The organism is Streptomyces brasiliensis (assembly GCF_014647875.1).
GTDB lineage: Bacteria > Actinomycetota > Actinomycetes > Streptomycetales > Streptomycetaceae > Streptomyces > Streptomyces brasiliensis.
Genome location: NZ_BMQA01000027.1, coordinates 1 through 108,534, shown reverse-complemented (window position 1 = coordinate 108,534; position 108,534 = coordinate 1). Strand labels below are relative to the sequence as shown.

At 69.6% G+C, this 108,534-nt stretch carries 101 protein-coding genes, 2 tRNA genes and 7 pseudogenes; 32 read left to right on the top strand and 78 right to left on the bottom strand.

Annotated features, from left to right (window positions below):
* Positions 1-235 (bottom strand): MmyB family transcriptional regulator (locus tag IEZ19_RS51240; RefSeq protein WP_444545197.1); only part of this gene is annotated, 235 nt, incomplete at its 3' end.
* Between the two features lie 282 nt (positions 236-517).
* Here IEZ19_RS51240 and IEZ19_RS54220 point away from each other — a divergent pair.
* Positions 518-913, top strand: a complete 396-nt coding sequence (locus IEZ19_RS54220; protein WP_444545196.1) for a helix-turn-helix domain-containing protein — start codon at positions 518-520, stop codon at positions 911-913.
* Positions 914-1,068: 155 nt separating this feature from the next.
* Here the strand turns inward: IEZ19_RS54220 and IEZ19_RS31115 are convergent, their stop codons facing one another.
* Both IEZ19_RS31115 and IEZ19_RS31110 read right to left on the bottom strand, forming a co-directional pair.
* Complete coding sequence (locus IEZ19_RS31115; RefSeq protein ID WP_189314651.1) at positions 1,069-2,037, bottom strand: electron transfer flavoprotein subunit alpha/FixB family protein; 969 nt, start codon at positions 2,035-2,037, stop codon at positions 1,069-1,071.
* Positions 2,038-2,073: 36 nt separating this feature from the next.
* Complete coding sequence (locus IEZ19_RS31110; protein WP_189314650.1) at positions 2,074-2,859, bottom strand: electron transfer flavoprotein subunit beta/FixA family protein; 786 nt, start codon at positions 2,857-2,859, stop codon at positions 2,074-2,076.
* Between the two features lie 436 nt (positions 2,860-3,295).
* On the opposite strand from IEZ19_RS31110, the pseudogene IEZ19_RS53720 reads away from it, so the two are divergent.
* The 3 genes and pseudogenes from IEZ19_RS53720 to IEZ19_RS31095 all read left to right on the top strand — a co-directional run.
* A pseudogene (locus IEZ19_RS53720) lies at positions 3,296-3,556 on the top strand (MmgE/PrpD family protein); the annotation flags it as partial.
* 28 nt (positions 3,557-3,584) lie between these two features.
* On the top strand, positions 3,585-3,854 hold the full coding sequence (locus IEZ19_RS52710; RefSeq protein WP_189314649.1) for an MmgE/PrpD family protein: 270 nt from the start codon (positions 3,585-3,587) through the stop codon (positions 3,852-3,854).
* A 117-nt stretch (positions 3,855-3,971) separates the two neighbouring features.
* The gene (locus IEZ19_RS31095) at positions 3,972-4,469 is read left to right on the top strand and encodes an MmgE/PrpD family protein (protein ID WP_189314658.1); all 498 of its coding nucleotides are present in this window, start codon (positions 3,972-3,974) and stop codon (positions 4,467-4,469) included.
* On the opposite strand, the gene IEZ19_RS31090 is transcribed toward IEZ19_RS31095, so the two are convergent.
* Both IEZ19_RS31090 and IEZ19_RS31085 read right to left on the bottom strand, forming a co-directional pair.
* On the bottom strand, positions 4,447-5,118 hold the full coding sequence (locus tag IEZ19_RS31090; protein WP_189314648.1) for a GntR family transcriptional regulator: 672 nt from the start codon (positions 5,116-5,118) through the stop codon (positions 4,447-4,449). The two genes, IEZ19_RS31095 and IEZ19_RS31090, sit on opposite strands and share 23 nt — an antisense overlap.
* A 351-nt stretch (positions 5,119-5,469) precedes the next feature.
* Entirely contained in the window at positions 5,470-6,141 is a 672-nt protein-coding gene (locus IEZ19_RS31085) for a GntR family transcriptional regulator (protein WP_189314647.1), read from the bottom strand.
* A gap of 206 nt (positions 6,142-6,347) precedes the next feature.
* On the opposite strand from IEZ19_RS31085, the pseudogene IEZ19_RS53715 reads away from it, so the two are divergent.
* A pseudogene (locus IEZ19_RS53715) lies at positions 6,348-6,578 on the top strand (Ldh family oxidoreductase); the annotation flags it as partial.
* Positions 6,579-6,919: 341 nt separating this feature from the next.
* Here the strand turns inward: IEZ19_RS53715 and IEZ19_RS31075 are convergent.
* The 35 genes and pseudogenes from IEZ19_RS31075 to bldG all read right to left on the bottom strand — a co-directional run bounded on the left by IEZ19_RS31075 (position 6,920) and on the right by bldG (position 46,555).
* Positions 6,920-7,882: a PaaI family thioesterase gene (locus tag IEZ19_RS31075; protein ID WP_229841081.1), complete on the bottom strand. Its 963-nt coding sequence runs from the start codon at positions 7,880-7,882 to the stop codon at positions 6,920-6,922.
* Positions 7,869-9,404: an SDR family NAD(P)-dependent oxidoreductase gene (locus IEZ19_RS51230; protein WP_229841078.1), complete on the bottom strand. Its 1,536-nt coding sequence runs from the start codon at positions 9,402-9,404 to the stop codon at positions 7,869-7,871. The genes IEZ19_RS31075 and IEZ19_RS51230 overlap by 14 nt, the downstream gene beginning before the upstream one ends.
* A complete protein-coding gene (locus tag IEZ19_RS52705) occupies positions 9,401-9,532 on the bottom strand; it encodes a hypothetical protein (protein ID WP_268248684.1) in 132 nt (43 codons plus the stop codon). The genes IEZ19_RS51230 and IEZ19_RS52705 overlap by 4 nt, the downstream gene beginning before the upstream one ends.
* Positions 9,533-9,563: 31 nt before the next feature.
* Complete coding sequence (locus tag IEZ19_RS31060) at positions 9,564-11,600, bottom strand: 3-hydroxyacyl-CoA dehydrogenase NAD-binding domain-containing protein (RefSeq protein WP_189314644.1); 2,037 nt, start codon at positions 11,598-11,600, stop codon at positions 9,564-9,566.
* Positions 11,597-13,657 carry an acetate--CoA ligase family protein gene (locus IEZ19_RS31055; RefSeq protein ID WP_189314643.1) on the bottom strand — a complete coding sequence of 687 codons (2,061 nt, stop codon included), beginning with the start codon at positions 13,655-13,657 and terminating at the stop codon, positions 11,597-11,599. The genes IEZ19_RS31060 and IEZ19_RS31055 overlap by 4 nt, the downstream gene beginning before the upstream one ends.
* Positions 13,654-14,805: an acyl-CoA dehydrogenase family protein gene (locus IEZ19_RS31050; RefSeq protein ID WP_189314642.1), complete on the bottom strand. Its 1,152-nt coding sequence runs from the start codon at positions 14,803-14,805 to the stop codon at positions 13,654-13,656. Before IEZ19_RS31050 ends, IEZ19_RS31055 begins: the two co-directional genes overlap by 4 nt.
* A 39-nt stretch (positions 14,806-14,844) precedes the next feature.
* Complete coding sequence (locus IEZ19_RS31045; RefSeq protein ID WP_189314641.1) at positions 14,845-15,039, bottom strand: SDR family oxidoreductase; 195 nt, start codon at positions 15,037-15,039, stop codon at positions 14,845-14,847.
* Between the two features lie 43 nt (positions 15,040-15,082).
* Positions 15,083-15,133 (bottom strand): annotated as a pseudogene (locus IEZ19_RS52700) (hypothetical protein); the annotation flags it as partial.
* 126 nt (positions 15,134-15,259) lie between these two features.
* The gene (locus IEZ19_RS31035; protein WP_189314640.1) at positions 15,260-16,633 is read right to left on the bottom strand and encodes an MmgE/PrpD family protein; all 1,374 of its coding nucleotides are present in this window, start codon (positions 16,631-16,633) and stop codon (positions 15,260-15,262) included.
* 286 nt (positions 16,634-16,919) lie between these two features.
* Positions 16,920-17,942 (bottom strand): ABC transporter permease, encoded by a 1,023-nt coding sequence (locus tag IEZ19_RS31030; RefSeq protein ID WP_189314639.1) that lies wholly within the window; start codon positions 17,940-17,942, stop codon positions 16,920-16,922.
* On the bottom strand, positions 17,935-19,461 hold the full coding sequence (locus IEZ19_RS31025; RefSeq protein WP_189314638.1) for a sugar ABC transporter ATP-binding protein: 1,527 nt from the start codon (positions 19,459-19,461) through the stop codon (positions 17,935-17,937). The genes IEZ19_RS31030 and IEZ19_RS31025 overlap by 8 nt, the downstream gene beginning before the upstream one ends.
* Positions 19,462-19,491: 30 nt before the next feature.
* Positions 19,492-20,514, bottom strand: a complete 1,023-nt coding sequence (locus tag IEZ19_RS31020; RefSeq protein ID WP_189314637.1) for an alpha/beta fold hydrolase — start codon at positions 20,512-20,514, stop codon at positions 19,492-19,494.
* On the bottom strand, positions 20,495-21,583 hold the full coding sequence (locus IEZ19_RS31015; protein WP_189314636.1) for an LLM class flavin-dependent oxidoreductase: 1,089 nt from the start codon (positions 21,581-21,583) through the stop codon (positions 20,495-20,497). The genes IEZ19_RS31020 and IEZ19_RS31015 overlap by 20 nt, the downstream gene beginning before the upstream one ends.
* Positions 21,584-21,715: 132 nt before the next feature.
* Entirely contained in the window at positions 21,716-22,897 is a 1,182-nt protein-coding gene (locus tag IEZ19_RS31010; RefSeq protein WP_189314635.1) for a sugar ABC transporter substrate-binding protein, read from the bottom strand.
* A gap of 264 nt (positions 22,898-23,161) precedes the next feature.
* Complete coding sequence (locus tag IEZ19_RS31005; RefSeq protein ID WP_189314634.1) at positions 23,162-23,722, bottom strand: flavin reductase family protein; 561 nt, start codon at positions 23,720-23,722, stop codon at positions 23,162-23,164.
* 35 nt (positions 23,723-23,757) lie between these two features.
* On the bottom strand, positions 23,758-24,330 hold the full coding sequence (locus tag IEZ19_RS31000; protein WP_229841077.1) for an FAD-binding protein: 573 nt from the start codon (positions 24,328-24,330) through the stop codon (positions 23,758-23,760).
* 43 nt (positions 24,331-24,373) lie between these two features.
* Positions 24,374-24,505, bottom strand: a pseudogene (locus tag IEZ19_RS53710) (thiamine pyrophosphate-binding protein); the annotation flags it as partial.
* A 196-nt stretch (positions 24,506-24,701) separates the two neighbouring features.
* Complete coding sequence (locus IEZ19_RS30995) at positions 24,702-25,106, bottom strand: Zn-ribbon domain-containing OB-fold protein (RefSeq protein WP_229841076.1); 405 nt, start codon at positions 25,104-25,106, stop codon at positions 24,702-24,704.
* Entirely contained in the window at positions 25,103-26,254 is a 1,152-nt protein-coding gene (locus IEZ19_RS30990) for a thiolase domain-containing protein (protein WP_229841075.1), read from the bottom strand. Before IEZ19_RS30990 ends, IEZ19_RS30995 begins: the two co-directional genes overlap by 4 nt.
* 2 nt (positions 26,255-26,256) lie before the next feature.
* Positions 26,257-26,985 (bottom strand): 3-oxoacid CoA-transferase subunit B, encoded by a 729-nt coding sequence (locus tag IEZ19_RS30985; RefSeq protein WP_308429028.1) that lies wholly within the window; start codon positions 26,983-26,985, stop codon positions 26,257-26,259.
* Complete coding sequence (locus tag IEZ19_RS30980) at positions 26,975-27,703, bottom strand: CoA transferase subunit A (RefSeq protein ID WP_189314631.1); 729 nt, start codon at positions 27,701-27,703, stop codon at positions 26,975-26,977. The genes IEZ19_RS30985 and IEZ19_RS30980 overlap by 11 nt, the downstream gene beginning before the upstream one ends.
* A gap of 20 nt (positions 27,704-27,723) precedes the next feature.
* The gene (locus IEZ19_RS30975; RefSeq protein WP_189314630.1) at positions 27,724-28,545 is read right to left on the bottom strand and encodes a fumarylacetoacetate hydrolase family protein; all 822 of its coding nucleotides are present in this window, start codon (positions 28,543-28,545) and stop codon (positions 27,724-27,726) included.
* A 43-nt stretch (positions 28,546-28,588) separates the two neighbouring features.
* Complete coding sequence (locus tag IEZ19_RS30970) at positions 28,589-29,101, bottom strand: VOC family protein (RefSeq protein WP_189314629.1); 513 nt, start codon at positions 29,099-29,101, stop codon at positions 28,589-28,591.
* Between the two features lie 163 nt (positions 29,102-29,264).
* Entirely contained in the window at positions 29,265-29,936 is a 672-nt protein-coding gene (locus IEZ19_RS30965; protein WP_189314628.1) for a GntR family transcriptional regulator, read from the bottom strand.
* A 440-nt stretch (positions 29,937-30,376) separates the two neighbouring features.
* A tRNA-Thr gene (locus IEZ19_RS30960) sits at positions 30,377-30,453 on the bottom strand.
* 93 nt (positions 30,454-30,546) lie between these two features.
* A complete protein-coding gene (locus IEZ19_RS30955) occupies positions 30,547-32,154 on the bottom strand; it encodes an alpha/beta hydrolase (RefSeq protein WP_189314627.1) in 1,608 nt (535 codons plus the stop codon).
* A 109-nt stretch (positions 32,155-32,263) separates the two neighbouring features.
* Positions 32,264-33,469, bottom strand: a complete 1,206-nt coding sequence (locus IEZ19_RS30950; protein ID WP_189314626.1) for a DNA polymerase III subunit delta' — start codon at positions 33,467-33,469, stop codon at positions 32,264-32,266.
* 199 nt (positions 33,470-33,668) lie between these two features.
* Complete coding sequence (gene tmk, locus IEZ19_RS30945) at positions 33,669-36,827, bottom strand: dTMP kinase (RefSeq protein WP_189314625.1); 3,159 nt, start codon at positions 36,825-36,827, stop codon at positions 33,669-33,671.
* A 134-nt stretch (positions 36,828-36,961) separates the two neighbouring features.
* Positions 36,962-39,781, bottom strand: a complete 2,820-nt coding sequence (gene topA, locus IEZ19_RS30940) for a type I DNA topoisomerase (protein ID WP_189314624.1) — start codon at positions 39,779-39,781, stop codon at positions 36,962-36,964.
* A 244-nt stretch (positions 39,782-40,025) separates the two neighbouring features.
* Positions 40,026-40,223 carry a hypothetical protein gene (locus IEZ19_RS30935; protein ID WP_189314623.1) on the bottom strand — a complete coding sequence of 66 codons (198 nt, stop codon included), beginning with the start codon at positions 40,221-40,223 and terminating at the stop codon, positions 40,026-40,028.
* 277 nt (positions 40,224-40,500) lie between these two features.
* Positions 40,501-42,030 carry a DUF7059 domain-containing protein gene (locus IEZ19_RS30930; protein ID WP_373297080.1) on the bottom strand — a complete coding sequence of 510 codons (1,530 nt, stop codon included), beginning with the start codon at positions 42,028-42,030 and terminating at the stop codon, positions 40,501-40,503.
* A gap of 46 nt (positions 42,031-42,076) precedes the next feature.
* Positions 42,077-42,676, bottom strand: a complete 600-nt coding sequence (locus IEZ19_RS30925; protein WP_189314621.1) for a small secreted protein — start codon at positions 42,674-42,676, stop codon at positions 42,077-42,079.
* A 194-nt stretch (positions 42,677-42,870) separates the two neighbouring features.
* The gene (locus IEZ19_RS30920; RefSeq protein ID WP_189314620.1) at positions 42,871-45,279 is read right to left on the bottom strand and encodes a sodium-translocating pyrophosphatase; all 2,409 of its coding nucleotides are present in this window, start codon (positions 45,277-45,279) and stop codon (positions 42,871-42,873) included.
* 349 nt (positions 45,280-45,628) lie between these two features.
* On the bottom strand, positions 45,629-46,066 hold the full coding sequence (locus IEZ19_RS30915; protein ID WP_189314619.1) for an ATP-binding protein: 438 nt from the start codon (positions 46,064-46,066) through the stop codon (positions 45,629-45,631).
* A gap of 147 nt (positions 46,067-46,213) precedes the next feature.
* Positions 46,214-46,555, bottom strand: coding sequence for an anti-sigma factor antagonist BldG (bldG, locus tag IEZ19_RS30910; protein ID WP_010986038.1), 342 nt, complete (start codon positions 46,553-46,555; stop codon positions 46,214-46,216).
* Positions 46,556-46,637: 82 nt separating this feature from the next.
* On the opposite strand from bldG, the gene sftH reads away from it, so the two are divergent.
* Positions 46,638-49,328 carry a DEAD/DEAH box helicase gene (gene sftH, locus IEZ19_RS30905; protein ID WP_229841073.1) on the top strand — a complete coding sequence of 897 codons (2,691 nt, stop codon included), beginning with the start codon at positions 46,638-46,640 and terminating at the stop codon, positions 49,326-49,328.
* Here sftH and IEZ19_RS54215 read toward each other — a convergent pair.
* The 7 genes and pseudogenes from IEZ19_RS54215 to ssd all read right to left on the bottom strand — a co-directional run.
* A pseudogene (locus IEZ19_RS54215) lies at positions 49,294-49,602 on the bottom strand (Rv3654c family TadE-like protein); the annotation flags it as partial. The gene sftH and the pseudogene IEZ19_RS54215 sit on opposite strands and share 35 nt — an antisense overlap.
* Before the next feature lie 332 nt (positions 49,603-49,934).
* Entirely contained in the window at positions 49,935-50,282 is a 348-nt protein-coding gene (locus IEZ19_RS30895) for a TadE family type IV pilus minor pilin (protein WP_189314618.1), read from the bottom strand.
* A gap of 28 nt (positions 50,283-50,310) precedes the next feature.
* A complete protein-coding gene (locus IEZ19_RS30890) occupies positions 50,311-50,511 on the bottom strand; it encodes a DUF4244 domain-containing protein (protein ID WP_229841072.1) in 201 nt (66 codons plus the stop codon).
* A gap of 62 nt (positions 50,512-50,573) precedes the next feature.
* Complete coding sequence (locus IEZ19_RS30885; protein ID WP_189314617.1) at positions 50,574-51,359, bottom strand: type II secretion system F family protein; 786 nt, start codon at positions 51,357-51,359, stop codon at positions 50,574-50,576.
* A complete protein-coding gene (locus tag IEZ19_RS30880; RefSeq protein ID WP_229841071.1) occupies positions 51,356-52,216 on the bottom strand; it encodes a type II secretion system F family protein in 861 nt (286 codons plus the stop codon). The genes IEZ19_RS30885 and IEZ19_RS30880 overlap by 4 nt, the downstream gene beginning before the upstream one ends.
* The gene (locus tag IEZ19_RS30875; RefSeq protein ID WP_189314616.1) at positions 52,216-53,424 is read right to left on the bottom strand and encodes a TadA family conjugal transfer-associated ATPase; all 1,209 of its coding nucleotides are present in this window, start codon (positions 53,422-53,424) and stop codon (positions 52,216-52,218) included. The genes IEZ19_RS30880 and IEZ19_RS30875 overlap by 1 nt, the downstream gene beginning before the upstream one ends.
* Positions 53,421-54,524 (bottom strand): septum site-determining protein Ssd, encoded by a 1,104-nt coding sequence (gene ssd / locus IEZ19_RS30870; RefSeq protein WP_189314615.1) that lies wholly within the window; start codon positions 54,522-54,524, stop codon positions 53,421-53,423. Before ssd ends, IEZ19_RS30875 begins: the two co-directional genes overlap by 4 nt.
* Positions 54,525-55,109: 585 nt before the next feature.
* Between ssd and IEZ19_RS30865 the strand changes: the two genes are divergently transcribed.
* Positions 55,110-55,943 carry an HAD family hydrolase gene (locus IEZ19_RS30865; RefSeq protein ID WP_189314614.1) on the top strand — a complete coding sequence of 278 codons (834 nt, stop codon included), beginning with the start codon at positions 55,110-55,112 and terminating at the stop codon, positions 55,941-55,943.
* Between the two features lie 365 nt (positions 55,944-56,308).
* On the opposite strand, the gene IEZ19_RS30860 is transcribed toward IEZ19_RS30865, so the two are convergent.
* A complete protein-coding gene (locus IEZ19_RS30860; RefSeq protein ID WP_189314613.1) occupies positions 56,309-57,133 on the bottom strand; it encodes a Fic family protein in 825 nt (274 codons plus the stop codon).
* Positions 57,134-57,232: 99 nt separating this feature from the next.
* Between IEZ19_RS30860 and IEZ19_RS30855 the strand changes: the two genes are divergently transcribed.
* A complete protein-coding gene (locus IEZ19_RS30855; protein ID WP_229841069.1) occupies positions 57,233-58,213 on the top strand; it encodes an ATP-binding protein in 981 nt (326 codons plus the stop codon).
* A 4-nt stretch (positions 58,214-58,217) separates the two neighbouring features.
* On the opposite strand, the gene IEZ19_RS30850 is transcribed toward IEZ19_RS30855, so the two are convergent.
* Positions 58,218-59,483 carry a polysaccharide deacetylase family protein gene (locus tag IEZ19_RS30850; protein ID WP_189314611.1) on the bottom strand — a complete coding sequence of 422 codons (1,266 nt, stop codon included), beginning with the start codon at positions 59,481-59,483 and terminating at the stop codon, positions 58,218-58,220.
* A gap of 337 nt (positions 59,484-59,820) precedes the next feature.
* Here IEZ19_RS30850 and IEZ19_RS30845 point away from each other — a divergent pair.
* From IEZ19_RS30845 to IEZ19_RS51220, 6 genes and pseudogenes are all read left to right on the top strand, one after another.
* Positions 59,821-62,291: pseudogene (locus IEZ19_RS30845) on the top strand (bifunctional SulP family inorganic anion transporter/carbonic anhydrase).
* Positions 62,292-62,899: 608 nt separating this feature from the next.
* Positions 62,900-64,855: an acetate--CoA ligase gene (acs, locus tag IEZ19_RS30840; protein ID WP_189314610.1), complete on the top strand. Its 1,956-nt coding sequence runs from the start codon at positions 62,900-62,902 to the stop codon at positions 64,853-64,855.
* A 204-nt stretch (positions 64,856-65,059) separates the two neighbouring features.
* Positions 65,060-66,490: a Na+/H+ antiporter NhaA gene (nhaA, locus tag IEZ19_RS30835; RefSeq protein WP_189314609.1), complete on the top strand. Its 1,431-nt coding sequence runs from the start codon at positions 65,060-65,062 to the stop codon at positions 66,488-66,490.
* 88 nt (positions 66,491-66,578) lie between these two features.
* Complete coding sequence (locus IEZ19_RS30830; protein ID WP_189314608.1) at positions 66,579-67,067, top strand: phage holin family protein; 489 nt, start codon at positions 66,579-66,581, stop codon at positions 67,065-67,067.
* Positions 67,064-67,987, top strand: a complete 924-nt coding sequence (locus IEZ19_RS30825; RefSeq protein WP_189314607.1) for an alpha/beta fold hydrolase — start codon at positions 67,064-67,066, stop codon at positions 67,985-67,987. The genes IEZ19_RS30830 and IEZ19_RS30825 overlap by 4 nt, the downstream gene beginning before the upstream one ends.
* Before the next feature lie 106 nt (positions 67,988-68,093).
* Complete coding sequence (locus IEZ19_RS51220) at positions 68,094-68,273, top strand: hypothetical protein (RefSeq protein WP_229841064.1); 180 nt, start codon at positions 68,094-68,096, stop codon at positions 68,271-68,273.
* Between the two features lie 5 nt (positions 68,274-68,278).
* Here the strand turns inward: IEZ19_RS51220 and IEZ19_RS30820 are convergent, their stop codons facing one another.
* The 3 genes from IEZ19_RS30820 to nth form a co-directional block, all read right to left on the bottom strand.
* Positions 68,279-69,478 carry a MarP family serine protease gene (locus IEZ19_RS30820; RefSeq protein WP_189314606.1) on the bottom strand — a complete coding sequence of 400 codons (1,200 nt, stop codon included), beginning with the start codon at positions 69,476-69,478 and terminating at the stop codon, positions 68,279-68,281.
* Between the two features lie 120 nt (positions 69,479-69,598).
* Positions 69,599-70,294 carry an NUDIX hydrolase gene (locus IEZ19_RS30815; protein WP_189314605.1) on the bottom strand — a complete coding sequence of 232 codons (696 nt, stop codon included), beginning with the start codon at positions 70,292-70,294 and terminating at the stop codon, positions 69,599-69,601.
* Between the two features lie 97 nt (positions 70,295-70,391).
* A complete protein-coding gene (nth, locus tag IEZ19_RS30810) occupies positions 70,392-71,363 on the bottom strand; it encodes an endonuclease III (RefSeq protein ID WP_373297079.1) in 972 nt (323 codons plus the stop codon).
* A 384-nt stretch (positions 71,364-71,747) separates the two neighbouring features.
* On the opposite strand from nth, the gene IEZ19_RS30805 reads away from it, so the two are divergent.
* Positions 71,748-72,422, top strand: coding sequence for a Crp/Fnr family transcriptional regulator (locus IEZ19_RS30805; protein ID WP_030422469.1), 675 nt, complete (start codon positions 71,748-71,750; stop codon positions 72,420-72,422).
* Positions 72,423-72,512: 90 nt separating this feature from the next.
* On the top strand, positions 72,513-73,334 hold the full coding sequence (locus tag IEZ19_RS30800) for a nucleotidyltransferase domain-containing protein (RefSeq protein ID WP_189314603.1): 822 nt from the start codon (positions 72,513-72,515) through the stop codon (positions 73,332-73,334).
* Positions 73,335-73,358: 24 nt separating this feature from the next.
* Here IEZ19_RS30800 and IEZ19_RS30795 read toward each other — a convergent pair whose 3' ends face one another.
* The 4 genes from IEZ19_RS30795 to sp36 form a co-directional block, all read right to left on the bottom strand.
* Positions 73,359-74,189 (bottom strand): MBL fold metallo-hydrolase, encoded by an 831-nt coding sequence (locus IEZ19_RS30795; RefSeq protein WP_189314602.1) that lies wholly within the window; start codon positions 74,187-74,189, stop codon positions 73,359-73,361.
* The gene (locus tag IEZ19_RS30790) at positions 74,186-75,073 is read right to left on the bottom strand and encodes an NUDIX hydrolase (protein ID WP_189314601.1); all 888 of its coding nucleotides are present in this window, start codon (positions 75,071-75,073) and stop codon (positions 74,186-74,188) included. The genes IEZ19_RS30795 and IEZ19_RS30790 overlap by 4 nt, the downstream gene beginning before the upstream one ends.
* A 108-nt stretch (positions 75,074-75,181) precedes the next feature.
* Positions 75,182-75,646, bottom strand: coding sequence for a RidA family protein (locus IEZ19_RS30785; protein WP_189314600.1), 465 nt, complete (start codon positions 75,644-75,646; stop codon positions 75,182-75,184).
* A complete protein-coding gene (gene sp36 / locus IEZ19_RS30780) occupies positions 75,646-75,804 on the bottom strand; it encodes a Sp36 family protein (protein WP_003991873.1) in 159 nt (52 codons plus the stop codon). The genes IEZ19_RS30785 and sp36 overlap by 1 nt, the downstream gene beginning before the upstream one ends.
* A gap of 72 nt (positions 75,805-75,876) precedes the next feature.
* Here sp36 and bagA point away from each other — a divergent pair, with 72 nt between their 5' ends.
* Together bagA and bagB are read left to right on the top strand one after the other, a co-directional pair.
* Entirely contained in the window at positions 75,877-76,854 is a 978-nt protein-coding gene (bagA, locus tag IEZ19_RS30775) for an ATPase BagA (protein ID WP_189314599.1), read from the top strand.
* Entirely contained in the window at positions 76,851-78,215 is a 1,365-nt protein-coding gene (bagB, locus tag IEZ19_RS30770; RefSeq protein ID WP_189314598.1) for an ATPase BagB, read from the top strand. The genes bagA and bagB overlap by 4 nt, the downstream gene beginning before the upstream one ends.
* A gap of 93 nt (positions 78,216-78,308) precedes the next feature.
* Here the strand turns inward: bagB and wblA are convergent, their stop codons facing one another.
* Positions 78,309-78,647, bottom strand: a complete 339-nt coding sequence (wblA, locus tag IEZ19_RS30765) for a transcriptional regulator WblA (protein WP_189314597.1) — start codon at positions 78,645-78,647, stop codon at positions 78,309-78,311.
* 440 nt (positions 78,648-79,087) lie between these two features.
* Between wblA and IEZ19_RS30760 the strand changes: the two genes are divergently transcribed.
* Positions 79,088-81,334, top strand: coding sequence for a transglycosylase domain-containing protein (locus IEZ19_RS30760; protein WP_189314596.1), 2,247 nt, complete (start codon positions 79,088-79,090; stop codon positions 81,332-81,334).
* A 156-nt stretch (positions 81,335-81,490) separates the two neighbouring features.
* Here the strand turns inward: IEZ19_RS30760 and IEZ19_RS30755 are convergent, their stop codons facing one another.
* On the bottom strand, positions 81,491-81,958 hold the full coding sequence (locus tag IEZ19_RS30755) for a GatB/YqeY domain-containing protein (protein ID WP_189314595.1): 468 nt from the start codon (positions 81,956-81,958) through the stop codon (positions 81,491-81,493).
* 174 nt (positions 81,959-82,132) lie between these two features.
* On the opposite strand from IEZ19_RS30755, the gene IEZ19_RS30750 reads away from it, so the two are divergent.
* The 3 genes from IEZ19_RS30750 (at position 82,133) to IEZ19_RS30740 (ending at position 84,148) form a co-directional block, all read left to right on the top strand.
* Entirely contained in the window at positions 82,133-83,059 is a 927-nt protein-coding gene (locus IEZ19_RS30750; protein ID WP_189314594.1) for a metallophosphoesterase, read from the top strand.
* Positions 83,060-83,249: 190 nt separating this feature from the next.
* A complete protein-coding gene (locus IEZ19_RS30745; RefSeq protein WP_189314593.1) occupies positions 83,250-84,026 on the top strand; it encodes a Pr6Pr family membrane protein in 777 nt (258 codons plus the stop codon).
* A 48-nt stretch (positions 84,027-84,074) separates the two neighbouring features.
* Positions 84,075-84,148 (top strand) — tRNA-Pro (locus IEZ19_RS30740).
* 83 nt (positions 84,149-84,231) lie between these two features.
* On the opposite strand, the gene IEZ19_RS30735 is transcribed toward IEZ19_RS30740, so the two are convergent.
* The 15 genes from IEZ19_RS30735 to IEZ19_RS30665 all read right to left on the bottom strand — a co-directional run bounded on the left by IEZ19_RS30735 (position 84,232) and on the right by IEZ19_RS30665 (position 95,566).
* Complete coding sequence (locus IEZ19_RS30735; RefSeq protein ID WP_189314592.1) at positions 84,232-85,413, bottom strand: site-specific integrase; 1,182 nt, start codon at positions 85,411-85,413, stop codon at positions 84,232-84,234.
* 71 nt (positions 85,414-85,484) lie between these two features.
* The gene (locus IEZ19_RS30730) at positions 85,485-85,694 is read right to left on the bottom strand and encodes a helix-turn-helix domain-containing protein (protein WP_189314591.1); all 210 of its coding nucleotides are present in this window, start codon (positions 85,692-85,694) and stop codon (positions 85,485-85,487) included.
* A gap of 169 nt (positions 85,695-85,863) precedes the next feature.
* Positions 85,864-87,039: a DUF3631 domain-containing protein gene (locus tag IEZ19_RS30725; protein ID WP_189314590.1), complete on the bottom strand. Its 1,176-nt coding sequence runs from the start codon at positions 87,037-87,039 to the stop codon at positions 85,864-85,866.
* A complete protein-coding gene (locus IEZ19_RS30720) occupies positions 87,036-87,389 on the bottom strand; it encodes a hypothetical protein (protein ID WP_189314589.1) in 354 nt (117 codons plus the stop codon). Before IEZ19_RS30720 ends, IEZ19_RS30725 begins: the two co-directional genes overlap by 4 nt.
* Positions 87,386-88,276, bottom strand: coding sequence for a bifunctional DNA primase/polymerase (locus tag IEZ19_RS30715; RefSeq protein ID WP_189314588.1), 891 nt, complete (start codon positions 88,274-88,276; stop codon positions 87,386-87,388). The genes IEZ19_RS30720 and IEZ19_RS30715 overlap by 4 nt, the downstream gene beginning before the upstream one ends.
* A gap of 159 nt (positions 88,277-88,435) precedes the next feature.
* The gene (locus IEZ19_RS30710) at positions 88,436-88,900 is read right to left on the bottom strand and encodes a hypothetical protein (protein WP_189314587.1); all 465 of its coding nucleotides are present in this window, start codon (positions 88,898-88,900) and stop codon (positions 88,436-88,438) included.
* 12 nt (positions 88,901-88,912) lie between these two features.
* Positions 88,913-89,707: a deazapurine DNA modification protein DpdA family protein gene (locus tag IEZ19_RS30705; RefSeq protein WP_189314586.1), complete on the bottom strand. Its 795-nt coding sequence runs from the start codon at positions 89,705-89,707 to the stop codon at positions 88,913-88,915.
* Between the two features lie 12 nt (positions 89,708-89,719).
* Positions 89,720-90,181 (bottom strand): hypothetical protein, encoded by a 462-nt coding sequence (locus tag IEZ19_RS30700; protein WP_189314585.1) that lies wholly within the window; start codon positions 90,179-90,181, stop codon positions 89,720-89,722.
* 15 nt (positions 90,182-90,196) lie between these two features.
* Positions 90,197-90,391 carry a hypothetical protein gene (locus tag IEZ19_RS30695; RefSeq protein WP_189314584.1) on the bottom strand — a complete coding sequence of 65 codons (195 nt, stop codon included), beginning with the start codon at positions 90,389-90,391 and terminating at the stop codon, positions 90,197-90,199.
* Between the two features lie 157 nt (positions 90,392-90,548).
* Positions 90,549-90,797 carry a hypothetical protein gene (locus IEZ19_RS30690; protein WP_189314583.1) on the bottom strand — a complete coding sequence of 83 codons (249 nt, stop codon included), beginning with the start codon at positions 90,795-90,797 and terminating at the stop codon, positions 90,549-90,551.
* Positions 90,798-90,938: 141 nt separating this feature from the next.
* Positions 90,939-93,179, bottom strand: a complete 2,241-nt coding sequence (locus IEZ19_RS30685) for a cell division protein FtsK (protein ID WP_189314582.1) — start codon at positions 93,177-93,179, stop codon at positions 90,939-90,941.
* 77 nt (positions 93,180-93,256) lie between these two features.
* Positions 93,257-93,640, bottom strand: a complete 384-nt coding sequence (locus IEZ19_RS30680; protein ID WP_189314581.1) for an RRQRL motif-containing zinc-binding protein — start codon at positions 93,638-93,640, stop codon at positions 93,257-93,259.
* Positions 93,640-94,290, bottom strand: coding sequence for a GGDEF domain-containing protein (locus IEZ19_RS30675; protein WP_189314580.1), 651 nt, complete (start codon positions 94,288-94,290; stop codon positions 93,640-93,642). Before IEZ19_RS30675 ends, IEZ19_RS30680 begins: the two co-directional genes overlap by 1 nt.
* The gene (locus IEZ19_RS30670) at positions 94,287-95,282 is read right to left on the bottom strand and encodes a DUF2637 domain-containing protein (protein WP_189314579.1); all 996 of its coding nucleotides are present in this window, start codon (positions 95,280-95,282) and stop codon (positions 94,287-94,289) included. Before IEZ19_RS30670 ends, IEZ19_RS30675 begins: the two co-directional genes overlap by 4 nt.
* On the bottom strand, positions 95,279-95,566 hold the full coding sequence (locus tag IEZ19_RS30665) for a hypothetical protein (protein ID WP_189314578.1): 288 nt from the start codon (positions 95,564-95,566) through the stop codon (positions 95,279-95,281). Before IEZ19_RS30665 ends, IEZ19_RS30670 begins: the two co-directional genes overlap by 4 nt.
* A 499-nt stretch (positions 95,567-96,065) precedes the next feature.
* Here IEZ19_RS30665 and IEZ19_RS30660 point away from each other — a divergent pair, with 499 nt between their 5' ends.
* The 4 genes from IEZ19_RS30660 (at position 96,066) to IEZ19_RS30645 (ending at position 99,099) form a co-directional block, all read left to right on the top strand.
* On the top strand, positions 96,066-96,416 hold the full coding sequence (locus IEZ19_RS30660) for a winged helix-turn-helix domain-containing protein (RefSeq protein ID WP_189314577.1): 351 nt from the start codon (positions 96,066-96,068) through the stop codon (positions 96,414-96,416).
* Positions 96,417-96,650: 234 nt separating this feature from the next.
* Entirely contained in the window at positions 96,651-97,667 is a 1,017-nt protein-coding gene (locus IEZ19_RS30655) for a P-loop nucleotide/nucleoside kinase family protein (protein WP_189314576.1), read from the top strand.
* On the top strand, positions 97,664-98,251 hold the full coding sequence (locus IEZ19_RS30650; protein WP_189314575.1) for an ATP-binding protein: 588 nt from the start codon (positions 97,664-97,666) through the stop codon (positions 98,249-98,251). The genes IEZ19_RS30655 and IEZ19_RS30650 overlap by 4 nt, the downstream gene beginning before the upstream one ends.
* Complete coding sequence (locus IEZ19_RS30645; RefSeq protein ID WP_189314574.1) at positions 98,248-99,099, top strand: NAD(P)-dependent oxidoreductase; 852 nt, start codon at positions 98,248-98,250, stop codon at positions 99,097-99,099. Before IEZ19_RS30650 ends, IEZ19_RS30645 begins: the two co-directional genes overlap by 4 nt.
* On the opposite strand, the gene IEZ19_RS30640 is transcribed toward IEZ19_RS30645, so the two are convergent.
* Positions 99,096-99,737: an HAD family hydrolase gene (locus IEZ19_RS30640; protein ID WP_189314573.1), complete on the bottom strand. Its 642-nt coding sequence runs from the start codon at positions 99,735-99,737 to the stop codon at positions 99,096-99,098. The two genes, IEZ19_RS30645 and IEZ19_RS30640, sit on opposite strands and share 4 nt — an antisense overlap.
* A 92-nt stretch (positions 99,738-99,829) precedes the next feature.
* Here IEZ19_RS30640 and IEZ19_RS30635 point away from each other — a divergent pair, with 92 nt between their 5' ends.
* A complete protein-coding gene (locus IEZ19_RS30635) occupies positions 99,830-101,944 on the top strand; it encodes an ATP-binding protein (protein WP_189314572.1) in 2,115 nt (704 codons plus the stop codon).
* Positions 101,945-102,042: 98 nt separating this feature from the next.
* Positions 102,043-102,399 carry an HIT family protein gene (locus IEZ19_RS30625; protein WP_373297078.1) on the top strand — a complete coding sequence of 119 codons (357 nt, stop codon included), beginning with the start codon at positions 102,043-102,045 and terminating at the stop codon, positions 102,397-102,399.
* Between the two features lie 394 nt (positions 102,400-102,793).
* On the opposite strand, the gene IEZ19_RS30620 is transcribed toward IEZ19_RS30625, so the two are convergent.
* Positions 102,794-103,450, bottom strand: a complete 657-nt coding sequence (locus IEZ19_RS30620; RefSeq protein ID WP_189314569.1) for a TetR/AcrR family transcriptional regulator — start codon at positions 103,448-103,450, stop codon at positions 102,794-102,796.
* 102 nt (positions 103,451-103,552) lie between these two features.
* Here IEZ19_RS30620 and IEZ19_RS30615 point away from each other — a divergent pair, with 102 nt between their 5' ends.
* From IEZ19_RS30615 to IEZ19_RS30605, 3 genes are all read left to right on the top strand, one after another.
* Positions 103,553-104,422: an SDR family NAD(P)-dependent oxidoreductase gene (locus tag IEZ19_RS30615; RefSeq protein ID WP_189314568.1), complete on the top strand. Its 870-nt coding sequence runs from the start codon at positions 103,553-103,555 to the stop codon at positions 104,420-104,422.
* A gap of 84 nt (positions 104,423-104,506) precedes the next feature.
* Positions 104,507-104,884 (top strand): hypothetical protein, encoded by a 378-nt coding sequence (locus IEZ19_RS30610; RefSeq protein WP_189314567.1) that lies wholly within the window; start codon positions 104,507-104,509, stop codon positions 104,882-104,884.
* A 576-nt stretch (positions 104,885-105,460) separates the two neighbouring features.
* Positions 105,461-105,904, top strand: coding sequence for a hypothetical protein (locus tag IEZ19_RS30605; RefSeq protein ID WP_189314566.1), 444 nt, complete (start codon positions 105,461-105,463; stop codon positions 105,902-105,904).
* A gap of 8 nt (positions 105,905-105,912) precedes the next feature.
* Here the strand turns inward: IEZ19_RS30605 and IEZ19_RS30600 are convergent.
* The 3 genes and pseudogenes from IEZ19_RS30600 to IEZ19_RS30590 all read right to left on the bottom strand — a co-directional run.
* Positions 105,913-106,148, bottom strand: a pseudogene (locus IEZ19_RS30600) (IS481 family transposase); the annotation flags it as partial.
* Between the two features lie 477 nt (positions 106,149-106,625).
* Positions 106,626-106,958, bottom strand: a complete 333-nt coding sequence (locus tag IEZ19_RS30595; protein ID WP_189314565.1) for a hypothetical protein — start codon at positions 106,956-106,958, stop codon at positions 106,626-106,628.
* A 499-nt stretch (positions 106,959-107,457) separates the two neighbouring features.
* Positions 107,458-107,820 (bottom strand): hypothetical protein, encoded by a 363-nt coding sequence (locus IEZ19_RS30590; RefSeq protein ID WP_189314564.1) that lies wholly within the window; start codon positions 107,818-107,820, stop codon positions 107,458-107,460.
* Positions 107,821-108,190: 370 nt separating this feature from the next.
* On the opposite strand from IEZ19_RS30590, the gene IEZ19_RS51215 reads away from it, so the two are divergent.
* Positions 108,191-108,534: hypothetical protein (locus tag IEZ19_RS51215; protein ID WP_229841062.1), on the top strand; the 344-nt coding region annotated here is incomplete at its 3' end.

The window sequence follows — 108,534 nt, the reverse complement described above, 5'->3', positions numbered from 1 at the left end:
CGGTGAAGACGGTCCAGGCGAGGTTCCGCTCACGCATCGGCAGTGCCGACGTGTCGCCGGCCAGGGCATACGCAAGCGGATTGGACGTGATGCAGTGCCACGAGGCGTCGACGACCTGGACGGGCAGGTCGGTCAAACGGTCCAGGATCCGCTTGCGCGCGTGGTCGGCGCCGTCGAGCTCGAAGCGCTGCCCCATGTCGGAGAACGGGGTCGAAAGCCCCGTGTCGCGGAACATCGCGATCGGGTCGCGATCCTCGTCTACGACGGGGTCGCACTGCTGGACGTCGCCGGCCCTGCAGAGGTGTTCGGGGAAGCGAATCGACTTGGCGCCGACTACCGGATCGCCCTGCTCTCGACTCGCCGCCCGGCACCCGAAGATTCGCGTAGAACCCGATGCCTTCTACGTTCGCGACGGCGCCACGTACACCTCGCCGGGCGTCACCGCCGGCATCGACCTGGCGCTGGCTCTCGTCGAGGAAGACCACGGTCCTGACCTGAGCCGGGACGCCGCGCCCTGGTGGTCTACCTGCAACGCGCGGGCGGCCAGTCACAGTTCTCCGCGCCCCTGCAGGGCCCACCGCCCCGGTCCCCGGCCCTGCGCACAGTCGTCGACCGGGTGATGGCGAATCCTGCGGGGAACCACTCCCTTGGTGAACTCGCCGGGCATCTCCACCTCAGTCCCCGCCATCTCACGCGGCTGTTCCGAGAGGAGTTGTCCACCACACCGGCCCGCTACGTCGAGTCGATCCGGTTTGATATCGCGAAGGCTCTGCTCGACCAGGGGCACACCGCGACACAGGCGGCGTTTTTGGCCGGGTTCCCGAGTTACGAGAGTCTCCGACGGGTCTTCGCACGGGAGTTGTCCATCAGCCCCGCTGCATACCAGCGCCGCTTCAGCATCCTCCTCAACTGACAGCCGTAGGCAGACGATCACCGTCTACGAAAATCTTGGAAGCGCCAAAACCAAGACACTCCCGTTCCTCGGCCGCTCAACCTCCGCGAGCGCGGCAGCCGGGAGGCCCGCCGCGAACTGCATCGGCGGCTTCGTCTCCCCGGCGGTGGAGTACGTCAGGCCTTGCGGGCCTTGACCTCGGCAGTGAGCTGGGGCAGCACCTCGAACAGGTCACCGACCAAGCCGTAGTCGACCAGGTCGAAGATCGGCGCCTCCGGATCCTTGTTGACCGCCACGATGGTTTTAGAGGTCTGCATGCCCGCGCGGTGTTGGATCGCGCCGGAGATGCCGTTGGCGATGTACAGCTGCGGGGAGACCTGCTTGCCGGTCTGGCCGACCTGGTTGGTGTGCGGGTACCAGCCCGCGTCCACCGCCGCCCGGGACGCGCCTACCGCCGCGTCCAGCGCGTCGGCCAACTCCTCGACCACCGAGAAACCGCCGGGGCCAGCCACGCCGCGGCCACCGGAAACCACGATCTCGGCATCGGTCAGCTCCGGCCGCCCGGAGGAGGCCCTGGGGGTGCGGGAGACCACCCTGGTGCCGGCGGCGGCCTCGGAGAAGGCCACGGTGACCTGCTCGACCTGCCCAGCGGCGGGGGCCGCCTCCGAGCCGGTGGCGTTGGGCTTGACGGTGATGACCGGTATGCCGCGGGTGACGGTGGAAGTGACCGTGTAAGAGGCGGCGAACACCGACTGAGCAGCCACCGGGCCTGCATCCCCGGGGGCCACGTCGACGGCGTCTGTGATCAGGCCCGATCCCATGCGCAGCGCCAAGCGGGCGGCAACCTCCTTGCCCTCGCCGGTGGAGGTGACCAGCACCGCGGCGGGGGAGGCGGCCTGGGCGATCTGGGCCAGGGCATCGACCTTGGGGACGACCAGGTAGTCGGCGAACTCGCTCGCGTCGGCCACATAGACCTTCGCGGCGCCGTATTCGCCGGCAGTGGCGGCGATGGCGGCGGCGGACTCGCCGGCGCCGAGCACCACGGCCGCGGGCGTGCCCAGGCGTCGGGCCAGGGTCAGCAGCTCCAGGGCCGGCTTGCGGATCCGGCCGCCGGCGTGGTCGACCAGGACGAGGATCTCACCCATTGCTTTATGTCTCCTAGGAGGTCGTGCGGTCGGAGGTCAGACGAACTTCTGCTCGGCGAGGAAGGTGGCGAGCTGCCGGCCCCCCTCGCCCTCGTCCTTGACGATCGTGCCCACGGTGCGCGGCGGACGGGTAGCGACGGCCTCCACCTTCGTCCATGCCCCGCTGAGTCCCACCTCGGCGGCGTCGAGGCCCAGGTCGTCCAGGTCCAGACTCCGCATCTTCTTCTTCTTGGCGGCCATGATGCCCTTGAAGGTGGGATAGCGGGGCTCACCGGACCGATCGGTGACGCTGACCACAGCAGGCAGGACGGCCCTCAACTGCTCGGTGGCCGCGTCCCCGTCACGGCGGCCGGTCACCGTGTCGCCCTCGATGGCGATCTCGGAGAGCAGGGTGGCCTGGGGGACGCCCAGACGCTCGGCGAGCAGGGCCGGCAGCACCCCCATGGTGCCGTCGGTGGAGGCCATGCCGCAGACCACCAGATCGAAGCCGGTCTGCTCAATGGCCTTGGCCAGGATGAGCGAGGTACCGATGGCGTCGGTGCCGTGGATGTCGTCGTCGTTGACGTGGACGGCCTGGTCCACGCCCATGGACAGCGCCTTGCGCAGGGCGTCCTGGGCGTCGTCCGGCGCCACGGTCAGCGCGGTGACCGCGGCGTCGCCGGAGGCTTCGGCAATCCGCAGCGCCTGCTCGACGGCGTACTCGTCCAGCTCGGACAGCAGGCCGTCGACCGACTCGCGGTCAGTCGTCTTGTCGTCCGCGAAGCGCCGGTCGCCGGTCGCGACGGGTACGTACTTCACACAGACAACGATCCTCAAGGTCACAGGCCTTCTCCTTGTTCTTCGCTACCTGGGGCCCCATGTCCCGCACAACTGCGGTACGTGGGCACGGAGTTTGCGCCATGAAGCTGCGGCCAAGTCGTGCCGCCGCTGGGTGTCGGCTCCGGTTCACCGGCCGGATGACCACAAGTGACGGACCCCTCAGCGGGCGTTGCGGGCCTGCTTGGCGTTGCTGCGACAGCGCGGTATACGAGCGTATTCCGCAGTATGGCGTGGGCCGCATGAGTTCGTCAAGGAAATCGCATCCTTCTGAGCACAAGCGTACTCAGTTGCATACAGTCGCACCCATGCGGGGAACGCGTAGTGCCCATCCAGCCGTAGCGGTCGGCAAGAGGTCGCTGAGACAGCGAGAGACGACAGGGAGGACCCCTGACGGTCACTGAGGTGTTGGCGATGCGGGCAGCCCAGACAGTCCGCCGAGATGCGAGATGCAGCGCTTGCGGCCCTCGCAGAGTGGATCTCCGTCACGGTCGGAGCCTCCGCGAGCGCGCCCGGGCACGTCGCCGGCGCCGCCCTCGCCGGAAGTCCGGGACCATGCGACCTGGTTGGCATGGAGCGGTCCACGGGCGCCGTCGACGCAGCCACGATCAAGGGCGTGGCCGCCCACGCGCTCGAACTGGATGACATCCACGACCCCGGCATGGTGCATCCCGGGGCACCTACGATCGCTGCCGCCTCGGCGGCCCAGAACACGGACGCATCGAGGCGATGTGTTCCTCCGCTCGATCGTCGAAGGCTACGAGGTCGCGAACCGCGTCACGGAGGCCCTCGGGCCGGCGCATTACCGTTTGTGGCACACGACCGGCGCGGCGGGATGCATCGCCGCGGCGGCCGCGGCCGGCCTTGCTCTGGGGCTTCCCGTGAACACCCTGGTCCACGCCCTGGCGCTCGCGGCCACGATGGACAGTGGCCTGCAGCGCACGATCCGCACCGGCTCCACCGGGAAGCCACTGCACTCCGGCCATGCGGCTGCGGCGTGACCGCGGCCCTGTTCGCCCGCGAGGGCGCGACAGGCGCACTCGCCATCCTGGAGGACGAGTCCGGGATGGGCGAAGCGATGGGGGACGAGTGTCGCGACGAGGCCGTTCGCCGAGCCACTGACGGTCGCGCGAACTACAGTCAAGCCGTACGCATGCTGCGGCCACAGATTCGTGTCCCTCGACGCGGCCGTCGACCTCAGGCGCCAGGGTGTGCCCGCTGCCGACATCCGGTCGATCGAGGTCCGGACGTATTCAGCGGCGATCGACGTCGTGGGCGACCCGCGTCCCCGCACCATTGAGGAGGAACAGTTCAGCATCCTCTTCCTGGTGGCGATGGCGCTCATCGGCGAACCGATCGACCGCGAGGGCACCAAGCGGGCGCTTCACGATCCCGAGGTCGGCAGGTTGACGGCCTCCACAACGGTCGAGCACGATCCCGACTTCGAGACCGCGATCCCCGCTCACCGGGGCGCGGGCGTGACCGTCACGGAGGCGTCCGGGGCCGGCCGCTCGGCAACGATGCGGGATCGTCTGGGCTCTCCGGACAAGCCCCTGGCACTCACCGACCAGCAGCGATGTCCCGGGCGCGAGGCTAACTCGTCTCCCACAGGCTGAGCCGGATCTGCATCGACTCCTGGAAGTGTTTGGTGGCGATCTCCGCGGCCTCGTCACCGTCACGACGGTCGATCGCGTCGACGAGCTGTTCGTGCTCCGCGCCGGCCTGTTCCCAGCGACCGGGCGCGGTCAACGTCGTCAACGGGAATCGGTGCAGTTGGAGCGCAAGACGGGAGAGCAAGTCGACAAGAGACTCGTTGTGGCTCGCGCGCCAGATCGCATCGTGAAAGGCGTGGTTGGCCTCGAGCATCGCCTGCTTGTCGTTGAGATCGATCGTGCTCCAGCGCGCAAGCAGGCCCCGCAAGAGAAGCAAGTCGTTCGACGTACGCCGCTCGGCGGCGTTCCTCGCCACCGCGCTCTCAAGAATGATGCGCGTCTCGTAGACGTCAAGGATCTCGTCGGGAGTCCACTGACGGACGACCAGCCCGTTACGCTCTCGCGAGACGAGCCCGTCCTGCTCAAGTCGCGTCAAGGCCTCTCGGACGGGCGTGCGACTGACCTCGAACCACGCCGCCAGCGTCGACTCCACCAAGGGGGTCCCCGGCTCGAACGCACCCGAGATGATCCCCGACCTGAGCCTTTCGTAGGGGCTCACCTTCGCGCGGGCGCGTGGCAGGCCAGCAGCGCCAGACTCCTTGTTGACAGCCACAATGCACCACCTTTCGAGAAGGATTGTGTACATGAGTATACACAGGAAGAGGACTAGACCCCTTGGCCGCTGGCCATGCCGATGAACCCCGGCCAGGGAACCCGATCACCGGGGCGCGGGCGTGACCGTCACGGAGGCGTCCGGGGCCGGTCACTCGGCAACGATGCGGGATCGTCTGGGCTCTCCGGACAAGTCCATGGCGCTCGCCGACAAACAGGAGAAGTTCATGACACTGGCCACGCCGCGCTTGGGCGCTGAGCGTGCCACGGGACTCTGGTCGGCACTATCGGGCGCCGTTCCGTTGCCTGATGCCCGCGGGCCACATCTCTCAGCGATGTCCCGGGCGGGAGGTTAACTCGTCTCCCAGAGGCTGAGCCGGATCTGCATCGACTCCTGGAAGTGTTTAGTGGCGATCTCCGCGGCCTCGTCACCGTCACGACGGTCGATCGCGTCGACGAGCTGTTCGTGCTCCGCGCCGGCCTGTTCCCAGCGACCGGGCGCGGTCAACGTCGTCAACGGGAATCGGTGCAGTTGGAGCGCAAGACGGGAGAGCAAGTCGACAAGAGACTCGTTGTGGCTCGCGCACCAGATCGCATCGTGAAAGGCGTGGTTGGCCTCGAGCATCGCCTGCTTGTCGTTGAGATCGATCGTGCTCCAGCGCGCAAGCAGGCCCCGCAAGAGAAGCAAGTCGTTCGACGTACGCCGCTCGGCGGCGTTCCTCGCCACCGCGCTCTCAAGAATGATGCGCGTCTCGTAGACGTCAAGGATCTCGTCGGGAGTCCGCTGACGGACGACCAGCCCGTTACGCTCTCGCGAGACGAGCCCGTCCTGCTCAAGTCGCGTCAAGGCCTCTCGGACGGGCGTGCGACTGACCTCCAACCACGCCGCCAGCGTCGACTCCACCAACGGGGCCCCCGGCTCTAACTCACCCGAGATAATCCCCGACCTGAGCCTTTCGTAGGGGCTCACCTTCGCGCGGGCGCGTGGCAGGCCAGCAGCGCCAGACTCCTTGTTGACAGCCACAATGCACCACCTACCGAGAAGAATTGTGCACATGAATATACACCAGGAGGACCCATTTGCCGTTGCCCATGCCGATGAACCCAGGCCGGGAAACCGCTAGTTCATTCCCGCATGCATGGAAACAACGGCACACTGGCGTATAAGAGACGTCCGATGACAGCGGGGCGAAACCCGAGCGGGTTCGCGTTCGACGCGGGGACCTCACCTCGTTTGTGGCGGAGACATTCGCAACTGCCGGCCTTGGCCGCGCCGACGCGCACTCAGCCGCGGACGCACTAGTCGCTGCGGACGCGCAGGGCAGTCCCTCCCGCGGCGTCGCCCGCCTCCCTGTCTATCTCACGCGCCTTCGAGGCGGCGGCAATTCCCCAGACGCACTCCCCCAGATCGTCCAGCAGATGTTGGACCGCAGGACGAGGTCGGCCGACAGCAAGCAGTGAGTCATAGCTTCCTGGCGCTGGATATCAAGCACTTCGCCGATCCTGCCGAGTTCAAATCACGACTCACGAGCATGCTCGATCAAGATCGAACGAGTGTCCGCGTGGATCCACTCCAACCGGCGCTCGCCCCGGGGATATCGAGAACGCCAAGGGGGAAACCGCCAGGTTATGGATCGAACTGGATGGAACGATCTGGGCAAAGCTCGCGCAGTGCGCAGACAACTACTCCTCGCGCTACCGCAAGCAGGCACCGCTGACTTCGGGCGCTGTCGCCAACAACCACTCGGCAGCGCTCGACGGCAGGGGAACCTGGTCTCGGCCGTGCCGGCACGCCACAGGCGTTAAAGGCCATTGTGGTCGGGCGCGAGTGTGAAGGTCATTTCGGTGGTCTGCCGCCCGTCGGAGGCCAACTGGACCCGGACGAAGGAGACGGACCTCCCGTGGCGCAGGACGGTGGCTGTGATCGACACCTGCCCGTGGCCAGTCGGGCGGAGGAACTGCACGCGACCGTCGACTACCCGGCACTGGTTGCCGAGGACGTGACGCGCTGCGACGGCGCCAAGTCCGTAGACGACACCGCCTTGGAGGTGGCCCACCCGGTTCTCATGCTCGGGGCCGACCCGGAACTCGCCACGGACGCTGCCGTTTTCGATCGATTTCCAGCGCACGTTCAACAGGTGACCGATGACCCTCGTACGTTCCGGATCCACGGGTGGCGCCCCAGGCTCCGACGACGCCGAGTCCACCGCTGCCCGGACGGCAGCAACGAAGCCGGCATCGCTGCGGTTGAGGTTGCCGTCAGCGACCTCGGGCACGCCTACCCGCAGCCACGACCAGTCCACCGGTGCAATCGACGCGCCTGGCGGCGCGGGAAGGGCAGAGAACGCCCCGGAGGCGGTCGCGACGACTGTGCCGGCGGCGTCTGTGACCTCGCAGCTCGCGGTCGCGGTCTGACGCCGCTCGTCCAGCCAATGCACGCTTGCGCTGCTGGTGACACCGCCGCGCGCCGGGTCAGGACCATGATGGAGGTCCAGGCTGGTGGTCGCGAGCCGCAGTCCCTCCGGCAGGCGGTTCCGGATCGCCTGTCCCATCGTCAGGTCGGCCAGCGTGCCCAGGTCGGCGGCTGTCATCGACTCCTCTCCGGCGCTGTCCCACGGAATGATGCGCATCCGGACGGTGCCGTCTTCGTCGTGCGATGCTGGCTCGATGCCGAGGAAGTGTCCGATGTAGTGCAGGCCCATCGCCCGTCTGCGCGCCACCGCCTGCAATGCGCGACGGACAGCCGGCCGATCATCCACGAGCATCTCCAAGGTCAATGACTCTGCGGGTGGCGAAGGGCGCAACCCTGATCGAGTGTCCAACTGCGTGACGGCACCGCCACGTTGACGAAATCCCATCGAACTCGACGAAACACAAGAGGGGTTCGGCCCTGCATCCCGAACCTCTCTTGTGCCGACCCGATCGCGACTGATGGGACGTCGTCCGATCTCGAACGAACTTGGAGATCGTGACTGCGACGACCAGGCCGCCGCCGTAGAACACGTTGATTACCCACGTCGAGCTGCCCATCAGCTGAAGACCGATGATTCCTGTCTGCAGGAAGAAGATCGCGATGACAGCGCCGATCGGGTTGAACGTGTCCGGATGGATCACGGCGGTCGACAAGAAGACAGCAGCGAGCGCGGGCAGCAGGTACGACTGCGTGGTCGAGTTGTCGAACGAACCAACGCTGGCCACGATCAACACACCCGCGAAGCCGGCGAAGGCCGCTCCAAGAAGATAGGCGCCGAAGCGGATGAGCCCCACGCGGATACCAGTCAGGCGTGCGACCTCCCGGTTCGCACCCGCGAACAGAGCGGATCGACCCACCGGCGTGAACGCAAGGACATACGCCATGACGAGTGCAAGGAAGATGCCGTAATAGAACGCCATTGGCATCGTGAAGATCTGGTTCCTGGCGAAGGTCTTGAGGGCCGGGTTGCTGAAGGTGACGTAGTTGTTGTTCGTCAGCAACTCGGCGAGACCGAGCAGAACCGTTCCCATGCCGAGCGTGACGACGAGGGACGAGACTCCAAAGACGACGACGAAGATCGCATTGACCAAGCCGGCCAGGAGCGCAACGCCCATCCCTGCGAGTCTCTGCTCCCTCGACCGCGACGTCCACGAACGTGACGCACGGCCGCGGCGTCGTGCCGTCGCGGTGACCCGCAGGTCGTCGCCCCGCCCCGGTCGCAGGAACTGCATCGAGCCGTCCGCGAGCCGCTCGGCGGCGAGACCCTTCACCAGCCCGACGACCGCGTGCTGCGCGGCCGTGTAGGCGGCGAGCCTGAAGAGTCCGTGGGCTCCCGCCGCCGAGGCGATCACGACGAACCGGCAGCCCGCCGGGTCCGGACCGGCGAGCATCGCCGGGATGGCCGCGGCTGCGGTGTTCCAGACGCCGCGCACGTCGACGTCCCATTGGAGGGCGAGGTCATCGGCGGCACGGGGCTCCCAGGCCGGCGATCCGCCGGCGATCACCGCCGCTCCGGCGACGACGACGTCGAGCCGCCCCCACGTCTGCAGCGCCAGCCCGACCGCACCGCGCAGAGCCTCCGGATCTCGTACGTCTGCGACGTGCGCCAGCACGCGCCCCTCCGGCTGACCTGCGACCACGGCGTCGAGCTCGGCGCGGGTGGCCATCGGGTAGCCGACGGGTGACTCCTCGCCGACGCACCAGTCGAGCGCGACGACCGTGTGGCCCGACCCGGCCAGCCTGCGCGTGACCGCGGCCCCGATGCCGCGAGCCGCACCGGTGACGAGAGCGACGCGGTCGGGGACCTGGGTCAACGGCGCACCGCGATGACGACGTCCTTGGTCATGCGGGTCAGAAGGCGCTCGCCCTCCTTGGCACTCGCCCCGGCGGGGTCGCCGAGCACGCCGTTGGCCGAGACCGCCTTGACCCCACCGGTGATCATCAGGGGCAGGAGCTCTGCGCGATGACATGGGTCATGCGACGTTCTCCTTGAGCACCATGGTGATCATCTCGCGGTCGACCGGGGCACGACGTGCCTCCTCGACCGCCGCCCAGACCCGCTCCCGGACGTCCGGCGACAGCTGGGCGGCCCACCACAGGGGTCCGCCGGCGTGCCGCGGGAAGCCGAAGCCCTCGACCATCGCGAGGTCGACGTCCCCGGGGTTGCGTGCGACGCCGCTGGCGACCACGGTGGCCGCCTCGACGGCCATCGCCCCGACGCACCGATCGACGATCTCGTCGGCGGTGAAGGTACGACGGGTGATGCCGAGCATGGCGGACACATCGGCAGCGACGGCGGCGACCTCAGGGTTCGGCGACATGGCGCCGTCGGCGTACGCGTAGTAGCCGAGCCCGGACGCACGTCCCAGCCAGCCGTGCTCGCACAGCGCATCGGCGATCGCGGTGTCTCGGATGGGAGCGCGCCCCTCGGCACGCAGTCGCTCCCGTACGGTCTTCGCGATCTGCAGGCCCGAGAGGTCCGCCACCGCGAACGGTCCCATCGCGAAGCCGAAGCCGCGCAGGGCCTCGTCGACCTCGGCCGGGAGGCAGCCGTCCTCGACCAGGTACTCGGCGTGACGCCGGTAGGCCTGGAGGATGCGGTTGCCGATGAAGCCCTCGCTGTTGAGCGCCTGCACCGGCTTCTTGCCGAGCTGCCGCGCGAACGCGAAGACCCGCTCGGTGGCGCCCGCGTCGGTCGCGCTCAGCGGAACGACCTCGACGAGCCTCATCCGATCCGCCGGGGCGAAGAAGTGCAGGCCCAGGAAGCGCTCGGGATGCTGTATCGCGACCGCGAGCGTCTCCAGGTCCAGGTACGACGTGTTGCTCGCCAGGACGCAATCGGCCCGTACGACCTGCTCGAGCGCGTAGATCGCCGCGCGCTTGACGTCGAGGTCCTCGTAGACGGCCTCGACGACGAGGTCCACCTCGGCGAGGCGAGCGCTGTCCACGGTGAACTCGACATCCCCGGCGACCGCGCCGGCGCGGCGGGCGCCCTCGACGGCGGCCTCGGCGAAGCCGGTCTGCGCTCGCTCGATCGTGGCCTGGTCGCGGTCCACAACGATGACCGTGAGACCGAGCGCGGCGGCGCCGAGCGCGATCCCTCGGCCCATCGTGCCGGCACCCAGGACGCCGACCGTCCCGACCTGCGACCGCGGAGCGCCAGCGGCCCCCTTCGGGCCTCGGCCGACCTTGGCGGCGCGGCGCTCGCTGAAGAAGAGGTGACGCAGCGAGGCAGCCTCGGCCGACTCACGCAACCGGGTGAAGGTCGCCCGCTCGTCGACCAGCGCCTCGGCGATCGGGGTCTCCCCCGCCAGCGTGACGAGCCGGATCGACTCCTCGATCTGCGGGCGGCCACGGCCGCGCTTGCGGACCGAGGCGACGAGGGCGTCGTACTGCTCGCTGTCCTGGGCCGGCACCGGGCGGGCGCCGACGGGCGCCTTCGCTGCGTCGAGCGCGAAGGCGACGGCTGCGGCGATCAGCTCCTCGGCCGGCGCGAGCGCGTCGAGCAGGCCGGCGTCGAGCGCGGCCCGGCCGTCCAGGCGATCGCCGGACGCGACCACCGACAGCGCGGTGCTACGCCCGACGAGGCGGGGCAGCCGCTGGGTGCCGCCGGCTCCGGGGACCATGCCGAGTCCGACCTCGGGCAGACCGATCTCCAGGCCGGGCGTGCCGATCCGGTGGTCGCAGCCCAGCGCGAGCTCCAGTCCACCGCCGAGCGCGTAGCCGTCGAGGGCGGCGACGACCGGGAAGGGCGCCTGCTCCAGGCGCTCGATGACCTCCGGAAGCAGTGGCGGCGGAACGTCGCCGCTGAACTCGCGCAGGTCGGATCCGGACACGAAGGTGCCGTTCGCGCCGACGAGGACCATGCCGCGCGCACCGTCGCGGATCGCGGTGGCGACCGCCTCGACGATGCCGGCGCGGAGCGCCGCGTTGCTGGCGTTGACCGGTGGGTTGTCGAGGGTGACGACGTGCACCCCGTCGATGACCTCGACCGTGACGCTCGTGCTCATCGGCCCGCTCCTTCCGTGACGACGCGCCGCACCATCGCGTCGACGGCGACGACGCCGTCGCGCTGCACGATCAGCGGGTTCACCTCCGCCTCGACGACGCTCGGGTCGGTCACCACGACCTGGGAGATCGCGACCACCGCGTCGGCGAGCGCGTCGAGGTCGCCGCGCGGCCGGCCGCGGTAGCCGTCGAGGGCGACCAGGCTCCGCGTCTCGCGGATCATCTCCCAGGCCAGGTCCTTCGTGACCGGTGCGAGTCGGGCGCTGCGATCGCCGAGGATCTCGGCCAGGATGCCGCCGCTCGCGAGGACCACCATCGGCCCGGCGTCCGGATCGCGTACCAGTCCGACCAGGACCTCGCCGATGCCGCCGCTGACCATGCTCTGCACCAGGACGTGGGTGATCTTGATCCCCGCCCGCTCCGCGACCGTGTCGACGATCGTGCGGATCGCCGTGGCGAGCCCCTCGACGTCGGTGACGCCGAGGACCACGCCGCCTGCGTCCGTCTTGTGCGGGAGCTCGTCGCTGATCGCCTTGACCACGACGGGTCCGGCCACGGGAAGGTCGTCGGGCACCTCGTCGACCGCGAGCACCGCGTACGGCGCCGGCGTCACCCCGGCCGCGCTGAGCAGCTCGTAGGAGGCGACCTCGTCCAGCCCCTGAGCGATGCCTGCCGGCTGGGCAGCCTCGCGCATGATCGGACGGCGCCGCGCGAACCCGGCGATCACGGCGTCGGCGCACGACTCGGGCGTACGGAAGGCGGCCACGCCGGCGGCACGCAGCTGGCGCAGCGCGTCGGGCGCCTCCGGTACGACGAAGGCGGCCAGCGGAGTGGCGCCGCCCGCGGCATCGGCGATCGGCTTGACCGCGAGCTCGGGGTGGAAGCGTGCCGAGCTGCCGGGAACAGCGACGATCACGTCGAACTCGCCTGAGCTCTGCAGGACCTCGAGGGTGCCCTTCATGATGTCGTAGCGGGTGCCGGCCAGGGTGAGGTCGACCAGCGAGCCGTGACCCGGGTCGACCCCGATCTCGCGGAGCCGCTGGGCGGTCTCGGCGCTCGGTCCGACGACCGCGGCGCCGCGCAGCGAGAGGCAGTCGACCACCATCGCCCCGCCGCCGCCGGTGGTGGAGACGACGGCGACCCGCGGCTCGAGCACGGCGGTCTCGGGCAGCGTGATCGCCTCGGCGAGGAGCTGGCCCTCCAGCAGTGCCTCCAGGGAGGTGACCCGTCCGATGCCGAGGTCGCGGAGAAGCAGATCGGCCGCGAGCTCGTTTCCGGCCAGCGCACCCGAGTGCGAGACGGAGAGCTGGGCCGCGGCCTCGGAACGGCCGAGCTTGTACGCGAGGACCGACTTGCCCCGCTCGGCTGCGGCCGCGGCGAAGGCACGCAGGTGGTCGGCGTGCTGCAAGGACTCGAGGAAGAGCGCGTAGCTGGTGATGGAGGGGTCGTCGAGCGTCGCCGAGCAGATCTCGCCGAGGGTGAGATCGAGCTCGCTGCCCGTCGAGACGAGACCCGCGAACCCGATCCCCATCGCGTTGCCGCGAGAGGCGATGGCGCCGATCACGCTGCCCGACTGCGAGGCGACGAAGATGCCTCCCGGCGTGATGTCCTGCTCGGCGAAGGCCGCGTTGGCGGTGAGGAAGAGACTGCGGCGGACGTTGACGATGCCGAGGGTGCTGGGGCCCAGCACCCGGGTGCCGCTCCCGGCGATGATCCGCTGCAGGCGCTCGCGCCGTGCTGCCGCCTTCGATCCGGTCCCGGCGAAGCCGTCGGCCAGCATCGAGACCGTGCCGACGCCGAGCTCCGCACAGACCTCGAGGGTCTCGAGAGCCGCGTCCGCGCCGGTCAGCACGAAGACGTGCTCGGGCACCTCGGGAAGCTCGCGCAGCGAGGGCCACGCCCGCTCCCCCAGCACGGTCTCGCGGACCGGGTTGATCGGGTACAGCCGACCGTCCCAGCCGGACTGACGCAGAAACGCCAGCGGCCGGGCGGTGGTCTTCGCGCGGTTGTCGGAGGCCCCGACGATTGCGACGCTGGCCGGGTCGAAGAGAGTGCTCACTTCGGCGCCCGCTGGTTGAAGCGACGACCGAAGACGCTCTCGGCGAGACGGTTCTTGAGGATCTCGGTCGAGCCGCCGGCGATCCGCCAGCCGCGCGTACGGCGCAGGCAGTACTCCGCGAGCTCGTCCTGGCTGAAGCCGGCGGCTCCCATGACCTGGACGGCGAGGTCCGCGGCGGCGAACCCGGCCTTGTTGGCGGCGAGCTTCGCCATCGCGGTCTCGTCGGCCGAGGGCAGGCCCCGGTCGGCGTTGACGGCCGCCTTCATCAGCAGCAGCTGCGCTGCCTCCAGGTCGAGCGCCACGTCGGCGAACATCCACTGCAGGCCTTGGAACTCCGCGATCGGGCGGCCGAACTGGTGGCGGGTCAGCGCGTGCTCGACGGCACGGTCGAACGCGTAACGGCCCACCGCGATGGAGCGCGAGGCGTTGCCGATCCGCTCGATGTTGAACCCGCCCATCTGCCGCTTGAAGCCGCCCTCGCCGAGCAGCACCATCGAGTCAGGCACGAAGCAGTCGACGAAGTGCAGCTCGCACCAGTGCTCGCCGTTCATGTAGGCGATCGGCGGACCGATCTCGAGCCCGGCCGCGCCGCGCTCGACGAGGACCGACCCGATGCCGCCCACGCCGGCGGAGAAGCGCACGTAGACCAGGTACACGCTGGCCTCGGTGCTGTGCGTGGAGAACACCTTGGTGCCGTTGATCAGCCAGCCGCCGTCGACCTTGGTCGCGCTGGTCTGCAGGTCGGTGACGGCAGAGCCCGCCTCCGGCTCGCTCATGCACAGCGAGATCACCTGCTGACCGGCGAGGATGCCGGGCAGGAAGCGCTCCCGCTGCTCGTCGGTGGCGTACTCCGCGAACGTCCGGACCGGGCCGAAGTTACCGGCCTGCACGACGTCGGCGCTGCGCGGGCACGCGGCCGCGACGGCCTGGATCGCGATGACCGCGTCGAGAAGGGTGCCACCCTGGCCGCCCTTCGCCTCGGGGATGGTGAGGCCGAGGAGGCCCTGGTCCGCGATGAGCTTGGCTGCGTCCCAGGGGTACTCGTCCTGGTGGGCGCGGGCCAGCGCATCGGGCGCCAGCCGGTCCTGGGCGAAGGCGGTGACGGCGTTACGCAGGTCGACGGCTTCCTCGGGAAGCTCGAAGTCCACGACAGCTCCTAGTGATGATGGAAGGGAAGGTGAGGGGTTCTATGCGCGAGCGGCGTCGCCGCGGCGTATGCCACCGCGCGCACTGCTGAGGGAGGAGCCGCCGTCGGCCATCACGACCTGGCCCGTGATCCACGGCGCCTGCATCAGGTGGACGACGGCGGTCGCGACGTCCTCCGGGCGACCGAGCCGGCCGAGCGGAGTGCTGTCGCGGATCGCAAGCGAGCCAGGCCTCATCGGTCTGGCCGGTGCGGAACATCGGGGTGTCGGTCGGTCCCGGACCGACCGCGTTGACACGGAAGCCGTGCTCGCCGAGCTCGCGCGCCGCCACCCGGACCAGGTGGCCACGACGTCGAGCTGGCGCAGGCGCTCGGCACAGGCTGCGCGATGCCCGAGGCGCCGCCGGTGACGACGGAGACCCGGCCGGCGAGCATCAGGTCTGAGGTGGAAGAGGTCATCACACCTCCTCGGAGGTGATCGGCCGGAGGGAGTCGGGCAGCGCGAGAGCCGAGCTCCGCGCGACACCGCTCAGGTCCACGAGCTGGGTGTGGAGGCGGTCGCGCTCCTGCTGGGTGACGTGGGAGAGCAGCCCGTCGTACTTGCTGCGCAGCGCCTCGGGGCTCAGCGGACTCTCCGGGCTCCCGGAGCGGTTCGGCACGAACGCCACCAGAGTGCGGCCGTCCGTGGTCGTGACGGTGACGCGCGCGCCCCGGTTGGCCGGGAACGCCGCCTCGAGCTCGTCGTCGAGGCGGACCTCGGTGGTGGCGACGACGGCCTTGAAGGCCGGGTCGTCGAGTCGGGACGGAGTGAGCTCCGCCCGATCGATCGTGCCGTCCGCGAGTGCGAGCGCGACGAGGAACGGGATGGAGAACCGGGTGTCGGCGGCACTCGCCGGCACGGCGATGCCGGCGACCTCGATACCGGCCCGGTAGGTGTCGACGCGAACGCGCTCGACGGCATCCAGTGGAGCGCTGCCGAGCTGGCCGCGCAGTTGGAGCGCTCCGTCGACCGCAGCGAAGGAGTGGCCGCAGCACGGGTACGGCTTGATCGTGCTGGCGTCGATGACGAAGCCGCCCGTAGCGGAGGTGCTGTGGGTCCAGCGACCGGAACCGCCCATCGCGACGCCCATGCCGGCCGGCCCCTCGAAGATGTCGGCGGCACCGCCGATCCCGGCTCGTGCGGTCTTCGCCGCGATCACGCCGGCCATCGCGCCGTGACCCGCGTGGAGCGGCTTGCCGGAGGCATCGGACCGGAAGAGCTGCTGCAGACCGCCGGACATGGTCGCGGCGAGCGCGAGCGAGCTCTGCACCGTCGCGGCGTCAACGGGTCCGCCACCGGCGAGGAGGAGCGCGGCGGCCGCCGCCGCGCCGACCGCGCCACCGGTGCCGGTGGTGTGCCAGTTGCGGTAGTGGCTGGGCCCGAGGTCCGCCGAGATCCGGCCGCACACCTCGTAGCCGGCCGCCACCGCGCGAGCGAGCGCGGTCCCGGAGGCCTCGACTTCGTCCGCGACCGCCAGGGCCGCAGGGATCACGACGCTGCCGGGGTGCACCGTGCCGGGCGCGTAGATGTCGTCCAGCTCCAGGACGTGGGCCGCGATGCCGTTGACCAGGGCGGCCTGGATCGCGTCCGTACGGTCCGCGGTGCCCCAGACCCGAGCCCGCCCCGCGGGCAATCCGATCTCGCGTCGCGCGGCCTCCGCGCTCGGCGCGCCCGCCCCCGCACACGCGGCCGCGAGGGTGTCGACGAGCACCGAGCCGATCCCCTGCCAGGGCAGTTCCTCAACAGGCAGCTCGGCGATGCGGACGACCTCCCCGGCTAGGGATCCGGCCACGCTCACTGTGCCGCCCCATCCGGTCCCAGGGGACGCGCGTACGACGGGTCGCGCCGGTCGAAGTCGGTCATGTCTGCTCCTCACATCTAGCTGAACGGCACGTTGGACAGGGGTTTGGGATCGCGTGGGAGCCCCAGCAGGCCCTCGGCGATGGCGTTGCGCTGCATCTGCTCGGTGCCACCGGCAACCGCGGGCTTCTTCGCCTCTACGCTCCAGTCTCAGCGGGCACCAGGAAGCGCATCACTTCGAGCGAACCAAACCAAGCCTCCGGAAACCCGGAAGTGACTTAGTGCGTGGTCGTGCGGGAGCGGATGAGCTTGGAGATGCTGACCGCGATCACGAGGCCGCCGCCGTAGAAGAGGCCCACGACCCAGGTCGAGCTGCCCATCAACTGCAGCGCGATGATCCCGGTCTGCAGGAAGAAGATCGCGATGACCGCACCGATCGGGTTGAAGACGCCCGGCTGGATCACCGCGGTCGAAAGGAAGACCGCCGCGAGCGCAGGCAGCAGGTAGGTGCCGGTCGTCGAGTTGTCGAACGAGCCGACACTCGCGACCACCAGGACCCCGGCCAGACCGGCGAAGGTCGCACCCAACAGGTAGGAGCCGAAGCGGATCCGCTGCACCCGGACACCGGCCAGACGCGCCACCTCGGGGTTGGCCCCGACGAAGAGAGCGGAGCGCCCGATCGGCATCCACGCCAGGACGTACGCCATCACCAGCGCCAGCCCGATGCCGTAGTAGAACGCCAGCGGCATCGTGAACACCTTGTGCGTGGCGATGCTCTTCAGCGTGCCGTTGCTGAAGGCGACGAAGTTGTTGTGCGTGATCAACTCACCGAGGCTGGTCAGCACGGTCGACATGCCAAGAGTGACCACGAAGGACGACACCCCGAACGTGACCACGAAGATCGCGTTCACCAGGCCGGCCAGCAGCGCCACCGCCATCCCCGCGAGCACCGCCACCAGAGCCGACTGATGGTGCTGGCCGCCGACGATCGCGACCGTGGCAGCGGAGATACCCATCACCGAGGCGAAGGACAGGTCGAACTCACCGACGATCAGCGTCGAGAGCGCGGCGAGCGCCAGCATGATCAGGACGGTGGCGTTGACCGACCCGAAGATGGCGTGGAACGTGCCGGAGGTGCGGAAGAGGCCGTCCTGCACGGTGAACCAGAAGACCGCGGCCATGACCGCCCACACGCCGATCAGCGCGTACTTGCCGACCGGGTTCTGCAGGGCGGCGGGGCGCGGCTTGACCTTCGTACGCGCCGGAGGCGTCTCGAGGGGGGGCGTCATCGTGTCAGACATGGGTTGCTCCGTAGACGGCTTCGAGGATGTCGTCGGCGGTCGTCGCGCGCAGTTCGCGGGGCTCGTGCTGCGGCGTGATCACCAGGATTCGGTCACAGGTCTCCGCCAGGTCGGCGGGCTCGGTGGAGAGCATCAGGACACCGACGCCGGTGGCGGCGACATCGCTGACGGCCTGCAGCAGGTCGACCCGAGCGCCGACGTCGACGGCCTGGGTCGGCTCGTGCAGCACGAGCAGGGACGGCTCCACGGCGAGCCACTTGGCGAGCAGGATCTTCTGCTGGTTGCCGCCCGAGAGGGCGCGGATCAGATCTGACCCGCCGCCGGTCTTCACCCGGAACCGCTCGATGACCTGCTCGGTGAGCTCGTCCTGCCACTTGCGCGTGACGAGCCACCACTTGCCCCGCTTGCGCAGCAGCGGCAGGGCGAGGTTCTCCCGCACCGTGAGTTCGACCGCCAGCCCGTCGGTGATCCGGCGCTCCGGAACGAGCGCCATGCCCGCGGCCAGCGCCTTGTCCACGCTGGTCTCGGCCAGATCGACCGTTCCCCGTGGCGTGATCACGGTCCCCACCGCCTGCCGGGAGCCGCCCAGGTAGTGCGGCAGCTCCTCGAAGCCGCTTCCCGGGAGGCCGGTGATGCCGACTATCTCGCCGGCGCGGACCGTCAGGTCGAACGGCTCACCGCCGCCGATCCGCAGCCCGCTGATGTGCGCGGCGGGCGGCTCGTCGTCGCGAGGGCACGGCGTACGCACCACTGCCTCGACGGCGGCCCCGAGCATGAAGCGGGCCAGATCGGACTCGTCGAGCCCCTGGGTGGAGACACCCGCAGCGGCGACCTTGCCGTCGCGCAACACCGTGACCCGGTCAGCCAGCTTCAACACCTCGTCGAGGTTGTGGCTGACCATCAGCACCGAGGTGCCGGTGCCCACGATGCGCTGCAGCACCGTGTGGAAGTTGTCGAGGTCTGCGCGCGGCAGCGCCCGGGTTGCCTCGTCGAGGATCACCACGCCCTGCCCGGGCACGGTGTTCTTCAGCGCCCGGGCGATCGCCACGGCGGCCCGATGGCTCGGCGAGAGCTCGCCGACCGGGAGGCGCGGGTCGATGTCCACGCCCAGTCGGGCCAGGGTGCGCTCGGCGATCTCGTCCTGCTTGCGCCAGCTGATCGCGCCGAACGGGGTACGCCGGAACGACCCGATACCGATGTTCTCCGACACCGTGGCATGGTCGACGAGACCCATGTCCTGGTGCACGACCGAGACGCCGGCCTGCTGCGCCTCCTGCCACTTCACCGGGGTGCCGAGGCTGCGGCCGTCGACCGCGAGCGTCATCCCGGCGTCTGGCGCGTGGTAGCCCGTCAGGATCTTGACGAGCGTGGACTTCCCCGAGCCGTTCTGGCCGATCAGGGCGTGGATCTCGCCCCGCTCGACGACCAGCTTCGCATCGTCGAGGACGCGCACGGCCCCGTACGTCTTGCTGGCGTGCTCTGCCACCAGACGTGGCGTGGTGGTGGTGCGCTCAGTCATCGCGCTCTCCTTCCTGACGGGCCTCGCCACTCAGGCGACGACCGTCTCCAGCCAACGCAGCACGACATCGAGCACCTCGGCGTTGTTGCGTTCCATGATCGAGAAGTGGCCGTTGCCGTTGATCCCCAGCGAGCCCAGGTCCAGGTGCGTCGTATTGACGCAGCCCGCCTGGCGCAGGTAATCCACGGTGGCCGGGTCGAGCAGGTGCGCCCACGAGGCATCCCCGGTCACGATCGCGATCGGGATCTCGCGCAGGTTGGGCAGCTGGCGCGCCGGCTCGGCCTGCATCCGCAGCGGCGGCAGACCGTCCTCGCGAGGGGTCTCCACGAACTGCGGCGTCTCGCCGGGGGCGAGCGGCGGGTCGTAGGTCATCGGGCTGAAGGCCAGCCCGTACGGCGGCTGCTGCGACCAGCTCGGGCCCATCGGCTCGACCGCGGCGATCGCCTTCACGTGGCTCGGCCGCTCGTCGGCGATCACCCAACCCGACGGGCCACCCGCCGAGGTGCTGATCAGGATGGCAGGCCCGATCCGGTCGAGCAGCTCAGCGCCCTTGATCCGCATCACGGCCTGGTGCTCGGGCATCGACGGGAAGCTGCCCATCGGGGCCAGCATCTGGGCCACGGTCGGGTCGTCCACGGCGCCGGTGCCCGGCCACTGGGTGTGCCGGTCGTTGCCGAAGCCGGCCATCCGCGGGCCCATCCGCTCCGCCGAGGGCGGCGGGAACAGCGGGTGGTCGGGGGCGCGCACCGGGGAGCGGCCATGACCCGGACGGTCGACGACGTAGACGGCGTAGCCCTGCTGCACGAGCATCGTGCGCCAGCCGGGGCGACCGTCCGGGGTCGAACCCCAGTCGCTGCCCTGGCCGCCACCGCCGTGGATCAGCACGACCGGGTACGGCTTCGTCTGCTCCTCGGGGATCTGGTACTCCACGTAGAGCTGGGTGCCGTCGAGGACCGACTGGCCGTCGACCTGCTCGTAGGTCGCGCCGACGAAGAAATGACCCTGGTCGGCGAGCCGCAGCCCGCGCGCCGGCTCAGGCGTTGCGGGAGGCATAGATCTCCTTGAGCGCCGGCATGACCTCACGAGCGAAGAGCTCGCTCTGCTGCGGCTCGAAGGCCTCGACCAGCAGGCGACCGGCACCCGTCTCGTCCAGCGCCGTCGCGAGCTGCTCAATGACCTCGTCGGGGGTGCCGACGATCGCGATGGCGGGACGACCCTTCTGCTTCGCGGGGGCGTCCTTGGCGATGGCGAACTCGCCGTCGTTGTCCGGGACGGTACGGCCCGCGCGCGCGTAGAGCGCGACGAAACCGCCGAAGGCGCGCGACATCGCGTCGAGGCTCCGGTCCACCTCGGCCGGCGTCTCGCCGATCGCGATGAAGCGCTCGATCATCATGTTGCCCTTGTCGACCGCGAAGCCGGAGTCGACCGAGGTCTTCGCGTACGCCTCGAAGGCGGTGCGGTGCTCCTCCTCCGAGCCGAAGTTGCGCATCAGGCCCCAGCCCATCCGGCCGGCGGCCTCGGAGGACTCGAGGCTGGTCGCCGCGAGCCACACCGGGAAGTTCTCCTGGATCGGGCGGGCACCGAGCGTGGTCGGCTGCTCGATGCGGATGTGCTTGCCGTGGTAGGTGAAGTCCTCCTCGGTCAGCGCCAGCTTCACGACGTCGAGGTGCTCCTGCCAGGCCTCGCGGAACTCGACGTCGCTCAGGCCGCGACCGAGCGCGATCCGCGCCTCGTTCGGGGTGCCACGACCGATGCCGAGCTCGAAGCGACCGTTGCTGAGCAGGTCGAGCATCCCGGCCTCCTCCGCCACCCGGATCGGGCCACCGTAGAACGGCAGCAGGGTGACCGCGGTCGAGAGCCGGATCCGGCTGGTCTTCATCGCAGCAGCCGCGAGCAGCAGGTGCGGCGAGGGGCAGGTGTAGCGGACGGTGTGGTGCTCTGCGACCGAGAGACCGTCGTAGCCCAGGTCCTCGGCCATCTGCGCGAAGTCGATGAACTCATCGATCTGGCGCTTCTGCCAGGCCGGGGTGAGGAAGTCGGCATCCTTGTCGTCGGAGTGGAGACCCACGCCGTACTGGTGGATGAACTTGAGCGACTTGCTGTCGTCTGCGATCGCAGTCATGTCATTCCTAATCCGAGGTGTGCTGAGGTGGCGGGATGCCGGGGGGCGGATGGCGGCCACCACCCCCCGGACCCCCGGGGGGTGGTGGCCGCCATCCGCCCCCCGGCATCCCGTGGTGCTGCCTGGGAGCTACTACTTGACGCCCCAGGCGGTAAGGAAGGCCTGCTTGTAGGACTCGTCGCCGTACCAGACGCCGCTGGTCGAGCTGGCCTGGTCGAGCTTCAGGCTGCCGATGTTCGAGGAGTCGAAGACCCGCAGCGGCGGGTTGGCGAGCGAATCGACGCTCTTGCCGCTCATCAGCTCGAGGAGCGCGTTGCCGTACACCCAGCCCTCGTAGATGAGCGGGTAGCCGACGTCCGCCTTCAGCACGCCCGACTTGACGAGCTGGAGGCCCGCGAGGCTGCCGGACATCGACACGATGTCCGGCTTGCTGCTGCCGCCGGCGCCCTGGATGCCCTGCTGGGCCTGGGTGACGAACGCGTCGACCGGCACGATGACGGTGTTGACGTCGGGGTGCGCGACCAGGGCCGCCGAGATCGCCGCGGGCAGCTGGCTGAGGTTGGCCGTGGTGAACGAGATCGGGGTGATCCCGCAGTCCGGGCAGGCCTTCTTGTAGTCAGCGATCGCTGTCTGCGCGCTGATCTTGTTGAGCTCGTTGTCGGTGTTGTAGACCCACAGCACCGAGGAGTCGGCACCGTGGTTCTGCAACGCGATGTCGTTGAGCAGGTCCCACACGCCCACCAGGCGCGAGCCGGTGTCGTAGTAGGCCAGCGTCTTGTCCGCAGGGCGGGCGCTGGAGACGCCGCCGCCGGCGATGAGGACCGGGACGCCCGCCTTGGTGGCCGCGTCGATGGCCGAGGGGGCCATGTTGTAGCTGATCGAGCTGGCCACGATGCCGGCGGCACCGGAGTCGACCGCCTTGGTGATGCAGTCGGCGGCCTGGGTCGGGTTCGACTTCGCGTCGCAGACCGTCACGGTCGCGCCCAGCGCCTTCATCGCCTCGGTCAGGCCGACGCCGAACTGCTGGATCGAGGAGATCGCCCCGTTGATCTCGACGTAGACGATCGACTTGCCCTTGAGGTCCGGGACGCCGTCGATCTTCGTCCTCGTCGGCCAGGAGGTGATCGGGCCCTCGACGGCGGCGACAGCGGCCTTGGCCGTGTCGCCGATCGCGCTGGAGTCCACCGGAGCGCCGCCGGCCGACGAGTCGGTGGCGTTGCTGCTGCCGCACGCGGCCAGGCCCGAGACGACGCCTGCGGCAAGCGCCGCGGCGAGGGCCGGCTTGGCCACTCGCTTCACGAAGTTGCTGGTCACTTTTCTACCCCTGCGATTGCTGCATGCCACAGGCATGCAGCTCCAATGAATTTCGCCGACCACCCGCCCAGAAGACAGACACGGGATTCGCGCCGATTCGAATGCCTTGCAGCACTCCTCGGGCCGTCGCCGCCATCGTTGTATACGAAGGTATCCACGAGTATGGCGACGGTCACAATGGGGGTCAACCCCCTGATCCCCTAATTTCGGCGGCTTCCGCCGAACGTTTCCGCGGTCCTCACACCCGAAGGCCGCGGAAACGCATCAGTACGCGCCTTCGCGCCACTCCTGGTTGAACGACCCGCGGAAGAACGTGAGCGGATCCCGGGGATAGGCATCCAGATCGACCACGCGACCGGTGACGATCCAGTGATCGCCGCCCTCGATGACCGCCTCGGTCTCGCACTCCACCCAACCCACGACACCGTCGATGATGGGGCTGCCGGTACGACCCGCAGGCTGCCAGGCGACACCCTCGAACTTGTCCGGGCCGGGACGGCCGAACTGCTTGCAGACCGCCACCTGATGGTCGCTGAGGACGTTGACGGCGAACTGTCCGGCAGCCTCGATGCGAGGCCAGGTCGACGAGCTCTTCGCCACGCAGAACAGCACCAGGGGCGGATCCAGCGAGAGCGCCGAGAACGACTGGCAGGCCAGGCCCACCGGCTGGTCCTCGTGCATGCCGGTGACGATCGTGACGCCGCTGATGAAGTTCCCCAGCACCCGCCGGTACTCCCACGCATCGACGCTCGGCAGCGGGATCGTCCGCAGCGGTCCCCCGCTGTCCGCGCAGCGCGCCTTCTGTTCCTCGATGAAGCCCCTCATGTCACTTTCCCTTTCTGCTTGCGACCGAGCGCGCCTCAGCGCGACGCGGCTGCCTTGCCCGCGATCCGGCCGAAGACCGAGCCGTTGGTCAGACCCGAACCGCCGGGGTAGTTGAAGTAGAAGAGCCCACCGACGAGCTCTCCACAGGCGTACAGGCCCGGGATGACCTCACCGTCGGTGTCGATGACCTCGGCCTGCGGGTTGATCCGGATGCCGCCGAAGGTGAAGGTGATGCCACAGGTGACCTGGTAGGCCTCGAACGGACCCTGGTCCAGCGTGTTCGCCCAGTTGGTCTTGTCGACCGCGAGGCCGTTGGTACGGCGGCCGTCCTTGACGTTCGAGTTGAACGGCACGTTCTGGTCGATCGCCGCGTTGTACTCGGCCATCTCCTTGAGGAAGCCCTCGGCGTCGACACCGTCCATCTTGCGGACGAGCTCCTCGAGGGTGTTACCGATGACCTTGGTGACCTGCTTGATCCGGTACTCGTCGCGCAGCTGCTTGACGACCTTCTGGTCGAAGACCTGCCAGGCGAACCGACCCGGCTGCTCGAGGATCACGCGGCCGTACTTGGCGTAGGTGTAGTTGCGGAAGTGTCGAGACGCAAACACCGAGATTGCCGGTCGCCTGGCCATAGCCCTCGGCCATGAAGGCCGACGAGGCCTCACGACGGGCCAGAACGACCTCGACCGACGAGGTCCGCAGCGCCTCGAGGAACTCGATCGTCGGGTCACCCGGGTAGGCGAACACATGGCCCACCCCTGCCTCACGAATGTAGGCCGCCATCGCTCCGGCGACGTTCTGCGTCTCCACTTGCACCTGCTTTCATCTCAGGGCGGTGACCCTCCACGATGTATACAGCAGTACGCGACTGGGCACAATAGGTGTCGGCGGCTTTGTCTCGCCTGCCGGGAAAACACACGACGCCCGGACCGACCTGGTCGGTCCGGGCGTCGGAGACGCACGGCGAACGGCTCGCGAGCTACTCGGCGAGGGGCGCGAACAGGGCGCCGCCGAGCGGCCCCACGCCCGCCAGGCGCACCCGCTGGCCGATCGCCAGCCCGGTGCCGTCGCCGGCGAGATTGGCGATCATCGTGGGGCCGCCGTCGAGCGCGACGTACGCCAGGACGTACGGCGCGTGCTCCTTCCAGGCGCCCTCGCCGCGGTGCACCACGGTGAGGCTGTAGATCTCGCCCGTGCCGGCCAGCTCCTGCGAGCCGGCGACGGGCTGCAGGCACGTCGGGCAGTACGCCTTCGGCAGCCACACCGTCTGGCGGCAGCCCTCGCACCACGGCAGCACGATCCGCCCCTCGGCCAGCCCGGCCCAGAACGCCGCCGCCTCCGGCACGTCACCCGGTCCGGAGACGGTCCACTGCTCGGTCGTCATCGGACATCACTCCTCGCCAGGATCGCGGTCACCGCGGAGGCCCGGGTGCCGAGCTGGTGCCCGGAGCCGTGCACGATCGCGAACTCGCAGTCGGCGACCTGGACGCTGGGATGCGCCTCACCGCGCAGCTGCCGCACGGCCTCGATGGTGCGGATCATGCCGCCGCGACGATCGGGATGGTTGTTGCACAGCCCGCCGCCGTCGGTGTTGAACGGCAGCCGGCCGTCGGCGCGCAGCGCGCCGTCGCGGACGAACACCCCGCCCTTGCCGCGCTCGGCGAAGCCGAGCCCCTCCAGCGCGGTGAGCACCGTGATGGTGAAGGAGTCGTAGAGCCCGGCGTAGTCGATGTCCGCCGGCGTGAGCCCCGCCTGGGCGAAGGCCCGCGGCCCGGTGTTGAACGCGCCGACGTCCGGCAGGTCGAGGTTGCCGTTGTTCCAGTGCCGGATCGTCTCGGCCTCGGCGACGATGCCGGGGCAGTCCCGGCCGAGATCGCGCGCCACCTCGTCCGAGACAATCACCAGCGCGCCGCCGCCGTCGGTGGTGACACAGCAGTCCAGCATGTGCAGCGGCTCGGCGATCGGGCGGGACTCGAGGACCTCCTCAATGCTCACCTCGCGCGGCAGCAGCGCGTTCGGGTTGAACGACGCGTGGTACGACGCGGCCGCCTTGATCTCGGCCAGGTCGCGTCGCGTCGTACCGAACTCGTGCATGTGTCGCGCCGCGACCAGGGCGTACTGCGCGATCATGTTCGAGCCGTGCCGGTCCTCGAAGACCTGCGGCGGACCGGGCACCGAGAAGTTGCGCACGCTCGGCGCCAGCCGCGGCATCCCCGCCATGATCACCAGCGCCACCGAGCACTGCCCGGCCTGGATGGCGCGCGCGGCGTGCCCGAGCGCACCGACGTAGGTCGCGCCCCCCAGGTCGGTGCCGTCGATGTGGGTGAGCCCGGTCAGGCCGAGGGTCTCAGCCAGGGACGGGATGCCCCCGGCCGTCGCCGAGGTGAAGAGCCCATCGATGTCGGCCGGGCGCAGCCCGGCGTCCGCGAGCGCTCCTGCGACGATCTCCTGGTAGAGGGTCTGCAGCGAGGTGCCGCTGTTCTTCCGCATCGGGTGCTCGTAGGCACCCGCGATCCGGGCCAGGACCTGCACGCTCACACTCCTTCGACGAAGTGCAGCGGCGCGTCGGTCATCGCGATGGCCTGCTCGCGGGTGACCCCCGGGGCGAGCTCGAGGCACTCGAAGGCGTCACCGGAGGGCCGGAAGACCCCGAGGTTGGTGTAGACCCGGGTGACGACGCCGGCCGCGGTCAGCGGCAGCGTGCACGCGCCGACCAGCTTCGACTTGCCGCTGCGCTCGGTGTGCAGCGAGAGCACCCACAGGTCCTTGGCGCCGTGCGCGAGATCCATCGCGCCCCCGACCCCGGTGATCCGGCCGGGCGCGGTCCAGTTGGCCAGGTCGCCGTTCGGCGCGACCTCGAGCGCGCCGAGCATCGCGACGTCGAGGTGACCGCCGCGGATGATCCCGAAGGAGTCCGAGGAGTCGAAGATGGCGCCGCCGGGCAGCATCGTCACCCAGGCCTTGCCCGAGTCGGCGAGGTCCGGGTCGAAGTCGTCGGCCGGCGCCGCCGGCCCCATCCCGAGGATGCCGTTCTCGGAGTGCATCAGCACCTCGATCCCCTCGGGGATGACGTCCGCGACCATCTGCGGCATGCCGATCCCGAGGTTCACGTACGCGCCGTCCGGCAGGTCGCGCGCGGCCCGCGCCGCGATCTCCATCCGGCTGTAGCCGATCCCGGCCTCCAGCTTGGGCTTGAAGACGGGCGCGGTCGCCTTGCCGGCGGCCGGCGCGGAGGTGGTCGTGTTTCCTGTGTCAGCGGACATCGAGCGGTCCCTCCGACGAGTGGTAGACGTGGTCGACGAAGACACCCGGCACATCGACGTCGTCCGGGTCGATGTCACCCCGCTCGACCAGATAGCGCACCTCGGCGAAGGTGACCGTGCCGGCCTTCGCCGCGACCGGGTTGAAGTTGCGGGCCGAGCGGCGGAAGTCGAGGTTGCCGTAGCGGTCGCCACGGTTCGCCTTGACCAGCGCGAAGTCCGGCTGGAGCGCGGTCTCGAGGACGCACGGCTTGCCGTTCCACTCCCGCACCTCCTTGACCGGCAGATACTCCAGCGGCTGGCCGTTCGCGTCCAGCCGGGAGGCGTACTCGCCGGTCTGCAGGATCGTGCCGGCCGCGGTCGGGGTGTAGAAGGCGGGGATGCCGTAGCCGCCGGCCCGCAGCCGCTCGGCGAGCGTCCCCTGCGGCACGAGCTCGATCTCCGCCTCGCCCCGCATGAACTGCTCGTGGAAGGGCACGAAGGAGGGGAACGAGCCGGTGAACTTCCGGACCCGGCCCTGCACCACCAGCTTGCCCAGTCCGCGCTGCTCACCGGCCTGAGCGATGCCGGCGTTGTTGGAGATGATGTGCAGCTCCTTGCGGCCCAGCTCGCAGAGCGCATCGATCAGGTCGTACGGGACGCCGGTTACGCCGAAGCCGCCGACCACGATGCTGGCGCCGTCGGGAACGCACTCCAGCATCTCTATCGCGGAGGTTCGCACCTTGTCGATCATCGCGGCGCTCAGCCGATCTTGTTGACCAGCTCGCCGACGCGCTCGATGCGCGTGGTGAGGGTCTGACCGGGCTTGAGGAACTCCGGGGGCTTGCGGCCCAGGCCGACGCCGGACGGCGTACCGGTCAGGATGACGTCACCGGGACGCAGCACGGTCCACGTCGACATGTCCGCGATGATCGTCGGGATGTCGAAGATGAACTGCTCGGTGTTGCCGCGCTGCTTCTCGACACCGTCGACCAGGGTGAGGACCTCAAGGCCCTCGGCATAGCGCGGCAGCTCGTCCTCGGTGACCAGCCACGGACCGATCGGGGTGAGCGAGGTCCAGGCCTTGCCCGCGAGCCACTCCTTGGAGCGGCGCTGGAAGTCACGCACCGAGACATCGTTGCTCACGGTGTAGCCGGCGATGTACTCGTGGGCCTGCTCCTTGGGGATCCGCCGGCCCTCCTTGCCGATCACCAGCGCCAGCTCCACCTCCCAGTCGAGCTGCTCGGACTCGGCCGGCATCGGCAGGTCGTCGTAGGGACCGGTGAGGCTGTCCGCGAACTTCGCGAACATGACCGGCGCCTCGGGCATCTCATGGCCGAACTCCGCCACGTGCTCGGCGTAGTTGCGGCCCATGCAGATGACCTTCGACGGGCTCGGCAGCAGCGTCGTCAGCGTGGCTTCGGCCGCCGCGACGGTCTCGCCCCCCTCGGCGGCCGCGGCCGCGCGCCAGTCACCGGCAGCCATCAGGATGCTGAGGTCGGCGTAAGGCAGCAGGGTGTAGGTGTCTCCGTCGAGTCGAGCCGCCGAGGTACCGGTCGCCGTCTTGAGTGTCGTGAGCTTCATCTTCTTCTTTCCATCAGTTCTGTCGGCCGGGCGAGCGCAAGTACTACTTCCGCGGCCCGCCGCCGAGCACGCCCTGGTACGCCGGCCCGGCCTCATCGAGCAGGCGCTGCGCCTCGGCGAGGAACTCCTCCTCCGGGAGGTCGTAGTTCAGCTCCTTGCTGAACGGCTGCCGCACGTCGATCGGGACGCGGTAGTAGACCTCGGCGCGGTTCCCCTCGGGATCCCAGAAGTAGATGCCGTACGCGTTGCCGTGGGTAACCTCGCGCTGCAACTCGACGCCCGCCTCCTTGAACTTCTTGTGGAAGCGCAGCAGCTCGGCGACCGTGTCGACCCGGAACGAGACCTGCTGGACGCGGTTCGGCGCACCCTGCTTCTCCGGGGAGCGCGCGATCACGAACTCGTGGTGCTCCTCCTGCGGACGCGCGGAGAAGAACACGATGCCCAGCTCTGTGTCCTCGTCGGTGATCGGCAGCTCGAGGACATCGCGGTAGAACACCCGCATCTTCTCCAGGTCATTGACCCAGAGCCCGACGTGACCCAACTCGAGAATCGGCATCTCAACCTCCATGCGGACGACAGTGGTATACATGCGTATTCCGCAGTATGGCGCTGACCACACGGTCAGTCAAGGATGTCGGGCCGTGCAATAGGAAAGCCCTGCGGCGCAGCGCTCAAGGCGCACGCCACAGGGCAGGAGAGACGTCTCCGGAGCTCTCCCGTTACGGAGTCGCCATCAGGCGCAGCCGGATGGCCATCGACTCCTCGAAGTGCTGGCTGGTGATCCTGGCCGCCTCGTCGCCGTCGCGACGCTCGACCGCGTCCACGATCTGGGCGTGCTCGGCACCGGCCTCGGCCCAGCGGCCCGGCTCGCCGAGGGTGGTGGGCGGGAACCGGTGCACTTGGAGCGCGAGCCGGGAGAGCAGGTCGGAGAGACACACGTTGTGGCCCGCCCGCCACAGCGCCTCATGGAACGCCTGGTTTGCCTCGCGCATGGCCGACCGATCGCTCAGGTCGACAGAGTCCCAGCGCGCGAGCAGGCCCCGTAGCAGCAGCAGGTCGTTTGCCGTACGCCGTTCGGCGGCATGGCGTACGACGGCGCTTTCCAACACGATCCGGGTCTGATATATGTCCAAGATCTCGTCAGCTGTCCGCTGGCGCACAACCAGACCTCTGCGCTCCCGCGAGACGAGACCGTCGTACTCCAACTTACTCAAGGCCTCCCGCACCGGCGTCCGGCTCACCTGCAAGATATCCGCGAGCGCAGTTTCAACCAATGGCGCTCCCGGTTCGAACTCGCCAGAAAGGATCGCGTCCCGCAGGCGCTCGTATGGACTGGCCTTCACCCGCCCCCGAAGGGACTCAGAACTGGTCGCGTTGCCCCCGGCACCCATGACGGAGCCCTCCTTGCGTTGTATACAAGAGAACACGATCCTACATTCTTCCAGGCGCCAGCAAAGCCTCCCAACCCGTTTTTCGTGGCGCCGGTGACGCCGGCGCCACGATGGGCGTCGGGTCGATGACGGTACGGGCACGTTGGGCTACCGGGACCCTGCCGACTGGGGGCTCCGCAGACGGTGGTGTCGTGAACGAATAGACCTGGGGTGCTACTGACAAACGCGACAGCAACACCGCCGGAAATGGGCCACCCGCCAGGCGGTGGCTTACGTGGCTGCGCTATCCGAGCGGGTCACCGAGGCGGGCTGCGGCGAGGGGACCCACCCTGGACCCATTGGGCCCCCGTACACACTTCACAGGGCAGTGGGCTAGACCGCGTACCGATCAAGGAAATGAGAAAAACCCAGGTCAGATGGGGTAACCTGGGTCTTTTTGATGGAGCCGCCTTCGGGATTCGAACCCGAGACCTACGCATTACGAGTGCGTTGCTCTGGCCATCTGAGCTAAGGCGGCGCGCTGTCCGCACTATGGTGCGATCAGCAACGTCGGTAAGTCTACACAGTTTCCGGGGGTGCTCGAACCACACCCCCGGAGGCCCGCCGGAGGCTAGGCGCAGCGTTTTCCGTTCGCCGGTGGGGTGCCCTTCAGCAGGTATGTGTCGATCGCCGTGTCGATGCAGACGCTGCCGCGACCGTAGGCGGTGTGGCCGTCGCCGACGTAGGTGAGCAGGTGGGCCGAGGAGAGCTGGCGGGCCAGGGACTGGGCCCAGCGGTAGGGGGTGGCGGGGTCGCGGGTGGTGCCGACCACCACGATCGGGGCTGCGCCCTTCGCCTCGATGCGGTGCGGTTCGGCGGTGGGCTTCACCGGCCAGTACGCGCAGTTCAGGGACGCCCACGCGAGGCCCTTGCCGAACACCGGGGACGCTTTCTCGAAGGCCGGGAGGGACTGTTCCACCTGCTCGGGGGTGGTGAAGGCGGGCGGCAGGTCCAGGCAGTTCACGGCGGCGTTCGCGGCCATCAGGTTGGTGAAGTGGCCGTCGGCGTCGCGCTCGTAGTAGCTGTCGGCCAGGGCGAGCAGGCCGGCGCCGTCGTTCCTCTTCATCGCCGAGTTCAGGGCGTCGCGCAGCTGCGGCCACTCCGCCTCGTCGTACATCGCCGCGATCACCCCGGTGGTGGCGAGGGCCTCGCCGAGCTTGCGGCCGTGGGCGTCGCTGCCGGGGACCGGATGCGCGTCGAGCTTGGTGAAGAAGGCCTTGAGGTGGTCGGCGACCTGGGCCGGCGTGTCGCCCTTGCCACCGAGCGGGCAGTCGGACTGCCGTACGCAGTCCTTCGCGAAGGCCTGGAACGCCGTCTCGAAACCCGCCGTCTGCTCCAGGTTCAGCCGGCGCGCGGACAGCGACGGGTCCATCGCGCCGTCGAGGACGAGGCGGCCGGAACGCTCCGGGAACAGGCCGGCGTACGTCGCGCCGAGGAACGTCCCGTACGAGGCCCCCACGTAGTTCAGCTTCCTGTCGCCCAGCACCGCCCGCAGGACGTCCATGTCCCGGGCCGCGTCGACGGTGGAGACATGGCGCAGGATCCGGGCCGAGTGGGCGCCGCAGGCCTCGGCGAACGCGCGGTACTGGCCGACCAGCGCGTCCGTCTCCTCACGGTCGTCGGGCGTGATGTCCGCCTGGGTGAACGCGTCCATCTGCGGCCCGTTCAGACACTCGACGGGCTCGCTGCGGGCCACACCGCGCGGATCCATCGCGACCATGTCGTAGCGGGCGCGGACCTCGACCGGGTAGCCGAGACCGGCGTACTGCTGGAGGTAGGCGATCGCCGAGCCGCCCGGCCCGCCCGGGTTCACGAGGAGCGAACCGAGCCGCTCGTCCTTGCCGGTCGCCCGCACGCGGACGACGGCGAGCCGGACGTCGCCGGATTCGGGCTTGTCGTAGTCCAGCGGGGCCTTCATCGTCGCGCACTGGAAACCGGGGGCGCCGCAGCTGCGCCAGCTGAGCTTCTGCGTGTAGTACGGCTCGAGCGCGGACGGTGTCGAGCGGGGCAGCGCGGCCAGAGCCGCCTCCGCCGGGCTGGAGGCCGCTGACGACGAGCTCCCGGAGGAGCAGGCCGACACGAGCAGGGCGGCGGCCGCGAGGACGGTGGCCGTGGTGCGGGTACGCGCCATGGTGCCTGCCGTTGTCCGGGGCCGGCGGGGGGTTCGCCTGATGTGCATCGATCGAGCGTAACGCTGCGCGATGACGTGAACGCGCTGGGTGCGCGCCTTGCCTCGTACGGATGACCTGGTCAACCGGGGTTGATCCCGTCGCCGCGTGTCACGACCGTCACCCCGCCCGCAGCGCCATCGTCATCGCCTCCACCGCGAGCAGCGGCGCCACATTGCGGTCGAGGGCGTCACGGCAGGCGGCGATCGCCTCGATACGGCGCAGCGTGGACTCGGGGGACGTGCCGTGCGCCAGCCGCCCCAGAGCGTCCTCGGCGTCGGTGTTGGCGAGCGCCACCCGGGAGCCGAGCTGGAGGGCGAGGACGTCGCGGTAGAAGCCGGTGAGGTCGCCCAGGGCCACGTCCAGGCTGTCGCGCTGCGTCCGCGTTCTCCGGCGCTTCTGCATCTCCTCCAGGTCCTTCATCACACCCGCCGTGCCGCGCGGCAGCCGTCCGCCCTGGGCCGCGCCGAGGGCCGCCTTCAGCTCCTCGGTCTCCTTGCCGTCCATCTCCTCGGCGAGCTGCTTGGCGTCCTCCGCGGCCGCGTCGACCAGCTGCTGGGCGGCCTTGAGGCAGCCGCCCACGTCGTCCAGGCGCAGCGGCAGCTTCAGCACGGCGGCGCGGCGCTCACGGGCGGCCGGGTCGGTGGCCAGCCGGCGGGCCCGGTCGACATGGCCCTGGGTGGCGCGGGCCGCGGCGGCGGCGACATCGGGTTCGACACCCTCGCGCCGTACCAGCATGTCGGCGACGGCGGCGACCGACGGGGTGCTCAGATTGAGGTGGCGGCAGCGGGAGCGGATGGTGGGCAGCACGTCCTCGAGGGAGGGCGCGCACAGGAGCCAGACCGTGCGGGGGGCGGGCTCCTCGACGGCCTTGAGGACCGCGTTGGCGGACTTCTCGTTCAGCCGCTCGGCGTCCTCGACGAGGATGATCTGCCAGCGGCCGTTCGCCGGTGCCGTGAACGACTTGCGGACGGTGTCCCGCATGTCCCTGACCAGGATCTCGGCGCCGACCGCGGCGACCGTGGTGACGTCCGCGTGGGTGCCGACCAGCGCCGTGTGACAGCCGTCGCAGAAGCCGCAGCCGGGGGCTCCGCCAAGAGCGCGGTCGGGGCTCACGCACTGCAGGGCCGCGGCGAAGGCGCGGGCCGTCTGGTTCCGGCCGGCGCCGGGCGGACCCGTGAACAGCCATGCGTGCGTCATCTTCGACGCCTCCGGCGGCGGTGCGTCTGCCGCGGCCGCGGTGACCAGGGCGTCGGCGTCCCGGGCGGCAGCGGCGAGCTGTTCGCTCACCCGCTCCTGCCCGACGAGGTCGTCCCACACGGTCATGGGTCACGCCGCCCTTCCGTCACACGTCACGTTCCGCAACCCATTGTGCGGGTGCCCACTGACAAGCGGGGGAGCTGGTGCGAGCACCACTGGTACGACAGTGACCGGTGGGACGGCCACGGGCACGACAGCGACCGGTGCGGCGCCCTCGGCAGAACGCCGGATTCGGTCACGAGCGGCGGGCACGAACGCCAGGGCCTCAGCCCCGGCGCCCCCGGCCTCTCCCCTGACGCCCCTCGTCCTCGTCGTACCCCTCGTCCTCGTACGACCCCAGCAGTTCGTCCGCCAGCGTGGGCAGGTCGTCCAGCGGGGTCTCCTCGGCCCAGTCGGGGCGCGGCCGGCCGCGGGCGGCGCCGTCGGCGTCGACCTGCGGCAGCTCCCGGGTGCGGTCCTCGCCACCGTCGGTTCTGTCCGCCCGCTCGTCCCGGAAGAAACCCTGCGGCACCCGGTCCGCCGGAGCGTCACCCGACACGCGAGGCAGTACGGCCGTCTCGTCACCCGCGCCCGGAGCGACCTGCGGCAGCACGGCGGTCTCGTCCGCTGCGCCGGACGGCACCTGCGGCAGCACCGCCGTCTCCTCCGCCGCCCCTGGAACCGGCGGCTTCGGCAGCTTCGCCGTGACCTCGGACGCGGACTCCGGAGCGGAGCGGACGTCCTCGCCCCGCTCCTCGCGCACCGGCCGCAGCACAGCCGTCTCGTCCGACGCCGCCCCCGGCGCGGGAGCGGCGGGCTGCCGGGCCGCGGCGTCGGCCGCGGTCGCCGCCTGTGCGGCCTGCCGGCGTGCCTCCTCCGCGCGCAGCAGCGCTTCCTCGGCCTTGCGCTGCTTGTCCAGGCGCCGCGCCTCGGCCTCGGCGCGCAGCCTGGCCTCCTCCTCCGCCTGCTTGCGCCGTCTGTCCTCCTCGGCACGGCGGCGCGCCTCCTCGGCGGCGCGGGCCTCTTCCTCCGCGAGCAGCCGGGCGCGCTCCTCCTCGGCGCGGCGGTGAGCCTCCTCGGCCCGCTGCCGGGCCTCCTCCGCCTGCCGTTCGGCCTCGCGGCGCTGCGCCTCCTCCAGCTCGCGCCGCTTGCGCTCCTCCTCCTCGGCGCGCAGCTTGGCGAGCTGCTCCAGGCGCTCGCGCTCGAGGCGCTCCTCCTCGGCCTTGCGGGCTGCCTCTTCCTCCGCCTTGCGGCGGGCCTCCTCCTCGGCGGCCTTGCGGGCCTCTTCCTGGGCCTTGATCTCGGCCTCGGACAGCGGCAGCACGGTGTCGAGGCGGTGCCGGATGACGGTCGTGACGGCCTCGGGCTCCTGGCCGGCGTCCACGACCAGGTAGCGGCCAGGGTCGGACGCGGCGAGCGTGAGGAAACCGGCGCGCACACGCGCGTGGAACTCGGCGGGCTCCGACTCCAGCCGGTCCGGGGCCTCGGTGAACCGCTCGCGGGCGGTCTCCGGCGAGACGTCCAGCAGGACGGTCAGATGCGGGACGAGTCCGTCGGTCGCCCAGCGGTTGATCCGGGCGACCTCGGTCGGGGACAGGTCGCGGCCCGCCCCCTGGTAGGCCACGGACGAGTCGATGTACCGGTCGGTGATGACGACGGCGCCGCGCTCGAGTGCGGGCCGAACGACGGTGTCGACGTGTTCGGCCCGGTCGGCGGCGTAGAGCAGCGCCTCCGCGCGGTGGGACAGGCCCGCCGACGACACGTCCAGGAGGATCGAGCGCAACCGCTTGCCCACGGGAGTGGCCCCCGGCTCACGCGTGAGGACGACCTCGTGGCCCTTGGCCCGGATCCACTCGGCGAGGGCCTCGGCCTGGGTGGACTTCCCGGCGCCGTCGCCGCCCTCCAGGGCGATGAAGAATCCGGTCGCCGCGGGCGCCTGCGCCGGGTCGTCGCCGCCGAGCAGCGCGTCCCGCAGGTCGTGCCGCAGCGGCACGCCGGAGCGGTCGTCGACCTTGGCCAGCACCAGCGCGGCCACCGGCAGCAGCAGTGCGCCGACCAGCATCAGCGTGAAGGCGGCGCCGCCGTGCGCGAACACGAACTTGCCGTTCTCCAGCCGGTGCGGCCCGATGAGCGCCGCCACCAGGGGCGCGATCACCGCGCCGAGCCCCACGAAGACCCGGACGGCCGCGTGCAGGTGCTCGGTCGTACGCGCCCGCCGGTAGTCCTCGGACTCCTGGTCGAGCAGCGTGTGCCCGGTGTTCGCGGCCACGCCCGCGCCGATCCCGGCCAGCGCGAGGATCAGCAGCACGGTGGTGTCGTCCGGGACGAGCCCGGCGGCGAGCAGCGCGACCCCGGTGAAGGCGATCGCCAGCGCGAGGAGCCGGCGGCGCGACAGTGACGGCAGCACCGAGGGCGCCGTACGGATGCCGACGACGACCCCGCCGGTCAGCGCGAGCACCAGCAGGCCGTACGTCACCGGGCCGCCGCCCAGGTCGGTGGCGTGCAGCACGGACACTGCGACGGCGGAGGCGATCGCGCCGGCGACGGCGGCGCAGGCCAGGACGAGCAGCGGAACGGCGCCCGTGCGGCCCTTGTCCGGGCCGGTGCCCGTCCTGGGACGGCGCAGCCCCTCGAGCGGGGAGCGGGCGCGGGGGGTGCGGCTGTCGGGCAGTTCCAGCGCGGTCAGCACGGACAGCGACGCCGCGAACAGACCGGCCGCCACGTACGACCCGAGGGCGGCCTGGTGCTGAGCGAACCACAGGACGCCGGTGCCGAGCAGGTTGTTGAGGAGCGCGGCGACGACGAGGCAGGCGGCCGCGAGCGGGATCGCCGCGAAGCCCGTCCGCAGCGACAGGCGGCGCAAGGCGTCCATGTGGTCCGGCAGCGGCCGTACCGTCGCGCCCTCCAGCGGCGGGGCGGGCAGCAGCGCGGGCGCCGCGCTCTCCCGGCACACGGCCCAGAAGCGCTCGGCGACACCGGCGACGAAGACGGTGACCAGCAGGACCGCCAGCGCGTTCTGGGGCGTCCAGTCGATCCACAGGGGCGCGATGATCAGCAGCGCGGCGCGCACACCGTCGGCGGCCGCCATGGTCCAGCGGCGGTCGAGCGGCCCGTCCTGGGACGTGAGGGAGGTGAGCGGGCCGAGGAGGACGGCGCCGAAGAGCAGCGTCGCGAGGATGCGCGCCGCGAAGACGGTCGCCACCGCGAACGCCACGCCCCGGTACCCGCCGCCGAAGGAGCCCTCGGCGATCGCAGCCTGGAGCGCGAGGACGACCAGCACCAACAGGGCGAGGGCGTCGCCGACACCGGTCACGAGCTGGGCGCTCCACAGCCGCTTGAGCTGCGGATGGCGCAGCAGGGCGCGCACGGCGCGCTCGCGGGAGTCCGCCACCAGGGCGTCGTCGGGAACTGTCGTGTGGGCCGTTGGCTGCTCGGCTCGCGTCATGCGTTCAGCCTATCGGCAGCCACCGACAGCCCGGGGCGGCCGTACGGACGTGCGCCCGCCCCGACACCAAACCGATGCCGGGGCGTTCGTTTTGCGAACACGCCTTGACGGGGAAGCACCGGGAAGGCCCCGGGCTACTCCTCCGAAGCCGACTTGGAAGCCGTCGCCTTCTTCGCGGCGGTCTTCTTGGCCGTCGTCTTCTTCGCGGCGGTGGTCGTCTTCTTCGCCGCCGTCTTCTTGGCCGCGGTCTTCTTCGCCGGGGCCGCCTTCTTCGCGGTGGCCTTCTTCGCCGTCTTCTTGGCGGGTGCCTTGGCCCGCTTCTCGGCGAGCAGCTCGAATCCGCGCTCCGGGGTGATCGCCTCGACGCTGTCGCCGGAGCGCAAGGTCGCGTTGGTCTCGCCGTCGGTGACGTACGGCCCGAAACGACCGTCCTTGACGACGACGGGCTTCCCGCTGACCGGGTCCTCGCCCAGCTCCTTCAGCGGTGGCTTGGCGGCGGCGCGGCCACGCTGCTTGGGCTGCGCGTAGATCGCCTGCGCCTCCTCCAGCGTGATCGTGAAGATCTGGTCCTCGGACTGCAGCGAGCGCGAGTCCGTGCCCTTCTTCAGATACGGCCCGTAGCGCCCGTTCTGCGCGGTGATCTCGGTGCCCTCGGCGTCCGTGCCGACGACGCGCGGCAGCGACATCAGCTTCACGGCGTCGTCGAGTGTCACCGTGTCGAGGGACATCGACTTGAAGAGCGAGGCGGTCCGCGGCTTGACGGCGTTCTTGCCCGTCTTCGGCGTGCCCTCCGGCAGGATCTCCGTGACGTACGGGCCGTAGCGGCCCTTCTTGGCGACGACGGGACGGCCCGTCTCCGGGTCGTTGCCCAGCGGGCGCTCGCCGCTCGGCTCCGCGAGGAGTTCCTCGGCCAGGTCGACGGACAGCTCGTCCGGTGCCAGGTCGTCGGGGATGTCCGCGCGCTGGTGCTGCTCGGTGTCCTTCTCGCCGCGCTCGATGTAGGGGCCGTAGCGGCCGACGCGCAGCACGATGTCGTTGCCCACGGGGAACGACGACACCTCGCGCGCGTCGATCGCACCCAGGTCGGTGACCAGTTCCTTGAGGCCGCCGAGGTGGTCGCCGTCGCCGTTGCCGGCCTCGGCGGCGCCGGTCGCTTCGCCCTCGCCGAAGTAGAACCGCTTCAGCCACGGCACGGCCTGCGCCTCGCCGCGCGCGATGCGGTCGAGGTCGTCCTCCATCTTGGCGGTGAAGTCGTAGTCGACGAGCCGCCCGAAGTGCTTCTCCAGGAGGTTGACCACGGCGAAGGACAGGAAGGACGGGACGAGTGCCGTGCCCTTCTTGAACACGTAGCCGCGGTCGAGGATGGTGCCGATGATCGACGCGTACGTCGACGGGCGGCCGATCTCGCGCTCTTCCAGCTCCTTGACCAGCGAGGCCTCGGTGTAGCGGGCCGGGGGCTTGGTGGAGTGCCCGTCGACCGTCATCTCCTCGGCGGACAGCGCGTCGCCCTCGGCGACCTGCGGCAGCCGGCGCTCGCGGTCGTCCAGCTCGGCGTTCGGATCGTCGGCGCCCTCGACGTAGGCCTTCAGGAAGCCGTGGAAGGTGATCGTCTTGCCGGACGCGCTGAACTCGACGTCCCGGCCGTCCGCGGCGCTGCCACCGATCTTCACGGTCACGCTGTTGCCGGTCGCGTCCTTCATCTGGGAGGCGACGGTCCGCTTCCAGATCAGCTCGTACAGCTTGAACTGGTCGCCGGTCAGGCCGGTCTCGGCGGGCGTGCGGAAACGGTCGCCGGAGGGGCGGATCGCCTCGTGCGCCTCCTGCGCGTTCTTGACCTTGCCGGCGTACGTGCGCGGGGCCGACGGCAGGTAGTCGGCGCCGTACAGCTGCGTGACCTGGGCGCGGGCGGCCGAGATGGCGGTGTCGCTCAGCGTCGTGGAGTCCGTACGCATGTACGTGATGTAGCCGTTCTCGTACAGCTTCTGCGCGATCTGCATCGTGGCCTTCGCGCCGAAGCCGAGCTTGCGGCTGGCCTCCTGCTGCAGCGTCGTCGTACGGAACGGGGCGTACGGCGAGCGGCGGTACGGCTTCGACTCGACGGAGCGGACGGAGAAGCTGGTGTTCTCCAGTGCGGCGGCCAGGGCGCGGGCGTTGGCCTCGTCGAGGTGGAGCGTGTTCGCGCTCTTGAGCTGCCCGAGGGAGTCGAAGTCGCGGCCCTGCGCGATGCGCCGGCCGTCGACGGTCTGCAGCCGGGCGACCAGCGTCGACGGGTCGGACGGGTCCCCGGCGCGGCCGGTGCCGAAGGTGCCCGTCAGGTCCCAGTACTCGGCGGAGCGGAACGCGATGCGCTCCCGCTCCCGCTCCACGACGAGCCGGGTGGCGACGGACTGGACACGGCCTGCCGACAGGCGCGGCATGACCTTCTTCCACAGGACCGGCGAGACCTCGTAGCCGTAGAGGCGGTCGAGGATGCGGCGGGTCTCCTGGGCGTCGACCATGCGCTTGTTGAGGTCGCGCGGGTTGGCGACGGCCGCGCGGATCGCGTCCTTGGTGATCTCGTGGAACACCATCCGCTTGACCGGGACCTTCGGCTTGAGCACCTCGAGCAGGTGCCACGCGATGGCCTCGCCCTCGCGGTCCTCGTCGGTGGCGAGGAAGAGTTCGTCGGAGTCGCGCAGGAGGTCCTTGAGCTTCTTGACCTGGGCGCGCTTGTCGGCGTTCACCACATAGATCGGCTGGAAGTCGTGTTCGACGTCCACGCCGAGGCGGCGGACCTCGCCGGTGTACTTCTCCGGCACCTCCGCGGCGCCGTTGGGAAGGTCGCGGATGTGCCCGACGCTCGCTTCGACTACGTAGCCGGGGCCGAGGTAGCCCTTGATCGTCTTCGCCTTGGCAGGCGACTCCACGATGACGAGTCGGCGGCCGCCCTCTGCGGTCTCGCTGGTCGGGGACAACTTCGCTCTTCTCTCCGGTCGACGCTTGACCTCCCCAGGCCTTGGTCCCGGGGTCGGATGGTGGTGACGCTGCGGAGTGTGACGGTACATCCCGCCCCCGTGTCAAACGGGAAAAGCCCGCAACGGCCACTCGAACGGTAACCCGACTCCCGCCATTCCTGCCGCCCGGACCGCACGCCGATCGCTTCGCCCTTGTCCGGAGCGTGACGCTCCCCTTACGCACGGATCATCATGCGCGTCGTCGTCAGATGCGGGTGAAGCAGTACGTCCCGAGGCCGAGCGCGATCACCGCGGCGAGGCCCGCGAGGGCCGCCGAAGCCATCTGGTTCACCCCCTGGGCGACGGGTTCGCCGCGCCGGACGCGCACCCCGGTCCAGGCCAGCAGTGCGCCTCCGAACAGGGCGAACACCACTCCCGCGAAGATCGCCGGTCCGCTCTCCATGGCTCCCCGTGCCCCTCTTCCACCGTCCACGACCATCCAGCACGGGGAGACTGCCACGCACGGACGGCGAGCGGGCGAACCCAGGGTGAACGGAGGGCCGACGACCCTGCGCACGCGATCTTCGGCAACCCGCTCGGAGCCACACACAGAAATTTTCCGGCCGATTCCCCGAGCCGGACGTTTACGGCGCGGGGCGGATCGGGGCGGCGCGACGCGGATCACCGCACCCCGCCGCATTCCCGCCCCGGGCGAACCCGAGAATCCGCGCCGGCGTTGATCACCGCGCCGGTTCCAGGAACCCCTGTTCCACCAGCAGCCGGATCTGCGCCGGAGTGCGGTCGCGCAGCACCACCGGGTCCTCGCCCATCAGCTGGGCGATCGCGTCGAGGATGCGGCCCGCGCTCAGCGTGCCGTCGCAGACGCCCGCGAAGCCGGCGCCGACCGTGTCGACCCGGGTGGCACGGCGCATCCCGCGGTTCTGGCGCAGCACCACATGCTCCGGGTCCTCGGCGCCGGGCAGCCCGACCTGTTCCTGGACGACCTCGGCGACCAGACGGAAGTGGCTGTCGAGCAGTGCCGCGTCGTCGTGCTCGCGGAGGTAGTCGAGGCGGGCGAAGTGCGCCAGCACCGTGTCGCCGAGCGGCTGCTCGATCGGGTGCGGCCATTCCTCCACGGTGACCGAGGGCTCGGCCGCCCCGGTTCTGCGCAGGGTGATCCAGCCGAAGCCCACCGCCTTGACCTTGCGCGCCTCGAACTCGTCGAGCCACGCGTCGTACCGCGCCTGGTAGTCGGCCTGGTCCCCGCGGTGGTCACCGGCGTCCCGGAGCCACAGCTCGGCGTACTGCGTGACGTCCTGCACCTCGCGCTGCACCACCCATGCGTCGCAGCCGCGCGGCACCCACGATCTGATCCTGTCCTGCCAGTCCTCCCCCTCCACGTGCTGCCAGTTGGCGAGGAAGTGCGCGAACCCGCCCTCGTTCAGCCGCTCCCCCGCTCCCTGAACGAGCGAGCGGCACAGATCGTCCCCGCCCATCCCTCCGTCGCGGTAGGTCAGCCGGGCGCCCGGCGAGATCACGAAGGGCGGGTTCGACACGATCAGGTCGTACGTCTCCCCGTCCTTCAGCGGCTCGAACAGCGAACCCTCGCGCAGCTCGGCCGCCGGGGCGCCGGACAGGGCGAGCGTCAGCGCGGCGATGTGCAGCGCGCGCGGGTTGACGTCGGTCGCCGTCACGCGCGTGGCGTGCTGGGCGGCGTGCAGCGCCTGGATCCCAGAGCCGGTGCCGAGGTCGAGGGCCGAGGCGACGGGCGTGCGGACCGTGATGCCGGCGAGGGTCGTGGAGGCGCCGCCTACGCCCAGCACGACCCCTTCGTCCCGGCTGCCGATGCCTCCGGCGCCGCCGACCGCGCAGCCGAGGTCGGACACGATGAACCAGTCCTCGCCGTCGGGACCGCCGTACGGCCGTACGTCCACGGTCGCCGCGACCTCGTCCCCGCCGGTGCGCACCAGCCAGCCGGTCTCCAGACACTCCTCGACGGGCAGCACGTCCGCCACGCGTGCGTGCGGTACGGGCTGCTGGAGCAGAAACAGCCGGACGAGCGTCTCCAGCGGGGTGTCCCCGCGGGTCGCCCTGAGCGCGGGCACGGTCTCGCTGCGGGCCAGCGCCGCATACGCCGGAGCGCCGAGCAGGTCGAGCAGCCCGTCGGCGGTGAAGGAGGCGCCGAGCAGCGCGTCGCGCAGGCGCGCGGCGACGTCGGGCCGATCGGTGGACGGAAGGGTGGACAGGATCGCGTCACTCACGCCCTCCATTGTGTCCGCCGGCACCGACAACGCGCGCACCCGAACCGGCGTGCGGTCAGCTCGCCGCGGACGTCGCCGACGCGGACGCGGACGCCGACTTGCAGCTGGCCTGCTTGGCCATCGACTCGCCGACGTCGCCCTCCTCGAGGGTCTTCAGCGCGTCGTTACCGGTCGTGCTCAGCTTGTCGAGCTGGGTGGCGATGTCCTTGAGGCCGTCGGCGAACTTGGCCTGGTCCTTGGTGTCGAGCTTGTCGACCTGCTTCTTCAGGGCCGCGTACTGCGCCGAGATGCCGTTCAGCTCCTGGACGGCGCCCTTCTGCTTCTTCTCGCCGTTGTCGACGTCGGGCGCCCCGGCGGAGGTCACGGCGGCGCCGATCGCCTTGTAGGCGTCCGACATGTCCTGGAAGGCCTGCGCGTCGGTCTTCTGCACGTCCGACGGCGCGCTGTTGTCCGAGGTCTGCTTCTGGATCGCGCTGTTGGCGTCCGCGATCTTCTTCGCCTGCGGCTGCACGGCGTCGCAGACCTGCTTGGCCCAGGCGTCCAGCTTTTCGTTGTTGCCGCTTCCGCCGCCGCAACCCGTCAGTGTCAGTATCAGTACCGCACCGCCGGACAGAGCGGCCGCGAGCTTCTTGTTCACCGGATCGGTCCCTTCCATGCTCTCGGCCCAGGGACCCTACACGCCGAACGGGCACCATCCGTTCACGGAATGACGGTAATGAGAGCTTTTGGTCATTTTTGTGCCTGGAGAGAGAAGGCTCACGATGCGGGGCGTGAGCACACGTGCGGGCGGGCGGCGCGTCAACACGCGCCTCCCGCCCGCACGTTGTGCGGCTTCGCCGTCGGGACCGCTTATGAAACCACCGCGGGATCGGCCGACTTGGACGACCGTTCAGCGTTTCCCTCCTCGTCTCCCACGGCGATGCCGCGCCGCTTGGAGACGTACACCGCGCCGATGATGACCAGCAGCGCGAGGACCGCGATCAGGATCCGTACGCCGATGCTCTTGTCCACGCCGTAGCTGAACTTGATGACCGCGGGCGCGATGAGCAGCGACACGAGGTTCATCACCTTCAGCAGCGGGTTGATCGCCGGACCGGCGGTGTCCTTGAAGGGGTCGCCGACCGTGTCGCCGATCACCGTGGCCGCGTGGGCCTCGCTGCCCTTGCCGCCGTGGTGGCCGTCCTCGACGAGCTTCTTGGCGTTGTCCCAGGCGCCGCCGGAGTTGGCGAGGAACACCGCCATCAGCGTGCCCGCACCGATCGCGCCGGCGAGGTACGAGCCGAGCGCGCCCACACCGAGCGTGAACCCGATGAAGATCGGCGCCATCACAGCGAGCAGTCCGGGCGTGGCCAGCTCACGCAGGGCGTCCTTGGTACAGATGTCGACGACCTTGCCGTACTCGGGCGTCTCGCTGTAGTCCATGATCCCGGGCTTCTCGCGGAACTGCCGCCGCACCTCGTACACCACCGAACCCGCCGACCGCGACACGGCGTTGATGGCGAGTCCGGAGAAGAGGAAGACGACCGCCGCGCCCGCGATCAGGCCGACGAGGTTGTTGGGCTGCGAGATGTCCAGCGACAGCGTCATCGGCGCGCCCGCGCCGGTCAGTTTCGCGCCCACCTCCTGCACATTGGTGGTGATCGCGTCGCGGTACGACCCGAACAGCGCCGACGCCGCCAGGACCGCGGTGGCGATGGCGATGCCCTTGGTGATGGCCTTGGTCGTGTTGCCGACCGCGTCCAGGTTGGTGAGCACCTGCGCGCCCGCGCCCTGGACGTCGCCGGACATCTCGGCGATGCCCTGCGCGTTGTCGGAGACCGGGCCGAAGGTGTCCATGGCGACGATCACGCCGACCGTGGTGAGCAGGCCGGTGCCGGCCAGCGCCACCGCGAACAGCGCGAGCATGATGGACGTACCGCCGAGCAGGAACGCCCCGTAGACGCCGAGACCGATCAGCAGGGCGGTGTAGACGGCCGACTCGAGGCCGACCGAGACGCCGGCGAGGACGACGGTGGCCGGACCCGTGAGGGAGGTCTTGCCGATGTCCCGTACCGGACGGCGGTTGGTCTCGGTGAAGTAGCCGGTCAGCTGCTGGATCACGGCGGCGAGCAGGATGCCGATGGCCACGGCCACCAGGGCGAGGATCCGCGGATCGCCGTCCTTGGCCCTGATCGCCGCGTCGGTGACGCCGCCGAGGTCCGCGTACTTTCCGGGCAGATAGACGAAGACCGCGATCGCGACGAACGCGAGCGAGATCACCGCGGAGATGAAGAAGCCCCGGTTGATCGCGGTCATGCCGCTGCGGTCGCTGCGGCGTGGCGCGACCGCGAAGATGCCGATCATCGCGGTGATCACACCGATGGCCGGCACGAGCAGCGGGAACGCGAGCCCGGAGTCGCCGAAGGCCGCCTTGCCGAGGATCAGCGCGGCGACCAGGGTCACCGCGTACGACTCGAACAGGTCGGCCGCCATGCCGGCGCAGTCGCCGACGTTGTCTCCCACGTTGTCGGCGATGGTCGCGGCATTGCGCGGGTCGTCCTCCGGAATGCCCTGCTCGACCTTGCCGACCAGGTCGGCGCCGACGTCGGCGGCCTTGGTGAAGATGCCGCCGCCGACACGCATGAACATGGCGATCAGAGCGGCACCGAGGCCGAAGCCTTCGAGCACCTTCGGCGCGTCGGCCGCGTACACGAGTACCACGCAGGAGGCGCCCAGCAGGCCGAGCCCCACCGTGAACATGCCGACGACGCCGCCCGTGCGGAAAGCGATCTTCATGGCTTTGTGCGAGACGGCGGTGAGATCCTTTTCCGGCTCGCCTTCCGCCGGGGTCGCTTCCCGGGCCGCCGCGGCGACGCGCACATTGCTGCGTACGGCGAGCCACATGCCGATATAGCCGGTGGCCGCCGAGAACGCCGCACCTAGCAGGAAGAACACCGATCGTCCGGCGCGCTGATTCCAGTCGTCCGCGGGCAGCAGCAGGAGCAGGAAGAACACGACCACGGCGAATACGCCGAGCGTGCGCAGCTGCCGGGCCAGATAGGCGTTGGCGCCTTCCTGGACCGCCGCCGCGATCTTCTTCATGCTGTCGGTGCCCTCGCCCGCCGCGAGCACCTGGCGCACCAGGATCCCGGCGACGACGAGCGCCGCCAGCGCGACGGCCGCGATCACCGCCACCAGGACCCGGTTGTCGCCGGTCAGAACCGCGGCTGCGAAGGTTGTGGGGTGGCCCAACTGATGAGGGGTAGAAAGCCCCGCCATTCGTCCTCCTTGACGCTTGGGCTGAGCTCAAGATGTGGACGGATTGTAGGTACCGGAACCTGATCAAAACAGAGCGCGGGAAATGAAGATGGCCTTCACATGCTCCTCAGCAAATGATCGTCGGCCGGTCACGGAACCCGAAAGTGGTAATGCCCCAAAAGCATTGACGCTTGATCCATTATCACGTGATTGATCGTGAATGAATTCACGAAATCCGTTGGAGTCACTGTACGCGGGGCCACTGACACCCGCACATGCCGAAGGGCCCCACCAGGTGGGGCCCTTCGGTACGTCCATATGAGGGACGGAGTCGGTACGTCGGTACAGGTACCGGCGTCGCCGAGCGGCGTCAGGCGAGCACGGTGGCCGGCGGGGTCGTCGGCCAGGTCATGCGGATCAGACCGCCGTGCTCCCCGGCGGTGACCTCCACGTCGTCGACGAGGCCGCTGATGACCGCGAGGCCCATCTCGTCCTCCTCGGTCTCCGGGTCGGACTCCTCCGCGGCGCTCCCAGCGTCCCGGCCACCCGGGACCGAACGCGGCGCCTCGTCGCCGACCTCGATGGAGAACTGTTTCTCCTCCTCGATCAGCGCCACCTTCACCGGCGAGGTGATGCCAGAGCTCTGGTGCAGTCCGACGGCACGAGAACAGGCCTCACCCACGGCGAGCCGTACCTCGTCCAGTACGGCCTCGTCCACTCCGGCCCTGCGCGCCACCGCTGCCGCCACGAGTCGGGCGGTCCTGACGTGCTCGGGCAGCGCGCTGAAGCGGAGTTCGACGGTGGCCATGCATCCCCCTCAAAACAACGGGCGTGCGGTCGGGGGGCCGGGCAGCCGAGAGCCCTGACCCCCCTGGATGAACTTCGTGACACCCCGGACCGTCCGGCCCGGAGCGGAACCTGCCGAGGCGGCTCGGGCCGGTCGGCAGGCCCGGGGTCAGTCGGTGGCCGCCACCGCTTCCTCGACCGAGGTGTGGATCGGGAACACCTTGGTGAGACCGGTGATGCGGAAGATCTTCAGAATGCGCTCCTGGTTGCACACCAGGCGCAGCGAGCCCTCATGGGCACGCACTCGCTTCAGACCGCCGACCAGCACGCCGAGCCCGGTGGAGTCGAGGAAGTCCACGCCCTCCATATCGACGACGAGGTGGAAATTCCCGTCGTTCACCAGCTCGACCAGCTGCTCGCGCAGCTTGGGCGCGGTATATACGTCGATTTCGCCACCGACCTCGACGACCGTACGATCGCCGACGGTACGGGTCGACAGGGACAGGTCCACGGATCCTCCAGCACCTTGCTATCGAGCGGTCGCCCCTCGGGACACCTCGGCTTGCGGCCCCCGGGACGCAACGCCAGCCGCGATGGCATTCAATCACTTACCGGCAGGCGTGCACGACGCCTTCGTCCCATTGTCCGTCACGCCGGTGACACACTCGATGCCGATGGCCAAGAATCACCGATCCGATCGGCATCCGGCGGACGCCGCGCCCGGCTTCTCTCCGGGCACCGTCCTGGACCGGCTCGCCTCCGCGCCGAGCCGGACTTCGCGCATCACTCATACGGAGCACTTGCCCCCGCGCGCGGGCCGCCATGCCGTCTGGCCTGACCGGATTCGCGCGGAGGTGATCGCCGCCGTCCAGGCCGCGGGCATCACGGACCCCTGGGCCCACCAGGCACAAGCCGCCGAGCACGCCCTGGACGGCGACTCGGTGGTGGTCGCCACGGGCACGGCGTCCGGCAAGTCCCTGGCATACCTCGTCCCCGTCCTCTCCGCGCTCCTGGACGGCTCCGAGGCCCCCGCCCAATGGACGCAGCAGCGCGAAGCGCTTCCACGGGGTGGCGGTGGGCGACGAGTGGGCGGGCGAGGGGCGACCGCCCTGTACCTCGCCCCCACGAAGGCCCTCGCGGCGGACCAGTGCCGCTCGGTGAAGGAACTTTCACAACCGCTCGGCAACGCGGTGCGCCCGGCCGTGTACGACGGCGACACTCCGTTCGAGGAACGCGAGTGGATCCGTCAGTACGCCAACTACGTCCTGACCAATCCCGACATGCTCCACCGGGGCATACTCCCGTCCCACCCCCGTTGGTCCTCCTTCCTGAAGTCGCTCGAGTACGTCGTGATCGACGAGTGCCACACCTACCGGGGCGTCTTCGGCTCGCACGTCGCCCAGGTGCTGCGCCGTCTGCGCCGGCTGTGCGCGCGCTACGGCGCGTCGCCGGTGTTCCTGCTGGCCTCCGCGACCGCCGCCGAACCGGCCGTGGCCGCCCGCAGGCTCACCGGCCTCCCCGTGATCGAGGTCGCCGACGACGCCTCGCCGCGCGGGGAACTGGTGTTCGCCCTATGGGAGCCCCCGCTCACCGAACTGCACGGCGAGAAAGGTGCCCCCGTCCGGCGTACCGCCACCGCCGAGACGGCGGACCTGCTGACCGACCTCGCCGTCCAGGGCGTGCGCTCGGTCGCCTTCGTCCGCTCCCGGCGCGGCGCCGAGCTGATCTCGGTCATCGCCCAGGAACGCCTCGCCGAGGTCGACCGCTCCCTGGCCCGGCGCGTCGCCGCCTACCGCGGCGGCTACCTCCCCGAGGAGCGCCGCGCCCTGGAACGCGCCCTGCACTCGGGCGAGCTCCTGGGCCTTGCCGCCACGACCGCCCTGGAGCTGGGCGTGGACGTCTCGGGACTCGACGCCGTACTGATCGCCGGATACCCCGGCACCCGCGCCTCCCTGTGGCAGCAGGCGGGCCGGGCGGGCCGCTCCGGCGGCGGCGCCCTGGCGGTGCTGGTCGCCCGCGACGACCCGCTGGACACCTTCCTCGTTCACCATCCCGAGGCCTTGTTCGACCAACCGGTCGAATCCACGGTCCTCGACCCCGACAACCCCTACGTCCTCGCCCCGCACCTGTGCGCCGCCGCCGCGGAACTCCCGCTCACCGACGAGGACCTGGACCTCTTCGGCCCCGCCTGCGCGGAGCTGCTGCCCCAGCTGGAGGCCGCGAAACTGCTGCGCCGCCGCACGAAGGCCTGGCACTGGACACGCCGGGAGCGGGCCGCCAACCTGACCGACATCCGCGGCGCGGACGGGCGCCCGGTGCAGGTCGTGGAGTCCGGGACGGGACGGCTGCTCGGCACCGTCGACGCCGGCGCCGCGCACTCCACGGTGCACGAGGGAGCGGTGCACCTGCACCAGGGCCGAACGTATCTGGTGCGCTCCCTGGACCTGGAGGACTCGGTCGCCCTGGTCGAACAGGCCGACCCGCCGTACTCGACGGTCGCCCGCGACACGACGGCGATCTCCGTCCTCGAGACGGACGTCGAGATCCCCTGGGGCGCCGGACGCCTGTGCTATGGCTCGGTAGAGGTCACCAACCAGGTGGTCTCCTTCCTTCGCAGACGGCTCATCACGGGTGAAGTGCTGGGCGAGTCGAAGCTCGACCTCCCTCCTCGTACGCTGCGCACGCGCGCGGTGTGGTGGACGGTCACCGAGGACCAGCTGGACGAGGCCCGGATCAACCCGGAGATCCTCGGCGGCTCCCTGCACGCCGCCGAGCACGCCTCGATCGGCATGCTGCCCCTGTTCGCCACGTGCGACCGCTGGGACATCGGCGGCGTGTCGGTCCCGCTGCACCCCGACACGCTCCTGCCCACCGTCTTCGTCTACGACGGCCATCCCGGCGGCGCGGGCTTCGCGGAGCGCGCCTTCCACACGGCCCGCGCCTGGCTCACAGCCACTCGCGAGGCCATCGCCTCCTGCGAGTGCGACGCGGGCTGCCCGTCCTGCATCCAGTCCCCCAAGTGCGGCAACGGCAACGATCCGTTGCACAAACGGGGGGCGGTACGGCTTCTCACGGTGCTTCTGCGGGGGGCGCCGGAGGAGAAGGCCGCGGAAGATGCGAAGGGTGCGGGTGAGGGGCCGACGGACGAGGCGGATCGAAAGCCGTTGGGCCGGGCTGCTCCGGAGCAAGCTGCGGAGCCCGTACGCCAGGCAGCCCCGGAGCCTCCAGCGGGTCCCGCGGGGGGTCCTGCGGTACCGGGCCCGCCGGACCTGCCCGTGCCCTGACCTCCGCCGCGAACGGGCCGCCTCCCGACGTCGCCGTCACGTCGGAGATCTCGCCGACGATGGCGCACCGCGCCAACCGCGTCCCCTGTGCCCTCGCGACGCGCTCGGCGCGGGCGCAGGCCGCCGTGGTGCCCTCGGCCCAGTGGTCCGCCGCGGCGATCGCAGCGAGATCCGCGCCGCCCGCCGCACGGTGCCGGACCACGACGGCCTGCCCGAGGGCGAGCACGACGCCGAACACCACGCACAGGAGCCCGATCGCACCGACGCTCCACACAGTGGCGGACCCCCGGTCGCAGAAGCGGCCCCGGAGGCGGGCCTGGCCGGAACCCGAGCCCGGACCTGAAGGGCGGGCCGGACCGGACCCCGAGCCCGCACCCCGAGCACGGACCAGACCCGACCCCGAGCCCGCACCCCGAGCACGGACCAGACCCGACCCCGAGCCCGCACCCCGAGCACGGACCAGACCCGACCCCGAGCCCGCACCTGGAGTGCCGGTCGCGCAAGGACCCCCGCCCGGCCCCCGGAGGCGGCGCGCGCAAGGACCCCGCCCCAAGCCCCGTAGGCAGGCCGAGCCAACGTTCAAGCAGCGGCTCGCAAAGCGCCGGCTCATCTCCCCTCCTCCCCCGTCGGCCCCGACCCCACGGTCTCCTCCGCCGCCGCCACGGCCACCTCCCGTACCTCCAGAGGGAGGCCGCTCAGCAGCGGCGGCTTCGCCACGACCGTCACGCGCACCTGATCCCCCTCCCGGGCGACCGTGACATTCGCGCCCTCGGGTGCCGCCTCCCGGGTGACCGCCACGACCGCGTCGGCCGAATCCTGCCGCGCCGCGGCACGCGCGCCCGTCCTGGCCGCATCCACACACTGGATCTGGGCCGCCACCACGAGCAGCCCCCAGACCAGTGCCATCGTGAACGCCACCAGTACGGGCAGCACCACGGCCGCCTCCGCCGTCACGAAGCCCGCGTCGCGCCGGTTCCCTCGCTCACATCCGCGCACTGAGGGCTCGCTTCACGATGGCCTGCAGCTCCGCCCGGACCTGCCCGCTCGTGACGACCTCGTAGAGGAGCAACGCGAACCCGACTGCCGCGACGATGCCCATCGCGTACTCGGACGTCACCATCCCCGCGTCCCGACGTCGTACCGCCCCCAGCCGCGCCCGCACCTTCATGACCTTCTTGAACATCTCAACTCCCTTGGATTCCATGCCTGTCGATCGCTTCCGTCACCCGCGTCACCTGACCCCGGTCATCCGCCACCCCCTCCCACGACCCCGCCGGCCAGCCCGATCACGACGGGCAGGACACCGACCGCGATGAAGGCGGGCAGAAAACACAGCCCGACCGGCGCGGTGACCATGACGGCTGCCCGGCGCGCCCGCGTCGTGGCCGTACGCGCCCACTCCGCACGGGCGTCCGCGGCGAGGCGAGCGACGGGTCCGGCCGCGGGAAGCCCGGACTCGTCGGCCCGCTGCAGGAGCCTCGACAGCGCCCCGGCGCCCGGCATTGAGGCCAGCCGCCGCCAGGCGTCACCGGGTTCACCACCGAGCCGTACCTCCGCCGCACCCCGCGCCAACCCCTCACCGACAGGTCCCCCGAGCGCCTCGCCCACGGCCTGCGCGGCGACCACCGGACCTGCCCCCGCGGCGATGCAGGCCGCCAGGAGGTCGGCGGCGAGCGGGAGTTGGCGGGCGGCCTCGGCCGCGTCGTGCTCCTCAGCACGGGCCGCCTCCCCCTGCCGACGACGCCACCGCCACAGCGCGCCACCGACGCCCACTCCCACCACGGCTCCGGCGACCCCGCCGACCAGCACCCAGCCGGCGCACACCGCCCCGATCACAGGCGCCCACCGCCGTACGACACCCCGCACATCGAAGGAAGACCTGGCGGAGGCCTCCTCCCTTGCCAACAGCTCGGACAACCGTCGTCGTGTCCGGCGCTCACGCCGCACCGCCGCCAGCCGCAGCGCCGGCAACCCGAGCGCCAGGGCCGCTCCGACGATGACCCCCAGCCTGTGGACAACGTCCGCACTCACGCCGCCTCCGCTCGCCGCACGATCCGCGCCGCCCACCACATCCCGGCGGCTTCGAGCAGGCCGCCGATCACCAGGCAGCCCAGGCCCGCGCCGGTGTGCAGCAGCACGTGAAGCGGGTCGGCGCCCATGGCCGTACCGAGCAGCAGCCCCAGGACGGGCAGCGCCGCGAGCATCACCGCCGTCGCCCGGGCTCCAGCCAACTGAGCGCGCAGGTCCGAGCGTTGGTCCCGTTGTGCCCGCAGCGCCGCGTCGAGCCGGTCGAGTCCCGCGGCGAGCCCCGCGCCCTGGTCGACGGCCACCCGCCAACACGCCGAAAGCCCCGACAGCCCCTCGGCGCCCTGCTGCCGCGCCGCCGCCATGAGTGCGCCCGGCACATCTCCGCCGAACCGCGCCGCCGCGACCACTGCGCCCTGCGCGTCCCCGAGGCCGCCCGAGTCCCTTGCCGCCCGCAGCAGCGCCTCGCCCGGCTGCCGCCCCGAACGCACCTCCCCGGCGAGCGCCCCGCACAGCCCGATCACCGCATCGCCGAGCTTCTCCCGGACCCGCCGCGCCTCACGTGCCAGCCGCACCCGGCGCAGCACCGGCACCCCTGCCGCCCCCACGACGAGCGGAATCACCGACGCGCCCACCACGGCGAGCACCAGCCCGGCGCCGAACGCCCACCACTCGGCCCGCAACCGGCCCCGCAGCCGCCGCAGCTCACCGACGACCCGCTCCCACGACGGCAGCCCGCTGCCCACCACCCCGCTGCCCGCGAGCAGCAACCGCGCCCGCCGCGCCCCGCACTGCCGCCCGCCCATCAGCCAGACTGCCGCGCCGACGCACACCACGGCGGCACCCATCGACATCTCGCCCATCACCTGCACTCCTCCCCATCGCTTCCGCCGTTTCCGTCACCGCGAAGCAGCACCCGAAGCCGCTCCCACCCCTGCTCCCGCGCGAACTCCCGCGGTCCCCAGCGCAGGGCCGGAACCGTCCGCACCAGCCCCGAGGAGTCCCGCTCCAGCACATGCACCTCGGCGATCCGCCGCCGCCCGGTCCGGTCCCGCACGAGGTGCAGCACCACCGACACCGCCGCCGCCAACTGGCTGTGCAGCGCTGCCCGGTCGAGCCCCGCGGCCGTACCCAGCGCCTCCAGCCGGGCCGGGACGTCCGCGGCGGCGTTGGCGTGGACCGTGCAACAGCCGCCCTCGTGGCCCGTATTGAGCGCGGCGAGCAGGTGCACGACCTCCGGTCCGCGCACCTCGCCCACGACCAGCCGATCGGGCCGCATCCGCAGCGCCTGGCGCACCAGGTCCTCGAGGGTGACCAGACCCGCGCCCTCCTGGTTGGCCGGTCTGGTCTCCAGCCGTACGACGTGCGGGTGATCGGGCCGCAGTTCCGCCGAGTCCTCCGCCAGCACGATCCGCTCGCCCGGCCCGACCAGCCCGAGCAGCGCGCTCAGCAGCGTCGTCTTCCCGCAGCCGGTCCCGCCGCTGATGAGGAAGGACAGCCGGGCGTCCAGCAGCGCCCGCAGGACACGGTCACCACCTGGCGGCACCGTGCCCGCCGTCACCAGTTCGCCGAGCGTGAACGCCCGCGGCCGTACGACCCGCAGGGACAGGCACGTGCTGCCGACCGCCACCGGGGGCAGCACCGCGTGCAGCCGGGTCCCGTCGGGCAGGCGGGCGTCGGCCCAGGGCCGCGCGTCGTCGAGCCGGCGTCCGGCCACCGCGGCCAGACGCTGCGCGAGCCGTCGCACCGCCGCCGCGTCGGGGAAGGTCACCGGGGTCAGTTCGAGTCCGCCGCCCCGGTCGACCCACACGCGGTCCGGGGCAGACACCAGGACGTCGGTGACCGACGGATCCGCGAGCAGCGGTTCGAGGGGGCCGCTGCCGACCAGTTCGGAGCGCAACTGCTCGGCTGCTATGAGGACTTCGGCGTCCCCGAGCACCCGCCCCTGTTCGCGCAGCGCCTGCGCCACGCGCGCGGGTGTCGGTTCGGCGCCGCTCTCGGCCAGCCAGCGCCGCACGCCGTCCAGCAGCCGGGGTCCGTCCGCCGTGTCGGGGCCGGTGAACGTGCTCATACGCCACCCGCTTCCACCAGCGTCCGCTCCCAGAAGCCCTTGCAGAAGCGGGCGAGCGGTCCACGGCCGGCCCCGCCGGGCGGTTTCCTGCTCTCGTGGAGGTGCGACAGCCCTGATTCGACCGGCACTTCACCGGCCAGGGGCAGGCCGAGCAGGCGGGCGACCTCGCGGTCGTCCAGACCCGGTGCGTACGGTCCCCGTACCGCCACGCGCAGGTCACGGACGACCATGCCGACGGCGGACGCCACCCGCCCGGCCGCCGCGACGGCGCGCAGCTCGGCGGGGACGACGAGGAGGGCGAGGTCGAGTTGGGCGAGGGCCTCGGCGACGCCGTCGTCCAGACGGCGTGGGAGATCGACGACGACCGTGCCGCCGCGTCGCCGGGCGGCGGCCAGCACCGCGCGCACGGCCTGGGCCGGAACGCCGACGCAGTCCCCGCGGTCCCAGCTGAGCACCCGCAGGGAGTGCAGCCTGGGCAGCGACTCCTCCAGCGCGCCGCCGCCGACCCGGCCGCGCGAGGCGGCGAAGGCGGGCCAGCGCAGTCCCTCGGCCGTCTCACCGCCGAGGAGTACGTCCAGTCCGCCGCCGAGCGGATCCGCGTCCACGAGCAGGGTGCGCAGTCCCTCACGCGCGGAGGTGACGGCGAGCGCGCAGGCCAGCGTGGAGGCACCGGCGCCACCGCGGCCGCCGATCACGCCGACGGTGAGCGCCGGCCGGCCGACCCCCTCGGCGACGTCGGCGATGCGGTCGACCAGCCACTGCTCGCCGTCGGGCAGCATCAGGACGTGGTCGGCGCCGATCTGGACGGCACGTTTCCAGACATCGGGGTCGTCCTGGTCCCGGCCTACCAGCACCACTCCCCTTCTGCGCGCGGCTCCACGCACGCGCCGCGCCGCGTCGTCGCCGACCAGGACGAGCGGCGCCGCGTCCCAACCGCCGCCGCGCTCCGGCACCCCGTGGTGGACCTCCGGTGTGGCGCCGGCCGCCGCGCACAGGCGCAGCAAGTCGTCGAGGAGTTCGGCATCCTCGGTGACGATCAGCGGCCGTCCCGGCCGTCCTGACGTGGTGGGCGGTGGATCGTGGGTGACAGTTCCGGCCACGTGTGCTCCCCCTTCGCTGCATCTTCCGCGCGGCCCTCTGCAGCCACGCGATTCCCGAACGTGTGAAGAACCGGCAACCGGCCTCCATATGAGCGGCGGCCGATACCGACCGGCCATACGCGCGCCGACAAACGGAACCGGCCATGAACTCGCGGCGGGCGGAGCGCGTGGGAATCACGGTGCAGCGACCCCGGAAATAATGTGGATCTTGGTCGAAAACTGTGGACAACTCAGTGGTTGTGAATATCGCCGTCACCCATACCGGTGAGCCCTGCACAGACCCCCGTGCGACTTCCACAGAGCAGCCCCACGACTACTCGCAGTGACGGATCGCGGGTATGCAAAAGAGCCGGTCGAAGCCGCGTCGAGGCGGCCCGGCGACCGATCGGAATGAGGAAAAACCCACCCGGACATGCGACGACCCCCGCCGGGGGGGAGAGCGGGGGTCGTCCCCACGGCCGACTCGGGGGGGGAGGAGTCGGACCGGGTTAGCACGGTCGCGAACGATCCGTGACTTCCATGGTGTACCCGAGAGCCTTCTCAGGCAAACCCACGCGCCCACCTTACGCCGAATGGTGGGCGCCTATGCTCGGGGTCGTGGAAAACCACTCCTTGCCCCGCACAGCGGCCTTCTTTGACCTGGACAAGACGGTCATTGCGAAGTCGAGCACGCTCACGTTCAGCAAGTCCTTCTACCAAGGCGGGCTGATCAACCGCAGGGCCGCCTTGCGTACCGCGTACGCCCAGTTCGTCTTCCTCGTCGGCGGCATGGACCACGACCAGATGGAGCGGACGCGCGAGTACCTGTCCCGGGTCGTCCGCGGCTGGAACGTCCAGCAGGTGAGGGAGATCGTCGCCGAGACCCTGCACGACCTGATCGACCCGATCATCTACGACGAGGCCGCCTCCCTCATCGAGGAGCACCACACGGCCGGGCGTGACGTCGTCATCGTGTCCACGTCGGGCGCCGAGGTGGTCGAGCCGATCGGCGAACTGCTCGGCGCGGACCGGGTGGTGGCCACCCGGATGGTCGTGGGCGACGACGGGTGCTTCACCGGAGAGGTGGAGTACTACGCCTACGGCCCGACGAAGGCCGAGGCGGTCAAGGAGCTGGCCGCGTCCGAGGGGTACGACCTCGACCGCTGCTTCGCCTACAGCGACTCGGCGACCGATCTGCCGATGCTCGAGGTCGTCGGCCATCCGCACGCGGTGAACCCGGACCGCGCGCTGCGCCGCGAGGCACTCGCGCGTGGATGGCCGATTCTGGACTTCCACCGTCCGGTGCGACTCAAGCAGCGGCTGCCCACGTTCTCTGCGCCGCCGCGACCCGTCCTGGTCGCGGCGGCCGCCATAGGAGCGGCGGCCGCCACCGCCGGCCTCGTCTGGTACGCCAACCGGCGCCGGAGTTCGGCGGCCTGAGCGCGCACTCACCCGTCCGGAGCCTCGCGCGCGAAATCGACGCCCGTTTAGCCCTGTTTGAACCTAAAAGTAAAGAAGCATGGCCAGGGGTTTCGCTTGCCGCGGGCTTGCAGTAGAAAGGATTCAGCGGCCCGCGAGACCAAAGGACATCCGAGAGGATCACCTTTAGAGCGCATTTGGCCCCACGGACCGAGCATGGACATCGGGCACCCACGCGACGTCGACCCGTCGATTACGGGCCAGCCGCACCAGGTGACGGGCAAAGTTCCCGACCTGATGGGCGAGATATCGAGGACGCTTGGTAACCCGGTGAACATGCCAGCGGCGGTACGAATCCTCGTACCGCCGCAACCCTGTCGGGACCGTCAGGCCGCACCCCGCTGCAGCGCCTCGCACACCGCCGTCGACTCGCGCGCACCCAGTTCGACAGCCCTGCCGCAGTGGGCGATCCAGGCCCCCATGCCCTCCGGAGTGCCGGACGCATAGCCGTCGAGGGCCGTCAGATATGCCGCGCGGCCCAGTTCGGCGTGCCCCACCTCGGCCGGGCAGACCGACTTCGGGTCGAGGCCGCTGCCGACCAGGACGATCCGAGCGGCCGCGCGCGCGACGAGGCCGTTGTGGGAGGCGAAGGGGCGCAGCGCGAGCAGCTCGCCGTGCACGACGGCCGCCGCCACCAGTGCAGGCGCGGAACTCCCCGCGATGATCAGCTGCGACAGGCCCTCCAGCCGGCCGGACACCTCGTCGGCCTCCGGCAGCGGCAGCTCCACGAAGGGCTCGTCGACCCGTTCGCCGGAACGCCGTGGCCGGCCGACCTCGTCCTCGTCGCTCGCGGCGGCCACCAGGTGCAGCCGGGCCAGCACCCGCAGCGGCGACTGCCGCCAGATGGAAAGCAGTTGGCCCGCTTCTGCGGTCAGCCGCAGGGCGGCACCCATGACGCGCGCCTCGTCATCGACGCTGAAGTCGGTGCGCCGCCGCACCTCCTCCAGGGCCCAGTCGGCGCCGGACAGCGCGGCGGAGCCCCGGGCGCCACGCAGGGCCGCCTCGGAGGTGATCTCGTTGCTGCGCCGCCGCATGATCCGGTGCCCGTAGACCCGGTCCACAGCCTTGCGCACGGATTCCACGGAGTCGGCCACACCGGGCAACAAGCCCAGGGCGGCGAGCGGATCGGCGGTCGCGCCTGTCGTACTCATGAGTACGACCCTACGCACCTCGCGGCCCCACCCCACGAAGGAGTGGTCTTCTTCACTTCACTGACACGTACGGCAATCATGCGACTACTCTTCGTGAACATGAAAATTGCTTTCGTCGGAAAGGGCGGCAGCGGCAAGACCACGCTCTCCTCCCTCTTCATCCGCCATCTCGCGGCCGCCGGCGCGGCGGTCGTCGCCATCGACGCCGACATCAACCAGCACCTGGGCGCGGCCCTCGGGCTGGACGACGCGCAGGCGGCCGCGCTGCCCGCGATGGGCGAGCGGCTGTCGCTGATCAAGGACTACCTGCGCGGCTCCAACCCGCGCATCTCCTCGGCCGCAACGATGATCAAGACGACCCCGCCCGGCGAGGGCTCGCGTCTGGTCGGGGTGCGGGAGCCCAATCCGGTGTACGACGCCTGCGCGCGGCCGGTGGAACTCGACGGCGGCGCCGTCCGTTTGATGGTCACCGGGCCCTTCACGGACGCCGACCTGGGGGTCGCCTGCTACCACTCCAAGACGGGAGCGGTGGAGCTGTTCCTGAACCACCTCGTCGACACCCGCGACGAGTACGTGGTGGTCGACATGACCGCGGGCTCGGACTCGTTCGCCTCTGGCCTGTTCACCCGCTTCGACATCACGTTCCTCGTCGCCGAGCCGACCCGGAAGGGGGTCTCCGTCTATCGCCAGTACAAGGAGTACGCCAGTGACTTCGGGGTCGTCCTCAAGGTCGTCGGCAACAAGGTGCAGGGGCAGGACGACATCGACTTCCTCCGCGCGGAGGTCGGGGAGGACCTGCTCCTGACGGTCGGGCAATCGGACTGGGTGCGCTCCATGGAGAAGGGCAGGCCACCGCGGTTCGAGCTCCTGGAGGACGCCAACCGCCGTGCCCTGCGGCTGCTACGGGTCGCCGCCGACGCGACGTACGAGCTGCGCGACTGGGAGCGCTACACGCGCCAGATGGTGCACTTCCATCTGAGGAACGCCGAGGCCTGGGGCAACGAACGCACCGGGGCCGACCTGGCGGCGCAGGTCGACCCCGCATTCGTCCTCGGCGAAGGCGTCGCTGCCCCCGTCTGACCGGCTACCGCCTGACGGCCGGCGCCCCCGGCACCCCCTTCGGGGCCGGGGCAGGACGTCCAGACAGGAAGGACGCCCAGCCCTGCTTGGGTGCCTCGCCGACCTCCAGGGTGCGCAGCTTGGCCAGGGTCTGCGGGTCCTGGGCGTCCAGCCAGTCGGCGAGCTGGTGGAAGGACACGCAGCGCACCTCGGGCTTGTTGCACACCTGCTGGACGACCTCCTCGATGGCACGCATATAGGTGCCGCCGTTCCAGGACTCGAAGTGGTTGCCGATGACCAGCGGGGCGCGGTTGCCGTCGTATGCCCGTTGGAAGCCCTTGAGCAGGCCGTCCCGCATCTGGTCGCCCCAGTAGCCGTACTTGTCGGGGTCGCCCTGGGTCGAGGTACCGGACTGGCTGACCATGAAGTTGTAGTCCATGGTCAGCTGTTCATAGGTGTGCCCGGGGAAGGGCACGAGCTGCATCGACAGGTCCCACAGGCCCTCCTTCTTCTTGGGCCAGACCTGGTTGTCGACGCCGCTGGTGTCATAGCGGAAGCCCAGTTCGCTGGCCGCCTTCATGAAGTTCTTCTGCCCCTCCAGGCAGGGGGTACGGGCGCCGATGAGCTCCTTGTCGTAGTCGAAGGGCAGCGGTGCCTCCTTCGTCAGGCCGGTGTTGGTCTTCCAGCTCTTCACGAACTGCTTGGCCTGGGCGATCTCGCTCTTCCAGTCCTCCACCGACCACTGGCCGACGCCGCCGTCGGTGCCGCAGAAGTGGCCGTTGAAGTGGGTGCCGACCTCATTGCCCTCCAGCCAGGCCAGCCGGAGCTGCTTGACGGTGTCGGTGATGCCCTTCTCGTCGTTGAAGCCGATCTCGGAGCGGCCCGGTGAGTGCTGCGGGGGGTGGTAGAGGTCGCGCTTCTCCTCCGGCAGCATGTAGAGGCCGCTGAGGAAGAACGTCATGTTCCCGTTGTTGTCCTTGGCGACCTTGCGGAAGTGGGAGAACAGCTTCTGGCTGTCCTCGCCCGAGCCGTCCCACGAGAACACCACGAACTGCGGGGGCTTCTGGCCGGGCTTGAGCCGCTCCGGACGGGGCAGGTGCGGCTGCGCCCCGGTGTACGCGGTGGAACCGTCACCGATCAGACGGACCACGCTCTTGGGCGCCGGCGCTCCATTCTGCGGGCCTGACGCTCTTTTCTCGGAACCACTGGAGCCGGTCGCACAACCGGCGAGCGACGCGGCACAGGCCGCGGCGACCATGGCGCCCACGGCGATCCTCTGGGTGGCGGCCATGTTCCGCCCACCTTCTTCCTTCTCTCAGGCAAACGCTGACGAGGGCGTTTTCTGGTGATGTGCCGGTTTGTGCCGACAGCGCCGCCAAGGTCGCATGTGACCGAGAAGGAGTTATTACGACAAGCCGATGAAATGGTCACTTCATCCCAGTGAGTGAATTAGTGCCCCATTTGCCCCTATAGCCCAAGCTTGGCCTTTACTCTGCATTACGATTCATTTACCGAGCGTTGATTCATCCCGCCGCTGCACGTCGTGACCCACGGCCGCGCCCACAACCCCGTCGCCGACGGGGGACCACTGCTACCGCGACCGCGCCGCCCCGGAGGAGACGGGAAACTTGTCAGCCTGCGTCCACACCCGATCCCAAGCCCTCGGGCTCATCCGAGCCGTCGGGCTCCGCACCACCAACCCGACCCGTACGAAACGAACCCACCCCCCGCACAGTCCGCCCCCCACACCGCCCCGACGCCTCCGGGAGATCGCGAGCGCCGACGTATCCGCCGCGATCGCCGTCTTCCTGATCGCTCTGCCGCTGTCCCTCGGCATCGCCCTCGCCACCGGCGCCCCGCTCCAGGCAGGCCTGGTCGCCACGGCCGTCGGCGGGCTCGTCGCCGGGCGCCTCGGCGGCTGCCCACTCCAGGTCAGCGGCCCCGCCGCGGGCCTCACGGTCGTCACCGCCGACTTGATCCACCAGTACGGGTGGCGTACGACGTGCGCCATCACCGTCCTCGCCGGCCTTGCCCAACTCGGCCTGGGCTGCCTGCGCGTGGCCCGCTCCGCCCTCGCAGTCAGCCCCGCCGTCGTGCACGGCATGCTCGCCGGCATCGGCGTCACCATCGCCGTCGCCCAGCTGCACATCGTCCTCGGCGGCACTCCGCAGAGCTCCGTCCTCGACAACGCCCTCGCACTGCCCGCCCAGTTGGCCGCCCTTCATCCAGGGGCGGTGTCGACGAGCGCGCTGACCGTGCTCGTGCTGCTGGCCTGGCCGCGCATCCCAGGGCATTCCGGTCGTGCCGCACGCAAGATCCCGGCCGCCCTGGTCGCCGTCGCCACGGCCACCGCCATCACCTCGTTCGCCGGTCTGCGCCTGGCCCGCGTCGATCTGCCCTCGTGGTCCAACCACGCTCTTCCGCAGCTGCCCGAGGGCCCGGTGCTGGGCATCGCGGCGGCCGTCCTGACCATCACTCTGGTCGCGGGCGTGGAGTCGCTGCTGTCCGCCGTCGCCGTCGACAAGCTGACGGCCGCCCGCGGCGGACCGCCGGTTCCTCGCTCGGACCTGGACCGGGAACTGCGCGGGCAGGGCCTCGCCAACATCGTGTCCGGAGCACTCGGCGGACTGCCCGTCACCGGGGTCGCGGTGCGCAGCGCGGCGAATGTGCAATCCGGTGCCGTGAGCCGGAACTCCGCGATGCTGCACGGCGTTCTCGTAGTAGTCGCCGCGCTGCTGATGGTCCCGATCCTGGATCTCATCCCGCTCGCCTCACTCGCCGCCCTGGTGATGGCCGTCGGCATCCAGATGGTGTCCCTGCACCACATCCGCACGGTGACTCGCCACAGAGAAGTGCTGGTGTACGCCGTCACCACACTCGGCGTGGTGTTCCTCGGCGTCCTCGAGGGCGTGGCGCTCGGTGTCGCCGTGGCCGTCGGCGTCGCTCTGAACCGCCTCGCCCGCACCCGTATCACGCACAAAGAGAAGGAAGGAGTCCATCACGTCCATGTAAGAGGCCAGTTGACGTTCCTCGCCGTGCCCCGCCTCAGCCGGTCCCTGCATCTCGTACCCCAAGGCGCCCACGTCGTCGTGGAGTTTGACGGTTCGTTCATGGACCACGCGGCGTACGAGTCACTGCAGGACTGGCGCACCGCGCACACCAAGCAGGGCGGCACCGTCGAGCTGACCGGCTGCCGAACCGGGCTGCGGACCAGCGAGCCGACAGCTTCGACCGAGTGCCGCTGCCGACCTTGGACACCGTGGCGCAACCACCAGTGCGACATGCCGCCCGGCGGTCGGCCTGGGGGCGGTACGACCGGGCAACCGGAGCCTGGCAGTGCCGAACGCCTGGACGGTCCGCGCGACACCGGCGCCGGCATCAGCACCGACACCAATGCCGAACCCACTGCCGCTGCCGCAGCGGCAGTCAGGAACTCGCCCGTGGCATCAGCGCGTTCCAGCGCAACACCGCGCCCTTGGTACGGGGTGAGCTGGCGCGGCTGGCGCGGGAGGGGCAGCGGCCGTCGCAGCTGTTCCTCACCTGCGCCGACTCACGCCTCGTCACGTCGATGATCACCTCCAGCGGTCCCGGTGACCTGTTCGTCGTCCGCAATGTCGGCAACCTGGTGCCGCTGCCGGGCGAGGAGAGTGGGGACGACTCGGTGGCCGCCGCGATCGAGTACGCGGTGGACGTGCTGAAGGTGCGGTCCATCACGGTGTGCGGGCACTCCGGATGCGGGGCCATGCAGGCGCTGCTCAACTCCGCGCCCCAGGAGGGGCGGACGCCCCTCGAGCGGTGGCTGCGGCACGGGCTGCCGAGCCTGGAGCGGTTGGCCGGCGACAGCGGCTCCTGGGCACGGCTGGCCGGTCGGGCTGCCGCCGACACGGTGGAGCAGCTCTGTCTGACCAACGTGGTCCAGCAGTTGGCACACCTGCGCGCCCACGGCTCGGTGGCGCGGGCGCAGGCGGAGGGTGCGCTGGAGCTGCACGGGATGTACTTCCACGTGGGCGAGGCGCAGGCGTATCTGCTCGCCGGAGCGGACGAGGACAAGGTGTTCGAGCACGTGACGGGCACGGAGGAGGTACCGAGCCCGGCCTGAGGTGGGCCCGACCCGACGCGAGCCCCGCCTGAGACGAGCCCGGCTTGTGGCGAGCCTTGCGGGGAAGTGGACGTCGGGCGTGCGGCAGGTGGGCCCTACGGCCGGTGGGCGTGCTGTCAGTGGGCCGGCGGGCGACCTGTCGATCGGCCCCGCGTGCGGTCGGGGGCCTTGCGGCTGCCGACGGGCGTGCGGTCGACGGGCCGGCCTACCGTCGGGGGACCTTGCGGCTGCCGACGGCACGTACGGTCCTTGGGGTGCGGTTGCCCAGCGGCTGGCGGCCGCGCCGAGCCCCCGCCCCCGCCCCCGCCCCTGCGCAAATGGGCCGGTGTCCGCGACACGCCGGGCGGCGCGGCGGTGTGTCCGTGTGGCGCCGGTAGAACTCTTCGGAGAGCCGGGGTCGCCCGCCGCCGAACACGAGACGCCGTGCCCTCGTGCCGGTGGGCCTCGTCACAGGGCTGAACTCGGGTTGCGTGGCGTCCGTGGGTACAGGTGGCCCCGATCACGCAAAGAGGTCTAAACCAATTTCGGGTCGGCCCTTGTCATCGGGCCCCCGGGTCTGATGAGCTGTGGCCTGGGACACAACGGACACCCTTCGAAAGGGAGATGTCGTGAGCAACGAAAGCCTGGCCAACCTGCTCAAGGAAGAGCGCAGGTTCGCGCCCCCCGCCGAGCTGGCCGCGAACGCCAACGTCACGGCAGAGGCGTATGAACAGGCCAAGGCTGACAGGCTCGGCTTCTGGGCCGAGCAGGCCCGCCGCCTGACCTGGGCCACCGAGCCCACCGAGACGCTGGACTGGTCGAACCCGCCGTTCGCCAAGTGGTTCAAGGACGGCACACTGAACGTCGCCTACAACTGCGTGGACCGGCATGTCGAGGCGGGACTCGGCGAGCGGGTGGCCATCCACTTCGAGGGCGAGCCCGGCGACAGCCGCGCGATCACTTACGCCGAGCTGAAGGACGAGGTCTCGCGCGCCGCGAACGCCCTGCTCGAGCTGGGAGTGCGGACCGGTGACCGGGTCGCGATCTACATGCCGATGATCCCCGAGACCGCGATCGCGATGCTGGCCTGTGCCCGGATCGGTGCCGCGCACTCGGTGGTCTTCGGCGGCTTCTCGGCGGACGCGCTCGCGACCCGTATCCAGGACGCCGACGCCAAGGTCGTCATCACCTCCGACGGCGGCTGGCGGCGCGGCAAGCCGTCCGCGCTCAAGCCGGCCGTGGACGAGGCGATCGCGCGCGTGGACAACGTGGAGCACGTGCTCGTCGTCCGCCGCACGGGCCAGGACGTCGCCTGGAACGACGAGCGGGACGTGTGGTGGCACGAGATCCTGGAGCGGCAGTCCGCCGAGCACACGCCGGAGGCGTTCGAGGCGGAGCACCCGCTGTTCATCCTCTACACGTCGGGTACGACGGGTAAGCCGAAGGGCATCCTGCACACCTCGGGCGGCTATCTCACCCAGGTGGCGTACACCCACCACGCGGTCTTCGACCTCAAGCCGGAGACGGACGTCTACTGGTGCACGGCCGACGTCGGCTGGGTGACCGGCCACTCGTACATCGTGTACGGGCCGCTGGCCAACGGCGCGACCCAGGTCATGTACGAGGGCACGCCGGACACCCCGCACCAGGGCCGCTTCTGGGAGATCGTGCAGAAGTACGGCGTCACGATCCTCTACACGGCGCCGACCGCGATCCGTACGTTCATGAAGTGGGGCGACGACGTCCCCGCGAAGTTCGACCTGTCCAGCCTGCGCGTGCTGGGGTCCGTGGGTGAGCCGATCAACCCCGAGGCGTGGATCTGGTACCGCAAGCACATCGGTGCCGACAAGACCCCCATCGTCGACACCTGGTGGCAGACCGAGACCGGCGCGATGATGATCTCGCCGCTGCCCGGTGTGACCGAGACCAAGCCCGGCTCCGCCCAGCGGCCGCTGCCCGGTATCTCCGCGACCGTCGTCGACGACGAGGCGAACGAGGTGCCCAACGGTGGCGGTGGCTACCTCGTGCTGACCGAGCCGTGGCCGTCGATGCTCCGCACCATCTGGGGCGACGACCAGCGGTTCATCGACACGTACTGGTCGCGCTTCGAGGACAAGTACTTCGCCGGTGACGGGGCGAAGAAGGACGACGACGGCGACATCTGGCTCCTCGGCCGCGTCGACGACGTCATGCTCGTCTCCGGGCACAACATCTCCACCACCGAGGTCGAGTCGGCCCTGGTGTCCCACCCGTCCGTCGCCGAGGCGGCCGTGGTCGGCGCCGCGGACGAAACGACCGGACAGGCCATCGTCGCCTTCGTCATCCTGCGCGGTAACGCCTCGGAGGACGCGGACCTCGTCGCCGAGCTGCGCGACCACGTCGGCGCCACGCTCGGCCCGATCGCCAAGCCGAAGCGGATCCTGCCGGTGGCGGAGCTGCCGAAGACCCGCTCCGGCAAGATCATGCGCCGTCTGCTGCGCGACGTCGCCGAGAACCGCCAGCTCGGTGACGTGACCACACTGACGGACTCGGCGGTCATGGACCTCATCCAGACGAAGCTCCCGGCGGCGCCGAGCGAGGACTGAGTCCCGGCTGGTTCCGGCTCTTCAGGGGTGTCCCGCGACAGCGGGGCACCCCCTTTTGCACATAACGTGGAAAGCGCCCGAAAAACACCGACCGCACCTTAGGTAAACTAAGCAAAGCATCACAACGCGACAAGCTCCACAAGGTGCGCCGGGAAGTCTGGTCGGCATGTGCTCGTCCCTGCCCACCGACCGGAGGTCTCCCCCGTGACCGCGCCCACCACCCGCCGTAAGATCTTCGGCCGTCTGTCGCTGCCCGAGCGGACCTTCGTCGCCGACGCGCTGCGTACCGAGACCGTCGGCGGTGTGCTGCTGCTGATCGCCGCGGTCATGGCCCTGATCTGGGCGAACATCCCCGTCCTGCACGACAGCTACGAGAGCGTGGCCCACTTCCATCTGGGCCCCTCGGCCCTGGGCCTCAGCCTCTCCATCGAGCACTGGGCCGCCGACGGACTGCTGGCGATCTTCTTCTTCGTCGCCGGGATCGAGCTCAAACGGGAACTCGTCGCCGGTGACCTGCGCGACCCCAGGGCGGCCGTCCTGCCGGTGGTCGCCGCGCTGTGCGGAATGGCCGTACCAGCACTCGTCTACACCCTCACCAACCTCACCGGCGGCGGCTCGACCGAGGGCTGGGCGGTGCCGACCGCCACCGACATCGCCTTCGCGCTGGCCGTGCTCGCGGTCATCGGTACGTCTCTGCCGAGTGCCCTGCGCGCGTTCCTGCTGACACTCGCGGTCGTCGACGACCTCTTCGCGATCCTCATCATCGCGATCTTCTTCACGGACCGGATCGACTTCGCCGCACTCGGCTGCGCCGTCGCCGGACTCGTCGTCTTCTGGCTGTTGCTGCGCAAGGGGGTGCGCGGCTGGTACGTGTACGTCCCGCTCGCCCTCGTGATCTGGGCGCTGATGTACAACAGCGGCGTCCACGCAACCATCGCGGGCGTCGCGATGGGTCTGATGCTGCGCTGCACCACCCACAAGGGTGAGGAGCACTCCCCCGGTGAGCACATCGAGCATCTGGTGCGCCCCCTGTCGGCGGGGCTGGCCGTCCCCCTGTTCGCACTGTTCAGCGCGGGTGTCGTGGTGTCGGGCGGGGCGCTGCGGGACGTGTTCACCCAGCCGGAGACGCTCGGTGTGGTGCTCGGACTGGTCGTCGGCAAGGCGGTCGGCATCTTCGGCGGCACCTGGCTGACCGTCCGCTTCACCCGTGCCTCGCTCAGCGAGGACCTGGCCTGGGCCGACGTCTTCGCGGTCGCCATCCTCGCCGGCATCGGGTTCACCGTCTCCCTGCTCATCGACGAACTCGCCTTCGCGGGTGACGCGGTGCTGACGGACGAGGTCAAGGCCGCTGTACTCGCCGGGTCGCTGATCGCGGCCGTGTGCGCGACGGTGCTGCTGAAGCTGCGCAACGCCAAGTACCGCCGGATGTGCGAGGACGAGGAGCGCGACGAGGACCGGGACGGCATCCCGGACATCTACGAGGAGGACGACCCGGCGTACCACTTGCGCATGGCGGAGATCCACGAACGGAAGGCCGCCGAGCACCGGCGCATCGCCGCCGAGCGGGCCGCGGCACGCCGCGGGCTTGCCGAAGTGCCGGGCGGGGCAGGCGAGGACGACGACCGTCCGGCATGATCTGACGAGACGGTACAAAAGACGGGACCGTACGCAGTCCGGCAGAAGACGGAACCGTACGCGACGTACGCAGAAGAGGGAGACCGCGATGAGCGCACCCGACGGCAGCCCGGTCGGCGCCGAACGCAGCATCGGCCAGCTGTTCGCCTCCGCGACGACCGAGATGTCGGCGCTGGTGCACGACGAGATCGCGCTGGCCAAGGCCCAGCTCAAGCAGGATGTCAAGCGCGGTGTGGCGAGCGGCGGCGCGTTCACGGTGGCCGCCGTGCTCCTGCTGTTCTCGCTGCCGATGCTCAACTTCGCGCTTGCGTACGGCATTCGGACCTGGAGCCACTGGAACCTCGCGATCTGCTTCCTGCTGTCCTTCGCGGCCAACGTGCTCGTCGCGGCCGTCCTCGCGCTGATCGGCCTGGTCTTCGCGAAGAAGACCAAGAAGAGCCAGGGCCCGCAGAAGGTCGCGGCGTCCATGAAGGAGACGGCGGGCGTCCTGCAGAACGCCAAGCCGCACCCGCGGCCCGAGCTTCCGCAGGATCGGGTACCCGAGGCCATCGAGGCTGTGGCACGCTCGGCGTCATGACGGATCCCGCCGCCGCCTCGGCGGTACGCGCCGAAGGCCCCTGGACCCACCGGGACGTCGCCGCCAACGGCGCGCGCTTCCACATCACGGAGCTGGGCGACGGCCCGCTGGTGCTCCTGCTGCACGGCTTCCCCCAGTTCTGGTGGACGTGGCGGAACCAGCTGACCGCGCTCGCCGACGCGGGCTTCCGGGCCGTGGCGATGGACCTGCGGGGCGTGGGCGGCAGCGACCGCACACCGCGCGGGTACGACCCCGCGAACCTCGCCCTCGACGTCACCGGTGTGATCCGCTCGCTGGGCGAGCCGGATGCCGCGCTCGTCGGCCACGATCTGGGCGGCTATCTGGCGTGGACGGCGGCCGCGATGCGCCCGAAGCTCGTACGCCGGCTGGCGGTCTTGTCGATGCCGCACCCCCGGCGCTGGCGCGCGGCGATGCTGCGCGATCCCCGGCAGAGTGCCGCGAGTTCCTACATCTGGGGCTTCCAGCGGCCGTGGATCCCCGAGCGGCAACTGACGGCGGACGGCGGCGCGCTCGTGGGCCGGCTGATCCGGGAGTGGTCCGGGCCGCGGCCGCCCGACGACGCGGCGGTGGAGACGTACCGCCGGGCCATGTGCATCCCTTCGACGGCGCACTGTGCGATCGAGCCGTACCGCTGGCTGGTGCGTTCGCTCGCCCGTCCGGACGGCATCCAGTTCAACCGCCGGATGAAGCGTCCGGTGCGGGTGCCGACGCTTCATCTGCACGGCTCCCTGGACCCGGTGCAGCGCATGCGCAGCGCGGCCGGTTCGGGCGAGTACGTCGAAGCCCCGTACCGCTGGCGCCTGTTCGACGGTCTCGGCCACTTCCCCCACGAAGAGGACCCGGCCGCGTTCTCCACCGAACTCATCAACTGGCTCAAGGACCCCGAGCCCGATCGGTGACCGGTTCCGGACGTGTGTCCTACGAACAGCCACATGCCTGGCGCATAGGCCGATTGAGGGGTCCCGGGGCGGTTATCGACCTTGGGGCAAGGGCAGACGTCGGGGTATGGGCTGGACGCACGACTACAGTGACGCACCCCGCAACCGCCGCTCGTCCGGCGGTCTGAGCTCCCACCAGCGAGGCACCCCGCAGGCGCCTGGCTCGGACCTCAGGGTGGGGATTCCGCGCATCCTGCGCCGCCGGGCCCGCTGGGTCTCGGTACGCCTGCGCCACCCGCGCGGCTGACGGCCCTACAGGGCGCAGCTGTCGGTCCCGACCTGCTCGTTCGCCGTGCGCCCCTTGGCGATGTCCTGCTGGATCTCGTCCGCCGTGAGCGCGTAGCCGGTGTCGGCGTCGTCGAGGGACTTCGCGAAGACCACGCCGTAGACCTTGCCGTCGGGCGTGAGCAGCGGGCCGCCGGAGTTGCCCTGGCGGACGGTCGCGAACAGCGAGTAGACGTCACGGCGGACCGTACCGCGGTGGTAGATGTCGGGGCCGTTGGCCGTGATGCGCCCGCGCACCCGGGCGGCGCGGACGTCGTACGACCCGTTCTCCGGGAAGCCCGCGACGATCGCGCTGTCGCCGCTCGCCGCGTCCTTCGCCGAGAACTGCAGGGCCCGCGCCTTCAGGTCGGGTACGTCGAGGACGGCGATGTCGCGCCGCCAGTCGTAGAGGACGACCTTGGCGTCGTACTTGCGGCCCTCGCCGCCTATCTGCACGGTGGGCTCGTCGACGCCGCCCACGACGTGCGCGTTGGTCATCACGCGGCGGTCGGCGAAGACGAAGCCGGTGCCCTCCAGGACCTTGCCGCAGCTCTGTGCCGTGCCCATGACCTTGACGATGGACCGCTGGGAGCGGACCGCCACGGCGCTGCCCGCGAGAGCCGGGTCGGGCGGCTGCACATCGGTGATCGGCTCGTTGGAGAACGGGCTGAAGACCTGCGGGAAGCCGTTCTGCGCGAGGACCGAGGAGAAGTCCGCGAACCAGATGTCGGCCTGGTTCGGCAGCGCCCGCGAGACGCCCTGCAGCACCGAGGAGCTGCGGACCTCCTTGCCGAGCGTCGGCAGCGTCGTCCCGGCCAGGGCCGAGCCGATCAGCCAGGCGACCAGCAGCATCGCCACGACGTTGACGAGGGCGCCGCCGGTGGCGTCCAGAGCCCGGGCCGGGGACCACGTGATGTAGCGGCGCAGCTTGTTGCCGAGGTGGGTGGTCAGGGCCTGGCCGACGGAGGCGCAGACGATGACGACGACCACGGCGACGACGGCGGCGGTCGTGCTGACCTCCGCATTGTCGGTGAGGGCGTCCCAGATGACGGGCAGCACGTACACAGCGACCAGACCGCCGCCCAGGAAGCCGATCACCGACAGGATGCCGACGACGAACCCCTGGCGATAACCCACGATCGCGAACCACACGGCTGCGAGCAGCAACAGGATGTCCAGCACGTTCACCGCTTCAGGCCTCGCCTCATCGAACTCCGATCCCGTCGGCCCCGTCGGGGGGCCGGTCCGCCGCGCGGCGGCGACGGGACAGAGCGTCCCCCGGGAAGACACAACACGGACGCCACCCTGTCATGCACGCCAGTCGAGTGAGACCTGGTTCTCCCGGTCCCAGGGGCGCTCCCAGCCCGCGTAGTGCAGCAGGCGGTCGATGATGCCCGCCGTGAAACCCCACACAAGGGCCGATTCGACCAGAAATGCCGGACCTTGGTGGCCGCTGGGGTGGATGGTCGTGGCTCTGTTGGCCGGGTTCGTGAGATCCGCCACGGGGACGGTGAAGACCCGGGCGGTCTCGTTCGGGTCGACCACGCCGACCGGGCTGGGCTCGCACCACCAGCCGAGCACGGGCGTGACGACGAAGCCGCTGACCGGGATGTACAGCTTGGGCAGCACGCCGAAGAGCTGGACGCCGGCAGGGTCGAGCCCCGTCTCCTCCTCGGCCTCGCGGAGAGCGGCCCGCAGCGGCCCGTCGGCCGTCGGGTCGCCGTCCTCGGGGTCGAGGGCGCCACCGGGGAAGGACGGCTGGCCGGCGTGGGAGCGCAGGGAACTCGCCCGCTCCATCAGCAGCAGCTCGGGGCCGCGCTGACCGTCGCCGAACAGGATGAGCACGGCGGACTGCCGGCCCGCCCCGTCCTCGGGCGGCAGGAAGCGGCTGAGCTGCAGCGGCTCGACCGTCTCCACCGCGTGCACCACCGGGTCGAGCCAGCCCGGCAGGCCCTCCTTGCTGACCGTCACCGGGCCGTCCTGCGTGTTGCTCCTGTGCGCCATGGCCACCCCCGTTCTGCCGATTCCAACGTCCCGCGGGTCCGCGATCGTTCCAGCCGGTCAACCCAGGTTGACCACGCCGGTGGCTTGGGCCGCCGCGTCACGCGGCCCCCAGCGGCGGCGCCGGCCTGCCACCGGCGTCGAGATAGGCCTGCGGGGGCTTGAGGCGCTGGCCCGGGAAGCCGCCCTTCTCGTACTTCAGGAGCTTCTTCGCCTTCTCCGGGTCGGTCTCGCCCTCGCCGTACGCAGGACAGAGCGGGGCAATCGGGCAGGCGCCGCAGGCGGGCTTGCGGGCATGGCAGATCCGGCGGCCGTGCCAGACCACGTGGTGGGACAGGTCCGTCCAGTCGCTCTTGGGGAACAGCGCGCCGACGGCCGCCTCGATCTTGTCGGGGTCGGTCTCCGCAGTCCACTTCCAGCGCCGTACCAGCCGCTGGAAGTGGGTGTCCACGGTGATGCCGGGCCGCCCGAAGGCGTTGCCCAGCACGACGAACGCGGTCTTGCGGCCGACGCCGGGCAGCTCGACCAGGTCCTCCAGCCGGCCCGGGACCTCTCCGCCGAACTGCTCCACCAAGCCCTTGGAGAGCCCTATCACCGACTTGGTCTTGGCCCGGAAGAACCCGGTGGGCCGCAGGATCTCCTCGACCTCCTCGGGGTTGGCTGCGGCCAGGTCCTCGGGGGTCGGGTACTTGGCGAACAGCCCGGGGGTGGTCTGGTTGACCCTGAGGTCGGTGGTCTGGGCGGACAGCACCGTGGCGATCAGGAGCTGGAAGGGGTTCTCGAAGTCCAGCTCCGGATGGGCGTACGGATAGACCTCGGCGAGCTCGCGGTTGATACGGCGGGCCCGCCGGACGAGGGCGGTGTGCGACTCGGCGCGGGGCGGCTCGGCGGGCATGATCTTCGCGGCGGTGGCCTTGGCGGCGGCCTTCTTGGCGGTCGCCTTCGCAACGGCAGCCTTCGCGGCGGGGGCTGTCTTGGCCGACGCCTTCGTCGCCTTCTTCGCCGCCGCCTTCGTTGCGGTTTCCGGCCCCGCCTTCGCAGTCGTCGCCTTCCTGGTCGGAGCCTTCTTCACAGCCGCTGCCTTCTTTGCCGACGTCTTCTTGGCGGACGCCTTTTTCGCGGGTACCTTTTGTGCTGGTTTCACCCTTTCGTCACCGCTACCCGGGCCCTGTTCGCCCACAGCGGAATCACCACGTACAACCACCCACCCAGCCCCCTTGGCCTGTGCTCTCACCGGCGATTTGGACACCCGGCCAGCCTAGAGCCCGGCACCGACATCCGCCCCGGACCCCGAAGATCAGCCCCCAATTGGACCCCTGCCGCTCACCTCGGGACACCTGTGCGGCATCCTTGTGACAGATCACACTGTTTGGACCGTCCGGCAAAATGGGAAGCACGGTCCCCTGGTACCAAGGGGGAGCAAGATCCCCTGAGCAGGTCGACAAGGAGAGAACTCGTGGACGACGTTCTGCGGCGCAACCCGCTCTTCGCGGCGCTCGATGACGAGCAGTCCGCGGAACTGCGCGCCTCCATGAGTGAGGTGACACTCGCGCGTGGCGACTCCCTGTTCCACGAGGGCGACCCGGGCGACCGGCTGTACGTCGTCACCGAGGGCAAGGTCAAGCTCCACCGCACCTCCCCCGACGGCCGCGAGAACATGCTCGCCGTCGTCGGCCCCGGCGAGCTGATCGGTGAGCTGTCGCTGTTCGACCCGGGCCCGCGCACGGCGACCGCCACCGCGCTGACCGAGGTCAAGCTGCTGGGCCTGGGCCACGGCGACCTCCAGCCCTGGCTGAACGTCCGCCCCGAGGTGGCAACCGCACTGCTGCGCGCCGTCGCCCGCCGACTGCGCAAGACCAATGACGCCATGTCCGACCTGGTCTTCTCCGACGTCCCGGGCCGGGTCGCGCGTGCCCTGCTGGACCTCTCCCGCCGCTTCGGCGTGCAGTCCGAGGAGGGCATCCACGTCGTCCACGACCTCACGCAGGAAGAGCTGGCCCAGCTGGTCGGCGCGTCCCGCGAGACCGTGAACAAGGCCCTCGCCGACTTCGCCCAGCGCGGCTGGCTCCGTCTGGAGGCGCGCGCGGTGATCCTCCTGGACGTCGAGCGACTGGCGAAGCGCTCACGCTGACCGTTACGACTCACGCACGCGTGCGACGCACGCGGTCGGCCCAGTCGTAAATCACCTGCCCTGGCGGCTTCGCCGGGGCACAGTGATGCCATGGCAGAAGCCGTTCACCGCCCGGGTCTCGACCCCCAGGGCTACATCGAGCGCGAGGGCTCCTTGGGGCGTGTCGGGCACGAGTTCCGGCCCGTCGTGGCTGCCGCCCGCGGCCGGCTCCTGGACGTCTTCGGAGCGCGGCTCGACAGCGCCTACCTCTACGGGTCGATTCCGCGCGGCACCGCGCGCGTGGCGCGCAGCGATCTGGATCTGCTGGTCGCGCTGTGCACGGAACCGGGAGCCGCCGACCGGGAGGCGGTACGTGTCGTGGGCGAGGCGCTCGACGACGAGTTCCCGCAGATCGACGGGGTCGGCGTCCTGCTGTACGGCCGGGCACGGCTGCTGAGCGACCTCGAGACGTACGACCTCGGTTGGTTCGTGGCCTGTCTGTGCACCCCGTTGCTCGGGGAGGACCTCGCCGAGCACCTCCCCCGCTATCGCCCCGACTCGCTACTGGCCCGCGAGACCAACGGGGACCTCGCGGTCCTCCTCCCGCGCTGGCGGGAGCGCGTCTCCGGCGCCAAGGACTCGGAGGAGGCCAGGCGGTCCCTCGTGCGGTTCATGTCACGGCACCTGGTCCGCACCGCCTTCACGCTCGTCATGCCCCGCTGGAACGGCTGGACGAGCGACCTGCGGGAGATGGCCGAGGCGTTCGCCGCGTACTACCCGCAGCGGGCGGAGCAGCTGCGGGCGGCGGCCGGGTACGGGTACGAGCCGAGCGGCGATCCCGTCGCCCTGCGGTCGTACGTCGACGACCTCGGGCCCTGGCTGGCGGAGGAGTACGCGCGCGTGCACGGCGTCAAGACGCCGAGACCCGAATAGGTCGAACTCAGCCGGTGGCCGCTGCTAGATCAGGCCGTGTTCCCGCAGGTAGTCCAGCTGGGCCCGTACGGACTGTTCCGCCGCGGGCCACAGGGAGCGGTCCACGTCCGCGTAGACGTGGGCGACGACGTCGGCGGGGGAGCGGAAGCCGTCCTCCACGGCCGTCTCCACCTGGGCCAGACGGTGGGCCCGGTGGGCGAGGTAGAACTCGACCACGCCCTGGGCGTCCTCCAGGACCGGCCCGTGGCCCGGCAGGACCGTGTGGACGCCGTCGTCGACCGTCAGGGACCTCAGCCGCCGCAGCGAGTCCAGGTAGTCGCCGAGGCGGCCGTCCGGATGCGCCACGACCGTCGTACCGCGGCCGAGGATCGTGTCGCCGGTGAGGATCGCCCGGTCGGCAGGGAGGTGGAAGCACAGGGAGTCAGCGGTGTGGCCGGGGGCCGGTACGACCCGCAGCTCCAGGCCGCCGACGGCCACGACGTCACCGGCGGCCAGGCCCTCGTCGCCGAGCCGCAGCGCCGGGTCCAGCGCGCGCACCTTCGTACCGGTCAGCTCGGCGAAGCGGGCGGCGCCCTCCGCGTGATCGGCGTGGCCATGGGTGAGCAGGGTCAGCGCGACCCGCCGACCGGCGCGCTCGGCCGCGTCCACGACCGCGCGCAGATGGCCGTCGTCCAGGGGGCCGGGGTCGATCACCACGGCCAGGTCGGAGTCCGGCTCGGCGACGATCCAGGTGTTGGTGCCGTCCAGGGTCATCGGGGAGGCGTTGGGCGCCAGGACGTTGACGGCCCGCGCGGTGGCGGGACCGGACACGGCCTGGCCCCGCGGGCGGCCGGGCAGGGTTGCTGCGTCCGTCATGCGGGACCTCCACCGGTCGCGGCGGTCGGTATGTGCTTGGTGAACTCGTCGTGCCCCGGCCAGGCCAGGACGATCTCGCCGTCCTCCAAGCGGGCGCGGGCGAGGACCGGGGTCATGTCCTGTGCGGGCGCGGCGGCGAGCACCTCGGCCGCGGTGCCGTACGGGCAAAGCTGGCGCAGGGTGGCGATGGTGGGCGGCATCATCAGCAACTCGCCCTTGTCGTACGCCACGGCGGCCTCCGGCGGCCGGATCCACACCGTGCGGTCCGCCTCCGTGGAGGCGTTGCGGGTGCGCTGGCCCTGCGGGAGGGCGGCGACGAAGAACCAGGTGTCGTAGCGGCGGGACTCGAACTCCGGCGTGATCCAGCGGGTCCAGGCACCCAGCAGGTCCGAGCGCAGCACCAGTCCGCGGCGGTCCAGGAACTCGGCGAAGGACAGATCGCGGGCGACCAGGGCGGCTCGGTCGGCCTCCCAGTCCTCGCCGGTGGTGTCCCCGACGACCGAGTCGGGGGTGGGGCCGGCGAGCAGGACGCCCGCCTCCTCGTACGTCTCCCGGACGGCCGCGCAGACGATCGCCTGGGCGCCGGTCCGGTCGACGCCGAGCCGCTCTGCCCACCACGCGCGCGTGGGGCCCGCCCAGCGGATCCGGTGGTCGTCGTCGCGGGGGTCGACACCGCCGCCGGGATATGCGTACGCGCCTCCGGCGAAGGCCATGGAGGCGCGTCTGCGCAGCATGTGGACGGCGGGCCCGGCCGAGGGATCCCGCGAGTCCTTCAGGAGCAGCACGGTCGCCGCGCGTCGGGCGGGCACCGGTGTGAGGGTGCCGTCCTCGAGCGCGCGGATGCGTTCCGGCCACTCCGGGGGATACCACTGCCCATTCGCCATGGGCGGAGGCTATCCCGATGTGAGCGAATGTTCGAGAGGTACCCGGTCCCCGCGGATCGTGAGGGATCCGCCCGACGGGTTCCTCGGCTCCGGGACCAGGAAGTCGGCCTACGACTCCAGCTCGACCTGGATCTCGACCTCCACGGACGCGTCCAGCGGCAGCACCGCGACGCCCACCGCGCTGCGCGCGTGCACGCCCTTGTCGCCGAGGACCGCGCCCAGCAGTTCGCTCGCGCCGTTGACGACGCCGGGCTGGCCGGTGAAGTCGGCTGCCGAGGCGACGAATCCGGTGACCTTCACCACGCGCGCGACGCGGTCCAGGTCGCCGGCGACGGACTTCACGGCGGCCAGGGCGTTCAGCGCGCAGATGCGTGCCAGGTCCTTGGCCTCCTCCGCGGTGACCTCCGCACCGACCTTGCCGGTGACGGGGAGCTTGCCGTCCACCATCGGGAGCTGGCCCGAGGTGTACACGTACACGCCCGACCGCACGGCCGGCTGGTAGGCGGCCAGCGGCGGCACGACCTCCGGCAGGGTCAGGCCCAGTTCGGTCAGCTTCTCCTCGACCGCGCCCATTACTGCTTCTCCCGCTTCAGGTAGGCCACCAGCTGCTCGGGGTTGTTCGGCCCGGGCACGACCTGGACGAGCTCCCAGCCGTCCTCGCCCCAGGTGTCCAGAATCTGCTTCGTGGCATGGACGAGCAGTGGCACGGTTGCGTATTCCCACTTGGTCATGTGGCCGACTGTAGCCGCTGTTATCCACAGCCTCCCGCGTAGCCGGCAGGCCGACTGGTTAGTCTCAAGGACGTGAGCAGGCTCCAGGTCGTCAGCGGTAAGGGCGGGACCGGAAAGACGACGGTCGCCGCGGCCCTCGCGTTGGCCCTCGCCACCGAGGGGAAGCGGACGCTCCTCGTGGAGGTCGAGGGCAGGCAGGGCATCGCGCAGCTCTTCGAGACGGAGGCGCTGCCCTATGAGGAGCGGAAGATCGCCGTCGCTCCCGGGGGCGGTGAGGTCCATGCCCTCGCCATCGATCCCGAACTGGCCCTTCTGGACTACCTCCAGATGTTCTACAAGCTGGGCGGCGCCGGCCGGGCCCTGAACAAGCTCGGCGCGATCGACTTCGCCACCACCATCGCACCGGGCCTCAGGGACGTCCTGCTGACCGGCAAGGCGTGCGAGGCGGTGCGGCGCAAGGACAAGGCGGGCCGGTTCGTCTACGACTACGTCGTCATGGATGCCCCGCCCACCGGCCGCATCACCCGCTTCCTGAACGTCAACGACGAGGTGGCCGGGCTGGCGAAGATCGGTCCGATACACAATCAGGCGCAGGCCGTGATGCGGGTGCTGAAGTCGCCCGAGACGGCCGTGCATCTGGTCACGCTGCTCGAGGAGATGCCGGTCCAGGAGACGGCGGACGGCATCGCCGAACTGCGCGCCGCGCGGCTGCCGGTCGGCCGGGTCATCGTGAACATGGTGCGGCCCCAGGTGCTGGACGCGACCGACCTGGATCTCGTAGGGACCGTGCCGCGCTCCGCCGTGGCCCAGTCGCTGTCGGCCGCCGGCCTCGGCGGAGCGCGCCGCGGCGGCAACGCCGAGAAACTGGTGGACCCGCTGCTCGCCCAGGCCGCGGAGTACACCGAGCGGTACGCGCTGGAGGAGGAGCAGCGCGCGGTCCTCGGGGAGCTGGGCCTGCCGCTGCACGAACTGCCGCTGCTCGCCGAGGGCATGGACCTGGCGGGCCTGTACGAACTCGCCACCGAGCTGCGGAAACAGGGGATGTCATGACTCCGGACCCGGCCCACGCGAAGGACGCCGCCCGCCATCGCCTCTCCCCCGCGCGCGTCCTCGACGTGGACGCGCTGCTCGACGACCCGACGACCCGGATCGTGGTGTGCTGCGGTTCGGGCGGGGTGGGCAAGACCACGACGGCTGCGGCCCTGGGGCTCAGAGCGGCCGAACGGGGCCGCAAGGTGGTCGTTCTGACGATCGACCCGGCCCGGCGGCTCGCCCAGTCCATGGGCATCGACTCGCTGGACAACGTGCCACGCCGGGTGAAGGGCACCGAGGATCGAGGGGCATCACGCAGCGATTCGGTCGAGGGCGGTGGCGGGAGTCGGGCGGGCGGGGAACTGCACGCCATGATGCTCGACATGAAGCGCACCTTCGACGAGGTCGTCGAGGCGCACGCGGACCCCGAGCGGGCGGCCGCGATCCTGGCCAACCCCTTTTACCAGTCGCTCTCGGCGGGCTTCGCGGGCACGCAGGAGTACATGGCGATGGAGAAGCTGGGGCAGCTGCGGGCCAGGGACGAATGGGACCTGATCGTCGTCGACACCCCGCCGTCCCGGTCGGCGCTGGACTTCCTGGACGCGCCGAAGCGGCTCGGTTCGTTCCTGGACGGGCGGCTGATCCGGCTGCTGACGGCGCCGGCGAAGCTGGGCGGCCGCGCGGGCATGGCGTTCCTCAACGTCGGGATGTCGATAATGACCGGCACGCTGGGCAAGCTGCTCGGCGGTCAACTGCTGAAGGACGTACAGACGTTCGTGGCTGCGATGGACACGACCTTCGGCGGGTTCCGTACGCGCGCGGACGCGACGTACAAGCTGCTCCAGGCGCCCGGTACGGCGTTCCTGGTGGTGGCCGCCCCGGAGCGGGACGCGCTGCGCGAGGCGGCGTACTTCGTGGAGCGACTGGCCGCGGAAGACATGCCGCTGGTCGGACTGGTCCTCAACCGGGTCCACGGCAGCGGCGCCGACCGGCTGTCGGCCGAGCGGGCGCTCGCAGCCGCGGAAAATCTTGAGGAGCCCCGCATTGTGGATCAGGAGGGCGGGAAAGCTGGACTTCGTAACTCTCCCGACACGGACGACAGTTCAGAATCTCCGGCATCCGAGCGCCACTCCCCCGGCGCGGACCGGGACATCGACCAGCTCACCGCAGGTCTGCTGAGGCTGCACGCCGACCGTATGCAGCTGCTCTCACGCGAGCAGCGCACGCGTGACCGCTTCACCGCGCGCCACCCCGAGGTGGCCGTGGTGGAAGTGGCCGCGCTGCCCGGCGATGTGCACGACCTCGCGGGACTGCGGGACATCGGGGACCGGCTCGCGGCCAACCGGCCGGAGCTGCCCGAGACACCTGCCGAGGCGTGAGGACCGGCGCCCTCGGCCGGCCACAGGCCTGACGACGTCGGCGGACCCGAGGTCGGCGGGCCCGACCCTCGCAGGCGTGGGGGCGGGACGCCCTCAGCTGACCGCCGCGTAGGTCTCGTACACCTCGTCGTTGTCGAGGGGCACGATTCCTGTTCCGCGCTCGTACTCCAGACGCGCGGTCTCCAGGAGTCTGCGCCAGGAGGTCACGGTGGGCCGCCGGCGCAGCAGTGCGCGCCGCTCGCGCTCCGTCATGCCTCCCCACACGCCGAACTCGACGCGGTTGTCCAGCGCGTCGGCCAGGCATTCCGTGCGTACCGGACATCCGGTGCACACCGCCTTGGCCCTGTTCTGCGCTGCTCCCTGCACGAACAGTTCATCCGGATCGGTAGTGCGGCAGGCAGCCTGCGCACTCCAGTCGGTTACCCAGCCCATACCGGCGCCGTCCTCTCCCGAATCGAGGCTCCCCCACGGCGGCAGCGGCATATTCACCGCCGCCAGTTGAGGACGTTACGGAAGGTGGGCACGGCGCAACACCCCCTTCGGGCCCAATCTTGAATGGTCCGAACGGACTATGGGTAAACGGCAGATCACCCGCGGGAGTGAGCTGGCGACATACGCGATCATCCCGGCAAACCGGGACAGCTGTGGTGCGTCACAACGGACGCCGGATGACACACGAGGCGGATTCGGACACGCCACCAACACACCCCGACATGCCCGATGGACACAGCCGTCGAAGAAAGTCGAGAAGATCCGGAACGATTCGGGGTCGCCGGACGTATTGATACGTGGCCGTACTGCTGTGACAGTTGAGAGCAGCTTAGGCCAAGGCATATACGCGTGTCCGGCGAATGAGAACGTAGGCTGCCCTCATGCCAAAGAAGCGCTCGGGCGGTGGTCTGTCGCCAACGCAGCAGGCCGCCAAGTTCCTCGGTGTCAGTGTGCTCGCAGGAGCCGTCATGGCAGGCATCGCCCTGCCCGCGGCCGGCGTGCTCGGACTCGCGGCCAAGGGCTCGGTCCAGGGCTTCGACGACATCCCGGCGAACCTGAAGAGCCCGCAACTGAGCCAGCGGACCACGATCCTGGACAACAAGGGCGGCCAGATCGCCACCGTCTACTCCCGCGACCGCACGGTGGTGGACCTCAAGGAGATCTCGCCGTACATGCAGAAGGCGATCGTCGCCATCGAGGACTCCCGCTTCTACCAGCACGGCGCGATCGACCTGAAGGGCGTCCTACGCGCCCTGAACAAGAACGCGCAGAGCGGCGGGGTCTCCCAGGGCGCCTCGACGCTCACCCAGCAACTGGTGAAGAACTACTTCATCGAGGAGGCCGGCGACGACCCGACCAAGGTCGCGCAGGCCACGCAGCAGACTCTGGGCCGCAAGATCCGCGAGCTGAAGTACGCGATCCAGATCGAGGAGAAGCTCGGCAAGAAGAAGATCCTCGAGAACTACCTGAACATCACGTTCTTCGGCGAACAGGCCTACGGCGTCGAGGCCGCCTCCCAGCGGTACTTCTCCAAGCACGCCAAGGACCTCACGCTCCCCGAGGCCGCCCTGCTGGCCGGCATCGTCCAGTCGCCGAGCCGGTACGACCCGGTCAACGACGAGGCCGAGGCCACCAAGCGCCGCAACACCGTGATCGCGCGCATGGCCGAGGTCGGCGACATCTCCCGGCAGGAGGCCGACACGGCGATGAAGGCGCCGCTCGGCCTGCACCCCAGCCAGCCGAAGAACGGCTGCATCACGGCCGTCTCGGGCGCCGGCTTCTTCTGCGACTACGTGCGCGAGGTGTTCCTCAACAACCCGGTCTTCGGCAAGACCCGCGAGGCCCGCGCGAAGGTCTGGAACCAGGGCGGTCTGACGATCCGTACGACGCTCGACCCACAGGCGCAGCAATCGGTCCAGGCGTCGATAAAGCAGCACGTGTACAAGAGCGACGCCGTGGCGACCGCGGCGACCATCGTCGAGCCCGGCACCGGCAAGATCCTCGCCATGGGCCAGTCCCGTCCGTACGGCTTCGGCAAGGACGAGACGCAGATCAACCTGTCCGTGGACAAGGACATGGGCGGCGGCGTGGGCTACCAGCCCGGTTCGACGTTCAAGCCGATCGTGGCGGCGGCCGCCATCGAGGGCGGCAAGCCGCCGACGCAGGAGTACCCGTCGCCGTACGAGATGCCCTACCCGAACCAGGTCTCCGCGTGTGACGGCAAGATCTGGCAGAACACCAAGCACGACAAGCTGACGAACGAGAACAAGGAAGAGCAGGGGCCGTACGGCATGAAGGAGGCGACCGCCAAGTCGGTCAACACCTACTACGTGCAGCTGATAACAGACATCGGTATCTGCCCGGTCACCACGATGGCGCAGAGGATGGGCGTGGAACGCGCGGACGGCCGCAAGATCGACCAGGCCCCGTCCATCGCGCTCGGCACCCAGGAGATGTCCCCGCTGACGATGGCGAACGCCTACGCCACCTTCGCCTCGCGCGGCATGTACTGCACGCCGGTCGCCATCGAGTCGATCACCCAGACCGTCGGCAGCGAGAAGAAGTCCCTGGAGGTGCCGAAGTCGACCTGCGCGCGGGCGATGTCGGAGAACACCGCGGACACCGTCAGCACACTGCTGAAGGGAGTGGTCGAGGACGGTACGGGCCAGGAGGCCGGCCTGGGCAGCCGCCCGAGCGCCGGCAAGACCGGTACGACGGACTACCGCTACGCCGCCTGGTTCGTCGGCTACACGCCGAACATGGCGGGCGCGGTCTGGGTCGGCGACCCGGCGCACGATCGCCAGATGGTCAACATCACCATCGGCGGCGTCCCGCACGCCAAGGTCTACGGCGGTGAGGTCCCCGGACCGATCTGGCGGGACATGATGACCGGCGCGCTGCAGGGCAAGCCCGCCCTCGATTTCAACCTCGTCGACATCCCCGACCCCGAGAAGGACAAGGACGACGAGCACGACAGGGGCAACGACGGGGGCAACGACAACGGCGGCGTGATCGGGGGCGCGACGGGCGGAGGCATCCCGACGCCGTCGTTCTCGTTCCCGGGCGGCTTCGTCCAGGGACAGACGAACGGCGGGACGAACGGGCGGGGGAACGGAGGCGGTCACTGAGCCTTGACCGCGGCTGCTCGGTGGAGTGCTGAGCCGGCCGGGGCCGTACGGCGGGCCGCACCTTGACTTACGCGGCGGGGCCGCACCCTTGGAGGAGGGTGCGGCCCCGTTGCCGTATCCGGAATCCGAGCTGCTCAGTACGGCAGTCCGGGCCGCTCAGCCCTGAAGGAGTTTCTTGACCGCCGCCGCGACGCGGCCGCCCTCGGCCTGGCCGGCCACCTTGGGGTTCACGATCTTCATCACGGCGCCCATGGCCCGCGGCCCCTCGGCGCCGGCCGCCTTGGCCTCCTCGACGGCCTGCGCCACGATCGCGTTCAGCTCATCGTCCGAGAGCTGCTTGGGCAGGTACGCGGCGAGCACCTCGCCCTCCGCCTTCTCCCGCTCGGCCTGCTCCGGACGACCACCCTGAGCGAAAGCATCGGCCGCTTCCCGGCGCTTCTTCGCCTCCTTGGTGATCACCTTGAGGACCTCGTCGTCGGAGAGCTCGCGCTTCTCCTTGCCCGCGACCTCCTCCTTGGTGATCGCGGCGAGCGTGAGCCGGAGCGTCGAGGAGCGGAGTTCGTCGCGCTCCTTGATCGCGGCGTTGAGGTCGTCGTGAAGCTTCGACTTGAGCATGGTGGTCATGCCGTCGATTGTCGCAGGTGTGCGAGCCCCGACGCCCCTTGATTTGGCCCGAGCTCCGTCCTGTGATTCAGCCCGGGCTTCCGCCTGCGGGTCCCTTGATCGAACGGCACGCGGGCCGGTCGATCAAGCGGTGGCCGGTGACTGGGCGGGCCGGAGGTCTGACACGATGGTCGTATGCGCGCGCGATACGGAGTACCCCTGGGAATCGTGGCGGCCGGCACCGCCGGTCTGGTGTATGCGGCGGGTTTCGAGGTCCGCTCCTTCCGTCTGCGGCGGGTGACGATTCCGGTCCTCCCCGCGGGCATGCGGCCCCTGCGCGTGCTCCAGGTCTCCGATATCCACATGGTGAGCGGCCAGCGCAAGAAGCAGCGCTGGCTGCGCTCCCTGGCGGGTCTGCGCCCCGACTTCGTGATCAACACCGGGGACAACCTGTCCGACCCGGAGGGCGTCCCGGAGGTCCTGGACGCGCTGGGCCCGCTGACGGAGTTCCCGGGCGCGTACGTCTTCGGCTCCAACGACTACTACGGCCCCAAACTCCGCAACCCCGCACGCTACTTGCTGGAGAAGGCCAGCGGTCGTTACGGCCTGAACGGCAACCCGCCGGTGGTCGGCGCGATCCACAACCCGTGGGAGGACCTGCGGGACGGCTTCGACGCGGCGGGCTGGCTGAACCTGACCAACACCCGGGGCACGCTGAAGATCGAGGGCATCTCGGTGGAGCTGACCGGCCTGGACGACCCGCACATCAAGCGCGACCGGTACGCGCAGGTGGCCGGCGGCCCCTCGAGCACGTCCGACTTCTCGATGGGCGTGGTGCACGCGCCGTACCTGCGCGTCCTCGACGCGTACACGGCCGACGACTACCCCCTGATCCTGGCCGGCCACACCCACGGCGGTCAGCTCTGCATCCCCTTCTACGGCGCCCTGGTCACCAACTGCGACCTCGACACCGACCGCGTGAAGGGCCTGTCCACGCACACGGCGGAGGGCAGGACGTCGTACCTCCACGTCTCCGCGGGCTGCGGCACGAGCCGCTACACACCGGTACGGTTCGCGTGCCCACCGGAGGCGACGCTGCTGACGTTGGTGGGGCGGGAGTAGGGGTCCGGCGGGGGGAAGGCGGGGTACGCCCCCCTCCCGCATGGCCTGGCAGACGGAGGTGAGCCGACCGGTCAGGGAGATGGAGACGACTCGACCGGACCGGCGTCGGCGTGGTCGCCGACGGATGAGCGGGTAACCCAACCGGCCCACCCGTATCGCCCGTTTTGCCCACTCTGCTTAGCGTGAGGGCATGACGGCACCGATACCCAGGGACATGCCGGACCTGCCCGCGGTCCCCAGCAAGCCTCCCCTGCGGCCCTCACCGGTCCCGGCCACGGCGGTGGTGGCGCCCACTCCCCACCCCCTGACCGCGATCTTCCGCCTCCTGACCACCCTGACGGCGACGGCGGGCGTGACACTCGAACTGCTCCTGGGCTCCCCGGGCCGCATCCTGAGCTACTTCAGCATCCAGAGCAACGCGCTGCTCGCGGTGATCATGGTCGCAGCGGCCCACCGAGCCTGGACGGCCCGCCGCCCTCTGCCATCCTCAGTGACGGGCGCCACACTTCTGTACGTCACGATGACGGGCCTGGTGTACCACGTACTGCTGGACCACACGACGCCCCCGTTCTCGATGACCGGCGCGACGGAGCCGCCGGCGGCCTGGCACGGCCAGTGGATCGTGCTCCAGCTCCTCCACACGGTCACCCCGGCGGCGGCGCTCGTGGACTGGCTCGTACTCACCGCCCCGGGCCGCCTGCACCTGCGCCAGACAGCAGCCTGGCTCCTCTATCCCCTGGCCTACCTGGTCTTCTCCCTCGGCCGGGGCGAACTCCTGATCCCCGGCACGACCGACCGCTACCTCTACCCGTTCCTGGACGTCGAACAGCAGGGCTACCGCGACACCCTCGCCAACGCCCTCCTGCTGGGCCTCGCCTTCTACGGTGTGGCCGTCCTCCTGGTGGCCCTCGACCACGCCCGCCCGAACCCGATCCGCCGCCGCGGCAAAACCGGATTTCGTCTCTAGCCACCGGTGGGCTAAAGTAAACGTCGTCGCCGCGACAAGCAGCGACATCGGGGTGTAGCGCAGCTTGGCAGCGCGCTTCGTTCGGGACGAAGAGGTCGTGGGTTCAAATCCCGCCACCCCGACGCTGGTCAGAGGCCACCTACCAATTTTGGTAGGTGGCCTCTGGCGTGCTTGGGGGGCCAAACAGGGGGCCAACGGATTCTGATCAAGCCCCGCGCTCGGTCCGCTCCCGTCGCCGCGCAAAGATCACGTCCATGGCCTCCGCACCCTCAGTGATGACCGGCCGGAGCTGCTTGCGGTAGACGGCCTCCGTCGTCGCCTGGCTGGTGTGCCCGACAAGCTGCGCTATGCGCTCTAGCGGGATGCCATGATCCGAGAGCAGCGAGACGAAGCTGTGCCGCAGCTCCCGCGGCGTCCACTCCGGCTCCAATCCGGCCCTCTTAACGATCCCCTTGAAATCGCGTCGGACGTTCGCCGCGTCGAGCGGCTCACCGCTCCGGGTCGTGAAGACGCGCCCTGCCGGGCTCCACTCCATCCCTCTCGATGCCCGCTCCTGCTTCTGCCACCGCTTGTGCTCTTCGAGGACTGCGACCACCTGCATTGGCAGGGCGATGGTCCGACGGCTCTTTCTGGTCTTGGTCTCTCCGTGCTTGCGCACCGAGCGCCACACGGCCACGTGAGGCGGGACGCCATCCGCCGTATCCAGGAACACATGGTCCCAGGTAAGGGGTCGCGCCTCTTCCGTGCGTACGCCGCTGAGGAGCGAGAGCACGAGATAGGCGTACAGCCGTGACGGGCGTGCGGCAGTGAGCACGGCTTTCGCCTGCTCCAGGTTCAGCGCCTTGCTCGGACGTCCGGGGCGCCCCTCCGGCGCGGTGACGAGCAGGGCGACGTTGCGCGCGGCCTTGTCCCTGCGCTGAGCGTGTTCGATGGAACGGCGCAGGATGGCGAGCAGGTCACGCAGGCTTCGCGTCGCGAGGAATTCGGCCCTGCCGTCCAACCAGTCGTCGACATCGTCCGCGCTGAGATCCTTCAGCTTGGCCTTGCCCATGAACGGGAGGAGGTGCTTGTTCGCCATCGCGCGGTTCTTGCCGATGGTGCCCTTCTCGTCGCGTCCCTTGAGCCCGCGTTCCAGCCAGTCGTTCACCGCGTCGGCCACGGTGTAGTTGGCCGGCGTCTTGACGCCCGACTGCACTTCTTTCTTCAGATCTCGGATCTTCTGGCGGACCTCGGTCTTGGTCTTGCCGTACACCTTCGGTCGACGGCGCTTTCCGTTCGGGGCGTACCCGAGAGACACAGCGCCTACGTATCGGTTCTTCGCCGCGTCCCAATAGATCGTGTCTTCACCGTGGCCAACCCTGCGGGCACTATTCGGGGTCTCGGTCAATGTGGTGTTCTCCAAACGAGCGGGCCGCGCCCGATGGCGCGGCCCGGTTGATACGAACGAACGGGGTAGGGTCAAGCAGCGGCTTCTGCCTCGCTCTTGAGCAGTTCGACGTACTGCGCGATGTACTCGGGCGGGATGAGCCGCCGACGGCCGATACGGACTGTCTGAAGTCGTCCGAGGCGTATCTCCTCGTAGACCGTCGAGCGTCCAATCCTGAGAGCCTGGGCCGCCTCCTCGGGGCGGTAGAGGAGCTGTTCGGCGGGTTCGGCAACGGTGGTCATGCGGCAGTGCCTCCTCGGCAGGGGGCCGGGGGCGGTGGCCCCCTTCCTGTCAGGTCCGCTACTTCCGCTACCTCCGCTACCGCCCTGGTCAGGGGCATGATCGAGGTAGCGGATAGGGGTGCGGGTAGCGGATAGGGCGTCGCGGTAGCGGATGCGAAGCGGCTTGCCGCTACCCGGAAACCGCCTCTGAGCTGCCCGGTAGCGGAGGTAGCGGAAGTAGCGGACTTTCCGCGGGGGGTGGGCAGTAGCGCTGCCACGCGTCGTTCAGATCGCTCGCGTAGTAGCCCTTCATGACGCTGCCGCCGGCTTTGATGTTGCGGGCCGCGATAGGGGTGTTGTCCGCGGTCATGTACTCCCGCAGCATCCGCGACAGCCCGCGGGCATCGAGCGGCTTGCCGCTCATGTCCGCCCACGGCGCCTCTTCGAGGCTGTGGAGCCTGTCGAGGATGGCGACGGTGGGCAGGCGGTCGATGCCGTTGAACACGTAGTCGCGCAGGTCCATGAGCAGACGGATACCGATGCTGCCCTTGTCGCTGGTCTTGGCCGCGTTCACCAACTCGATGCACGCGGCGCGGGCCCGCTCCGGCCACGTGCCGCCGGCCGCGTCCGCGATGGCAAGCAGGGGTTCCCATACGTCCGCGGGCCGGTCGCTGATGCCCTCCGGGAGCTCCGGGAACACCCCGTCGACCAGGTGGCGAACGGACTGTGCCCATTCGGCGAGCCGGTCGCGCAGCGCGTGCCCTTCCTTCTCGTGGATGCGCTGGCGGAACGGCTCTACCCGCTCGTTCGGTGCGCGGCGGCGCATGCGGACGATGACGGAGCGGGTCAGGATCGTGTCCGGCAGCGAGCCGAGTCCGGCGACCGCGACTCCGCAGAACGACGGGAACTCCTGCACCTGTTGGTTGGCCCCGTCGCCCACGCAGCGCCACATGACGCCGGAGCGCCGGTGACCGGCATTCAGGAACCCGCGGAGCTGTTCGTTCTCTCCGGCCTTGGGCCCGAAGACGGTATCGATCTCGTCGAACAGGATTGTCGGCCGTCCCTCCATCCCGGACACCGCGCGGAAGAGCGCGGAGGCGGAGGCGTTAACCGCGACCATCGGTTGCGGCACGAGAGTTTCCACGATCTCCAACGCACGGGACTTGCCCGAGCCCGGCTCCGGCGACAGGAACGCGAGCCGCGGTGTGGAGTCGAAGCAGTCGAGCAAGTGCGCGTGTGCGTCCCACAGCGTCACGGCGACGTACGCGGCATCGAGGGGGAAGATGTTGAAGCGTCGGTGGAAGACTTCTACCTCGTCGAGCAGTGCGGAGCCGTCCATGGCGGGTGCCGACGGATTGGTGCTCATGCCGCCTGCCTCCCTTCCTGGTTGGTGCGGAGCGGGCATACGTCGCGGTGGGCGGTGTGGTCGGCGATCAGGGCGAGCACCTTCGAGTGGCCGACGGCCCTACGGTCCCTGCCGCACAGGCACTTCGAGGTGGCGGTAGGAACGGCGCCACGCGGTGCGCTGATGTGCAGCCACGCGACCGGGTACCGGCCGTCACTCCTGTGCGGGTCAGGGCGAAGAACAGTGCGGACGCCTGCGGCGGCGCCTTTCGGCTCGCCCACGGCCGGACCGGGCGCGGCTTGCGCGGCGACGCGCGGACCGGTCGGGGTGACGGGAAGGCTCTTCAGGGAGGGGCGACGAGGGGTGCTCATGCCGCCCTCCGCTGACCGTTGCGGGCAATCGACCAGTTCAAACCGCTGCGAATGGTCGCCTCACACGACCGCGGCGACAGACCGGCCTGCTCCCCCGCCCACTGAAGAGCCTCCTCAACCTGCTCCCTGGGGAGGTCGCCCCACGCGATGAACCGCCCCAGCGCTCGCGCCGCCCGGAGCAACGTGGCGTTCCGCTCACCCTCCGGAGCCTGCCGTACGGAAGCGGTTTCGGCATTCAGGCCCGCTACGGCGTAGCGGGAGGCTCGAACGGCAGACGGTGCAGCCGTCAGTACCCGCAAGGACTGACGGGCTGCCAGGCGGGCGTACAGCCAATCTGGCAGCGGCGTGGGCGGCATGTCGTTGACGACCGCGTAGGCGCCCGTGGGGGTGAGGCTGCCGGGGGCGACAACGTATCCGCCCCACGCGCGGGTGTCGATGCGCTTGCCGAGCCGTCCGGCCGTATTGCCAAGCCGGACGCCGGGCGGGGCGGCGAAGTACAGGTGGACCCCGCCGCTCGCGGTCCGCACCGTGCGAGTGGCGGGGACGGCGTGCCCGGCGCGCTCGCAGAGCGCCGTGAAGGTCGTCACGCCGTTAGGCGTGTCCGTACTGCTCTTCCGCTTGGGCATGTCAAGGTCGACGACGACCAGCCCGGACGGGCCGGTCGCGATGCCGACGTTGAACGGCAGGTCGCCCCACGCGCGCCGGATGCGGTCAGGGTCGATGGTGGCGCGCTCTTCCCACTTACGGTGACCGCCCGCGCAGTCCCCAATGCCAGGGCAGACGTCCTCACCGTGCAGGGCCGGACGCTTGTCGCCACGGCGAAGCGGGAGCACGGCCCATCCCCGCTCCGCGGCGTCCAGCGCGGCGTACAGGAGGTGACGGTTCATGCCGTCACCCCTGCCGCGCTCGATGGAGTGGCGGGGGCGGGACGGCCCTCGCCGAATGAGGCTCGTTGGGTCATGCTTGAGATCTCCTGCTCTCCTGGAGGGACGGGAGTACCGGGGCGGGCGCAGGCTTTGGAGAGACGGCGCCCGCCTCGGGCGTAGCTACTGGTTTTGGGCCCATTGGGCGTACTGCTGCCGGACGTAGTGGCGCGCGTCGCAGATGACGGCCGTGCTGTCCAGGTCCATCAGCCGCTGCGCGGCTCGGGTGGCGAGGTCGGCCGCGTCGCTGGTGACGCTGTCGGCTTCATCGCTCAGCGCGATCCGGTCCAGCAGTGCGGCCTTGCGGAGCCAGAACTCACGGTTCAGCCCGTCGTAGAACGGCCGGTCGGCTGCCGCCCGTGCGGTCCATCCGATCTCGCTGACGATGCTCGGGGCGAGGGTGTACGCCTCTTCCGGTGTCGGCCACGGCTCCGGCTCGGGGCGGTGGTCGGCAGTGACGTACAGGCGGGTGCGCTCGCCGTCGCGAGTGGGGTCGGTGCGTACGGTGCCGGTAGCGAACGCGCCGCTGAGCGCGGTGGTGACGCGGTCGGCATCGGCCGGGTCGCAGATGATACGGATCTCGAACATGGCTTCCTTTCGTCAGGCTGCGTCGAGGAAGGGTTGTTGCCAGGGCGGGAGGCTGGCCAGGACGCGGGTACGCCAGCGCAGGGCGTAGTCGAGGCAGTTGGCGCAGTTCTTGTGTGTGTGGCCGGGCAGCGGGGGCCTGCGGCGGGCGTGATAGCTCCATGCGGCGGAATCGGCTGATGCGAGCAGGTGGCCGACCCGTTCGAGGCCGAGAGTCTTGAAGCCGAAGCCGTGCAGCTTCAGCCCTCGTGCGGCCATGGCGGTCACGATGGCCGCTCCCTCGCGGGTGGACTGGAGGCGGCAGACCGAGCCGAGGCCGACCGTGGGTTCGTGGGTCAGGTCGACCCCGGCGTGCTCGTACAGGTCCGCGCACCGTTCGTAGTCCGCGACCGTTCGCCCCTGAAGGACCGGGGCTATGCGCAGCTCGGGGGCGAGGGAGCGTAGTTCGTTGAAGTTGGCGACGGTGCGGCGGATGTGTTCCGGCACGCTGAGGTGGGTGCCGACGAAGACGTTCGGTCCTGCCGTGCCGCCGTGGATGATGAGGTCTTCGCACATCCAGTCCTGCGGGGCAGCCCAGTCGTAGGGGCCGACGCATTCCCAGATGCGGCGTAGGTCCTCGATGTACTGGCGCGGGGTGCGCGTCCATCGGCCGTGGCGCTGGAGCTCCGAGAATCCGCCGGAGTCCACCGCGTACGGGCCGCGCGCCTCATCCAGCTTGACCGCGTTGACTAAGTGCTCGGACTTCAGGAACAGCGGCACCTTGGTCAGCCGGACCCAGTGGCGTTTGTGAGTGGTCAGGTAGAAGCGCAAGCCGGGTCCCCCTCAGCCGTGGAAGTGGTTGCGCTTGATGACGGCCTTGCGGATGTTGACCGTGGTCCCGCCGCGGTGGCGGCTCGCGCTGAAGACCTGTACGGCGATGAAGCCGCCGAAGATGACGGCGGCGAGGATGACGAGTTGGGTGATGAGCGCGGTCAGGGCGGTGATGAACGCGGTCAGCAGGAACAGCCCGCCGCACACAGCGAGGAACCCGACGCCTCCGAGGGCGATGTTCACGGCCGCGCGGGAGACGGGCGGCTTGGCGGTGACCGGCTCCGGCTGCGTCGGGGTAATGGCGTAGCCAGTGACGACGCGGCCGTCGGGCAGGACGACGCTCGTCACGGCCGGCATGCCCTGAGGCTGTACGACCGTAAGCGGCATGGCCTGCGCGGGCATGATCGGGGCGAGGCGGTGGACTTCCACGGCCGCTGTGTCGTACGCCGTGGGGTGGCGGGTGGGTTCGTTCATGGTCGGTCTTCCCTGTCAGTTGCCGAGGGCGGAGAGGGCGTCGGCGGACGCCTGCACGAGGTTGTGGATGGGCCCGTAGGCGCCGGTCCCGGCGACGAAGAACCCGAACAGGAACAGGACGATGGCGGCGCCGCCCCCGGCGGAGCGGGTCTTGACGGCGAGGGCGGAGGCGGCGCCGAACAGCAGCACTGCGGAGATGTTGAGGATCACGGCAGGGAAACTCGCTTCCGGGCGAGGTGGACGGGTGGATACGCTCTGCGCGCCCCGGGTGCTGGCAAGTTCGGGGCGACAGACCGGCGACCGCGCCCGCCTGGCTCCAGCTAGGAGCGGGGTCCGTCTCATGACGGGCGGTCGCCGGTCACTCGTTTCAGGCGCCGGCGCGGTAGATGCGGGCCCAGCGGTTGTAGAGCCAGCGGCCGGTGCGGATGCGCTTGCCGGTCGCCTTGCAGTGGCGGCAGTCCTTGCCGCGCTTCAACCGGCCTTTGCGGTCGGTCTTGAGTGCGTGGCCCATGCCGGAGCACTTGCGGCAGTCGCCGAACGGCGAGGCCACACACAGCCCGCCGTAACCGACAGTGACGACTATCAGGCAGGCGATAGCAAGGACGATGGGGGTCATCAGATGCCCTCCAGGGCGGTTTTCGGGGGTTTCCGCAGATGACGTGCTATCCGCTAGATCACAGGTGAGGGTGCAGATGGGGTGCTAGCGGGGGTGCTACCGGTAGCAGGTACGGGTGCTACCGGTAGCACCGTGCCGGGGCTATGCCGCGCCAGGCTTTTCGTTACGCTCCGCAATCGCCTTGAGGACGTCGGCACGCACGATCCCGCGCCGGGTGGTGCGGGTCCCGTCCTCCGTGGTGCCGGCGACGTCGCGGGTCTTGATGCCGTGCGGCTTGAGCGTGGACGTGACGTTCTCGCCCTTCCAGCCGCCGTAGACGTCGGGGCGGAGTTCGGCGAGGCGGGCGGCGATCCGCTCGTTCCACACCCGCTCCTCCTTCTCCGGCACCACGGCCACGACGTCGGCGAGCAAGTCGTAGGCGGGCCCGGTGACGGCCTCGGGTGCCTCTCCGAGGGCGTAGCCGGACAGGAGTCCCGCCTTCTCACGGACGGTGCGGGCGCGGGCTGCCACGGCCACGGCGCCGGGCGCGTCGACGAAGGAGCCGTAGACGATCCGGGCGTCGGAGCCTTCACCGACGAAGTAGTGCAGGCCCTTGTCCCCCCACGCGAACATCGTGGCGCGCACACCGCGCTTGTAGGAGGACGTGCCGAGCACCATGTCGTTCTCGGTCTGCCCCATGACCTTCATGCACCACCGGGCCCCGGCGTTCGCGGAGATGCCGGTGGGCAGGGACTTCGCGTCGGGGCGCTGGGTGGCGAGCAGGAGCACGATTCCGGTGGCGGGGCCGCGCTTGACCAGGTCGGTGGCGATTTCCTCGAACTCCTTGCCGTGCTCGGAGTGCTCGAACAGCACCTGGCACTCATCCACCCCGATCACGATCGGGTGCAGACCGAGCGAGCGCTTGTCAGCGAGCTGGCTGGTCACCTTGGACTCGGGGCAGATGTCCCGGGGCAGCGAGCGGATCACTTTGGTGCGCCGCCGCAGTTCCTCGCGCAGGGCGCGGAAGTCACCCAGCGCGTACTGGATCGTCTCGTCTTCCTCGCCGACGCCGTGCCGGTGGGAGACGGCCTCGCCGACCGGGTCGAGGTCGCCGGTGCCCTTCATGTCGTAGGTGTGCAGTTCCGCACGCGGATCGAGGGCGGCGATGAGCAGCAGCAGCCGCAGGAGGAACGTCTTGCCCATGCGCGGGATCGCGCCGATCACCCCGGCGATGAACATGAGCGTGACCGACACCCAGCGTCCGCGCTGGTCCGTGCCGTACGGGATGGCCTTGAACAGGTCGACCGTGCCGGACTTGAACAGCGGCCACGCGGGCTTGGGCGCGGACCTGAGGTCCTGGTCACCGACCCACAGCACCAGGCGCCCGGTGTGCTCGTCGGAGACGGCCTCCGGCCACACACAGCCCAGCGGCCGACGCAGACCCGACGCAAGACGTTCGCGGCGCTCGATGACGTCGGTGACGGTGACGCCGTAGGGAAGGTTGCCCTCCGCACGCCATCCAGGCCCGTCGCGGGTGATCGGGGCGGTGAACTCGAACCCGTCCCGCCCCTTGGCCTGCGCCTGATTGATCGCGGGAATGCCCAGCGCCCCGAGCGCCCGCAGGACGATGTCGGAGGTGAGCTTGGACGCCTTCGGGACTTCCACAGCCCTGTGGATAACCGGATCATCGGCCTTGCGCCCGGCCGCCCCGAGCGCCATCACGACCGCACCGACCGAAAGGGCTTGCAGCCAGTCGGGGGCAAGAACGTAGATGGCGAGCGCGGAAGCGAGGCCGACGAACATGCCCAGCACGCCAATGAGGGTGCGCAGTCGCACACGGCCGTCGCGCTGCCGCGACAGCTTCAGGTACTCGGCCGCGTCCTCACGCCGCACGGCGGCGAGTCGGACCGGTTCGCCCTCGCGGTCGGCAACCCACCGCATCGTGCCACCCACGAACCGGGCCAGCCCGGTCGGCGCCTGCATCGTCAGACGAGCGGCGTACACCGGGGAACGCAAGGCGTGGTATCCGGCCGCGTGGGCATAGTGGCGGGCCACCCACCCGGCAGCGGTGCGCAGTTCAGCCATCGACCGCAGCCAAACGGGAATGACGTCGCGGCGCTTGGCGGCGGCCAGCCGACCGAGGTAGCCCGGCCCGGCCGCCTTCACGGTCGGAGAGTCGACCATCACGCGCGCGGTCGGGTCGTCCGACTCCATGCCCGACTCGCCGGGGCCGGAGTCGGCCGACCGGTCGGCGTCGGGTCGGGTGGTCGGGTCGGCCGACTCGGAGCGGGCCGATCGGGCCTTGTCGAGGTCGACCACATCGCCTCCCGAGTCGGGGGTGAAGTCGGCGGCCATCTCGGCTTCCAGCCGGTTGAAGAATTCGTTGTCGTCGGGGTGCTTCACTGAAGCTTCCTTCTCTGTGGAGGGATGCGGGGCCCGGCCGCTGCTTTGGTCGGTTAGGGACCGGGCCCCGTTGCTGGTCAGGCGGCGCGCTGTTCCTCGGGGTAGGCGCAGAGGAGGCACATCCCGAGCGAGGTCGGGATGCAGTAGCTGTAGATCACGCGGCACTGCGGGCAGGTGCGGCGGGCGAGCATCGCCAGGGCGAGCGCACCCCACTTGCGTGACGTCATCGGCCGGACCGGCATCGCGCAGTCGACGCGGTAGAGGTAGGCAACCTGGACACCCGACTTACGGCCCCGGTGACGGCGCATCACCTGAGCGGCGACCGGCTGCCCGCCAGGCCGCAGCCCAGCGGCCCGCAGTTGGCGGCGGGTGGCGTAGCCGTCCGGAGCGAACCGCCACGGATACGTGGGGATGCCGAAGCGGGCGCCGGACGGGTCGAAGCACTTGGCGTAGGAGGGCATCAGGCAGCCACTCCCACAACCGGAGCGTCGGTGCGGGCCCCGGTGCGTCCGGCGCGGCGTCCGGCGAGGGTGGCGAATAGCCGTCCGATCCCCGCGCGGCGGGTGCCGGCGCGAGCCAGTTTGGCCGCGTACATGGCCTCATCCGCCCGCCGCAGCAGGCCGGACAGGTCGTCGTCGGGGAAGTCCGCGGCACGCACCCAGCCGAGCGAGACTGTGGTGCGTACGGCCGGGTCCTGGCCATCGACCGGGCGGGCGAGCACGCCGTGCAGCACGGCGAGCAGGTCGCCGGCGGTTCCGTGGTCATCGATCAGCACGGCGGCGAACTCATCGCCCCCGAGCCGTCCAGCCACCCCGGACCGGCCGACGTGGTGAACGAGGCGGTCGGCGATGGCCTTGAGCAGGGCGTCCCCAGCCGCGTGACCGTAGGTGTCGTTGATGCGCTTGAACTTGTCGACGTCGGCAAGCACGACGACCGCCCGCGGGTCCTTCAGCAAGGCCGTAGCGCGGTGGCTGAAGCCGTCGCGGGTGCGTAACCCCGTGAGCGGGTCACGCCGGGCCGTGTTCAGGCAGCGGCCAAGCCACCACACGTGCACCACCCAACCGGCAGCCAGGGGCAGCGCGGACAGCAGCATCGTGGCGAGCGTGTTCACGCGGCCACCCCCTCGCCGGCGTCGGCCGCGGGCCGGTCGACGGGGTGCAGCGTGCGGCCGTCGGCCCGTTCGGCGAGCAGCGCGTCACGCACCTGCCGGGCGGGAGCAGAACCGCAGCGCAACGCCTTACGTAGCGCTTCGGCATTGACCGCACCATCGGCCCAGTCGGCGGTGACCGTGCGCGCCTCCGTGAGCAGGTCGGCCACGCTGCGCGGCGCGGTCTTGGCCTTGCTCTTGGCGGGCCGCTTCCGCGGCGCCTTCGGAACCGAAGAGGTGGGCTCTTCCGCGGTTGGCTCCGGCTTGGGGCCAGGGTCGAGGTCGACGGCGGTCCCGGCCGGGATCAGTTCGCCCAAGCGCAGAAGGACGCGTTCGCGGCGAGGGGTCTTGCGCCGCCACGCACGTCCGTAGCGCTCCCGCAGGTCCGCACGGGCCAGCAGTCGTTCCCGCTCAAGGGCTAGCGCATCGGCGTAGGAGGTGACCTCCCACAGCGTCATACGACGCCACAGTGCAAACGTCGACAGCGGGGCGAGCATCCAGCGGGAGAACCGAACCTTCTCCATCCGCCGGCCGGTCGCGGCACCGATCCGTACGGCGTAGATGTGCGCGCCGATCTCGGAGAACACCACCCACAGCAGAGGCATCGTGCCGTGCGCGAGCTTGGCCGACAGGGAGCTCCCAGCCGCGATGTTCAGCCCGCACGTGATCAGCGTGAGCGCCCAGGGCACGAACCGCACCCACGCGAGCGCCATATCCATGCGGATCAACAGCAGGTTGGCCAGGGTGAACACCGGAATAGCCACGTCGATGCCGACCGGCAGCATCCACGGCTCGCCAAAACCCCACCGGACCGCAGCAGCCGAGACCGCGTCGAAGGACGAGATCAGTCCCAGCGCGCCGACCCCGGCGGCGGCGAGCGCCCCGAGACCGGCCAAACCCAATTCCGGGCGGGTCAGCGGCGGTACGGCCGGCCGCTCATCGGTCTGCGTCGTCATGCCGCCACCCCCCGGCGGGGCGTACGGCGCCGGGCGGGGCGGACCAAGGGGACGATGTCGAACAGCTCCGGGTGGGTCTCGACGACCCCGGCCGCGATGCGGATCAGGTCGTCAGGCATCTCGGGGTGGTCGGCGAGGATGTCGCGCGCAGCGTCCTCACGGGCGGCGCGCTCTTCATCCGTCTCGCCCTCGACCCCGAGCCACAGCTCAATCGGGGTGCCCAGGGCCAGTTCGGCGAAGTCGTCGACAGAGACGGCCTGATGACCGCCGATGTAGGTACGCACAGTGCACTCCTGATGGTGAAGGGACGGGAGGAAGCCGAGGCAGGCGCAGGCTTTGGAGAGACGGCGCCCGCCCCGGCGAAAGGGCTGAGGTAGGGAGCGCGGCAACGGCCGCGGAAGGTTCTGCGGATGCCAGATCACGCAATGCCAGTCACCGCCCCGCGGGGCGGATCCGGGCGGGTCACCCGGCCCGACATGGGCGGTCGGGGTGGTGACCCGCACCCATCGACCGCACGTGTTCATGCGGCTGGGTCGGCACTCTGTTGAGTTCTTCACAGCGCTTGCTCCGGGCGATGCATCCGGACGCTGTTCGTACAGGTCAAGCGAGTTGCTCAAGCGCTCTGCCTCTTGCGAGGGAGTCGCGCTGGCAACTCTGCCTCAGAGTGCACTGTGAGGCAGAGTGCGTCAAGTCCCTTCACGGAACACGCAGCGTGCGACCCTGGTTCTATCTCTGCGGCTTGGGCACTATGAGGCAGAGATCGTGACGAGACTTGGGGTGTAGATGGTCGAGTGGACCGGCACGTTTGCCTACAAGCAGGTTGCCGATGACCTGCGGCGACGCATCGCCGATGGCGAGTTCGCCAGCACCGGACAGCTCCCGTCGTTGGCGCAGCTCCAGGAGACGTACGAGGTCACGGTCACCGTCGCCCGCGCCGCCATCAATCGGCTGAAGGCAGACGGCTTGGCAGTGAGCCACCAGGGCAAGGGAGCCTTCCTGACACCTGATGCCGGCCACGCCGCCCGGATCAGCGATCCTGCCGGAGCTGTGGCCGAACTGCGCGAGGAAGTCGAGAAGCTGCGGAGCGAGGTTAGTGAGCTGCGCCAACGCGTAGTGACCCTGGAAGAGAACTGACCTTTTGGCGGGTACGGAAGGGGCCTGTGCGGTCGCGGCGGGCAGCATCTCAACCTCCTTGTGTTCGGTGTAGGACAAGTCCACCGCCACAGCGCGAAAACCTGTATCACGTCCCGCTACTTGAGATAATCCAAGCGGTTTTATACATCCGCTTACACATGCGCTATCACGAATTTCCATAGCTCTAGTCGAGCCGCTACACTCGCGGCTCGACTAGCTATCTAGGAGGGGCAGATGGCTCGGAAGCACCCAGACTGGAAACCCGATCTCCTGCGAATGCACCGCGAGGAAATAGGGCTCACCCTGGAAGACACAGGGGAAAAGCTCCGCGAAATCGCGGAGCGTCACGGCTTCAATATTGCCGCGAACTTCCAAACAATCTGGGGCCACGAGAAAGGCTCGGTATACCCCGGTCCGCATTACCGCCGGGCGTACTGCCGTCTCTATCGTCGCAATGAGGCACAACTCGGCTTCCGTAAAGCCCTGCCCGGAGAGGATGCCCCTGTGGAATCCGTGCCGGCGCCCACTTCCGCTGAGCGAAAGCTCCCTGACCAGCCAGACGCAGTACGTCAAGCGCTCAGCAGCATCCGTGAAGGTACCGACGACGTGGACAGCGAGGCACTGCGCAATCGCGTGGTGGATGCGTGGCGTCGCCACACCGCAGGGGGAAGCGTCGACGGCCCTACCGTGGTCTTGGTCGGAGGGTTTGCAGGCTCGGGCAAGTCGGAGTTCGCAAAGTTCCTAGGCGGGCTCACCGGCTGGCCCATCCTCGACAAGGACTCCCTGACGCGTCCCCTGGTAGACCAACTCTTGATCGCACTGGGCGGAGAGGCGCATGACCGGAGTTCGGAGCTATACCGGGAAAAGGTTCGCCCGCTCGAATACCGCTGCCTCATGGAAGCCGCATGGGACAACGTGGATTGCGGGATTTCCACGATCCTTGACGCCCCATTCATCTCCGAATTCTCTCAGGCCGAGTGGATGCAGCGTTTTCAAAACCGCTGCCGTTCAAAGCGCGTCTCCGTCGCGACCATATGGGTTGAGTGCGACCCGGAATCGATGCGCGAGTACATCGAATTCCGCGGGGCGGCGCGCGATGCTTGGAAGATGGAAGCGTGGGATGAATACGTTGCAGGGCTCGACCTGAAGATGCGCCCGCAGGGCCCGCACTTCGTCGTCGACAACCGGCTCGGTGCCGCTGTGGCTCTGGTCGACGAAGCCCGCGACGTACTGAGTGGAGGCGGACTGTGAAACCTTCGGGCGTCATCCTGTACGGCCCTCCGGGTTCCGGCAAAGACACGATCACGGCCGAACTGTCCAACTCACGGACGGAGTTCGCTCTCTTTCGGCGTCTCAAGGCGGGCCCCGGACGGACCACGGGGTACAGGCTCACGACGGCCGAGCACATCGCGGAACTGGCGCAAGCCGGAGAGGTTCTGTACCGCAACAGCCGGTACGGCGCTGAGTACGCCATCGACCGCGGCGAGGTTTCCTCGCTCGTCGACTCTGGGCACATCCCGGTCCTTCACATGGGCCAGGTGGCCGGAGTCCGCGCGGTCGCGGCGTACCCGATCAACTGGGTAAGGGCGCTCCTGTGGTGCCCCGAGGATGTGACGCGTCAGCGCTGCCAGGACCGCGGAGACAAGGACTTGGAAGCCCGGCTCAAGGTCTGGCACGAGACCCGGCAGGATCTCTTGGACCACGCGGCAGAACCGTGGTCACTCATCATCAGAACTGACCTGGTCAGCGTAGCTCAGGCAGCGGAGGCCATCGACGAAGCGCGGTTGGCCGACGCACCCGCCGAAGTGCGCGACATCCGAGGACTGGTCGGATGACCGTCGTCGGAGTCCTTCACCCGGGGAGCATGGGCGCCGCGGTAGCAGCACAAGCGAGGTGCAATGGAGCTGAGGTTCTGTGGTGCCCGACCGGCCGCAGCCTCGCGACCAAGGAACGGGCCCAGAGGTACGGACTCACCGCGGCAAGTGGCATTGGCGAACTGACGGAGCGGGCCGACGTCATCCTCAGCATCTGCCCTCCGGCATACGCGGAAGACGTCGCAGTCGAGGTCTCGGCGCACCCGTTCAACGGGATCTACGTGGATGGCAATGCCATCTCTCCGGCCAGCATGGCGCGCGTCTCCGCCATCATGGGCCGGACTGAGGCGTCTGTCGTCGACGGCTCTGTCATCGGCTCGCCCCCGTCCGCCTCGAAGTCCGCTCGCCTGTACTTGTCTGGGCCGGCGGACGCTGCGACGCACGTGGCGTTGCTGTTCGCGGGCACAGCGGTACAAGCGCGCACCCTGGCCGGCGGTATCGGCCGCGCTTCCGCGCTGAAGCTGTCGTACAGCAGCTACCAGAAGGCGAGCCGCGTCCTCGCCGCAGTCTCGTACGCCCTCGCCAGAGACTACGGAGTAGAGGAAGAGCTACTCGACATCGCACGGGGGCGCGCTACCAGCTACCTAGCCGAGACGGCCTACATTCCGAAGGTGGCCGCGCGATCATGGCGATGGGGGCCCGAAATGGGTGAGGTCGCCGACGCCTTGCGGGAAGTCGGGCTCCCCGCTGATCTGGCGCAGGCGTCTGCCGCGGTCATGAGCCGATGGGATGACGACAGGGATTCATCCCTGAGCATCCTCAAGGCACTTGAGCATCTACACCGTGACGGCGAGCACGAGCCCACCTAACCCGCCGCCAAGATCGCCTCAATGGCTTCCGTGACGCCCGGCACCACGATGTCGGGCTCTCGGAGGCTGTCGGTCCACCTTCGGCCGTTGGACACCCACGCCGTACGGAGCCCTGCCGCCCGGCCCCCGTCCATATCCGTCGCGGGGCCGTCTCCGATCATCCAGCCTCCGGTGTGAAGCGGAGTGCCACACAGCTCCGCCGCAGCCTCGAAGTGCTCGTACGCCGGCTTCCTGACTCCGATCTCTTCCGAGACGGCGATCCCATGGAAGAGTGGCGCGAGCCCGATCGCGGTGAGCTTGGCCCGCTGAATGTCCCCCGCACCGTTCGTCGCGATGCCGAGGGTCCACCCCTCATCTCGCAGCGCTTCAAGGCCTTTCCGCACCCCCGGGAAGCAGCGAACTGAACGCGCAACGCCTTCGACGTACTCGCGCCACAGGTCCCCCGGGTCGTCGTTCAACCCGAGCACCGCCCGCAGGTGCACGAAGTCCGACGGGTAAGCCCGCTCCCGTAGTCGCTCACAGATGGCCGACTCCGCCCCTGCGGGCAGGCGTCGCGAGCGGACGAACCCGCGAGCCCAGTCCGCTAGTCCTTCACGTCGGTCGATCAGGGTGTTGTCGAGGTCGAAAAGTGCCAGCACACCGCGACGCTACGCGACCGGTGGGCGGTTGGCGGAGGTACTGAGGGCTCGAACAGACTTCGACGGCACCGAGCACTCGCCGATGCGCAACGGTGATCGCGGTGTTCACAAAAGCCGTCATGATGCCGATACTGACAGTAGTCGTCGCGGTGATCGCGCCGCTCGGTGCTGTCAGGGGAGGGGCCATGGGGAGCATCACGCTGAGGGTCGAGCAGGACCATGTCGAAGGCGTAGCCAAACTGAACGATCCGGTAGGCGCGGTCATTGAGCTAATTTGGAACGCACTCGATGCGGACGCAACGAATGTCACAGTATTAATCGAACGGAACGAGCTCGACGGCGTCGGCAAAGTGATCGTGTCAGACGACGGCCATGGGATGCCTTCGGAATCCGTCCCATCCTACTTTGACAAGTTGGGTGGCTCATGGAAGAAGACTGCATTAGTTTCCACCGAAAAGGGTCGAGCGATGCACGGCAGAAATGGGCAAGGGCGGGTTCGCGCCTTTGCCCTTGGCGTTCATGTTCGCTGGGTCACGATCGGCAAGGGTGTCGATGGCAAGGTGAAGACAGTTATTGAGGCCGACCGTTCAGCAATGCGCAACTATCGCATTGACACGATGGGGTCTACTGTCGAGGAACCCGGTACCACTGTTGAGGCTTGGGGAGCAGTTCCTCATCTGGACCGTTTGCTGAATACTCCTAGGGTGATCTCGGCGCTGACTACCGAGTTCGCCCTGTATCTTGAAACGTACCCGGATTCATCAATCACCTATGATGGCATCCGAGTGGATCCTGGCCAAGTGCAAGTTCACTCCGCTATCTACATGCTTGACCAAGTTGACGAGTTCCCTGCTCCTGAACTGCGAGTAATAGAGTGGCGTAAAGGCGTAACGCGCGAGCTTGCGTTGTGTGATTCTAGGCGGATGCCACTAGTGAAGCTACGCCCCGAGATTCAGGCGCCGGGCTTTAATTTCACGGCTTATCTGTCATGGAAGGGCTTTGAAGACCGACCGCAAGACCTTGCGTTGGTGGATTGGGACGAGGATTCTCCAGCCTCGGCGGTGGTGGAGCGGGCCAGAGGGCGTCTGCGCGAGCACTTCCGGAGCAGGGTGGATGACCGTCGTCGTGAACAGGTCTTGGAGTGGCAGAAGGAACGGGTCTACCCGTATGAAGGGGAGGCTACCGAACCTACAGAGGTTACTGAACGGGAAGCCTTCGACACAGTAGCCACGACTATCGCCAAACATATCCCAAAAGCTCGTAACGCTAGAAGGGCGACGCTGGGTCTCCTGAAGGAGACGCTGGCTGCCAAGCCGGATCAGACGCCGGAGATCCTTGAGCGCTTCTTCTCCCTGACTCGCCAGGAAAAGGAGGAGCTTGGACTCCTCTTGCAGCGCACAAGCCTGACCTCACTGATCCGTACATCTACGGCAGTGACTGACCGACTTGATTTCCTCCGCGCCCTGGAGATACTGCTCTTCGACACCGAGGCAAGGAAGGTGACGAGAGAACGGGATCAATTGCATAAGATTCTGGAGAACGAAGCCTGGGTCTTTGGCGAAGAATATTCCCTCATGGTCAGCGAGCGGGGCCTGTCGGAGGTTCTCCGAAAGCATTTGTCCATTCTAAGAGTTCCTGAGCCCGAGGATACTAATGTGCGCCTTCTCGATGGGCATGCAGGGAGAGTCGACCTTATGCTCTCCAAAACCACAGTTTGGGTGCAGAAGCCCCATCACTTGGTAGTGGAACTCAAGCGTCCTAACGTAAAGCTCGGGATGGTCGAGTATGCTCAGCTCGTAAAATATGCAACCACTGTCATTGCGGACGAACGCTTTCGCAGCACTGAGGCCAACTGGGATTTCTGGCTTATCGGAAATTCCATGGATGACGTCCTGCGGAGTCTCACCCGACAGCCTCATCTGCCTCCTGGCCAAGCTAGCGCGATAGGCTCTAACGCTAGATTGTGGGTCCGCGAGTGGAGTGAAGTCATCCAGGAGTGTAAGCAGCGACTCCACTTCTACCGGGACAGGCTCGACTACCAGTCCACAGATGAGCATGCGTTGGAGTACCTAGTGCGCAAGCACGCGCATGCGACCCCAACAGTCCTGCTGCCGGATGATGAGGTCGAGGGCGAGGAACCAGAAGCGACCGTCCCAGGCCCTCGAAGTGGCGACTCGGTACCAAATACGCCGTCTACGACGGACTAGGTCCTGTCTGGAGTCCGAATCATGAATGCGGTGTGATGCTGCGGAGCCAGAGCATCGCGCCGCACAAATACAGTCCGGCCTCGTAGCTTGCTGGGGTCTTGTCGAAGCGGAACGCGATGCCGCGCCAGTTCCGCAGTCGGTTGATGCACCGTTCCACGGTGTTGCGCTCCGCGTACAGGGAGGACGTCGGCGTCCAGGTCTGGAAAGTGGCGCATAAGCTCGGACGCGCACTGCGCCGATCAGGCTTGCGATGCGAGGGCGTCAACTTGTTCCTTGCGGACGGCGAAGCAGCCTTCCAGGAAGTTTTCCACGTTCACCTGCATGTCTTCCCCCGCTTTACAGGTGACCCGTATCGCATCGAAGCCGACTGGTGCGTGCAGGGGCGAGACCAGCTCGACAAGACAGCTGCTGCCGTCCGTGGCGGCCTCGTTACCCTCGACGCCGGGCAACGCTGACAATCGCTGCTCTCCGGGTAGGACACGGTCTTCATCCTGAGGCCAAGGAAGCCCACCGAGTGGTACCTGCGAACACCAATTCCCGGTGCCACTTCAAGACGTCCTGATGACAAAGGATCTTCACCAACCGGGGCCGGTTGGAGCCAGCATGCCGGAGCCAAAGAACGACGCCATAGCCACTTGATCGCATCCTGCCCACGCCGGCAGGCGCTCTCCGCGTATTTGATCAACCCTCAGACGGCTGCCTACGTGAAAGCCCGAGGTTGGTCTGCGGTGACAGCGCTCTCCGCCATGACGACGCGCGAAGGCATTGCCACCATCGCCCGTTACGTCGAGGGAACAAGCCGCAGATCGCGGGCATGTACGTATCCCGCGTCCGACGGTCGGTCGGTTCTCAGCGTGCCGCCAGCCCTGTGAACGTGGCTGTGAGCAGACGGGCGAGCGTCTGCTCGAACTTCTCGGTGCCCAGGTACATCAGCTCGGGGTCTTTCCGTAGTGCCGCCGCGAGGGGCGCGCCGGGGTGGCTGACCTGCCACAGCGTGGCGGCCAAGGCGTTGGTCGCGGTGATGGCGTCGAACGCCGCGGCATCGTCGAACCCGGTCGTGGCGGCCGCGATCGCGCCGTGCATCCGGTCGATGGCGCCGCGGCTTGACCGCTTGAAGGCGATCACGTTGTCCACCTCGACGTCCGGCTCCAGGTGGAGAGGCACGTTCGCGAACAGGTCGCACAGCAGCGGGTCAGCCGCCAGGGTGTCCGTGAGCGTCTCGGCGAGCCGACCGGGCGAGACCGGCCCCTCGTGCAGGCGTTCGCAGACGGCGTCTGCCCACCGGTCCCAGCCCTGCGCGGCCAGGCGCAGCAGGACGTCCTTGTGCGAGTCGAAGTAGCGCCGAACGGCGGAGTGGTGCACCCCCGCCCTCTCGGCGACGGCGGTGAGCGTGACCGAACGGACGCCGGACTCCAGGGCCAGCTCCCGGGCGGCGCGGACCAGCGAGTCCGCCCGCTGCTGCTTGCTCTCGGTCGAGCGCGCCCGCTGAAACGACTGCTTGCTCATACCCCCCACCGTAACGCACAACCTGTGCGTTGACAGCGTCTTGCGACCGCGGCTAACGTCGATAACGCACAGACCGTTCGTTAAGTGGAAGTGGGCAACGCCATGAGCAACATCGTCGACAAGAAGGTGCTCGTCGTCACGGGCGCCACGTCGGGCATGGGGAGGGCGCTCGCCCTCGAGGCGGCCGGTGCCGGGTACGAGGTGGTGGCGACAGGGCGCGATCCTCAGCGGATGGAGTCGCTGCGGCAGGCGGCAGCCGAGCGCGGCGCGGACCTGGAGGTGCGGCACCTGGAGCTCACCGACCACGTCGAGGTGGCCGAGGTCTTCAGCGACGTTGCACGGGCTCATGGTCGCATCGACGCGGTCGCCGCCCAGGCGGGCGGCATCTACGCACTCGGCACGGCCGAACAGATCACCATGGAGGGGTTCCGCTACGTCATGGAGCGCAACTTCTTCGGCAACCTCGCCGTGATCAAGGCCGCGCTGCCGCACCTGCGGGCCAGCCGCGGCCGCCTGGTCGTGACGACCAGCGCGAACGGTGTGATCGGGGCGCCCTTCAACGACGCCTACGCCGCGTCGAAGTTCGCCCTCGAGGGCGCGGTGGAGTCCCTCGCTCCCGCGGTCGCGCGCCACGGGGTGCGCACGACGATCGTCGAGCCGGGGCCGGTGGCGACCGACCTGATGGCGCCCAGGCGGTTCGGGCGCCTGCTGCCGAACGAGGTGATCGCCGACAGCCCGTACCCCGAGCCGTTGGAGCTGTTGTCGCGCATCATTTCCGGTACCGGCGGCGCCATGCAGCCGCCCGAGGAGGTCGGCCGGAAGATCCTCGGCCTGCTCACGCAGGAGCGGCCGCCCCTGCGGTTCCAGACCGCGCCATGGGTGGGCGAGTTCGTGGCGCCCAAGCTCGCCGCGGACCTCGACGGCAGCAGGACCTCCGCCGCGCACGAGGCCTACCTGGCCCTCGCGGACTAGGAGCTCTCTTACGGATCACTTGATGAAGGTTCGATCTCAGGGCCTGCTGGCGCTGGCGGAACTGCCGCCTGCGACGATGCGCTTGTGAGCTATGACCTTGCTGTGTGGGAGGGCGACCGCCCACTCGACAACGACCAAGCATGCTCGACCTATGACGAGCTCTACGAGCGCTACCTGGAGTCGGACGATATCGTCGTGCCTCCGGCGCCACGCATCGTGGCCTACGTGGAAGCGCTCGTCGCGCGATACCCAGACGACATCGACCGCAGTGTCGTATGGGCGTCACCACCGGTCATCGAGGAGGCATCGGGCCCGATCGTGTACCTGCTCCTGTCCTATGGCAAGGCCGAGGAAGTGTCCGAGTACGCCGCTGCGCTGGCTCGCGAGCACGGACTCATCTGTTTCGATCCGCAGGGAGAATGCCTCCGGCCGCACACGCCGCCCGTGGCCTGCCACAACTAGCGGGTGACAGGTGCCCGTCGGGGGCCAAACAGGGGGCCAAACGAGGCAGCCGCACCAAGACCGCCTCGGACAGTAATGGACAGTCCCGGAGCCGAACGAGCAGGTCAATGACCCCGAAGCAGGGTCACGTAGGGGTCTCATCGCGTTCGGGACGAAGAGGTCGTGGGTTCAAATCCCGCCACCCCGACAGTGAAACACCAGGTCAGGGGCCTGATCCGCATCGCGGGTCAGGCCCCTGAGTGGTTTCCAGGGTCTCTTGGGAGAAATCTGGGAGAAGATCTTGAAACCTCTCTCCCGGACAGCGCCTACTGGTGCACCCGTAGACGCTCCTGCAAGAGGCGCTGCCGTGAGCAGAACCGCCGCCGGCGGCGGTGGGCACATGGGCAACGAGAACCGCTTCCGTAGGGAGCACGCCTGCATCTGCCCGCCGGCGTACCCGTGCTTGGCGAGAGCGCTCCTCAGCGCGGAGTCACGACTGTGGGCACCAAATCCCTGTCGGATGACGGGTGAGGCTTGACGGTTCGGCGTCAGGTGATGCTTGACGTCTGTTCTAGACATCGTGGCTTACTGGCTGCCATGAAGGACCGTTTCCCTGCCATCACCTCCGTGGAGGAGTTCATCCGGCTGCGGGAGAGCGACGAACCGATGGAATACAACCGCTCGGCGGGGGCAACCATGCCGCTGGCAGTCTGGTGGGACCTGGTGCACAACCATCCCGACATGCGTTTTTGGGCCGCGCATAACAGAACGGTGCCGCTGGAGATTCTGGCCGAGCTGATCAAGGATTCCGACTGGCGGGTCCGAGACCGGGTGGCCAGCAAGCGCAACTGCCCGCCTGAGCTGCTGGAACAGCTGGTCGACGATCCGCATGACTCTGTGCGGAGGCTCGTTGCGGGCCATCCACGCTCACCGCGGTCGGCAGTGGCGCGTTTGATTGATGACCCGTGGCCGGTCATTGCGCAGGAGGCCCGCGCCCGGCTGGCCAAATGGCCGTCCGCGGAGCCGTCCGAGCCTTCCTGACGCGGCAGTCACACGATCTTCCGGTGGTTGTGTTCGCCGGACTTGCGGACCACCACCTCCTTCACGGTCCCGCGGGGAACGGTGGTCATCAGCTCTGTGCCGTGGAAGACGCGGATCACACGTCCTCGCGCAGGTGGGCGGGGACGACCTGGTGGGCATAGCCGCGGCCGAGCTGGATGCGTTGTCCAGCGACCATGAAGCCGCCGACGCTGCTGACCATCTGCTCGGCGGTGTGCTCGGCAGGCGAAGCCACAACGTCAAGCGTCAACCGAGACAAGACATGAGCGCCAAATCCCGGCGCGGTAGAACCTTCCCTACGTCATCAAGCACCCGTCGTCGCTTCGCTCCTCCGGGCGGGAGCGGGCGGCCGGCGGCGCCCGCGCTCATGTCTCCGCCCCACTCGGCACCGGCGGCCGCCCGCTCCCGCCCAAGAGGCAGGCACACGGAGCATGAGGTCAGACACGTCGTGGCTGGGGCGGTCGGTTCCACGGCTTTACGGAGCCACTTTGGCGCGAGCCTCGAAGATCATGGCCCCAACGTCGTGCTTTACCGGGCAGGTCCACAGACTGCCCGACGCGCCGGAAGCTTACGGGGCCATGATCACTCGCGCCAAAGCAGCTCCCGGCCAAAGTCGCTACGCCGACCGCTCTGTACAGTGCGCAGCAAGGGGGCGCCATGGACTGCAATCACCGCAAATCCCTCCTCTCCGCTCACCGGCCGTTCAGCCAGGCTCGAAGGACAGTCCAGCTGGGAACTGTGCCACGGAATAGGGCTGGAACTCCGGATCGGTGAGGATCCGGTACAGGAACTCCGTGGCGGTCATCTCGTAACGGTGCCATCCATCCTCGTAATCCACCTGCATGGCGAGGACCGGCCATGCGTCCACCGGGCCGTCCGTGACCTGCCAGTAGAAGTGCTCAGCCGTACGTGAGATTCCCCATGGAATCAGGCCCCCGGTCGTTCCCGGCTGATGGATCCGGTAGGGCGCCCACGGGCCGTCCGAACTGTCGTCATGCGACAGTTCCAGACGCCACGTCCTCAGCAGATCCGCCACGCGGGTCTCACCAGAGCACAGCACCGACACCACCTGCGAGAACTCGCCGACACCGAATGCCTGACACAACTACTTGTAGTCACTGGGAAGTTCGGTCCCCAGTTCCGCTTCGATCTCCGCCCAGGGCTGCGCGACGTCCCGCGCGTCCCAACCTGTGGCACGGAGAAGAAGGTCTACCCACATGACAAAACCTCGCCTGCTTGTCCTCGGATATGCCAGCCATCCTCAGTGACCGTCGCGCCCTTAGTTCGCATCGAGGGCGCACCGTGACACCCCCGCTCGGGCCGCCTCTGGGCCGTGCGGGGCTGCTCAACGATGACAGATGACGACAGTCGACGACGGCTCTTCCCCTGCTCAGAGACTGTGCTTCGGGTACCGGCGCAGATGCCGATCAGTGAAGCAGAGTTGAGGAACAAGTGACGCGGGATCGTCGGCTGACCCTTTCCCCGGGGGTTGGGCTCCTAGAGTCGTTCGACGCGACGAAGGGCCCCGCCCGCTTCTATGGTCGAGACCCGAGGCGCTGCTCATCACCACGTGACGAAGCCCGGTAAATCAGGTAGATCGTGGAGCCGACGAGGACGAAGAGGCACAGGCCCGCCAGGGGAATCAGGGGCGCGAGCGCGCTCTTGTCCACCCCCAGTGTCGGCAACACCCACACAACGAGCATCCCGCAGCCGACAGGGGCAAACACCGTTCCCAGCCTGCGGGCGAGGTAACGCTCACTGACCGTGATACGTGGGCCACCCAGGCGTTTTGTGAACTTGACGTACTTCTCCGCCAAACCCAGGGGGTTGAAGGTAAGTATCAGGCCCTCGATGAGGAACCAGGCACCCCCGATGGCCAGCACTGGGTCTTGCTGCATGCGCGCTCCCGTCTCTCTGTCGTTCAATTCGACTCACGGCGCCGTCGGCAGCACGAGCGTTGTACAGCAGCGAAGTACCGTAAGGGACGCGACCGGCGCTGGCGTTCAACCAGCAGCTGCATCCTGTCAAGGTTCATCCCGTACCTGACACCAGTGCCTGACACCAACAGGGGCGAACGGGAGCGGCTTACCTCGTATCTCGACGCACGACGCGTCCTGGCACGGCACGGGCTGAGCCGCAGCGACGTACCCTCATGATCGACCTGATAAGGATGAGGCCAGATCTCAAACTCTGTGTCCAGAGAGTCCGCCGACCTCGGTTACTGTCTGGGGGCCGAGAGTCGGGCGCAGTGAAGGGGATGCCGCCGCCGTGTCGATACGCGAGAACTTCGCCAAGCTCTTCAAGAGCACGGCCAAGACTCCCGACGGCGACCCGTTCGCGAAAGAGCGCGCGTGCCAATGCTCGCCGGAGTGGCCTGGCTTGGAGACGACGGCGAACGGGCACATGCTCCCGGCTCAGCCCTCCAGCCACTACAGCGTTCTCACGAACCCCGAGGTCGGTCCGTTCGTCGCGCGCTGCACCGGTTGTCACGTTCGCTATCCCCATCCTTGGGTGATCCCGCAGGGCGCGCCGATGCCTTTCGACTGGGCTCGTGAGAAGCCGTATCTCAACCGATCATGGAACATGCAAGTCGAACAGGTTTCTCGCCGGGG

Coding starts and splice junctions, on each gene's coding strand:
- IEZ19_RS30725 (WP_189314590.1), bottom strand. CDS start 87,039: ATGAGCACCAATCCGTCGGCACCCGCCATGGACGGCTCCGCACTGCTC.
- IEZ19_RS30680 (WP_189314581.1), bottom strand. CDS start 93,640: ATGCCCTCCTACGCCAAGTGCTTCGACCCGTCCGGCGCCCGCTTCGGC.
- IEZ19_RS30655 (WP_189314576.1), top strand. CDS start 96,651: ATGGCTCGGAAGCACCCAGACTGGAAACCCGATCTCCTGCGAATGCAC.
- IEZ19_RS31045 (WP_189314641.1), bottom strand. CDS start 15,039: ATGAGGCCTGGCTCGCTTGCGATCCGCGACAGCACTCCGCTCGGCCGG.
- IEZ19_RS30880 (WP_229841071.1), bottom strand. CDS start 52,216: ATGGGCGAGATGTCGATGGGTGCCGCCGTGGTGTGCGTCGGCGCGGCA.
- IEZ19_RS30745 (WP_189314593.1), top strand. CDS start 83,250: ATGACGGCACCGATACCCAGGGACATGCCGGACCTGCCCGCGGTCCCC.
- IEZ19_RS30755 (WP_189314595.1), bottom strand. CDS start 81,958: ATGACCACCATGCTCAAGTCGAAGCTTCACGACGACCTCAACGCCGCG.
- IEZ19_RS30795 (WP_189314602.1), bottom strand. CDS start 74,189: ATGACGGACGCAGCAACCCTGCCCGGCCGCCCGCGGGGCCAGGCCGTG.
- IEZ19_RS30965 (WP_189314628.1), bottom strand. CDS start 29,936: ATGGGTGCCGGGGGCAACGCGACCAGTTCTGAGTCCCTTCGGGGGCGG.
- IEZ19_RS30930 (WP_373297080.1), bottom strand. CDS start 42,030: ATGGAGGGCGTGAGTGACGCGATCCTGTCCACCCTTCCGTCCACCGAT.
- IEZ19_RS31075 (WP_229841081.1), bottom strand. CDS start 7,882: ATGCTCGTGGATGATCGGCCGGCTGTCCGTCGCGCATTGCAGGCGGTG.
- IEZ19_RS30975 (WP_189314630.1), bottom strand. CDS start 28,545: ATGAAGCTCACGACACTCAAGACGGCGACCGGTACCTCGGCGGCTCGA.
- IEZ19_RS30750 (WP_189314594.1), top strand. CDS start 82,133: ATGCGCGCGCGATACGGAGTACCCCTGGGAATCGTGGCGGCCGGCACC.
- IEZ19_RS30645 (WP_189314574.1), top strand. CDS start 98,248: ATGACCGTCGTCGGAGTCCTTCACCCGGGGAGCATGGGCGCCGCGGTA.
- IEZ19_RS30730 (WP_189314591.1), bottom strand. CDS start 85,694: ATGACCACCGTTGCCGAACCCGCCGAACAGCTCCTCTACCGCCCCGAG.
- IEZ19_RS30710 (WP_189314587.1), bottom strand. CDS start 88,900: ATGTTCGAGATCCGTATCATCTGCGACCCGGCCGATGCCGACCGCGTC.
- bagB (WP_189314598.1), top strand. CDS start 76,851: ATGACTCCGGACCCGGCCCACGCGAAGGACGCCGCCCGCCATCGCCTC.
- IEZ19_RS30875 (WP_189314616.1), bottom strand. CDS start 53,424: ATGAGCACGTTCACCGGCCCCGACACGGCGGACGGACCCCGGCTGCTG.
- IEZ19_RS30890 (WP_229841072.1), bottom strand. CDS start 50,511: ATGTTCAAGAAGGTCATGAAGGTGCGGGCGCGGCTGGGGGCGGTACGA.
- IEZ19_RS30850 (WP_189314611.1), bottom strand. CDS start 59,483: ATGGCCGCCACCCAGAGGATCGCCGTGGGCGCCATGGTCGCCGCGGCC.
- IEZ19_RS31025 (WP_189314638.1), bottom strand. CDS start 19,461: ATGACTGAGCGCACCACCACCACGCCACGTCTGGTGGCAGAGCACGCC.
- IEZ19_RS51220 (WP_229841064.1), top strand. CDS start 68,094: ATGGGCTGGACGCACGACTACAGTGACGCACCCCGCAACCGCCGCTCG.
- IEZ19_RS30920 (WP_189314620.1), bottom strand. CDS start 45,279: ATGGCGGGGCTTTCTACCCCTCATCAGTTGGGCCACCCCACAACCTTC.
- IEZ19_RS30760 (WP_189314596.1), top strand. CDS start 79,088: ATGCCAAAGAAGCGCTCGGGCGGTGGTCTGTCGCCAACGCAGCAGGCC.
- sp36 (WP_003991873.1), bottom strand. CDS start 75,804: ATGACCAAGTGGGAATACGCAACCGTGCCACTGCTCGTCCATGCCACG.
- IEZ19_RS31060 (WP_189314644.1), bottom strand. CDS start 11,600: ATGAGCACGAGCGTCACGGTCGAGGTCATCGACGGGGTGCACGTCGTC.
- IEZ19_RS30935 (WP_189314623.1), bottom strand. CDS start 40,223: ATGGAGAGCGGACCGGCGATCTTCGCGGGAGTGGTGTTCGCCCTGTTC.
- IEZ19_RS31020 (WP_189314637.1), bottom strand. CDS start 20,514: ATGCCTCCCGCAACGCCTGAGCCGGCGCGCGGGCTGCGGCTCGCCGAC.
- IEZ19_RS30950 (WP_189314626.1), bottom strand. CDS start 33,469: ATGACCGTGTGGGACGACCTCGTCGGGCAGGAGCGGGTGAGCGAACAG.
- IEZ19_RS30815 (WP_189314605.1), bottom strand. CDS start 70,294: ATGGCGCACAGGAGCAACACGCAGGACGGCCCGGTGACGGTCAGCAAG.
- IEZ19_RS30830 (WP_189314608.1), top strand. CDS start 66,579: ATGAGCGCACCCGACGGCAGCCCGGTCGGCGCCGAACGCAGCATCGGC.
- IEZ19_RS30855 (WP_229841069.1), top strand. CDS start 57,233: ATGAAAATTGCTTTCGTCGGAAAGGGCGGCAGCGGCAAGACCACGCTC.
- IEZ19_RS30860 (WP_189314613.1), bottom strand. CDS start 57,133: ATGAGTACGACAGGCGCGACCGCCGATCCGCTCGCCGCCCTGGGCTTG.
- IEZ19_RS30955 (WP_189314627.1), bottom strand. CDS start 32,154: ATGCACATCAGGCGAACCCCCCGCCGGCCCCGGACAACGGCAGGCACC.
- IEZ19_RS30800 (WP_189314603.1), top strand. CDS start 72,513: ATGGCAGAAGCCGTTCACCGCCCGGGTCTCGACCCCCAGGGCTACATC.
- IEZ19_RS30690 (WP_189314583.1), bottom strand. CDS start 90,797: ATGACCCCCATCGTCCTTGCTATCGCCTGCCTGATAGTCGTCACTGTC.
- IEZ19_RS30720 (WP_189314589.1), bottom strand. CDS start 87,389: ATGAGCACCCCTCGTCGCCCCTCCCTGAAGAGCCTTCCCGTCACCCCG.
- IEZ19_RS30620 (WP_189314569.1), bottom strand. CDS start 103,450: ATGAGCAAGCAGTCGTTTCAGCGGGCGCGCTCGACCGAGAGCAAGCAG.
- IEZ19_RS30615 (WP_189314568.1), top strand. CDS start 103,553: ATGAGCAACATCGTCGACAAGAAGGTGCTCGTCGTCACGGGCGCCACG.
- IEZ19_RS30995 (WP_229841076.1), bottom strand. CDS start 25,106: ATGACGACCGAGCAGTGGACCGTCTCCGGACCGGGTGACGTGCCGGAG.
- IEZ19_RS30660 (WP_189314577.1), top strand. CDS start 96,066: ATGGTCGAGTGGACCGGCACGTTTGCCTACAAGCAGGTTGCCGATGAC.
- IEZ19_RS30915 (WP_189314619.1), bottom strand. CDS start 46,066: ATGGCCACCGTCGAACTCCGCTTCAGCGCGCTGCCCGAGCACGTCAGG.
- IEZ19_RS30925 (WP_189314621.1), bottom strand. CDS start 42,676: ATGGAAGGGACCGATCCGGTGAACAAGAAGCTCGCGGCCGCTCTGTCC.
- IEZ19_RS30970 (WP_189314629.1), bottom strand. CDS start 29,101: ATGCCGATTCTCGAGTTGGGTCACGTCGGGCTCTGGGTCAATGACCTG.
- IEZ19_RS31030 (WP_189314639.1), bottom strand. CDS start 17,942: ATGTCTGACACGATGACGCCCCCCCTCGAGACGCCTCCGGCGCGTACG.
- tmk (WP_189314625.1), bottom strand. CDS start 36,827: ATGACGCGAGCCGAGCAGCCAACGGCCCACACGACAGTTCCCGACGAC.
- IEZ19_RS30605 (WP_189314566.1), top strand. CDS start 105,461: ATGAAGGACCGTTTCCCTGCCATCACCTCCGTGGAGGAGTTCATCCGG.
- IEZ19_RS30790 (WP_189314601.1), bottom strand. CDS start 75,073: ATGGCGAATGGGCAGTGGTATCCCCCGGAGTGGCCGGAACGCATCCGC.
- IEZ19_RS30590 (WP_189314564.1), bottom strand. CDS start 107,820: ATGCAGCAAGACCCAGTGCTGGCCATCGGGGGTGCCTGGTTCCTCATC.
- IEZ19_RS31115 (WP_189314651.1), bottom strand. CDS start 2,037: ATGGGTGAGATCCTCGTCCTGGTCGACCACGCCGGCGGCCGGATCCGC.
- IEZ19_RS31005 (WP_189314634.1), bottom strand. CDS start 23,722: ATGAGGGGCTTCATCGAGGAACAGAAGGCGCGCTGCGCGGACAGCGGG.
- IEZ19_RS30825 (WP_189314607.1), top strand. CDS start 67,064: ATGACGGATCCCGCCGCCGCCTCGGCGGTACGCGCCGAAGGCCCCTGG.
- wblA (WP_189314597.1), bottom strand. CDS start 78,647: ATGGGCTGGGTAACCGACTGGAGTGCGCAGGCTGCCTGCCGCACTACC.
- IEZ19_RS30785 (WP_189314600.1), bottom strand. CDS start 75,646: ATGGGCGCGGTCGAGGAGAAGCTGACCGAACTGGGCCTGACCCTGCCG.
- IEZ19_RS31015 (WP_189314636.1), bottom strand. CDS start 21,583: ATGACTGCGATCGCAGACGACAGCAAGTCGCTCAAGTTCATCCACCAG.
- IEZ19_RS52705 (WP_268248684.1), bottom strand. CDS start 9,532: ATGATCACCGGTGGGGTCAAGGCGGTCTCGGCCAACGGCGTGCTCGGC.
- IEZ19_RS30700 (WP_189314585.1), bottom strand. CDS start 90,181: ATGAACGAACCCACCCGCCACCCCACGGCGTACGACACAGCGGCCGTG.
- sftH (WP_229841073.1), top strand. CDS start 46,638: ATGGCATTCAATCACTTACCGGCAGGCGTGCACGACGCCTTCGTCCCA.
- IEZ19_RS30670 (WP_189314579.1), bottom strand. CDS start 95,282: ATGACGACGCAGACCGATGAGCGGCCGGCCGTACCGCCGCTGACCCGC.
- IEZ19_RS30985 (WP_308429028.1), bottom strand. CDS start 26,985: ATGTCCGCTGACACAGGAAACACGACCACCTCCGCGCCGGCCGCCGGC.
- IEZ19_RS30715 (WP_189314588.1), bottom strand. CDS start 88,276: ATGAACCGTCACCTCCTGTACGCCGCGCTGGACGCCGCGGAGCGGGGA.
- IEZ19_RS30865 (WP_189314614.1), top strand. CDS start 55,110: ATGCTCGGGGTCGTGGAAAACCACTCCTTGCCCCGCACAGCGGCCTTC.